This is a genomic window from Clostridium sp. MB05 (assembly GCF_046581255.1).
GTDB lineage: Bacteria > Bacillota > Clostridia > Clostridiales > Clostridiaceae > Clostridium.
This window is the reverse complement of sequence record NZ_CP174370.1, coordinates 2,264,974-2,380,316: the sequence shown is the minus strand read 5'-3', so window position 1 is coordinate 2,380,316 and position 115,343 is coordinate 2,264,974. Positions and strand designations below refer to the sequence as shown.

The 115,343-nt window shown below is 26.8% G+C and carries 97 protein-coding genes and 1 other annotated feature (2 of these 98 only partly in view); of the genes, 35 read left to right on the top strand and 62 right to left on the bottom strand.

Annotation, left to right across the window (positions count from 1 at the left end; all coding sequences use genetic code 11):
• The 3 genes from ACH36K_RS11050 to ACH36K_RS11040 all read left to right on the top strand — a co-directional run.
• Window positions 1–1,521 carry the 3' portion of an ABC transporter ATP-binding protein gene (locus tag ACH36K_RS11050; RefSeq protein ID WP_411167684.1) on the top strand. The gene continues 207 nt to the left of window position 1, outside the view, so only the last 1,521 of its 1,728 coding nucleotides appear in the window; the start codon falls outside the window, past its left edge; the stop codon is at window positions 1,519–1,521.
• Window position 1,522: 1 nt separating this feature from the next.
• Window positions 1,523–3,289, top strand: coding sequence for an ABC transporter ATP-binding protein (locus ACH36K_RS11045; RefSeq protein ID WP_411167683.1), 1,767 nt, complete (start codon window positions 1,523–1,525; stop codon window positions 3,287–3,289).
• A gap of 95 nt (window positions 3,290–3,384) precedes the next feature.
• Entirely contained in the window at window positions 3,385–3,612 is a 228-nt protein-coding gene (locus tag ACH36K_RS11040) for a TIGR04540 family protein (protein WP_411167682.1), read from the top strand.
• 51 nt (window positions 3,613–3,663) lie between these two features.
• Here the strand turns inward: ACH36K_RS11040 and ACH36K_RS11035 are convergent, their stop codons facing one another.
• Window positions 3,664–3,882 (bottom strand): hypothetical protein, encoded by a 219-nt coding sequence (locus ACH36K_RS11035; RefSeq protein ID WP_322382215.1) that lies wholly within the window; start codon window positions 3,880–3,882, stop codon window positions 3,664–3,666.
• A gap of 174 nt (window positions 3,883–4,056) precedes the next feature.
• Between ACH36K_RS11035 and ACH36K_RS11030 the strand changes: the two genes are divergently transcribed.
• Entirely contained in the window at window positions 4,057–4,674 is a 618-nt protein-coding gene (locus ACH36K_RS11030; protein ID WP_411167681.1) for an NUDIX hydrolase, read from the top strand.
• Window positions 4,675–4,696: 22 nt separating this feature from the next.
• Here the strand turns inward: ACH36K_RS11030 and ACH36K_RS11025 are convergent, their stop codons facing one another.
• Window positions 4,697–5,983 carry an NCS2 family permease gene (locus ACH36K_RS11025; RefSeq protein ID WP_411167680.1) on the bottom strand — a complete coding sequence of 429 codons (1,287 nt, stop codon included), beginning with the start codon at window positions 5,981–5,983 and terminating at the stop codon, window positions 4,697–4,699.
• A gap of 279 nt (window positions 5,984–6,262) precedes the next feature.
• On the opposite strand from ACH36K_RS11025, the gene ACH36K_RS11020 reads away from it, so the two are divergent.
• On the top strand, window positions 6,263–6,529 hold the full coding sequence (locus ACH36K_RS11020; protein WP_411167679.1) for a metal-sensing transcriptional repressor: 267 nt from the start codon (window positions 6,263–6,265) through the stop codon (window positions 6,527–6,529).
• A gap of 25 nt (window positions 6,530–6,554) precedes the next feature.
• A complete protein-coding gene (locus ACH36K_RS11015; RefSeq protein ID WP_411167678.1) occupies window positions 6,555–6,764 on the top strand; it encodes a heavy-metal-associated domain-containing protein in 210 nt (69 codons plus the stop codon).
• Window positions 6,765–6,816: 52 nt separating this feature from the next.
• On the opposite strand, the gene ACH36K_RS11010 is transcribed toward ACH36K_RS11015, so the two are convergent.
• Entirely contained in the window at window positions 6,817–7,269 is a 453-nt protein-coding gene (locus tag ACH36K_RS11010; RefSeq protein ID WP_411167677.1) for a MarR family winged helix-turn-helix transcriptional regulator, read from the bottom strand.
• 157 nt (window positions 7,270–7,426) lie between these two features.
• Here ACH36K_RS11010 and ACH36K_RS11005 point away from each other — a divergent pair, with 157 nt between their 5' ends.
• The 24 genes from ACH36K_RS11005 to ACH36K_RS10890 all read left to right on the top strand — a co-directional run bounded on the left by ACH36K_RS11005 (window position 7,427) and on the right by ACH36K_RS10890 (window position 40,377).
• Window positions 7,427–9,664, top strand: a complete 2,238-nt coding sequence (locus tag ACH36K_RS11005; RefSeq protein ID WP_411167676.1) for an ABC transporter ATP-binding protein — start codon at window positions 7,427–7,429, stop codon at window positions 9,662–9,664.
• Window positions 9,661–11,517: an ABC transporter ATP-binding protein gene (locus ACH36K_RS11000; protein WP_411167675.1), complete on the top strand. Its 1,857-nt coding sequence runs from the start codon at window positions 9,661–9,663 to the stop codon at window positions 11,515–11,517. Before ACH36K_RS11005 ends, ACH36K_RS11000 begins: the two co-directional genes overlap by 4 nt.
• Before the next feature lie 192 nt (window positions 11,518–11,709).
• Entirely contained in the window at window positions 11,710–12,873 is a 1,164-nt protein-coding gene (locus ACH36K_RS10995) for a galactokinase (protein WP_411167674.1), read from the top strand.
• 13 nt (window positions 12,874–12,886) lie between these two features.
• Window positions 12,887–13,873: a UDP-glucose 4-epimerase GalE gene (gene galE, locus ACH36K_RS10990; RefSeq protein WP_411167673.1), complete on the top strand. Its 987-nt coding sequence runs from the start codon at window positions 12,887–12,889 to the stop codon at window positions 13,871–13,873.
• An 8-nt stretch (window positions 13,874–13,881) separates the two neighbouring features.
• Complete coding sequence (galT, locus tag ACH36K_RS10985; RefSeq protein ID WP_411167672.1) at window positions 13,882–15,399, top strand: UDP-glucose--hexose-1-phosphate uridylyltransferase; 1,518 nt, start codon at window positions 13,882–13,884, stop codon at window positions 15,397–15,399.
• 76 nt (window positions 15,400–15,475) lie between these two features.
• Window positions 15,476–16,489: a LacI family DNA-binding transcriptional regulator gene (locus ACH36K_RS10980; protein WP_411167671.1), complete on the top strand. Its 1,014-nt coding sequence runs from the start codon at window positions 15,476–15,478 to the stop codon at window positions 16,487–16,489.
• Window positions 16,490–16,556: 67 nt separating this feature from the next.
• Window positions 16,557–19,475, top strand: coding sequence for an acyl-CoA dehydratase activase-related protein (locus ACH36K_RS10975; protein WP_411167670.1), 2,919 nt, complete (start codon window positions 16,557–16,559; stop codon window positions 19,473–19,475).
• A gap of 6 nt (window positions 19,476–19,481) precedes the next feature.
• Window positions 19,482–20,723, top strand: a complete 1,242-nt coding sequence (locus ACH36K_RS10970; RefSeq protein WP_411167669.1) for a 2-hydroxyglutaryl-CoA dehydratase — start codon at window positions 19,482–19,484, stop codon at window positions 20,721–20,723.
• 183 nt (window positions 20,724–20,906) lie between these two features.
• Complete coding sequence (locus tag ACH36K_RS10965; protein ID WP_411167668.1) at window positions 20,907–21,836, top strand: diacylglycerol/lipid kinase family protein; 930 nt, start codon at window positions 20,907–20,909, stop codon at window positions 21,834–21,836.
• A 20-nt stretch (window positions 21,837–21,856) separates the two neighbouring features.
• On the top strand, window positions 21,857–22,561 hold the full coding sequence (locus ACH36K_RS10960; protein ID WP_411167667.1) for an ABC transporter ATP-binding protein: 705 nt from the start codon (window positions 21,857–21,859) through the stop codon (window positions 22,559–22,561).
• Window positions 22,561–22,716: a hypothetical protein gene (locus ACH36K_RS10955; RefSeq protein WP_411167666.1), complete on the top strand. Its 156-nt coding sequence runs from the start codon at window positions 22,561–22,563 to the stop codon at window positions 22,714–22,716. The genes ACH36K_RS10960 and ACH36K_RS10955 overlap by 1 nt, the downstream gene beginning before the upstream one ends.
• 118 nt (window positions 22,717–22,834) lie before the next feature.
• On the top strand, window positions 22,835–23,623 hold the full coding sequence (locus ACH36K_RS10950; RefSeq protein ID WP_411167665.1) for a class I SAM-dependent methyltransferase: 789 nt from the start codon (window positions 22,835–22,837) through the stop codon (window positions 23,621–23,623).
• A gap of 196 nt (window positions 23,624–23,819) precedes the next feature.
• Window positions 23,820–24,296: a hypothetical protein gene (locus tag ACH36K_RS10945; protein ID WP_411167664.1), complete on the top strand. Its 477-nt coding sequence runs from the start codon at window positions 23,820–23,822 to the stop codon at window positions 24,294–24,296.
• A 65-nt stretch (window positions 24,297–24,361) separates the two neighbouring features.
• Window positions 24,362–27,616, top strand: coding sequence for a DEAD/DEAH box helicase (locus ACH36K_RS10940; RefSeq protein ID WP_411167663.1), 3,255 nt, complete (start codon window positions 24,362–24,364; stop codon window positions 27,614–27,616).
• 299 nt (window positions 27,617–27,915) lie between these two features.
• Window positions 27,916–28,113, top strand: a complete 198-nt coding sequence (locus tag ACH36K_RS10935) for a small, acid-soluble spore protein, alpha/beta type (RefSeq protein WP_411167662.1) — start codon at window positions 27,916–27,918, stop codon at window positions 28,111–28,113.
• A 332-nt stretch (window positions 28,114–28,445) separates the two neighbouring features.
• Complete coding sequence (locus tag ACH36K_RS10930) at window positions 28,446–28,622, top strand: hypothetical protein (RefSeq protein WP_411167661.1); 177 nt, start codon at window positions 28,446–28,448, stop codon at window positions 28,620–28,622.
• Between the two features lie 93 nt (window positions 28,623–28,715).
• The gene (locus tag ACH36K_RS10925) at window positions 28,716–29,402 is read left to right on the top strand and encodes a hypothetical protein (protein WP_411167660.1); all 687 of its coding nucleotides are present in this window, start codon (window positions 28,716–28,718) and stop codon (window positions 29,400–29,402) included.
• A 493-nt stretch (window positions 29,403–29,895) separates the two neighbouring features.
• Entirely contained in the window at window positions 29,896–31,494 is a 1,599-nt protein-coding gene (locus tag ACH36K_RS10920; protein WP_411167659.1) for a GMC family oxidoreductase, read from the top strand.
• Between the two features lie 159 nt (window positions 31,495–31,653).
• Window positions 31,654–32,811, top strand: a complete 1,158-nt coding sequence (fliB, locus tag ACH36K_RS10915) for a flagellin lysine-N-methylase (protein ID WP_411167658.1) — start codon at window positions 31,654–31,656, stop codon at window positions 32,809–32,811.
• Window positions 32,812–32,932: 121 nt separating this feature from the next.
• Window positions 32,933–35,707, top strand: a complete 2,775-nt coding sequence (gene mutS, locus ACH36K_RS10910) for a DNA mismatch repair protein MutS (RefSeq protein ID WP_411167657.1) — start codon at window positions 32,933–32,935, stop codon at window positions 35,705–35,707.
• A 13-nt stretch (window positions 35,708–35,720) separates the two neighbouring features.
• Window positions 35,721–37,736, top strand: a complete 2,016-nt coding sequence (mutL, locus tag ACH36K_RS10905) for a DNA mismatch repair endonuclease MutL (RefSeq protein WP_411167656.1) — start codon at window positions 35,721–35,723, stop codon at window positions 37,734–37,736.
• Between the two features lie 11 nt (window positions 37,737–37,747).
• A complete protein-coding gene (gene miaA, locus ACH36K_RS10900) occupies window positions 37,748–38,674 on the top strand; it encodes a tRNA (adenosine(37)-N6)-dimethylallyltransferase MiaA (RefSeq protein ID WP_411167655.1) in 927 nt (308 codons plus the stop codon).
• Window positions 38,675–38,718: 44 nt separating this feature from the next.
• Window positions 38,719–38,952, top strand: a complete 234-nt coding sequence (hfq, locus tag ACH36K_RS10895; protein WP_411167654.1) for an RNA chaperone Hfq — start codon at window positions 38,719–38,721, stop codon at window positions 38,950–38,952.
• Window positions 38,953–39,096: 144 nt separating this feature from the next.
• Window positions 39,097–40,377, top strand: a complete 1,281-nt coding sequence (locus ACH36K_RS10890; RefSeq protein ID WP_411167653.1) for an aminotransferase class I/II-fold pyridoxal phosphate-dependent enzyme — start codon at window positions 39,097–39,099, stop codon at window positions 40,375–40,377.
• A 67-nt stretch (window positions 40,378–40,444) separates the two neighbouring features.
• Here ACH36K_RS10890 and ACH36K_RS10885 read toward each other — a convergent pair whose 3' ends face one another.
• Window positions 40,445–41,206, bottom strand: a complete 762-nt coding sequence (locus ACH36K_RS10885) for a DUF3267 domain-containing protein (protein WP_411167652.1) — start codon at window positions 41,204–41,206, stop codon at window positions 40,445–40,447.
• Window positions 41,207–41,271: 65 nt separating this feature from the next.
• Window positions 41,272–41,877, bottom strand: coding sequence for a transcriptional repressor LexA (lexA, locus tag ACH36K_RS10880; protein WP_411167651.1), 606 nt, complete (start codon window positions 41,875–41,877; stop codon window positions 41,272–41,274).
• Window positions 41,878–42,037: 160 nt separating this feature from the next.
• On the opposite strand from lexA, the gene ACH36K_RS10875 reads away from it, so the two are divergent.
• Window positions 42,038–42,421 carry a hypothetical protein gene (locus ACH36K_RS10875; RefSeq protein ID WP_411167650.1) on the top strand — a complete coding sequence of 128 codons (384 nt, stop codon included), beginning with the start codon at window positions 42,038–42,040 and terminating at the stop codon, window positions 42,419–42,421.
• A gap of 46 nt (window positions 42,422–42,467) precedes the next feature.
• On the opposite strand, the gene ACH36K_RS10870 is transcribed toward ACH36K_RS10875, so the two are convergent.
• From ACH36K_RS10870 to ACH36K_RS10840, 7 genes are all read right to left on the bottom strand, one after another.
• Window positions 42,468–43,463 carry a tyrosine recombinase XerC gene (locus ACH36K_RS10870; RefSeq protein ID WP_411170690.1) on the bottom strand — a complete coding sequence of 332 codons (996 nt, stop codon included), beginning with the start codon at window positions 43,461–43,463 and terminating at the stop codon, window positions 42,468–42,470.
• A gap of 833 nt (window positions 43,464–44,296) precedes the next feature.
• Window positions 44,297–45,748: a DUF2828 family protein gene (locus tag ACH36K_RS10865; RefSeq protein ID WP_411167649.1), complete on the bottom strand. Its 1,452-nt coding sequence runs from the start codon at window positions 45,746–45,748 to the stop codon at window positions 44,297–44,299.
• 172 nt (window positions 45,749–45,920) lie between these two features.
• A complete protein-coding gene (locus tag ACH36K_RS10860; protein ID WP_411167648.1) occupies window positions 45,921–46,103 on the bottom strand; it encodes a hypothetical protein in 183 nt (60 codons plus the stop codon).
• A 97-nt stretch (window positions 46,104–46,200) separates the two neighbouring features.
• Window positions 46,201–46,809 carry an acetate uptake transporter gene (locus tag ACH36K_RS10855; protein ID WP_411167647.1) on the bottom strand — a complete coding sequence of 203 codons (609 nt, stop codon included), beginning with the start codon at window positions 46,807–46,809 and terminating at the stop codon, window positions 46,201–46,203.
• A 244-nt stretch (window positions 46,810–47,053) separates the two neighbouring features.
• Complete coding sequence (locus ACH36K_RS10850) at window positions 47,054–48,961, bottom strand: ABC-F family ATP-binding cassette domain-containing protein (RefSeq protein WP_411167646.1); 1,908 nt, start codon at window positions 48,959–48,961, stop codon at window positions 47,054–47,056.
• A gap of 94 nt (window positions 48,962–49,055) precedes the next feature.
• Entirely contained in the window at window positions 49,056–49,556 is a 501-nt protein-coding gene (locus ACH36K_RS10845; protein WP_411167645.1) for a QueT transporter family protein, read from the bottom strand.
• Window positions 49,557–49,829: 273 nt separating this feature from the next.
• The gene (locus tag ACH36K_RS10840; RefSeq protein WP_411167644.1) at window positions 49,830–51,902 is read right to left on the bottom strand and encodes a hypothetical protein; all 2,073 of its coding nucleotides are present in this window, start codon (window positions 51,900–51,902) and stop codon (window positions 49,830–49,832) included.
• A 165-nt stretch (window positions 51,903–52,067) separates the two neighbouring features.
• Between ACH36K_RS10840 and ACH36K_RS10835 the strand changes: the two genes are divergently transcribed.
• On the top strand, window positions 52,068–53,048 hold the full coding sequence (locus tag ACH36K_RS10835; protein ID WP_411167643.1) for an alpha/beta hydrolase fold domain-containing protein: 981 nt from the start codon (window positions 52,068–52,070) through the stop codon (window positions 53,046–53,048).
• 111 nt (window positions 53,049–53,159) lie between these two features.
• Here the strand turns inward: ACH36K_RS10835 and pyrE are convergent, their stop codons facing one another.
• The 8 genes from pyrE to ACH36K_RS10795 all read right to left on the bottom strand — a co-directional run bounded on the left by pyrE (window position 53,160) and on the right by ACH36K_RS10795 (window position 61,371).
• On the bottom strand, window positions 53,160–53,843 hold the full coding sequence (pyrE, locus tag ACH36K_RS10830; protein ID WP_411167642.1) for an orotate phosphoribosyltransferase: 684 nt from the start codon (window positions 53,841–53,843) through the stop codon (window positions 53,160–53,162).
• A gap of 150 nt (window positions 53,844–53,993) precedes the next feature.
• Entirely contained in the window at window positions 53,994–54,428 is a 435-nt protein-coding gene (locus ACH36K_RS10825; protein ID WP_411167641.1) for a hypothetical protein, read from the bottom strand.
• Between the two features lie 115 nt (window positions 54,429–54,543).
• Window positions 54,544–55,716 (bottom strand): MFS transporter, encoded by a 1,173-nt coding sequence (locus ACH36K_RS10820; protein WP_411167640.1) that lies wholly within the window; start codon window positions 55,714–55,716, stop codon window positions 54,544–54,546.
• A gap of 44 nt (window positions 55,717–55,760) precedes the next feature.
• Entirely contained in the window at window positions 55,761–56,936 is a 1,176-nt protein-coding gene (locus tag ACH36K_RS10815; RefSeq protein WP_411167639.1) for an aminotransferase class I/II-fold pyridoxal phosphate-dependent enzyme, read from the bottom strand.
• Window positions 56,933–57,415, bottom strand: coding sequence for an Lrp/AsnC family transcriptional regulator (locus ACH36K_RS10810; protein ID WP_411167638.1), 483 nt, complete (start codon window positions 57,413–57,415; stop codon window positions 56,933–56,935). The genes ACH36K_RS10815 and ACH36K_RS10810 overlap by 4 nt, the downstream gene beginning before the upstream one ends.
• Window positions 57,416–57,456: 41 nt before the next feature.
• Window positions 57,457–57,714 (bottom strand) — a binding site (T-box leader).
• Window positions 57,715–57,799: 85 nt separating this feature from the next.
• Entirely contained in the window at window positions 57,800–58,645 is an 846-nt protein-coding gene (locus ACH36K_RS10805; protein ID WP_411167637.1) for a TerC/Alx family metal homeostasis membrane protein, read from the bottom strand.
• A 151-nt stretch (window positions 58,646–58,796) separates the two neighbouring features.
• Complete coding sequence (gene miaB / locus ACH36K_RS10800) at window positions 58,797–60,143, bottom strand: tRNA (N6-isopentenyl adenosine(37)-C2)-methylthiotransferase MiaB (RefSeq protein ID WP_411167636.1); 1,347 nt, start codon at window positions 60,141–60,143, stop codon at window positions 58,797–58,799.
• Window positions 60,144–60,348: 205 nt separating this feature from the next.
• Window positions 60,349–61,371 carry an acyltransferase family protein gene (locus tag ACH36K_RS10795; protein ID WP_411167635.1) on the bottom strand — a complete coding sequence of 341 codons (1,023 nt, stop codon included), beginning with the start codon at window positions 61,369–61,371 and terminating at the stop codon, window positions 60,349–60,351.
• Window positions 61,372–61,864: 493 nt separating this feature from the next.
• Here ACH36K_RS10795 and ACH36K_RS10790 point away from each other — a divergent pair, with 493 nt between their 5' ends.
• The gene (locus tag ACH36K_RS10790; RefSeq protein WP_411167634.1) at window positions 61,865–62,593 is read left to right on the top strand and encodes an accessory Sec system protein Asp2; all 729 of its coding nucleotides are present in this window, start codon (window positions 61,865–61,867) and stop codon (window positions 62,591–62,593) included.
• A 489-nt stretch (window positions 62,594–63,082) separates the two neighbouring features.
• Here ACH36K_RS10790 and ACH36K_RS10785 read toward each other — a convergent pair whose 3' ends face one another.
• The 19 genes from ACH36K_RS10785 to ACH36K_RS10695 all read right to left on the bottom strand — a co-directional run bounded on the left by ACH36K_RS10785 (window position 63,083) and on the right by ACH36K_RS10695 (window position 88,447).
• Window positions 63,083–63,547: a C40 family peptidase gene (locus tag ACH36K_RS10785; protein ID WP_411167633.1), complete on the bottom strand. Its 465-nt coding sequence runs from the start codon at window positions 63,545–63,547 to the stop codon at window positions 63,083–63,085.
• 290 nt (window positions 63,548–63,837) lie between these two features.
• Window positions 63,838–69,456, bottom strand: coding sequence for an NPCBM/NEW2 domain-containing protein (locus ACH36K_RS10780; protein ID WP_411167632.1), 5,619 nt, complete (start codon window positions 69,454–69,456; stop codon window positions 63,838–63,840).
• A 732-nt stretch (window positions 69,457–70,188) separates the two neighbouring features.
• Entirely contained in the window at window positions 70,189–70,452 is a 264-nt protein-coding gene (locus tag ACH36K_RS10775; RefSeq protein ID WP_411167631.1) for a cupin domain-containing protein, read from the bottom strand.
• A 233-nt stretch (window positions 70,453–70,685) separates the two neighbouring features.
• Window positions 70,686–71,597: a GNAT family N-acetyltransferase gene (locus ACH36K_RS10770; RefSeq protein WP_411167630.1), complete on the bottom strand. Its 912-nt coding sequence runs from the start codon at window positions 71,595–71,597 to the stop codon at window positions 70,686–70,688.
• A 134-nt stretch (window positions 71,598–71,731) separates the two neighbouring features.
• Entirely contained in the window at window positions 71,732–73,639 is a 1,908-nt protein-coding gene (locus tag ACH36K_RS10765; protein WP_411167629.1) for a bifunctional 4-hydroxy-3-methylbut-2-enyl diphosphate reductase/30S ribosomal protein S1, read from the bottom strand.
• 80 nt (window positions 73,640–73,719) lie between these two features.
• Complete coding sequence (gene cmk / locus ACH36K_RS10760) at window positions 73,720–74,373, bottom strand: (d)CMP kinase (RefSeq protein ID WP_411167628.1); 654 nt, start codon at window positions 74,371–74,373, stop codon at window positions 73,720–73,722.
• Window positions 74,374–74,459: 86 nt separating this feature from the next.
• Window positions 74,460–75,683 carry an NAD(P)/FAD-dependent oxidoreductase gene (locus ACH36K_RS10755; protein ID WP_411167627.1) on the bottom strand — a complete coding sequence of 408 codons (1,224 nt, stop codon included), beginning with the start codon at window positions 75,681–75,683 and terminating at the stop codon, window positions 74,460–74,462.
• Between the two features lie 125 nt (window positions 75,684–75,808).
• Window positions 75,809–76,705: a MurR/RpiR family transcriptional regulator gene (locus ACH36K_RS10750; RefSeq protein ID WP_411167626.1), complete on the bottom strand. Its 897-nt coding sequence runs from the start codon at window positions 76,703–76,705 to the stop codon at window positions 75,809–75,811.
• Between the two features lie 136 nt (window positions 76,706–76,841).
• Window positions 76,842–77,384, bottom strand: coding sequence for a tRNA (mnm(5)s(2)U34)-methyltransferase (locus ACH36K_RS10745; RefSeq protein ID WP_411167625.1), 543 nt, complete (start codon window positions 77,382–77,384; stop codon window positions 76,842–76,844).
• 12 nt (window positions 77,385–77,396) lie between these two features.
• Window positions 77,397–78,125, bottom strand: a complete 729-nt coding sequence (locus tag ACH36K_RS10740) for a pseudouridine synthase (protein ID WP_411167624.1) — start codon at window positions 78,123–78,125, stop codon at window positions 77,397–77,399.
• Window positions 78,126–78,499: 374 nt separating this feature from the next.
• The gene (locus ACH36K_RS10735; protein ID WP_411167623.1) at window positions 78,500–79,357 is read right to left on the bottom strand and encodes a phosphatase PAP2 family protein; all 858 of its coding nucleotides are present in this window, start codon (window positions 79,355–79,357) and stop codon (window positions 78,500–78,502) included.
• A gap of 26 nt (window positions 79,358–79,383) precedes the next feature.
• Window positions 79,384–80,490, bottom strand: coding sequence for an alpha/beta hydrolase (locus tag ACH36K_RS10730; RefSeq protein WP_411167622.1), 1,107 nt, complete (start codon window positions 80,488–80,490; stop codon window positions 79,384–79,386).
• A gap of 51 nt (window positions 80,491–80,541) precedes the next feature.
• Complete coding sequence (locus tag ACH36K_RS10725) at window positions 80,542–81,438, bottom strand: ROK family protein (protein ID WP_411167621.1); 897 nt, start codon at window positions 81,436–81,438, stop codon at window positions 80,542–80,544.
• A 170-nt stretch (window positions 81,439–81,608) separates the two neighbouring features.
• A complete protein-coding gene (locus ACH36K_RS10720; RefSeq protein ID WP_411167620.1) occupies window positions 81,609–82,496 on the bottom strand; it encodes a helix-turn-helix domain-containing protein in 888 nt (295 codons plus the stop codon).
• 267 nt (window positions 82,497–82,763) lie between these two features.
• Complete coding sequence (locus ACH36K_RS10715) at window positions 82,764–84,176, bottom strand: 6-phospho-beta-glucosidase (protein ID WP_411167619.1); 1,413 nt, start codon at window positions 84,174–84,176, stop codon at window positions 82,764–82,766.
• Window positions 84,177–84,256: 80 nt separating this feature from the next.
• The gene (locus ACH36K_RS10710) at window positions 84,257–86,155 is read right to left on the bottom strand and encodes a beta-glucoside-specific PTS transporter subunit IIABC (RefSeq protein WP_411167618.1); all 1,899 of its coding nucleotides are present in this window, start codon (window positions 86,153–86,155) and stop codon (window positions 84,257–84,259) included.
• Window positions 86,156–86,273: 118 nt separating this feature from the next.
• Window positions 86,274–87,104: a BglG family transcription antiterminator LicT gene (gene licT, locus ACH36K_RS10705; RefSeq protein ID WP_411167617.1), complete on the bottom strand. Its 831-nt coding sequence runs from the start codon at window positions 87,102–87,104 to the stop codon at window positions 86,274–86,276.
• A gap of 321 nt (window positions 87,105–87,425) precedes the next feature.
• The gene (locus tag ACH36K_RS10700) at window positions 87,426–87,857 is read right to left on the bottom strand and encodes a MarR family winged helix-turn-helix transcriptional regulator (RefSeq protein WP_411167616.1); all 432 of its coding nucleotides are present in this window, start codon (window positions 87,855–87,857) and stop codon (window positions 87,426–87,428) included.
• Between the two features lie 110 nt (window positions 87,858–87,967).
• Window positions 87,968–88,447, bottom strand: a complete 480-nt coding sequence (locus tag ACH36K_RS10695; RefSeq protein WP_411167615.1) for a glutathione peroxidase — start codon at window positions 88,445–88,447, stop codon at window positions 87,968–87,970.
• Between the two features lie 278 nt (window positions 88,448–88,725).
• Between ACH36K_RS10695 and ACH36K_RS10690 the strand changes: the two genes are divergently transcribed.
• Window positions 88,726–89,382 (top strand): NAD(P)H-dependent oxidoreductase, encoded by a 657-nt coding sequence (locus ACH36K_RS10690; RefSeq protein WP_411167614.1) that lies wholly within the window; start codon window positions 88,726–88,728, stop codon window positions 89,380–89,382.
• Window positions 89,383–89,457: 75 nt separating this feature from the next.
• On the opposite strand, the gene ACH36K_RS10685 is transcribed toward ACH36K_RS10690, so the two are convergent.
• The 23 genes from ACH36K_RS10685 to ACH36K_RS10575 form a co-directional block, all read right to left on the bottom strand.
• Window positions 89,458–91,794 (bottom strand): glycoside hydrolase family 31 protein, encoded by a 2,337-nt coding sequence (locus ACH36K_RS10685; protein WP_411167613.1) that lies wholly within the window; start codon window positions 91,792–91,794, stop codon window positions 89,458–89,460.
• Window positions 91,795–92,688: 894 nt separating this feature from the next.
• Window positions 92,689–93,063 carry a hypothetical protein gene (locus tag ACH36K_RS10680; RefSeq protein WP_322382329.1) on the bottom strand — a complete coding sequence of 125 codons (375 nt, stop codon included), beginning with the start codon at window positions 93,061–93,063 and terminating at the stop codon, window positions 92,689–92,691.
• Between the two features lie 19 nt (window positions 93,064–93,082).
• The gene (locus ACH36K_RS10675; RefSeq protein WP_411167612.1) at window positions 93,083–93,268 is read right to left on the bottom strand and encodes a hypothetical protein; all 186 of its coding nucleotides are present in this window, start codon (window positions 93,266–93,268) and stop codon (window positions 93,083–93,085) included.
• A 539-nt stretch (window positions 93,269–93,807) separates the two neighbouring features.
• Entirely contained in the window at window positions 93,808–94,278 is a 471-nt protein-coding gene (locus ACH36K_RS10670; RefSeq protein WP_411167611.1) for a hypothetical protein, read from the bottom strand.
• A 1-nt stretch (window position 94,279) separates the two neighbouring features.
• A complete protein-coding gene (locus ACH36K_RS10665) occupies window positions 94,280–94,870 on the bottom strand; it encodes a hypothetical protein (protein WP_411167610.1) in 591 nt (196 codons plus the stop codon).
• 509 nt (window positions 94,871–95,379) lie between these two features.
• Entirely contained in the window at window positions 95,380–95,853 is a 474-nt protein-coding gene (locus tag ACH36K_RS10660; protein ID WP_411167609.1) for a hypothetical protein, read from the bottom strand.
• Between the two features lie 14 nt (window positions 95,854–95,867).
• Window positions 95,868–96,368, bottom strand: a complete 501-nt coding sequence (locus ACH36K_RS10655) for a hypothetical protein (protein ID WP_411167608.1) — start codon at window positions 96,366–96,368, stop codon at window positions 95,868–95,870.
• Window positions 96,369–96,696: 328 nt separating this feature from the next.
• Window positions 96,697–97,176 carry a hypothetical protein gene (locus ACH36K_RS10650; protein WP_411167607.1) on the bottom strand — a complete coding sequence of 160 codons (480 nt, stop codon included), beginning with the start codon at window positions 97,174–97,176 and terminating at the stop codon, window positions 96,697–96,699.
• 1,134 nt (window positions 97,177–98,310) lie between these two features.
• A complete protein-coding gene (locus tag ACH36K_RS10645; protein ID WP_411167606.1) occupies window positions 98,311–98,559 on the bottom strand; it encodes an Imm59 family immunity protein in 249 nt (82 codons plus the stop codon).
• 11 nt (window positions 98,560–98,570) lie between these two features.
• Window positions 98,571–100,238: a pre-toxin TG domain-containing protein gene (locus tag ACH36K_RS10640; RefSeq protein WP_411167605.1), complete on the bottom strand. Its 1,668-nt coding sequence runs from the start codon at window positions 100,236–100,238 to the stop codon at window positions 98,571–98,573.
• A 12-nt stretch (window positions 100,239–100,250) separates the two neighbouring features.
• Window positions 100,251–100,574, bottom strand: a complete 324-nt coding sequence (locus ACH36K_RS10635) for a hypothetical protein (protein WP_411167604.1) — start codon at window positions 100,572–100,574, stop codon at window positions 100,251–100,253.
• Window positions 100,567–101,214 carry a DUF5081 family protein gene (locus tag ACH36K_RS10630; protein ID WP_411167603.1) on the bottom strand — a complete coding sequence of 216 codons (648 nt, stop codon included), beginning with the start codon at window positions 101,212–101,214 and terminating at the stop codon, window positions 100,567–100,569. The genes ACH36K_RS10635 and ACH36K_RS10630 overlap by 8 nt, the downstream gene beginning before the upstream one ends.
• A 3-nt stretch (window positions 101,215–101,217) precedes the next feature.
• Window positions 101,218–101,511 (bottom strand): hypothetical protein, encoded by a 294-nt coding sequence (locus ACH36K_RS10625; RefSeq protein ID WP_411167602.1) that lies wholly within the window; start codon window positions 101,509–101,511, stop codon window positions 101,218–101,220.
• A gap of 4 nt (window positions 101,512–101,515) precedes the next feature.
• Window positions 101,516–101,890, bottom strand: a complete 375-nt coding sequence (locus ACH36K_RS10620) for a hypothetical protein (RefSeq protein WP_411167601.1) — start codon at window positions 101,888–101,890, stop codon at window positions 101,516–101,518.
• A 78-nt stretch (window positions 101,891–101,968) separates the two neighbouring features.
• Complete coding sequence (locus ACH36K_RS10615) at window positions 101,969–102,271, bottom strand: WXG100 family type VII secretion target (protein WP_411167600.1); 303 nt, start codon at window positions 102,269–102,271, stop codon at window positions 101,969–101,971.
• Window positions 102,272–102,325: 54 nt separating this feature from the next.
• Window positions 102,326–106,855 (bottom strand): type VII secretion protein EssC, encoded by a 4,530-nt coding sequence (essC, locus tag ACH36K_RS10610; RefSeq protein WP_411167599.1) that lies wholly within the window; start codon window positions 106,853–106,855, stop codon window positions 102,326–102,328.
• A gap of 20 nt (window positions 106,856–106,875) precedes the next feature.
• Window positions 106,876–107,118: an EsaB/YukD family protein gene (locus ACH36K_RS10605; RefSeq protein ID WP_411167598.1), complete on the bottom strand. Its 243-nt coding sequence runs from the start codon at window positions 107,116–107,118 to the stop codon at window positions 106,876–106,878.
• Window positions 107,111–108,211 carry an AAA family ATPase gene (locus tag ACH36K_RS10600; protein ID WP_411167597.1) on the bottom strand — a complete coding sequence of 367 codons (1,101 nt, stop codon included), beginning with the start codon at window positions 108,209–108,211 and terminating at the stop codon, window positions 107,111–107,113. The genes ACH36K_RS10605 and ACH36K_RS10600 overlap by 8 nt, the downstream gene beginning before the upstream one ends.
• A gap of 3 nt (window positions 108,212–108,214) precedes the next feature.
• Window positions 108,215–109,216 carry a DUF6382 domain-containing protein gene (locus tag ACH36K_RS10595; RefSeq protein WP_411167596.1) on the bottom strand — a complete coding sequence of 334 codons (1,002 nt, stop codon included), beginning with the start codon at window positions 109,214–109,216 and terminating at the stop codon, window positions 108,215–108,217.
• A gap of 28 nt (window positions 109,217–109,244) precedes the next feature.
• On the bottom strand, window positions 109,245–109,472 hold the full coding sequence (locus ACH36K_RS10590) for a hypothetical protein (protein WP_411167595.1): 228 nt from the start codon (window positions 109,470–109,472) through the stop codon (window positions 109,245–109,247).
• A gap of 10 nt (window positions 109,473–109,482) precedes the next feature.
• A complete protein-coding gene (locus tag ACH36K_RS10585; protein WP_411167594.1) occupies window positions 109,483–111,354 on the bottom strand; it encodes a protein kinase domain-containing protein in 1,872 nt (623 codons plus the stop codon).
• A complete protein-coding gene (locus ACH36K_RS10580; RefSeq protein WP_411167593.1) occupies window positions 111,351–112,142 on the bottom strand; it encodes a PP2C family protein-serine/threonine phosphatase in 792 nt (263 codons plus the stop codon). Before ACH36K_RS10580 ends, ACH36K_RS10585 begins: the two co-directional genes overlap by 4 nt.
• Before the next feature lie 12 nt (window positions 112,143–112,154).
• Window positions 112,155–113,510 carry an FHA domain-containing protein gene (locus ACH36K_RS10575; RefSeq protein WP_411167592.1) on the bottom strand — a complete coding sequence of 452 codons (1,356 nt, stop codon included), beginning with the start codon at window positions 113,508–113,510 and terminating at the stop codon, window positions 112,155–112,157.
• A 99-nt stretch (window positions 113,511–113,609) separates the two neighbouring features.
• Here ACH36K_RS10575 and ACH36K_RS10570 point away from each other — a divergent pair, with 99 nt between their 5' ends.
• Window positions 113,610–115,343 carry the beginning of a hypothetical protein gene (locus ACH36K_RS10570; RefSeq protein WP_411167591.1) on the top strand. Its footprint extends 3,222 nt past the window's final position, so 1,734 of the gene's 4,956 nt are visible here — the first part of the coding sequence; the start codon lies at window positions 113,610–113,612; its stop codon lies off the right edge, out of view.

Genomic DNA, 115,343 nt, shown 5'->3' with positions numbered 1-115,343 from the left:
GGTTATTTAAAAGAATATTTATATGATTATATAGGTGTAAAAGTTCATTTTGATTTAAGAACAGAATTATTTTCGCATATACAAAGCTTTGAATTTAATTATTTTGATAATACTAATACAGGAGAATTAATGTCCAGAATAGGTGAAGATATTGAGAATATATGGCAAACTATTGGATTTGGACTTAGACTTTTTGTTGAAAATATATTATATTTTATATTTAGTACAATAATATTATTTTATTTAAACTGGAAACTAACATTAATTTGTTTAATTATATTAGCACCTATAGGAATTATAGCTTATAATTTAGAGAAAAAGTTAAATAAAGGATACGAAGAAATTAGCGATAAAACGGCAGAAATAAATACAATGGCACAAGAAAATATAGCTGGAGTTAGATTAGTTAAAGCATTTAGTAGAGAAAAGCATGAAATAAAGAGATTTTTATCCTTAAATAAGGATTATTATGATCTTAATATGAAACAAGCAAAAACAATTTCTAAAAACTTTCCTTTTGTGGAGTTTTTGACTAATATAAGTCTGGTTGTAATGATAATATTAGGAGGATATTTTGTATTAATAAATGAAATATCCTTAGGAACTCTTATTGCATTTTCAGGATATATATGGAATCTTATTTGGCCTATGAGAATGATAGGATGGCTTATGGATATACTATCAAAAAATAAAGCTTCTGCCTTTAAAATATTCAATATACTAGATAGGAATACTAAAATAGATACTGAAATAGGGGAGAAAGCTCAAAATATAAAAGGTGATATTGAGTTTAAAAATGTATCTTTTAAATATAATGATGACCTAGTATTAAAAGATATAAACTTAAGTATAAAGTCAGGAAGTACAGTTGCTATTATGGGAGCTACAGGATCAGGAAAGTCTACTTTATTATCTCTTATAGGAAGATATTATGATGCAACTAATGGAGAAATAAGGATAGATGGAATAAATGTAAAAGATATCAACTTAGGTGCGCTTAGAAATAACATGGCAGTTGTACAACAAGATACATTCTTATTTTCAGATACAATTAAAAATAATTTAACATTTGGAAATAGTAGTGCATCAATTGATGAAATAAGAGATGGAGCAAAAAAAGCTTGTGCTTTAAATTTTATTGAAGATTTAGAAAGTAATTTTAAAACTGAGGTTGGAGAAAGAGGAGTTGGACTTTCAGGAGGGCAAAAACAAAGACTATCAATTGCAAGAGCAATAATTAGACAAGCTCCAATATTAATATTAGATGACTCAACTTCAGCATTAGATATGGATACCGAGCATGAATTATTAAAGAACCTTAATTATATTAAGAAAAATAAAACAACTTTATTAGTTGCTCATAGGATATCAGCTGTTAAAAATGCAGATTTAATAATATTTATGAAAGATGGTTGCATAATAGAAAAGGGAAATCATAATGAGCTTTTAAAGAAAAAAGGACACTATTATAAAGTATATCAAGAGCAATTTAAAGATTTCAATAATTTGGAGGTTATTTAAAATGCCTAAAGATAATGAAATGATTAGAAGCAAAAAAGAAGTTATTTTCAGGCTATTTTCATATTTAAAAAAGTATAAGCGAGAAACTATAATCTCAATAATACTTATGGGCTTGATTACTATTTCAAATAATTTAAATCCTTATTTAATGAAAATAGCTATAGATGATAACATAAAAAATAAAGATATAAAAGGATTAGTTATAATTGGAATATTTTTAATTATAATAAATATATTCACTCTTATTTTTTCTAAAATAAAATGGAAAATAGTTAGTTATGTAACCAATAATATATTAGTTAATATAAGGATGGAATTATATACTCATATTCAAGAGTTACCATTTACCTTTTTTGATAGTAGACCTGTTGGAAAAATATTAGCTAGGGTAATGGGGGATGTTAATTCTTTAAAAAATTTATTTGATCAAAGCATACAATCAGTTATACCAGAATTGATCAATTTGTTATCAGTAATTATTTTCATGTTAATGTTAGATGTAAAGCTTGCAATAGCATGTATTTTATTACTTCCTATTTTAGGTCTAGGAATGTTTTTCATAGAAATAAACTCAAGAAAAAGATGGAGTGAATATAGAAGTAAAAGATCTATATTAAATGGTTTTACACATGAAGATATCTCTGGAATTAAAGTAGTTCAATCATATGCCAAAGAAAATTCTACGGATTTAAAATTCAAAGATTTAGTATGGGATCACTTAGAAAGTTTTTTAAAAGCTGTAAAGATAAATGATTTTATTTGGCCATTAGTAGAACTTTCATGGGGAGCAGGAACTATTGTAGTTTTTTTTGTAGGTTATAGGTTAATAAAAACTGGTAGTATAGAAGTAGGAACATTAATTGCCTTTACAATGTATATAGGTATGTTCTGGAGACCTATAATGAATTTATCTAACTTTTATAATACATTAATAACAAATTTATCAGCAGGAGATAGAATCTTTGAAATTTTGGATATAGAACCATTTATAAAGGATGATTTAAATAAACCTGATATTGGATCTATTAATGGTGAAGTAAAATTTAGAAATGTATCTTTTGGATATGAAGATAGCTTAGTTTTAAAAAATATATCTTTTAATGTTAAGAAAGGGGAAAAGATAGCACTAGTAGGTGAAACTGGCGCAGGTAAAACAACAATAGTATCATTATTAAGCAGATTTTATAATCCTAATGATGGAGAAATATTAATAGATGATAAAAATGTAATGGATTATAATTTACATTCAATGAGAAGTCAAATGGGAATTATGCTCCAAGATACCTTCTTGTTTTCTACTACAATAAAAGAAAATATTAGATATGGAAAGTTAGACGCTACAGATGAGGAAATAATTGAGGCAGCAAAAGCTGTGAATGCTCATGAATTTATATTATCTTTAGAAAATGGATATGATACAGAAGTAAATGAAAGAGGTTCAAGGCTTTCATTAGGCCAAAGGCAACTTATATCTTTTGCTAGAGCATTATTAGCAAATCCAAGGATATTAATATTAGATGAGGCTACATCTAATATAGATACTCAAACTGAAATAATAGTTCAAAAAGGTATAGAGAAACTTTTAGATAATAGAACATCTTTTGTTATAGCTCATAGACTTTCTACAATTAGAGATTGTGATAGGATAATTGTAATAGAAAATGGTGAAATTCAAGAAGTTGGTTCTCACGATGATTTAATTAAAATTAAAGGAATATATTATAATTTATTTAAAGCACAATATAGCTTTTTAAATGAAGGTGCATAAAACAAGGTATATTTTTAAAATAATACTAGAAAAATATCAATATAGTATTTATAATAGATTTATAAAACTTTTAGAAAAGTAATAAGGAGAAAAACATGAGAGCTGTATATAGAAACCCAAAGGAGTTAGCAACTTGCTTAAAAGATTTAGTTGATAATTATTTAGAAGATTTATTAACTTATGATGATTTAGAAAGTAAAGTAAAAAAAATAGTTTCTGCAAATGGAGATAGAGTTTATAAGGAAGGTAAAATTTCATTGAAAATCTATCCTTACCTTGGTGATGAAAGAGTTGAAATAATTGATAAAATAATTAAAAGCTAAAACAAATAAAAGCCTCCATAGTTAACTATGGAGGCTTAATTTTAAATATAATTATATATTAAGAATATTGAGTTTCTTTTCTTCGTATTGAATTTTATCAAGCGAATGTTTTAGCGCTAAAAATTCCATTTCAACTTTATCAATTTTTTTAGATATAATTTCTCTATCTTTTTCTGAAGTAGAGTTTTGATTTTGATCTAATAATAGACTTAGCTCTTCAGAAAGCTCAAACATTCTTAGCGCTGCTTCATAGCAACTATTTATTTTCATTGAATCACCTCAAAACAATAATAACAATATTATACAATAAATGTAATAAATAGTCAAATGTTATAAATGTTTTAATATTATATATTTAAAAAATATAATATTATTAAAGATAATATATTAAAATATCTTTAAATGCTTATAGTATAAATGTGTTAAATTACGAGGAGTATGCTTATGATAAATAAAATTATTAAAGACTTTAAAGAATATAGACCTTATATAAATGGTTGGAAGGAGATGAAAAGGGCATCTGTTGTTATTTTGCTTGCAGAAATAAATAATAAATTAAATATAGTTTTTGAGGTAAGAGCTAAACACATGAGAAGTCAACCAGGAGATATAGCATTTCCCGGAGGGAAAATAGATGATAATGAAAATGAAAAGGAAGCAGCTATAAGAGAAGTATGTGAAGAGCTAGGGTTAAATAAAGAAGATTTTGAGATAATATCTCCACTTAACTTACTAATAACACATTATGATCTATTAATACATCCATTCTTAGGATATATAAAAAATTTTGAAAATATTGAAATTAATAAAGATGAAGTAGACCATATATTTCTAGTTCCACTAGAGTACTTAATAAATACAGAACCTCGTGAAGAGATTAATAAAATATTAGTTGATAGAACCAGTGATTTTCCATTCCACTTAATTAATGGTGGCGAAAGATATAAATTCAAAGAAGGTAAATATAAATCTTTATTCTATGTATATAATGATTATGTTATTTGGGGAATTACCGCTAGAATTCTTCAAGACTTTTTATATTGTCTAAAAAATAAAGGCTAGAAAAATTTTTCTAGCCTTTTATTTAAATACTATGAAGTATAAAATACACTATAAATATAAATGAAATTATGTACATAGTAATTGAAAGTTGATCTTTCTTTTTAGTTATAAATTTCATTATTGTATATGAAATAAAACCAAATGCTATACCGTCTACTATGCTAAAAGTTAATGGAATTAATACTATAATTAAAAATGCAGGTATAGCCTCTGAAATATCATTAAAATCAATATGAACTATTCCTTTAATCATTAAGCTTCCTATGATTATTAAAATTGGTGCAATTACTTCATTAGGAATTAAGCTAATAAATGGAATAAATAATAATGAAATTAAAAGAAGTAGTCCTGATATAAATGATGTTAATCCAGTTTTTCCACCAGCAGCAATTCCAGCAGAGCCTTCGACTGTAGAAACTGAGGGACTAGTTCCAAACAAACCACAAGCTATTGTAGAAATAGCTATTGCATTTAAAGCTTTATTTTGTTTTTCGGGAGATTTCAGCAATCCATTAATTTGACCATGTAGTAATCCTATATTTTCAAAAACTAATACTAATGTTAAAGAAAATGTAGCAATCCAAAATGGAATAGTGAAAAAGGCACTTAAATCTATATTAAAGAAAATCCCTTTATATTCACTAAAATTAGGAAGAGTAAATCTTAATCCAGTTGTATCAATAAAATTTAATGCTATAGCTGCTATTGTTCCTATAACTATACTTATTAAAAAACCTCCAGGAATATCTTTTGCAAATAGTATTACTGTTATTAAAAACATAACTATAAAAAATATTACTCTAGGATCTGAAAGAGATCCTATTTTAACCATAGTAGAAGGATCAGAAATTATTAGGCCTCCTTTTTGAAAACCTAAAAATGTAATAAATAAACCTATTCCTATAGTTATTGCTTCCTTTAAAGAGTTTGGTATAGATGTATCTAATATTTTGGCTAGTGGAGTAACAGCGACAATTAAAAATAATACTCCTGCAACAACTACACTTGCTAATGCTTGATTAAATGAAAGTCCCATACTTAAAACTATTGTATAAGTAAATAATGCATTAATTCCCATACCAGGCATAATTACAAGGGGCGCATTGCTCATTAAAGATACTAATAAGCATCCAATAAATGAAGCAAGCACTGTTGCTATTATGAGGGGCTCTTGTGATATTCCTCCAGCGCTTAAAATACTAGCATTAACTACAATAATATATACTGCAGCAAAAAAAGAAGTTAACCCAGCAACGAGCTCGGTTTTAAAATTTGTTTTGTGTTCCTTAAGTTTAAATAGTTTGTCCATCCTTTCGTTAAAAACCTCTTTTCTTCATCCCTCGCCCGCCCACATCCATCGATGCCTAGATTATTATACCATTTAATTTTTAATATTAAAGAGTTTAAACAAATCAAAGTCAAATTTTATACATAAAAAGACAAAATTTTACCTTTAAATATACTTTTATAAAATTACAGTAGATTTATTCATTAAAGCATATTATATAAAATTAAACATGTTGACAAATATCTTTTTAATACTATAATTAAATTATAGTACACCCCTAGAGGGTGGGGGAGGTATAACATGAACGATGAAAGAAAAAAATCATTACAATCTTTAAAAACTGCTAAGGGACAAATTGAAGGAATTATTAAAATGATTGAAGAGGATAGGTATTGTATTGATATTTCTAACCAGATTTTTGCAGCACAATCATTATTAAAAAAGGCTAATTTAATAATATTAGAAAATCATTTGTCTCACTGTGTTAAAGATGCATGTATAAATGGTCAAGGTGATGAAAAAATTGATGAGATAATGAAAATTTTAGATAAGATTATAACAAGATAAAATATATTATTAGGAGGACAATGATATGAAAAAGAAAATAAATATTGAAGGAATGAGTTGTGGTCATTGTGTCGCTCACGTAAAAGAAGCTTTACAGGAATTAAAAGGAGTTTCTTCAGTTGAGGTAAGCTTAGAAGAAAAAAATGCTACAATAGAAACAACATTAGATAATAATACATTAATTTCAGCTATAGATGAGGCTGGATATGATGCTATCTCTATAGAAGAAATATAGTATTAATATAAAAAGATAAATGTTTACATAGAAACATTTATCTTTTTATATTTTATTTTAATTTAGATATTATCTCATTCATATCTTTAATTGATAGATTTAAATTTTCTAAATCGTCTACATCCAATGAGGATATTTTATTATATAAGTTTGCCTTAATATTTTTTTCTCTTTCCTTTATAAAATCATATGCTTTATCTGTTAGTTTTACTTTTATTTTTCTTCTGTCATCAGGATCAGTATACCTGCAAACAAAATCTTCAACGATAAGTTTATCAATTATAGGTGTCATATTCGGCTTTGAAATACACAAATGTTCTGCTATTTCAGAAACAGATGAGGATTCTTTCCTAGAAAGAAAATAAATAACTTTAGCATGAGAAGGGGGGATATGAAGCCCTTTAACCATTTGATTTGCATTAAAAAGTTTATTATGTATGTGCATTAATAAACCAAATAAATTATTTGATACCTCCTCAATATTATTATTAGTATTATTACTCATGGATATCCTCCTTTATTATTACTTATTATAATTATAAACTATTTTTTTTAGTTATACAATAATAAAAGTTATTGACATATAATAGTTATGAAAATATAATTAATATATATTCATAATTAACCATACATACAATGAAATTTGAAAGGAGAAAAATTAAATGATAAAACTGACAAAATACTTAAAACCATTTATCGGTTCTATCCTTGTTGTGATAGCTTTATTATTCATTCAAGCTGTTTGTGAATTATCACTTCCAGATTATATGTCTAATATAGTAAATGTAGGTATTCAACAAGGTGGGGTAGATAATGCAGCCCCTAATATAATACGTAAAAGTGAATTAGATAAGCTTTCTATCTTTATAAATGGGGATGACCTTAAATATATAGAAGAAAACTACACATTAATAGATAAAGATAATCTTTCAAATGACGAGCTTAGTAAATATTTAAAAAAATATCCAATATTAGATGAGGAGCCTTTATATGAGCTTAATACAAAAGATAAAGACTCAATATCTAGATTAAATAGTATATTAGCAAAGCCTGAACTTATAGTTTATGGAATTGAAACGGGATCTTCTGATACAAATATAATGGGTAATATGTCAAATAATATGAATATTCCTGCAGGTACAGATCCATTTTTAATTTTAAAAAATACTCCAAAAGAACAGTTAAACAGTCTTTTAGGTCAAATAAATGAAAAATTTGATGAAATGCCTGATAGTATGATAGAACAAGCAGCAGTTTCATATGTAAAAAGTGAATACCAACAAATAGGAATTGATACAGATAAGCTTCAATCAAATTTTATTATTTTTGCTGGTCTTAAAATGTTAGGTATCGCACTTATTAGTATGGCAGCTGCAGTTATTGTTGGACTTATATCAGCTAGAATTGCAGCTGGTTTAGGTAAGACATTAAGAGGAGATGTATTTAGAAAAGTAAGTGAATTCTCAAATGCTGAATTTGATAAATTTTCTACTGCGTCCTTAATTACCCGTAGTACAAACGATATTCAACAAATACAAATGCTTATGGTAATGTTATTTAGAATAGTCTTTTATGCACCAATATTAGGTATAGGTGGAGTTTTAAAAGTAATAAAAACTGATACATCAATGACTTGGATTATAGCTGTAGCTGTAGTGTTAATTTCATTACTTGTAAGTATTTTATTTGGATTGGCTATTCCAAAATTTAAGTCAGTTCAAAAGCTTATTGATAAACTTAATTTAGTTACAAGAGAAAGTTTAACTGGTATGTTAGTTATTAGAGCTTTTAGCACTCAAAAGCATGAAGAAGTTAAATTTGATAATGCGAATAAAGATTTGACTAAAACAAATTTATTTGTAAATAGAATAATGTCTTCAATGATGCCTGCTATGATGCTTATAATGAATGTAATAACATTATTAATCGTATGGGTTGGGTCTCATCAAGTAGATATTGGTACAATGCAAGTTGGAGATATGATGGCATTTATGCAATATGCTATGCAAATTATAATGGCATTCTTAATGATATCTATGATTTCTATAATGTTACCACGTGCTTCGGTATCAGCTCAACGTATTAGTGAAGTATTATATACTGATATAAGTATAGAAGATAAAAAACAAACAAAGAAATTTATAGAATCAAAAAAAGGTTATGTAGAATATAAAAATGTAAGCTTTAAATATCCAGGTGCAGAAGATTATGTTTTAAATAATATTAGTTTTACAGCAAAACCAGGTGAAACAACCGCAATAATAGGAAGTACTGGTAGTGGTAAATCTACGTTAATTAATTTGATTCCTAGATTTTATGATATTTCAAAAGGTGAATTACTTGTTGATGGAATAGATATAAGAGAATCAAATCAAAAAGATTTAAGGGGAAAAATAGGATATGTTCCTCAAAAGGGAGTACTTTTCTCTGGAACCATAGAAAGTAATTTAAAGTATGGTTATCCAAATGCTACAGAAGATAATTTAGTAAAATCTTCTGAAATAGCACAAGCTTTAGAGTTTATAGAAACAAAACCGGATAGATTTAACACAGAAATCTCTCAAGGTGGTACAAATGTTTCAGGTGGACAAAAACAAAGGTTATCTATCGCAAGAGCTTTAGTTAAAAAACCAGAAATATATATTTTTGATGATAGTTTTTCTGCTTTAGATTTTAAAACAGACGCTGCTCTTAGAAAATCACTAAAGAAAAATATTAATGACGCAACTATGATTATTGTTGCTCAAAGAATAAGTACTATTAAGGATGCAAATCAAATTATAGTACTAGATGAGGGAAGCGTTGTAGGAATTGGAACTCATAAAGAACTTTTAGATAATTGTGATGTTTATAAACAAATAGCCTTATCACAGCTTTCAAAGGAGGAACTTATGTCATGAGCAATAATGTAAAAGATAGAAGATCTGGTGGCTTTGGTGGCCCAATGGGTGGAATGCACGCAGGAGGGAAGGCTAAGGATTTTAAAGGAACTATTAAAAAATTAATGAAATATTTAAAACCTTATAGTCTTTCAATTATTATAGTTTTAATATTTGCAATTGGTAGTGCAGCTTTTTCAATTATAGGTCCTAAGGTATTAGGTAAGGCTACTACTAAATTGTTTGAAGGATTAGTAAGCAAAGTATCTGGTGAAGCAGGTGCAGCAATTGATTTTTCGTATATAGGAAATATTATTGCAATACTGCTAGTATTATATATAATTAGTGCAGTATTTGCATTTATACAAGGATTTATAATGTCTGGAGTGGCTCAAAAGGTTTCATATAATCTTAGAAAAGAAATTTCAGAAAAAATAAATCGTATGCCATTAAAATACTTCGATAAAATGACTCATGGAGAAGTTTTATCAAGAGTAACTAATGATGTTGATACAGTAAGTAATACTTTAAATCAAAGTATGTCTCAAATTTTAACATCTATAACAACTATAATAGGTGTTTTAATAATGATGTTATCAATAAGTATAACTATGACACTAGCATCACTATTAATAATTCCTTTATCAGGAATATTAATTACATTAGTAGTAAAAAAATCTCAAAAATACTTTAAAGAACAACAATCATTTTTAGGTCATGTAAATGGTCATGTTGAAGAAATTTATAGTGGTCACAATATAATGAAAGCTTTTAATGGTGAAGAAAAAGCTGTAGAAGAGTTTGATAAGTTAAATAGTACTTTATATAATTCTGCATGGAAATCTCAATTTCTATCAGGTATGATGATGCCTATAATGACCTTTATAGGAAATATAGGATATGTTATAGTATCTATTTTAGGTGGATGGCTTGCTATTAGAAAAGCTATAGAAGTTGGAGATATCCTTTCTTTCGTTCAATATACTAGATCCTTTACTCAACCTATAGCACAAACAGCTCAAATTGCTAATGTATTACAATCTACAGCAGCATCAGCAGAAAGAGTTTTTGAATTCTTAGAGGAAGAAGAACAAGTATTAGATGTTGAAAATCCTTTAAGTATTGATGATATTAAAGGTGAAGTTGCATTTAAAAATGTTCACTTTGGATATAATGAAGATAAAATAATAATTAATGATTTTTCTAGTAAAATAAAACCTGGCCAAAGGGTTGCTATTGTGGGACCTACTGGTGCAGGTAAAACAACCATTGTTAAGTTGTTGATGAGATTTTATGAATTAAATAGTGGAGAAATTTTATTAGATAATCATAATATAAATGATTTTAAAAGAAATGATTTAAGGAAAGTTTTCGGAATGGTATTACAAGATACTTGGTTATTTAACGGAAGTATAATGGAAAATATTCGTTATGGTAATTTAAATTCTAGTGATGAAGAAGTAATAGAAGCAGCAAAAGCAGCTCATGTTCACCACTTTGTAAAAACTTTACCAGATGGATATAATATGGAATTAAATGAAGATGCAAGTAATGTATCTCAAGGTCAAAAGCAGTTATTAACAATTGCTCGTGCAATATTAGCTGATCCTAAAATATTAATACTAGATGAAGCTACAAGTTCCGTTGATACAAGAACTGAAGTACTTATACAAAAAGCTATGGATAACTTAATGAAAGATAGAACTAGCTTTATAATTGCTCATAGATTATCAACTATAAGAGATGCTGATTTAATATTAGTAATGAAAGATGGAGATATTGTAGAGCAAGGTAATCATAATGAACTTTTAAGTAAAAAGGGATTCTATGCTTCTTTATATAATAGTCAATTTGAAAATGCACAAATTTCATAATTCAAAAAGAACATCACGTAAAAACGTGATGTTCTTTTTTACTTTATAAAAAATTATATTTAAAAAATTTTTAGTAAAACTTTAGTAAAATTTAAGTAAAAATTGATAAAATAAATTGCATTTTTTTTCTTAATGTGTTAATATTAACTTATTAGATAGGGTAAAAATAAATTTGTAATGGAGAGGGTTATTATGAAAAATGAAATTAACGCTACTTTTAAAAAAGTATTTGGAGAAAAGGAAAATTGTAGAACGTTTTTTTCACCTGGTAGAGTAAACTTAATTGGGGAGCATACAGATTACAATGGAGGAAATGTATTTCCTTGTGCTTTAAGCTTTGGAACTTATGGAGTTATAAGTTTAAGAGATGATAAAAAAGTAAGAATGTATTCAAGCAACTTTGAAAATATAGGCATAATAGAATTTGATTTAGAAAATATAAACTATGAAAAATCACATGATTGGGTTAATTATCCTAAAGGTGTAATCGACGTAATGATTAAACATGGATACAGTATAAATAAAGGATTCGATGTTGTTATTTATGGAAATATACCAAATGGTGCTGGACTTTCCTCTTCTGCATCATTAGAACTCTTAACTGCAGTGATGATGGACAGCTTATTTAATTTTAATATTGATAGAGTTGACTTAGTAAAATTTTCTCAAGAAGCAGAAAATAAGTTTGTTGGAGTTAACTGTGGTATAATGGATCAGTTTGCAATTGGCATGGGAAAGGAAAATAATGCTATACTTTTAGATTGTAACACTTTAAAATATAATTATTGTCCTATAGAATTAAAGGATGAAGTTATAGTTATATCAAATACAAATAAAAGAAGAGGTTTAGCAGATTCAAAATATAATGAACGTAGAAGTGAATGTGAAAAGGCTTTAGAAGAATTAAAAACAAAATTAAATATAAACTCTTTAGGAGAATTATCAATAAATGAATTTGAAGAAAATAAGAGCTTAATTAAAGATGATATTAGAATAAAAAGAGCTAAACATGCTGTCTATGAAAATCAAAGGACTTTAATGGCTAAAGATGCCTTAGTTAAAAATGATTTAGTTACATTTGGTAAGCTTATGAATGAATCTCATATTTCTTTAAGAGATGATTATGAAGTAACAGGAATAGAGTTAGACACATTAGTTGAACTTGCATGGAATCATGAAGCTACAATTGGAGCAAGAATGACAGGTGCAGGCTTTGGTGGATGCACAGTTGCACTAGTAAAAAAAGATAAAGTTGATGACTTTATTAAAAATGTAGGACAAGGATATAAAGAAAAAATAGGATACGAAGCTAGTTTCTATATAGCAAATATAGGAGATGGAACTAGAGAAATTTAGGAGGAAGATATAAATGATATTAGTTTGTGGTGGAGCAGGTTATATTGGGAGTCATACTGTTTATCAATTAATTGAAAAGGGTGAAGAGGTTATAATTGTAGATAACTTAGAAACTGGACACATTGAAGCAGTTAACCCTAAAGCAAAATTTTATAAGGTTGATATAAGAAATGAAGAAGAGCTTGATAAAGTATTTAAAGAAAATAATATAAGTGAAGTAATTCATTTTGCTGCAAATTCTTTAGTGGGAGAAAGTATGACAAATCCACTAAAATACTATAATAACAATGTTCATGGAACAGAAGTTCTTTTAAAAGTAATGATTGCAAATAATGTTAAGAAAATAGTATTTTCTTCTACAGCAGCAACTTATGGAGAAGCTACTAAAATGCCTATAGTTGAAACAGATAGAACTGAACCAACTAATGCATATGGAGAAACTAAACTTGCTATGGAGAAGATGATGAAATGGGCAGATATAGCTCATGGAGTTAAGTATGTGTCTCTTAGATACTTCAATGTAGCTGGAGCTCATATAAGTGGAAGTATAGGGGAAGATCATAGCCCTGAAACTCATTTAATTCCTTTAATCCTACAAGTTCCTTTAGGTAAAAGAGAATTTATATCAATTTTTGGAGAAGATTATGATACAGAAGATGGAACTTGTATTAGAGACTATATTCATGTAATAGATTTAGCAAATGCTCATATTCTTGCTGTTGATTATCTTAGAAAAGAAAATGATAGTGATATATTTAATTTAGGAAATGGTAGTGGATTTTCAGTTAAAGAAATGATTGAAGCTGCAAGAAAAGTTACTGGACATGAAATACCAGCAAAAATTTGCGAAAGAAGATCTGGAGACCCAGCAAGATTAATTGCATCAGCTGAAAAGGCAAGAAATACTTTAAATTGGAAACCAAATTATACTAATGTTGAAGATATAATTGCTTCAGCTTGGAATTGGCATAAAAATAATCCAACAGGTTTTAATAAGTAGGTGAATATATGATAATTTATGGGGAAATAAAAAGGCTTATTCAATATGGGTTAAAACATGAGCTTTTTACTAAAGATGATGAAATATTTATAAGAAATAATTTATTAGATGTTTTAAATCTTGATGAATATGAGGACTTTCAAATAGAGGATGAGAATTTAAATACTCCAACAGATATATTAAATAATATATTAGATTATGCTTTTGAAAATGGAATTTTAGAATCTAATTCCCCTATATATAGAGATTTATTAGATACTAAAATTATGGGGTTATTAATTCCAAGGCCATCAGATGTTATAAAGGAATTTAATAATCGTTATTTTAAATCAAAAGAAAGTGCTACAGATTATTTTTATAATATAAGTAAATCATGTGATTATGTGAGGACAGATAGAATAGCACAAAATGTTATTTGGAAATCTCCTACAGAATATGGAGAATTAGATATAACAATAAATTTATCAAAGCCTGAAAAAGATCCTAAGGCTATAGCTGCAGCAAAGAATTTGCCACCATCAAAATATCCTAAGTGTTTATTATGTAAAGAAAATGAGGGGTATAGAGGTAGGTTAAATCATCCTGCAAGGCAAAATTTAAGGACAATCCCTATTAGTTTAAAATCAGAGCATTGGTATTTACAGTATTCACCATATGCCTATTATAATGAACACTGTATTATCTTCTCTGGAGAGCATGTTCCAATGAAAATTACTAAAAATACTTTTGATAGAATACTAGAATTTGTAGAAAAGTTCCCTCATTATTTTGCAGGTTCTAATGCAGACTTGCCTATTGTTGGAGGATCTATTCTTACACATGATCACTATCAAGGTGGTAACTATGAATTTGCAATGGATAAAGCAGAGGATGTTTATAAATTTAAACTAGATAATTATGAAGATATCGAATTATCTATTGTAAAATGGCCTTTAACTGTATTAAGATTAAAGGGAATGGATAGATTAAAGCTAAGTGAACTATCAGACAAAATTTTATCTCATTGGAGATCTTATACTGATAAAACTGCAGAAGTTTACTCTCATTCTAATGAAATTTATCATAATACAATAACACCAATAGCCAGAAGAAAAGGTGAATTATACGTATTAGATTTAGTTCTTAGAAATAATAGAACTAATGAAGAATACCCCGATGGAATTTTTCATCCGCATAAAGAACTTCATAATATTAAAAAAGAGAATATAGGGCTAATAGAAGTTCTTGGTTTAGCTGTTCTTCCTGCCAGACTAAAAGATGAATTGGAGATTATAAAATCCTATTTACTTGGTGAAAAAAATGATATATATAGTGATGAATCTATGAGAATTCATTTTGATTGGTATGAAGAGATAAGAAAGAAAAACCCTTCTATATCTAATGAAAATATTGATGAAATTATAGAAAAGGAAGTTGGAGAAGTATTTTCTAAGGTATTAGAACATTGTGGTGTATTTAAATGGAATGAAGAAGGTAAAGAAGCTATTGGAAGATATATAAATAGCTTAAAGACAACAATTAATTAAACTATACAAGATGAGGCATTATTAAGTATGTCTCATCTTTAGTTATTATTTATATAAATAATTGAGGTGATTATAAATGGCAACTATAAAGGATATAGCAAGTGAAGCTTCAGTGTCTATATCAACAGTTTCTAGAATTTTAAACTTTGATAAAACTCTAAATGTTTCAGAGGAAACAAGAAAAAGAGTTTTAAGTATAGCTGAAGAAATGAACTATGTAACTATAAAAGAAAGAAAAAATAAATTGAAAAAATATACTGTGGGAATAATTTGTTCTTTTACAGAAACTAAAGAATTAAATGATCCATACTTTCTATCAATTAGAATGGCTATAGAAAAAAAATGTGTTGAAGAAAATATTGACTTTAAATCACTATATCTTACAAAGATATTAACCGATGATAATTCTAACTATAAAGAACTTGATGGGATAATTGCCATAGGAATATTTGAAAATAATGAAATTCAAAGACTTAAAGAAATATCTCCTAATATAGTTTTTATAGATTCATCTCCAGAAGAATGGGAATTTGATTCTATTGTTGTGGATTTAAAATATGGAGCTAGAAAAGCATTGGAATATTTACATAGACTAGGTCATAAAGATATAGGCTACATAGGAGCAAAGGTAGTTCCTCATAATAATACCGAAAGCATAGAGCTTATTAATTATAGAGAAGCGACCTATAAAGATTTTATGTTGGAAATAGATAATTTTAAGGAAGAATGGATATTTAAAGGCAATTTTACGCCTGAAGATGGCTATAATCTTATGAATAAAGCATTAAAGTTAACTAAAGTTCCATCTGCTTTCTTTATAGCTAGTGATCCAATGGCTATAGGAGCATATAAGGCTATTCAAGAAAATGGATATAAGATTCCAGAGGATATAAGTATAGTTGGATTTGATGATATAGCTACAGCTCAATATTTATCTCCATCTTTAACTACAGTTAAGGTCTTTACTGACTTTATGGGAGAAACTGCATTGGACACTTTAATGGAAAGAATAAAGAATGATAGAGTATTAAGTAAAAAAATTGTTTTACCTGTAAAATTAATCATAAGAGATAGCTGCACCTTAGCATAATTTAATTCCCCTATAAGTAATATATTACTTATAGGGATTATTTTTTATATGGGGAGAGGTAGTTGAAATGATATATAAACTTGGAATAGATGCAGGTTCCACTACAGTAAAATTAGTTATATTAGATGAATATGATAAAGTTATATACAAGGCTTATAAAAGACATCTTACTAAAGTAAGAGAAACAATTTTAGAAGAAATCCAGCAGGCAAAGAATATACTAAAAAATAATGATTTTAAAGTTTCTATAACGGGATCATCAGGCTATGGAGTTGCTAAAGAATCAAATATTTCATTTGTTCAAGAAGTTTTTGCCACCACTATAGGGGTTAAGAAAATATTTAATAATATTGATGTAGTTATTGAACTTGGTGGTGAAGATGCTAAAATAATATACTTAACTAATGGATTAGAGGAAAGAATGAATTCAAGTTGTGCTGGTGGAACTGGTGCATTTATAGATCAAATGGCAAGTCTAATGGGAATAACAGTAGAGGAATTAGATGAAATTAGTTTAGAATATAAAAGCATGTATCCCATAGCATCTAGATGTGGAGTTTTCGCAAAATCTGATATACAACCATTACTAAATCAAGGTGCAAATAAGTCTGATATTGCTACTAGTATTTATGAGGCAGTTGTAAATCAAACTATTGGTGGTTTAGCTCAAGGTAGGGAAATAAAAGGTAACATACTATTTTTAGGTGGTCCTCTTTATTTTTATAAGGGGCTTAGAGAAAGATTTATTAAAGATTTAAATTTGTCTAGCAAAACTGCTATTGTGCCAGAAGATGCTGAAGTTTTTGTAGCAAAGGGAGCTGCGTTATTTGCTATAAATGAGGAAAAAACATATACATACAACAAACTAATTTCAATATTATCATCTTCAAATAATACAAACTTGGAAGTAAGAAAAGAAATTCAACCATTATTTAAAAATAAGTTAGATTATAATAAATTTATTGAAAGACATAATAGAGCAAAAGTACTTCATAATGATATAAATAACTGTACTGGTAATGTTTATTTAGGAATAGATGCTGGTAGTACAACTACAAAACTAGTGCTTATTGATGAATGTGATAGCATACTATATAAATATTATGGACATAATGAAGGAAATCCTATAAAAGTTATAAAAAAACAATTAGACTATGTCTATTCTAATTTTGGAAATAAAATAAAAGTTAAAGGAAGTTCTGTAACTGGGTATGGAGAAGAATTAATAAAAAAAGGGTTTTCCATAGATTTTGGAATAGTGGAAACACTGGCTCACTATATAGCAGCAAGTAGATTTAACCATAATGTTGATTTTATACTTGATATTGGTGGACAAGATATAAAATGTTTTGAAATAGAGAATAAAGCTATAAAGAGTATAATCTTAAATGAAGCGTGTTCTTCTGGATGTGGTTCTTTTATAGAAAGTTTTGCAAAAGCTATGGGATATGACGTTGAAAGTTTCTCAAAGCTTGGATTATTTGCAAAACATCCAGCTGATTTAGGATCTAGATGTACTGTTTTTATGAACTCATCAGTAAAACAAGCCCAAAGAGATGGTGCTACAATTGAAGATGTTTCTGCTGGTTTATCTATAAGTGTTGTAAAAAATGCACTATATAAAGTTATTCGAACTAAAAATATAGGTAAAAATGTTATAGTTCAAGGTGGAACTTTATGCAATGATGCCATTTTGAGAAGCTTAGAGCTTGAATTAAATCAAAATGTAATAAGATCAAATATATCTGGATTAATGGGAGCATATGGGGCTGCCTTATATGCTAAAAGTAAGAATCCAACTACATCTAAAATTATAAATAAAGATGACCTTATAAATTTTAAGCACGAATCTAAAGGGGTTAAGTGTAGACTATGTACTAATAAATGTAATCTAACTATAAATACATTTTCAGGTGGTAAAAAATATATATCAGGTAATAGGTGTTCAAAACCAACAGGAAAATATACTGATAATACTATTCCTAATATGTATGAATATAAAAATAGTAAATTAATTAGTTATGCTAATAATGAGGGAGAAAAAGGTACTATTGGTATTCCAATGGTTTTAAATATGTATGAAAATTTACCTTTCTTCGTTAAATTTTTCAATGAATTAGGAATTAAAGTTGTTTTATCAGAAACTTCATCAAAGAAACTATATTTGAGAGGACAACACACAATTCCATCTGACACTGTATGCTATCCTGCTAAATTAAGCCATGGTCATATAGAGAGCCTTATAAATAAGAATATTAAAAATATATTTTATCCATGTATGACATATAACTTTAATGAAGAAATATCTGACAATTTCTTCAATTGTCCAGTTGTAGCTTATTATCCTGAAGTTATAAAAAATAATATATCAAAACTAAAAGATTCTAATTTTATAAGTCCTTATTTAGATTTAAATTCTGATAAAAGTACAATAGAAAATTTATATAATTCTTTAAAGAATCATTATAGTTGGATAAGCAAAAAGCATATAAAGATAGCTTATTATAAAGCTATTGAAGAATATAAAAAATATAAACAAGAAATTTTAAATAAAGGTCAATTAGCTATTGATTACGCTAGAGAAAATAATTTGCTAATAGTTGTTTTAGCCGGAAGGCCTTATCATGTTGATAAAGAAATAAATCACGGAATAGATAAAATGATAAATTCTCTAAATATAGTAATTCTAACAGAAGACTCTATACCTATAAATAAAGATAATTATAATATAAAAATGTTAAATCAATGGACATATCAAGCTAGATTATTTAATGCAGCAAACTTTGTGTTAGAAAATGATGATATGCAATTAGTTCAACTAGTTTCTTTTGGATGTGGAACTGATGCCATAATTGCTGATGAAACCAAAAGAATCTTAGAGAATAATGGAAAGCTATATACCCAATTAAAAATAGATGAGACTAATAATTTAGGTGCAGCAAAAATTAGAATAAGAAGTATGGTTGAAGCAATTAAAAGTAGGTGATTATATATGAATTATGATTATAAAGTATTTACAAAAGAAATGAAAAAAAATTATAAAATATTAATACCTAATATGCTACCAATTCATTTTAGAATATTAAATAAGATTTTAAAGAATTATGGATTTGACATTGAATTTTTAGAGGATGATGTTCATGAGATAATAGAATATGGACTAAAATATTCTAATAATGATATCTGTTATCCAGCAATGATAGTAATAGGGCAATTTATTTCTGCACTGAAAAGTGGTAAATATGATATAGATAAGACAGCACTTCTCATGACTCAAACAGGTGGTGGATGCAGAGCATCAAATTATATACACCTTATACGAAATGCATTAGAAAATAGTGGTTTTTCAGAAGTACCTGCCATAGGTTTAAGTTTAACAGGAATAGAAAAGCATCCAGGATTGAAATTAAAGCCATCAATTATAATAAAAGCCTTTTATGCAATTATTTATGGGGATTTAGTAATGTACCTATATAATAAAGTTAAACCATATGAAATTAACCAAGGTGAAGTAGATAAAGTTTTAGATAATTTAATTGAGAGTTTAAATAATAAATTTTCTAGTAAAAGATATCTTAGAGTAAATGAAATGTCTAAAATGATTGTACAAGCATTTGATAATATAAAAATTATTGATGAGAAGAAGATAAAGGTTGGAATAGTAGGGGAAATATATATGAAATATTCCAGAATGGGTAATAATCACCTTGAAGAATTTTTAATAAAAGAAGATGTAGAAGTGGTTCAATCAGGACTTATGGACTTTATGAATTATTGTATTCTAAATTCTATAATAGACCACAAATTATATAAAAGAGGATATTTAAAATCTAAACTTGCTAAAATAGCCTATAAATTTATTTTAAAAATACAAAGAAAAATTAACTTAAATATAAGAAAATACTCTAAATTTAAAGAGCCTACAGATTTTGATGAAGTCAGAAAAATGGCAGATGGCTATATAGGCCATGGAGTAAAAATGGGGGAAGGTTGGCTTTTAGTTGCTAATATGCTTGATCTTATCCATACTGGAACTAATAACATTATATGTGCTCAACCCTTTGGTTGTTTACCAAACCATATAGTCGGAAGGGGAGCTATTAGAAAAATACTAGATAAAAATCACAATGCTAATATAGTTGTTATAGATTATGATCCTTCTCAGTCAGAAATAAATCAGGAAAATAGAATTAAATTAATGCTTTCAAATGCTAAATTAAATGTCTATTTATAATTAAATACTCTAAAAAAATAAGCTATATATATATAATTTATTTCTAAATATGATATAAAAAAAGATGATAAATATAAGCTTATATAGTATACTTATTTTAAATAAAGGCTGTGTTAGATGAAAATATCTAACAGAGCCTAAATAATTTTTAAATTACCATCAGGGGATAGAGAGGGTAAAATAATGACAACAACTAAACATTTTTTTGTGATAAATCCTGAAGCAGGAAAAGTTAATATTTCTGAAAAAATAAGTAAGGATATAAATGAAATATTTAAGAATTCAACAGATCAATATAAAATTTATATAACAAAAGGGAAAAATGATGCTACTAATTTTACAAAAAAGATATGTGAAAGTGAATACGGAAATTTAAGGTTCTATGCTTGTGGAGGTGATGGAACTTTAAATGAGGTCATAAATGGAGTAATTGGCTATGAGAATGCAAGTGTATCAGTTATTCCTTATGGAACGGGAAATGATTTTGTTAGAAACTTTGAGTCAACTATAAATTTTTATGATATAAAAAAACAAATAAATTCTAATATAGAAGAGGTAGATTTACTTAATGTAAATGGATTATACTCAGTGAATCTATGTAATATAGGTTTTGATGCAAAAGTTGCTGAAAATATGGTGAAATTTAAAAAATTTCCTTTTATAAATGGACAAGGTGCTTATACTCTTTCTGTATTTTATTCATTAATTCACAAGATGCATAACACTCTAGATATATTAATAGATGATAAAGAGTTGATTCATGGTGATTTTTTATTATGTGTAATAGCTAACGGTTCATCTTATGGAGGAGGATATGTTGGGGCTCCTTTAGCTGAGATAAATGATGGGCTAGTTGACTTATGTATAATAAAAAAAGTGTCTCGCCTTAAGTTAGTAAAATTAATAAATCTATATAAGGAAGGTAAACATCTAGATAGTAAGGAATTGGAGGGATATGTTATTTATAAAAAGTGTAAGAAAATCAACATAAAATCCAATGAAAATTTTACTGCCTGCGTAGATGGAGAAATATTTATTGATAATAATTTAGATATTTCTTTAGAAAATAAAGCAATTAAGTTTTTAATACCACACAAACATATAGAAGAATAAATAAAAAGAGAGGGATAATTTTGAGTAGCTTTATAGAATTTAAAGATGTGAAAAAAACATATAAAATGGGTGAAGTAAATATAGATGCTTTAAGAGGAGTTTCTTTTCAAATTGAGAAAGGTGAATTTGTAATAGTAGCAGGTGCCAGTGGTGCAGGTAAAAGTACAATTTTAAACATATTAGGTGGAATGGATACTTCAAGTAGTGGAGAAATATATGTAGATGGAAATTTAGTTAGTAAATATTCTGATAAAGATCTTATAACCTATAGACGTCACGATATAGGCTTTGTATTTCAATTCTATAATTTAGTACAGAACCTTACAGCCTTAGAAAATGTTGAACTTGCTACTCAAATATGTAAGAAACCTTTAGATCCATATGAAATTTTAAATGCCGTTGGATTAGAAGAAAGAAAAGATAATTTTCCAGCTCAGCTCTCAGGGGGAGAGCAGCAACGTGTAGCAATTGCAAGAGCACTAGCTAAGAATCCTAAATTACTTTTATGTGATGAGCCAACAGGAGCTTTAGATTATAATACTGGTAAAGCAATACTTAAATTATTACAAGATACTTGTAAAAAATATAATATGACAGTAGTTATAATAACACATAATTTGGCATTAACACCTATGGGAGATAAGGTTATTAAAGTAAAAAATGGAACGATTGAAAGTATAACATTTAATGAAAACCCTCTTCCAGTTGAAAGGATTGAGTGGTAATGTTAAAAAATGCTTTTATAAAGGATGTATTTAGAGATATAAAAAAGTCAAAGAGAAGGTTTCTTTCTATATTTGCAATAATAGCTTTAGGAGTTGCTTTTTTTCTGGTATCAAAATATCATCAATTGATTAATAAAAATAGGATGGAAAACTAAGATTTCTATCCTATTTTTAATGTATAGCCTTCACTTTTTTATTAGAATACCTAATAGAACAAATTTTATAGTTAAGTATATAATATAAGATGTATATAAATCCTTAGGAGAAATATTTATGTCATACAATGAGTTTTATGAAAAATTTGGTTTTAAAAGGGAAATTGAAAGGTTAGAAAAACAAGCATATTTAGGATATGAAAAAGAAATAAGAATGATTAAATTAATGGGAATTGATGGTAATAGCGAAATTTTAGAAGTTGGCAGTGGACCAGGTTTTTTCACTAAAATTTTGTTAGATAACTTTAATGAATGTGAAATAACATCATTAGATAATGATGATAAGTTTCTTGAGTTTGCATATAACAATTTAAAGACTAAATATGGTGATAGAGTTACCTTCGTTAAAGATGATATCACTAAAACATCTATACCCGATAATTATTATGACTGTATAATTGCTCGTTTTGTCTTTCAGCATTTAAGTGATCCACTTTCTGCAGCAAAAGAGATATTTAGAATACTTAAGCCTGGAGGGAAGGTAATTATAATAGATGTTGATAGTGAACTTTGGGGGTTAACCTATCCTAAAAACAATTTAATTAAATTTTTAAATGACAGTTTATCTAAAGTACAATCAAATTTAAAAGGTAATAGAGAAATCGGAAGAGTCTTAATAACACTATTAAAATCAATTGGATTTATTAATTTAGATATTGAAGCAGTAGTTAATCATAGTGATATTTTAGGTAAGGATAATTTTAGATACAAAATAAGTAGTGATATGATAAAAGATCCTAGATTGTCAAAGTTGATAACTGAATATAATAATTTCTTTGATTTAAAGTATTCATCAATAATGCTTCTAAAATTATTCTTTTATGCTGAAAAACCATTATATAACTAATATAAAATTAGGCTTTGTTAGGGGCAAATGTTGATATGAAAGTGACTTCATTACTAATTAGCTAGTTTAAGAATTTCTATTATTTCTTTCGTAAATATTAATGGCAATGTTCCCAGTATATACTCCTTTTATATTACACTTTTATCATAGTATAATTACTTAAAGATAAATTTGTATTCTTAGGAGGAGAAATGCTTTGAACTACGCTGAAAATTTAGCAGTATTAGGCTGTGGAGATATAGGTAATTACATTACAAGATTTGAAGACAACAAAATATACTCTAGCTTTTACTTAAAAGAAAATATTAATAATTTAAAATATATACTAGATAAATCGAAAGTAGAAATGAAAGCATCTCAGATGATTGTTGGTGGACAATCTTCTATTTTATTACTTTTTAGATTTGCTGAAAGTAATAAATTTATTTATGGACGAATATATAATTTAGAAATAGATTTTCACAGAGAGCATATGGAAATGCTTATGTTTCAAGAGGAATTGCCAATTTGCTTTGTTGATTCTAACAATATCATTATCTCTACTACATTAGTCAAAAATGACTTCAAAAATGATATTAAAAAATATATTATAAAGAGGAAATTTAAATATAAACCTTCCTATGACTTTAAAGATAATGGATGTAAAATAGAAGATTTATGGATGTATATATAGAGAAGTGGAAAAAACCACTTCTTTTTGTTATAATAAAGAGATAATTAATTTTCAAGGTGACGAATATGATAAAACAAATTTTAGTAGAAAAATTTAATAAAGATACTTGTGGCAAAAATGATTTAGGCGGAAAAAGGATATTAGAAAATGAATTAATATCTGATTTAAAGGTAAAATGTGATGATGATTTAATTTATATAGATTCTAAAATTATATCTGAAAATTATTTTAGTGAATATAATTCTAAAATAGAAGTGGATATAAAAAGTAAAGGTATATTATCTACTTTTTGTAGCTGTGATGATTATGAAAGAAATGAGCTTCGTAAACATAATTATTGTTGTAAGCATTTGTTTGCAACTTTTTATAAATTCTTAAATGAATTAGATGAATATAATGAAATTAAATCTAAATTAAATAATGATTTTATCCATAAATCTATTTTCAAAAATAAAAAAGACAATATATTAGATTTATTATTAGAAGATGAAAATAAAACAGAAATTAAAATTGAAGTTTATATAAATAAACAAGGTTTTAAAAATAGATTAGCAGCTGAATTTAGAATAGGATTAAAGGGATTATCATCTAATAAGCTATATGTTGTAAAAGATATAAATCAGCTTTTAATAGCTTATTATAATAAAATTCCAGTTAAGTATGGAAAGGATTTTGCTTTAGACTTAAAATATCAAAGACTTGGCCTAAAAGAAAAGAAAATACTAGATTTTATAGAAAAAATAAAAGATATGGAATCAGCATCCTCAAATTTTATAAGAAGACAGGATAAATATATAGATGGTAAAACACTTATAATTCCAGATTTTCTTACTAGAGAATTCTTTAATATAATATCAAAGAATAGAGTTTACTTAAATGAGGGCTTCTTTTATAGACCTGTAGAAACTGAAATTATTTTTGATAAACCAAATATAAAAATTTCTTTAAAAGCATTAGAAAATGAATATATTTTAAGCTTAGATGATGGAATTCCTGAAAAGATTGATAAAAAGGGTACAGTATTTTTATATGGAAGTAGTATTTATGTACCTAATTTTGAGTACTGCTATGATATTTCCACTTATTTAAATATTTTTAATAATACTAAAGCTATAGCTATTGATAAAGATGATGAAATTAGAGTTCTATCCAAGCTTTTGCCTAAATTATATACTCTATCAGATGATATAACTATTAATAAGGCTATAAAAAATAAAATTGTAAAAGAAAAGGTTGAATTTAAATTTTATTTTGACAAAATTAATAAAGATACAACATTAACATTAAAAGTTAAATATGGAGAGCACGAATTTAACATTTTTCATGAATACACAAATAAAATTATATATAGAGATTTAAATAAAGAAAATGAAATATTATCTTGCTTAAGGGCACTTGGTTTTGAATCGTCTGGGGATAAATTTTATTTATTACTTGGAGATGAATATTTATTTAAATTCTTTAAATATGATATAGAGAAATTACAAGATATTGGTGAAGTTTTTTATTCAGAGAATTTTAAAATTATAAAACATATAAATAATAAAAATATAGTAGGTCAAATAAAAAGTGGTAAGCTAGATTATTTTGAGTTAAAGTTTAAAATTGATAATATATCAGAAACTGAAGTTAAGGATATTATACTAGCTCTTAGAGATAATCTTAAATACTATAAGCTTAAAAGTGGAGAGTTTTTAGATCTTGAAGAAATTGAACTTAAGAACTTTTTAAAGCTTTTAGATGTACTATCTTTAGAAAATGATATAGAGGGAGATACCTTATTATTTAGTAAGAGTAAGAGTCTTTATATAGATAACTTTATTAAAGATAATTCTATTAGATATATTAAGGGTAAAAAAGAATTATCACAAATTCAGAAAAAGATAAAAGACATTAACAAGTTAACTTTTAAAGAACCATTAAATTTAATGGCGGATCTTAGACCTTATCAAAAGGAAGGGTATAATTGGCTTAAAACTATGGATTACTTAGGATTTGGAGGTATTTTAGGTGATGAAATGGGACTTGGTAAAACAATTCAAGCTATTTCATTTATATTATCTAATTTACCAGCTAAGACACTAATAGTTGCACCAACATCATTAATATACAATTGGAGCAGTGAAATTGAAAAATTTGCCCCAACTATAAAATATGCTATTATAAATGGATCTAAAGATGAAAGAATTAATATATTAGAAAATATTGAAAATTATGATGTGTTAATTACTACCTATAATCTAATAAAAAGAGATATAGAAGAATATGAAAAGCTACAATTTGATTATTGTTTTATAGATGAAGCTCAATATATTAAAAACTGTTCTTCTCAAAATGCAGTAGCTATGAAAAAAATTAAAGCTATTAGAAAGTTTGCATTAACAGGTACTCCTGTAGAAAATTCATTAATGGAGTTATGGTCAATTTTTGATTTTATAATGCCAGGATACTTATTTGATGAAAAGCGATTTAGTGTAAGATATCATAAAAAGCTAAATGAATCTGAAGAAGTATTAAAAGAATTAAATATGCTTACAAAACCTTTTCTATTGAGAAGATATAAAAAAGATGTAATAAAAGAACTTCCTCTAAAAATAGAGAAAAAACTTTTAGTATCTATGTCAGAGGAGCAAGAAAAGATATATTCTATTTATGCTAATCATGCTAAAAGCTTAATTGAAAAGAAAGTTAAGGATGATGACTTGAAAACCAGCAAAATAGAAATTTTATCCTATATAACTAAGCTAAGACAAATATGTCTTGATCCATCTGTTTTAATTAATGATTATATTGGTACTAGTGGTAAAATAGATGCACTTATTGAAATTTTAAATCAAGGAATAGAAGAGGGTCATAAAATATTAGTCTTTTCACAATTTACATCAGTATTAAAAAATATTTCCACTAGGTTTAATTCTGAAAACATATTGTATAGCTATTTAGATGGATCTATACCAGCGGAAAAGAGATTAGCATTAGTAAATGAATTTAATGAAGGTAATAATTCTGTATTCTTAATAAGTTTAAAGGCAGGAGGAACTGGTTTAAACTTAACATCAGCAGATATAGTGATACACTTTGATCCTTGGTGGAATCCTGCTGTAGAGGATCAAGCCACAGATAGAGCACATAGATTTGGGCAAACTAATATTGTTGAGGTAATTAAGCTAATATCTAAAAATTCAATAGAAGAAAAAATAGTAGATCTTCAAGATGAAAAAAGAAAACTAATAGAAAGAATAATTGATAATGAAAATGATATAACTAGTATTAATACTTTAAGCGAGGAAGATATATTAAATCTTTTTTCAATTAACTAGTAGCTATGTATGATACTTATTAAAAATTTTATACAAATACTTATTATATAAGAATTATGAAAATATCGCATTATTTCAAGATGAATATGCGATATTTTTTATTTTATAACTTTAAAGTCTTAAGAGATACTAATGAAATGTAACCTTCTAAAGTAAGCTTTTTATTAATAATATAACATATAATTATCCATTATAAGTTTTCACTTCTAGTTTTACTAATATTTCTATAGGTTATTATGCATTAACTATGGTTAACATATTATTGTAAAAGAAAACAATATATAAAGGAGGTGGAATACATGGCAAACTATAATAGAAGTTTAGTACCAGAAGCAAAAAATGGTTTAAGCAGATTAAAAAATGAAGTTGCATCTGAAGTTGGATTAAACAATTATGAAAACACAGATAAAGGAAACCTTACTTCAAAGCAAAACGGAAGTGTTGGCGGAGAAATGGTTAAAAGAATGGTAGAACAATACGAAAACCAAATCAAATAATTATAAATGATAATTATTAAAAATTAGAGATAATAAACTTATATAATAAAGAAATAAAAAAGATAAAGCTTTCTAATAAAAGTTTTACTAGTACTATAAAATAAAAAGCATTTACATTAGTAAGTGCTTTTTATTTTATAAATATTATCGAAAATTTAAGAAAATTAAATATATATGCCGAATTTAACAAACAATTAACAATGAATTAACAATCATTTAATAAAAACTCTCTATATTAATTCTTATTAAGATAAATATTTTAAATCATTTTAATAGTAAATAATAATTTATAATAACCAGCAGGAAATAATATTAAGTTTTGGGGGATAATGATGAAAATAGTAAAAAAGATTACTGTTGTTTCTGAGGCAACAGGAGGCAAAATAATTGATAAATATATATGTAATAAATGTAGTAAGGTAGTAAAAAGAGTACCTAGGGTTGAGACAGAAAGAGAGCTTAAGTACTCTAGATTAATTTATTGTATTTGTAATGAATGTAGTAAATAATTTAGTTTATGATAAAGATTTAATTATTTATAAGTAGTATTGCAGTGACTGCTTATTAACTAAATTTCATAATTATAAGTAAGGGGAGAGGTTATGGATTTATATCACTATACAGATGTTCATGGGTTAGAAAATATATTAAAAAGCAGAAAAATAAGATTTACTTCTTTAAAATATGTAGATTGTAAAAGCGAAAATTTATCTAGCAACTTATTTGATTATGGATCTAATATTTTTGTTTCATGTTTTACAATAAAAAATGAAGAAAGTGTAGAGCTTTGGAATACAAACAGCGAATATGGACAAGGAGTACGATTAAAATTTCAAAAAGATTTAATTAATGGATTTACAAAGAAATATAAAAGAGAAGATATAAAATATATAGTTCATGGAGATGGAAAAATATATAAAGTTGAGTATACAAATGATCAAGAAAAAATATATCCTAAAATTTTTCAAAAGAATAATATAGGTAAGGGAGTATTTCTCCAAAATATAGGAAAATATAAAAACTTATCTTATAAGCTTGAAGAAGAGTGGAGATATAAATTAATAGTTTGTAGTTACTTAGAAAGAAATAATGGTAACTACTGTATGCTAGAAAAAGTACCTATTGATCACTATGATGTAGATATAAACAAAGAAGCTTTATATAATATGGAGGTAACCATAGGATACAATGTAAAGATAAAGGAAAAGGATAGAATCTATAAATTGATTAATGAATATAATAATGAAAATTTTGCTCAAATAATTTGTAAAGAAAGTGTATTAAAATAATTAGATTATTTTTCAGGAAAGAGTCAACAGCTTTTTGGATATCTAATTCTGTAATATCACTTAAATCCTTATTATCTAATGAATTAAATGTTCTAAGCACTAGATTATATGTTTTACAATTACTAGACATAAAGTTCTTAGGGGTTGTACTAACTGGAATATTAATGAGTAGAGGATCAAATTTTATACATGATTTATTAGTAAAAATAACAAATATAAAAGCAAAGTAGCATTTGGGAGTAATTGTCCTAGGTGCTACTTTTTTTATAAGAGTTTTAATTTATACTATTAATGATGACTATTATAACTTGCTTTAGAATAAGTTGTTAGTTTTTTTGTGAACTAATCATGGAATCCTTACTAATGTTAGTTATTTTGTTTTTCATAAACATATGACACGTTACATAAAAAAAATAATATAATATATTATCCTTGAATTATAGTAATAAGGTGAGTAACAAAAGAATAATAGAGGCACAAAGGAGATAATCAAATGAAAAATCAAATTTATGACTATATAATTGTAGGGGCTGGTACAGCAGGTGCTACTATTGCAAAAACCCTTACGGATAACAGAGAAAATTCGGTATTGGTTTTAGAAGCAGGAGAAAATAATGATAATGATGAACCAATTCGTAACTCTACCTTTTCACCTGTACTACAAAGTCTCTTTTTCCCACAATACTTTTGGCAGGGTCAAGGAGTACCTCAAGACGAGCTCAATAATAGAACATTCCCTTGGACCACAGGAAGGTTATTAGGAGGTGCTTCTTCAGTTAACCGTCAACTATGGGTAAGACCTACAACTGCAGTAATAAAAAAATGGCAAGCGCTACTTGGTCCACTTTGGTCTCCAGAAGAGGTAATTGAAAGATTCAAAGAATTAGAAAAATACAATGGACGTACAAATAATCCTGAGGCTCGTGGCTTCAGAGGTCATGTAGATGTTAGACAAGCTCCTGTTAATCCGACTAGAATGGCTCAAAAACTTGCTTTGGCTATTGAAAGAGCAACAGGCTTTGAAGAAATACTAGATTACAACAATCCGGATACACCAATAGGGCCGTATACGCGTAATCAATACACTCAAGAACCGGATGGAACTCGTGAAAGCTCTTCAACTGCATTCCTTTCAAGAAAAATAGTAGATAAAGAAGGCTGCGGAGTAAATGGAAGAAATTTAATGTTGCTGACTAAATCTACTGCTCTTAATATAATTTTTTGTGATAATATTGCTATTGGCGTTGATTTTTTAAGAGAGGGTCTCTACCTTAGCGCATTTGCAAGAAAGAAAGTTATAGTATGCGCAGGTGCTATTAAAAGTCCTAAGCTGTTAATGCTATCAGGAATCGGTCCAGCAAATGAACTTAGAGCAAAAGGAATTCCTGTTATATTCGATAATCAAAATGTTGGTAAAAACCTTGCTAATCACTCCATAATAGCTGCTATATTTTCTACTAATCCGAATGATAAACCAGTACCACCTGATGATCCAAATGCTCATTTGATAGCAGGAGCTTTCTTACCAAATCCAGCGCCAGGATCAAATCCAAAGTTGAGAGCGGTACAGATAGAACCATTTTTCTCCAACAATACTTTAATTGTAGGAATATCTCCTATACAACCTAAGAGCCGTGGCTTTGAAATGATACAGGCAAATGATCCACTTAAAATTGAACTTGGAGATGAAGAATTCTTAGAAAATGAGGATGACATGAAATTATTAAAAGATACTTTTAAAGTGTATGTTAAAAACATTGCAGCTAATCTTAGAGCTATTGATCCTAGGTATCAACTTCTTTCACCAACACTTGATGTAATTAATGATGATACAAAACTTGAAAACTTTATCAGACAAAATCTAAGTTTGACGTTCCATGAGGAGAGTACGCTTAGAATGGCACGTTCTGCTTCGGATGGTGTTGTAAATTTCAAAGGAGAAGTTTTTGGTGTTAAGAATTTGGTTGTTGCTGATAATTCAATAATCCCATTTGTTGCAGATGGTAACACTTCTGCACCAGCATATCTTATAGGACTAACAATTGCCCAACAATTATTGAAAGAGGATAACACAAATCAAAATAAATGCTAATAATATAGAATAGGAATCCGCCAAGAATTTAGGTGGATTTCCCTTTTTCTTTATATAAATTAAATAAAAAGTAAGCAGAAGCTTGAAGAGATCAATAATGAGTATTAAAATTAATTTGTTATAAAAATATAAATACATACATATGATGTGAGGTTGAAAATGAAAATACGAAAACCAGGTTACTTTGATGAATTTAAATGTATAGCTTCTAAATGTGAAGATACTTGTTGCGCTGGATGGGGAATAGTTATAGATGAAGAAACTCATAAGCGTTATTTATCTGTAGAAGGTAAATTTGGAGATGAATTAAGAAGTAAAATACTTAATGAAGATGGAGAAAATATTTTTGCTTTACAAGGAGATAGATGTTCATTTTTAAACGAAAATAATTTCTGTGATATATATAATGAACTAGGAGCAGATAGTCTTTGCTATACATGTAGACAATATCCACGTTACCTAGAGGAATTTGGTAACTTACGTGAAATTGGAATATCTTTATCCTGTCCTGAAGCTGCAAGAATAATACTAAGAACAACTAAAAAAGTTGAATTTGAATTAACAGAAAATGATGAAGAAGTTAATAGCTACAATGATATAAATCCAATGGTTTATATTAATCTTATGCAGTGTAGAAAAATAGTTTTTGATATTTTACAAAATAGAAATTTAGATTTAAAAATTAGAGGCTCCTTAGTACTTATTTTTGTAAATGAAATTCAAGAAAAAATAGATTTAAATGATATACAATCAATTAAAACTGTTAAGGATAAATATTTAGATAACAAGTTTATTAATGAGGCTATTAATAAACTTGAAAAATATAAAGGAAAGACAAATGAAAAATATCTTAATATAAATGAAGTTATTAAAGTCTTTAGAGATTTAAAACATATAAAACCGAATGATATTTTAGGCTTAGAAGATGCATTAAGATACTTTTGGCAAAATGAAGATGATAAAGCTATTTATTTAGATATTCATAAAAGCTTTAATGAATATTATAAGGATAAAAGCTATCACTTTGAACAAATCTTAGTTTATTTTGTATTTAGATACTTTATGAAGGCTGTTTTTGACTATGATGCTTTAGCTAAAATTAAAATCGCATTAGTAAGTTATATAATGATTAAAGAATTATGTGTAGTAAGGTATTTAGAAAATAAAGATTTTACAGAAACAGATATGGTGGATATAGCACATACTTATTCTAAGGATGTAGAGCATTTAGAAGAAAATATTGAAACATTAGAAGAGTTATTTGAAACTAATGATGTGTTTAGTATTAAAGAATTATTAGCTATTTTAATGAATTAATAAGGTTATTTTGCTTTTTAACTTATGACTTTTTATTGTTGTAACTTTATAGTATAATAGTCATAAAACCTTATATTTACAGGTTTGTACTTAAATTTATGTTTGTGAGGTATAAAAAAATATGTTAACTCCAATGATGAGACAATATTTTGAGATAAAAGAAAATTATAAAGATTGTATCTTGTTTTTTAGATTAGGTGACTTTTATGAAATGTTCTTTGAGGATGCCAAAATAGCTTCTAGAGAACTAGAACTTGTTTTAACGGGAAGAGACTGTGGCCTTGAAGAGAGAGCACCTATGTGCGGAATACCATTTCATGCAGCTTCATCTTATATAGCAAGACTTGTTAATAAGGGATATAAAGTAGCTATTGGTGAGCAAGTTGAAGATGTTTCAGTTGCTAAAGGAATAGTTAAAAGAGATGTTATAAAGGTTATAACTCCTGGTACATATATAGAAAACACTGAAGATAGTGAATATAAGAATACTTATTTAATGTGCATAGTTGAAGATGCTGGATATTACGGGTTAGCCTCTTCTGATATATCTACTGGAGAGTTTAAAGTAACAAGCTTTACAGCAATAAAAGCAAGCTTATTAGATGAGATAACTAAAATTTCCCCTAAAGAAATAATTGTAGATATAAACATAAGTGAGGAATTATTATCAGAAATAACCTCTATATCTTCTGCATTAATTACTAAGAGAGATCTAAGTAAAAGTATTTGTTCTGAAAAAGAACTTCTAGAGCAGTTTTCAGAAGTATGTGTAGCTAACTTAAATGATTTATCTAAAACTGTTTCTAAAGCTTTATTAAAATATATTTATGATACTCAAAAGATGACATTAACTAATATAAACCTTTTAGAGTATTATGACATAATTAACTATATGACTATAGATGGTAACTCAAGAAGAAATTTAGAGCTTACTGAAAACTTAAAGGAAAAATCTAAAAAAGGTAGTTTAATTTGGGTATTAGATAAAACTTCTACTTCTATGGGAGGAAGAGCCATAAGAAAGTGGATTGAAGAGCCTCTTATAATAAAATCTGAAATAGAAAAAAGATTAGAAGGTGTAGAAGAGCTTTATAATAATGCATATTTTAATGAAGATTTAAGAGCTCTACTTAAGGAGATTTATGATATAGAAAGAATTGTAGGTAAAATTTCTAATAAAAATGCCAATGCTAAAGATTTAGTTTCTCTTAGATGTTCTCTTGAAAAACTACCAGGAATAAAGAAACATTTATCTTCAGCTAATTCAGGTATTTTAAAGGAATGGTATAAAGAATTAGATGAGTTAACTGATATTAAGGAACTTTTATCTAAATCTATTTTAGATGATCCATCTATTGCCTTAAAAGAAGGTAACATAATTAGAGATGGATATAATGAAGAAGTAGATAGTTTAAGAACAGCTAAGCTTCATGGTAAGGAATGGATAGCTGCATTAGAAAATAGGGAAAGAGACTTTACAGGAATAAGATCACTAAAGGTAGGTTATAATAAAGTATTTGGTTATTATATAGAAATATCAAGAGCAAATTATAGCTCAATTCCTGAAGGCAGATATATAAGAAAGCAAACTTTAGCTAACGCTGAAAGATTTATAACTCAAGAATTAAAGGAAATGGAAGATAAAATTCTTGGTGCTGAAGAAAAATTAGTATCTTTAGAATATGATTTATTTATATCTGTAAGAGAATCTATAGAAAAGGAAATTGCAAGACTTAAAAAAAGTGCTAGAATTATTGGAAATTTAGATGCCTTATCTACTTTATCTATAATAGCCGTAGAAAATGATTATGTTAAGCCTAATATAAATGAAGATGGTGTTATAGAAATAAATGAGGGTAGACACCCAGTAGTAGAAAAAGTTATTGGGAAAGGTGACTTTGTTTCTAATGACACAACCTTAAATTCAGATGATAATAGACTTTTACTTATTACTGGTCCTAATATGGCAGGTAAGTCTACATATATGAGGCAAGTGGCATTAATAACTCTTATGGCTCAAATAGGTTCCTTTGTTCCAGCTAAATCTGCTAACATTTCTATATGTGATAAGATATTTACAAGGATAGGTGCTTCAGACGATTTAGCAGGGGGAAAATCTACCTTCATGGTGGAAATGTGGGAAGTATCTAACATACTAAAAAATGCTACATCTAAAAGCTTAGTATTGTTAGATGAAGTTGGAAGAGGAACTTCAACTTATGATGGGCTAAGTATAGCTTGGTCAGTAATAGAATATATATCTAAAAATAATGATCTTAAATGCAAGACTCTTTTTGCAACTCATTATCATGAATTAACAAAACTAGAAGGCGTTATAGAAGGTGTTAAAAATTATTCTGTTGCTGTAAGTGAAATTGATGATAATATAATATTCTTAAGGAAGATAGTTGAAGGTGGAGCAGACCAATCCTATGGAATAGAAGTTGCAAAGCTTGCTGGATTACCAAATGAAGTTATCAATAGAGCTAAAGAAATATTATCTTCACTAGAAAGCTCTTCAGGAAATAATTCATTAGATGTTACTTCAATTAAAGAAGTTGCAACTGATAAGGATGAAATAACTAAATCAACTAGCAATACAAAGGCAGTAGAAATTTCAGAGGTTAATTCTTCTAATAATATTAAAGAAAATTCTATAGAAAAAGAAATAGAGACTATAAATAATAATGTATTGGAAGATACTAATATAAAGAAAGAATCTAAAAATAAAAAGAATTTTAATGATGAAATAAATGATTATCAAATAGATTTTACTATGATAGAAAAAGATAATTTAATTAATTCAATTGCTGATATAGATGTTATGGCTTTAACTCCTATGGATGCAATGAATACATTATACAAGTTAACACTTGAAGCTAAGAGGGTAAAGTAATTGAGGTGAATATATGAAAAGAATAAATCTATTAGATGAACATACCTCTAATAAAATAGCAGCTGGAGAAGTGGTTGAACGCCCTTCTTCAGTTGTTAAAGAATTAGTAGAAAACTCAATAGATGCAGATGCTAAAAATATCACCGTCGAAATAGAAGAAGGTGGTATTTCTTTAATAAGAATTATTGATGATGGTAATGGAATACATAAGGATGATATTAAAAAGGCTTTTATGCCTCATGCAACCTCTAAGATTCAAAATGTAGAGGATATATATTCTATTATGACATTAGGCTTTAGAGGGGAAGCATTGGCCTCTGTAGCATCTATATCAAAAGTACTGTTAAGAAGTAAAATGGATGGAGATGATTTTGGTTCTGAAATTTCAATAGAAGGTGGAGAAATACTTTCTGTAAATGAAACAGGAACTAATAAGGGAACAATAATAGAAGTTAGAGATCTATTTTATAATGTACCCGCTAGAAGAAAGTTCTTAAAATCTACTTCAAGAGAAGGTGCATTAATAAGTGATATAATTTCAAGGATTGCATTATCAAATCCTAACATATCAATAAAGTTCTATAATAATGGTAAAAAGGTTTTACATACCTATGGAACAGGTAATCTTAAAGATGTTATTAGAACTGTATATGGAAAATCTATAAGTGAAAATTTAATATACTTTGAAAGTGCAGAAGATGCAATTCATTTATATGGATATATAGGCAAAGAAGAAATAGCTAGAGGTTCTAGAAATAATCAAAGCATATTTGTAAATGGTAGATATATAAAGAATAAAACTATAGTTGCTGCTATGGAAAATGCATTTAAATCTTTTGCTACTGTAAATAAATTTCCTTTCTTTGTGTTATTCCTTGAAGTATATCCTGAGTTTGTAGATGTTAATATACATCCAACTAAGGCTGAAATTAAATTTAAAGAGGATAGAGGAATATTTAAAAAGGTATTTGATGCAGTTCATAAAGCTTTTAGAAGTGAAGTCTTTAATGATTTTTATATTCCTGAAGAAGAAAAAGAGCAAAAGGATGAGGTACCTACTGAAGTAGTAGAAGAAATTTCATTCAATATAAATTTAAATGATACTTATTCAGGAAACTTACCTTTATCTCAATATGATGATATTAATAATAAGAGTAAGGAAAATGAAATAAGCAGTAATATACAAGGAATTTCTTATGATGATTTAAGAAGGGAAGAAGAGCTTTATAATAATCTTAAAAATCTAAAAGAGCTTGGTAAATTAGATATTAAGATGCCTAATAATTTAAATAATGAAGATAATAGTAATAGCAATAAATATAATCCTATAGACTATGATTCAAATAATGTAGTACGTGAAGATAAAAGAGAATTTGCAAATAATGAAATAAATGAAGAAGTATCAAGTATTAAGGAAAACATAAATAATTCAGAAATTAGAAATGCAAAATTCCCTAATTTAAAGATAATAGGACAGTTTAATAAAACATATATATTAGCAGAATATGATGAAGTTTTATATATGATAGATCAGCATGCTGCTCATGAAAAAATTCTTTTTGAAAAGTACTTAAAGAGCATAGAAGAGGGAGATATAGTAGTACAGCAACTTCTAGTACCAACCTTAATAGATCTAACTAATGATGACTTTTGTTATTATGAAGAAAACTCTAATATATTTACTATGGCAGGATTTAATGTAGAAAGCTTTGGTGGAAATACAATAGCAATTAAAGAAGTACCATACTTCTTAGGTAAACTAGATCCAAGAAATTTATTTATAAATATCTTAGATAATATAAAATCATTAGGTAGTGGAAAGACAACAGAAGTAAAATACAATAGAATTGCAACACTTGCATGTAAAGCTGCTGTTAAAGCTAATGATTACTTAAATCACGTAGAGATGGAAAAACTTATAAATGATTTAAGATATATAGATGACCCATTCCATTGTCCTCATGGTAGACCTGTAATAATAAAGTTTACAAACTACGAATTGGATAAAAAATTTAGGAGAATTGTATAAAAGGAGTAACAATGAAAGACAGAGTTTTAGTTATAGCAGGTCCAACGGCAGTTGGAAAAACAGATCTATCTATAAAGTTAGCAAAAGAATTAAATGGTGAAATAGTTTCTACTGATTCAATGCAAATATATAAGTATATGGATATTGGCTCTGCTAAAATTACTAAAGAAGAAATGTGTGATGTTAAGCATCATATGATAGATGTAGTAGATCCTAGTATACCATTTTCCGTTGCTGATTATAAAGAAATGGCACAAAAATGTATAGATGATATTTTATCTAGAGGAAAGCTTCCAATATTAGCTGGTGGTACAGGGTTATATATAAATGCTTTAACTTGTAATATGAATTTTACAGAAGCAGAAAATGATTTAGAGTACAGAAATGAATTAGAAAAGCTTGCAGAAAGCTATGGAAATGAATATATCCATAATATGCTTAAAGAAATAGATCCTATAAGTTACAAAGAAATTCATTATAATAACAGAAAAAGAGTAATTAGAGCTTTAGAAGTATATAAATTAACTAAGAAACCTTTTAGTTCCTTTAATGCAGGAGAAGAGTTTTATAACGGACCTTATGATGTAAATTATTATGTACTTAATATGGATAGAGAAAAACTTTATAATAGAATAAACCTAAGAGTAGACATAATGATGGAAAGAGGTCTACTTGATGAGTGTATAAAATTAAAGGAAATGGGGTATAATTCATCTGTACAGTCAATGCAAGGAATAGGATATAAAGAGATATTTTATTATTTAGAACATAAAATATCATTAAATGAGGCTGTTGAAATGATTAAACAAGGATCAAGAAATTATGCTAAGAGACAATTAACTTGGTTTAGAAGAGATCCTAGGGCAATATTCTTAGATAAGGATATTATTACTGAAGATGATATATTTAAAAAAATAGTTAATGATTTATTACTATAAAATATATAATTTTATTATATAAAAATCATATGGAGGTGATTTAATTGACTAAGCAACCTAACAACTTACAAGATATATTTTTAAATGGAGCAAGAAAAAATAAAATTTCCGTTATTATATATTTAACTAATGGATTTCAATTGAAAGGGTATGTAAAAGGCTTTGATAGTTTCACGGTTGTACTAGATTCAGATGGAAAACAAATGTTAGTATATAAACATGCTATAACAACTATTACCCCTCTAAAACCAATACTATTTAATAATGAAGAAGAGTAGGCAAATAATGCCTACTTTTTATTATTCTGCTTTGAAAATATATCAAAATATGATAATATTTAATTTATCTGATATATATAGTTTATACATAATTACTTAGAAGGGAGAGTTTACATATTATTAATAAATATGTAATGATACATTATGTTAAGAGAAACAGAAGAATTAATGATGAAAAATTATAATTTTAAACAAAAGACTTTTGAATTGTATAAAGAAGCTTTAAAAGACGTTGAAGAGGTTTTTGGATCTTATGATGAAATAAGAGAATACAATCAATTAAAGGTGTTAAAGGCTTTCCAAGATGAAAGGATTAGTGATTCACACTTTACTAATTCATCTGGTTATGGATATGATGATATAGGAAGAGATTCCTTAGATAAGGTTTATGCAAGAATTTTTAATACTGAAATGGCCTTAGTTAGACCTCACTTTGTTAATGGTACACATGCCATAGGCTGTGCTTTAATGGGAAACCTAAGAACAGGTGATACAATGGTATGTATTTCAGGAGCACCTTATGATACATTACATAACATAATAGGAATAAGTGGTAAAGAGAATATAGGTTCTCTTAGAGAATATGGAGTTAACTACAAACAAGTTGATTTAAAAGATGGTAAATTTGATTTTGATAAAATAAAAGAAGTGCTATCTACCGATTCTTCAATAAAGCTTGTACATATTCAAAGAAGTACTGGTTATGGATGGAGAAATTCATTTCTAGTAAGTGAGCTTGGTGAAGTTATTAAGTTTGTAAAAAGCGTAAGAGAAGATGTAGTAGTTTTTGTTGACAACTGTTATGGAGAGTTTATAGATACTATAGAACCTACAGATGTTGGAGCTGATTTAATTGCAGGCTCTCTTATAAAGAATATAGGTGGGGGAATAGCACCAACTGGAGGATATATAGCTGGTAAAAAGTCTTATGTTGAACAAGCTAGCTTTAGATTAACTACACCAGGAATAGGAGGAGAGTGTGGCTCAACATTTGGAGTTATGAGACAATTCTATCAAGGCTTATTCTTAGCTCCTCATATAGCCATGGAAGCTGTTAAAGGCGCTGTATTTTGTTCAAGAATAATGGAGCTTGCAGGTTTTGATGTTCTTCCTAAATATAATGAAAAAAGAAGTGATATTATTCAAGCTATTAAGTTTGGAAATAAAGAAAATCTAATTAAATTCTGTAAGGGAATACAAAAAGGTTCTCCAATAGATTCATTTGTTGAATGTGAACCTTGGGCTATGCCTGGATATAATGATGAGGTTATAATGGCAGCAGGAGCCTTTATACAAGGATCTTCTATTGAATTATCTGCTGATGCTCCAATAAGAGAGCCTTATATTGCATACCTTCAAGGTGGACTTACTTTTGATCATGCTAAGATAGGTATTTTAATCTCTTTAAATAATATAGTACAATAGTAAGAAGGTAATATATAACTAAAAAACACCATTAGCTTTTGTATAAAATAGCTAGTGGTGTTTTTTATTATTCATCTATATGAAAAATCATTTCTTTAATATATTCTATATCCATATTTTTATCTTTATCTTTTAAAGTTTTTTTAGCTTCACTATCGTTTATATTTTCTAGTATCTGATAACAGTATTCATCTTCATACTCTGAATCATTTTCTTTATCTAAATCAACACATATTTCTGTTACACTAATATTTGAATCAATATATTCAAATGGAGTTACAATTAACTCTTCACCAATAGAGTCATCTATACTAATTAATATTGAAAATATTAAATCTGGAACAGATATAATTGCACAAGAAGAAGCAATGGCATATATATAAATATTAAACTCTAGTATATAGCTAACTATAGTTGGTATAAAACCTAATAGTATAAAAGGAAGTATTAATGATAATATTAGTCTAACTTTTTTTACAGGTTTATTAGAAGAAACATAAATATTCATATTTAAAGGATTAAATTCTAATTTAACAACATTCTTTTTAAATGCATTTGGAAAGAATACTGCTTTTAAGAAAGCATAAGGAATTTCTAATATAAAGTATAACACAACTAATAGTACTAAGAATTTAATACCTACTTTTATAAAATCATCACCAAGGTAAAATAAACTATAGCCTAATCCAAAAGCGTATATAGAAGCCACAATAACTTTCATAAGTAATACTATAGAAAAAAAGTCTTTTTTAATAATATACCCTTTGCTATCTTCATTTATAAAATAATCATTTGTCTTACTATCTTTTTTTAAAAGAGAAAACTTCAAAATTACACCTCCTAAAATAGTAATAAAAAAATAAGAGTCATACAATATTGTATGACTCTTATTTTTTAATATGCTCTAAATAAACCAACTAATTTACCTAAAATAGAACAGTCTTCAACAATAATAGGGGATAAGCTATCATTTTCAGGTTGAAGTCTTATATGATCTTTTTCTTTATAAAAGGTTTTTATAGTAGCATCATTTTCAATTAATGCTACAACTACATCTCCATTTTTAGCAGTTTGACATTTTTCTATAATTGCATAATCTCCATCATGAATACCTATATTAATCATGCTGTTTCCTGTTACTCTTAACATAAATAATTCTTCATTATGCTTTATATAATCCATTGGAATAGGAAAAGTATCCTCTATATTCTCAGTTGCTAGAATAGGAGTTCCTGCAGTAACTCTTCCTACTAATGGAATGTTTAGCATTTCTTTTTTTACATTAGAAGTTTCCAAAATTTCTAATGCTCTAGGTTTGGTTGGATCTCTTCTTATTAATCCTTTTTTTTCTAATCTTTTTAAATGGCCATGAACAGTTGATGTAGATCTTAAATTAACAGCGTCACAAATTTCTCTAACTGAAGGTGGGTAACCTTTATTCTCAGTATATATTTTTAAGAACTCATAAATTTCTAATTGTTTATCTTTTATTTCGTTCATTTTAACACCTCACTCTATTATTAACATTATAGCATAAAGTTTAGTTTATATCAAACTTATGTTCTGGAAACTAGAGTTCTTTCCATTGATGTTTGATTATGTAATATATATTTGATATAATATAATTTGTTTTAATTTTATAAACATAGGTGGTGTAGTGATGGATATTAAGAAATATAAAGAAGATGATTATTGTGATATATATCCTAATAGAATCTGTGATAATTGCGGTGATTGCTTAGAAGAAGAAGGTATAGATGTAAGAGCTATAAAAATAGAGGATATAGCAAAAACTGTTGAAGAAAATGAATATCTAGAAAATGAATATAAAAAAATGCTAGAAGCATTAAAAGAAGAAGAATTATTATCTAAGGAAAATGAATTAAAAGAAGAGTATTCACTAGAAAATGAATCTTCAGAATATGTAGATGCATTTGATCATATTGAATATATTGATGATTTAGAATTATTTGAAGAAGATTCATTAGAAGAGCTTACAGAAGAAGTTTTTCCGGGAGTTAGAAAGTTAAAAGGGAAGTTTTAATATAACTTTAATATAAATGGTTAAGATATAAAGATATCTTAACCATTTATATTTTAGATAAAGGATTTGATTTTACTGCATCTCTTAGGATTTCTTCATCTACATGAGTATAGATTTGAGTGGTAGATATATTTTCATGTCCTAATATACTTTGTAAGCTTCTTATATCTACATTTCCATGCTTGTACATTAATGTAGCAGCTGTATGCCTTAATTTATGAGGAGTATATTTATTATCAACTAATCCTAAATTAGTTATATGTTTCTTAACTAACAATTCAACAGTTCTTTTATTTATAGGTTTAAAGCGGGAGGAGAGTAGTAGATACTCTTTATCTTCATTTGTGCATTTAGAACTATCTCTTACAGATAAATAATTATTAATAGCTTTTAAGCAAGCTTCATTTAAATAAACAGTTCGTTCTTTATTACCTTTGCCTATTATAGTTAAAGTATCACCTTTAATCTTATCTATTTTAATGCTACAAAGCTCTGATAAACGCATACCACAATTTAAGAACAATGTTAAAATACAATAATCCCTATAATAATTTTTATTCTCCTTATCCAATGAATTTAGTAAATTTAAGCTTTCATCTAAAGTCAAATAAACAGGATGCCTTTTACTTATTTTAGGAGACTCTAATTCTAAAGTGGGATTATCATCTATTATTTTTGCTTTACCATGAAGAAATTTAAAATAAGATTTTAAAGTAGCGACCTTTCTAGCTCTTGCATAATTTCCGTTTTCTCTTTGTTTTTCAGTAAAAGATAAAAAAGCATATATATCTGTTAATTTTATATTTTTAATAAAGAAATTATCTATATCTCTAATATCTATTTCTGAGAATTCTAAAGAGTCATCTTTAATAAGTCCTTTATATATCTTTAAAAACCTAAAGAACATTGTTAAATCTATTTCATATCCTTTTATAGTATTAGGGGATTTCCCTTTAATAGTTTCTAGATAATTCAAAAAATCTATAACCGATTCCGGTAAGTTTTTAATTTCAACTTGTTGAATTCCATACTTATTTATAATAGAATTAGCGTTCAAATTCAATTTATCGACAGAATTCAACTCTATATTCAACTTGGAATTTTTCTTATATATCTTTTGAGCTTTTTTTATACTTCGATTTATACCAAGTTCTTTAAGCCAAATTTGAACATTTCTAACTCCGGTATCATAAATTTCTGCTAGCTGTGAAGTTGATAATTTATGTATTTCAGCAAGTTTAAATAGATCTTCAATTATATATTTATATCCACGTTCAACACCTAAATCGTAGTAATTGGAATAAACTGAATGAAGTTTTTTCTTATCTTTACTTGATAATTCTACACTTAAAAGACTTTTTACATCGCTAGTATATAAAAAATCTTTATATTTATATGTTTTCGTTCGTCCTGTAGACATTTTTTCACCTCCGAAATCATTATAAAGCCTTGATTTTATTATATCATAGCGTTTTTAAAGTTGCAATAATACGAAATATAATAAATGTATATTTAGCGAAATAAAATTAGCTGTTTTTTAAGGTGTTTTTATAATATTTTTATTAATTAAGCTATCTTGATGTTTAAATTTATATATACTCGCTGTATCTCTTTATATAAACTTTATATAAATTTAAAATAACGACATAATTTTACCTATTATAAACTTAATAAATTTATTTGTCTTTATTTATAGCAAAAATGAATTTATTAAATATTTTTAGCTTATTTTGCTATACATAATTATTGAATAATTATATTCACATTTTTATCCACTTGCTGTTATCAATTATTAATTTAGTAATTAATAATAAAATAAACATATTAAACATTATGTAAACTAATTTAATAAACAATGCTTTTATTTAGCATTGTTTAAATTATTACATCTTTATAATTATTATCATTAAAATTATCTATATTAATATTATATTCTGTAGTCTCCTTTGATTTTAATATATACTTCCACATTCTTTTATCATAACCATTTATAATCACATTATTATTACCAATATCTCTTATAGAAAATTTTTGGGATACGCTTTTTAGATTCCAAAGTTTTATTTTTGGAGTATTTAATCCTAGACTTAACCATTTTTCATTAAACTTTCCATAACTATTTAAATCTAAATCTTCGCTACTACTATATATATAAATTATAGACTTAGGAATTTCTTCATTTTTAAAATTCTTTTTAAGTATAGTAAATAACAACAAGTCTAATGCTGAAGATAGATCAATATTATAATTAATGCAGGAATCTAAAATTATTTTTATATCTTCAACAATATTCAATCCTGTTACTTTATTGAATTTAGGATTCTTTTTAAAGGACATATAGTAATTTTTAAAGCTGTTTAAATTCATTTTATTATATAGGAGTATTGTTGTAATTAAAATTTCAAAATATCTACTATCTCTTTTCAACACTTCTGTTTCTATGCCGTTTATTACTAATGTATCTTCAATATTATCTTCACAGCTTTTATATTCTTGTATAATATATTGCCAATTTTTTATATACATATCTTCTGTACTGTTCATCTCCAAGTTATTCAAGTTTTTTATAATATCAGAGACTATATTTTCTGGATTCTTAAATGGGAAATTACTATTAACATTTCTTTTTATATATTTCTCGAAGTTTTCTTTATCTCTTTTAATAAAAGCTTTTTTGTATTTAATAATATTTAATCTTGTTAAGTTTTTATAATTTATATTTAAGTAATCTTTTCTACTTAGATCTCTTTCTACTATACCAATTTTTCCTCTTAGACTAGATAAGAGTTTTCTATATTCTTTTTGAGAGTATCCCAATAATTTTCTAGTCTTATTGCCTAAAATTATAGACTCTTTAGATGATGTATTTTCAGATTTTAGCCATTTACCTAAGGTTGACGGTATTTTTGAATTTACATCTATTTCTATTTGGTCTTTAAATAATTTAACAACGTCTTCTTCTAGATTAGTGTCAAATAAATAATATAAATCATCCCAACGTCCATACTTAGGGATTAAAGTTAAATTATTCTTTATATATTTAGTATGTTCATTTGCTAGGTATTTAATTAAAATTCTAAAAATTCTCTTTTCTCCTAATCCATTTATTTTATCTCTAATAAAAAATAAAAGTCTTAAGCTATATGCGGAGTCATAATAAAAGACTTTTAGATAGTTCTCTATAATATCTTCTTCTTTCGCAAATCTAAACAAGGAGATATTCTCTAGAAACTCTTCTATAACGCTTTTATTGTTTTCATATTCATCTACCCCAATTTCTGAGACTTTATATAATTCTTCTCTTATTTTATTTAGTATGCTAGACATAACTACCTCCTTAAATCAATACAAGACACGCTATAAAAATAAATATTACATATAAATATGGCTGCAAGTGTCTTTTCAAGATACATTTTTAATTGGGCTGTTAGTATCTTTTCATTATTATTTTATTGTAAACATTTAATTTTTAGAACAAAAAAAGTAATTATTGCACTTTTTATAATTCTATAATTTTTATAATTAACTCCTTAAGAATTAATTCTGATTTTGAAGTACCATTTTTAAAATATCTAACTTGTTTATAATTTATACCATTTAAATTTAAATCTATTACATCTATTTTATCTCCCATATATGTAATTGGCTCTTTTCTACCTTTTAAAAATATTGATACTTTCATATTCTTTTCATACTCCCTCTATTAATAATATTTAAAATAAAAAATATAGTATTAGTTACATTTTAATATAACAATACTATATTTATAATACCATATTTTATTTGAAAATATTAAATGGTTTACCTACTGGTAAAAATACTTTCCCAAAATGTTTATTTAACACTGCTGCTCCACTTCCATAGAATGAAAAAATTGAAATCCCAAGTTCTGAAATGGCAGCTAGATTATGAGAAAAGTGTGGCATAATACCAAAAGAATTTAGCATTAAACCTATAAAAAGTAAATCTATTAAAACGAAAATAAAGAACAATACCTTGGTAGTCTCCATAGCCCCTATAGTCATAAATAATGTAAATATTAAATAAGCTAAAAATGCAAAACCTAATTGTTTTGTATCAGCAGCTGTTGAAAGTTTTTCTCCGAAAACCCCATTTTGTATCAGCCAAGTCATTCCCATTGCATACCAAAAGAATGCATAAGCTCCAAAGGCAGTAGCTCCAAAAGTATTGTTATGTTTAAAATCGTTTATACAGGCAAATAATTGAGCGGTAGCTCCTAAAAATATAGCCCATGGTAATACAAGAGATACCCCTTGTGTAATTCCCAATTTTTGAGATGAAGCAACTAGTGTTATAACAGCTAGTCCAAATAATCCTAACGCTGAAGGATCTGCAACTAAAATTTTTACTTCTTTTGTTTCTTCCATGATTTCCTCCTATGTAATATTATCGACAACCTTTAAAAGATTATCAAATATTTTAAAGGTTGTCAATAAGGCATCTGAAAATAAATAATAGGTCAAAGATGGGAAGTATATTTTGAGTTAGACAAGGAAACAGGTTCCGCAGATAGTAGCACTATCTAAGGGTTCTGTTGACGCAGTATAACACAAAATAGACGAGCATTCTGACTTACTTATTTTTTGAAGATGCCTAAAGCAATTCACTAATTTATCTATTTTTATACTCTTCTATTTTATTAGAGATATCCTCCAGATATTCTAACCTCTCATATTTAAATAAAAGTTCTTCTTCTATAGTTTCTTTTTCTTTCATAAGTTCATTTAAAGCTCCATAATCAGATGAATTTTTGCTCATTTTTAATTCAATTTTTGATATAGAATTTTCTAAGTTTTCTATAACAGAATATATTTCTTCAAATTCCTTTTGTTCTTTAAATGTGAATTTAGGTTTATTAGATGTATTCTTATACTCCTTTTGATCGGATTTTTTTACTTTTTCTTGCAATAGTGGTTTTTCTACTGATTTTTCATATTCCTTATGTATTAAATAATCACTATAGTTACCTACATACTGCTTTATATAACCATTACCTTCATAAGAAAAAATTTTATTACATAATCTATCTAAGAAATATCTATCATGTGATACTATTATAACAACTCCAAGGAATTCATCTAAGAAATCTTCTAAAAGTTTTAAAGTTTCTATATCTAAGTCATTTGTTGGCTCATCTAATATAAGTACATTAGGAGATTCCATTAGAATTCTCAATAAATGTAATCTTCTTCTCTCTCCTCCAGACAACTTTTCTATAGGAGTATATTGCATGGTTCCATCAAAAAGAAATCTTTCGGCTAATTGAGATGCTGTAATATTATAACCATCATCTGTAGGAATATTTTCTCCGCCCTCTTTTATATAATCTATAGCCCTTTGATTTAAATCCATATGACTATTATCCTGTGAAAAAGTTCCTATACTTACCGTATCTCCTACTTCTATATTCCCCTTATCTGGTGTTAATGAGCCAGTGATCATATTTATTAAAGTAGTCTTTCCAGCTCCATTTTTTCCTATTATCCCTATTCTATCATTTTTAGAAAATATATAATTAAAATCTTCAATTAGTACTTTATCATCAAATGATTTAGATAGATTGTTTATTTCTATAATCTTTTTACCTAATCTTCTTCCTATAAAAGGCATCTCAATATCAGTATTAACTGTTACATATTCAGTATTTACTAACTCATCAAATCTTTGAAGACGGGCTTTTTGTTTTGTAGTTCTAGCTTTAGCTCCTCTTTTTACCCATTTTAATTCTTTTATTATAAGTTTTTGTCTTTTTTCTTCCATTGAAGCTTCAATTTGTAATCTTTCAACTTTTTTTTCTAGAAAATCGCTATAGTTACCTTCGTATAAATAAAGATTTCCTCTATCTAGTTCTACTATCTTATTTGTAACTCTATCTAAGAAGTATCTATCATGAGTAATCATGATTAAGGCACCTTTTCTAGAGTTTAAGTATTCTTCTAGCCATTCTATTGATTCTGAATCTAAATGGTTAGTTGGCTCATCAAGAACTAATAATTCACAAGGAGTTATTAATGATGAAGCAAGAAAAACTCTTTTCCTTTGCCCACCTGATAGTTCTGACATCTTTTTATTAAAGTCATTTATTCCTAGCTTTGTTAATATTGTTTTAGCATCACTTTCTAAATCCCATAAGTTCATGGTATCTATTTTACTTTGAAGATCTATCAATTTATCATTTAATGATATATCATTATTCACCTTTTCTAATAATTCCTCATACTCCATTAAAAGCTTCATTTCAGGAGTATCTCCTTTAAATATTTGTTCTAAAATAGTGGCGTTATCATCAAACTTTGTATCTTGAGCTAAATACTCTATTCTTATATTTTTCCCTTTTACTATCTTTCCATCAAAAAATTCATCTCTTCCAGTTAATATCTTTAATAAAGTAGACTTCCCTGCTCCATTTAAACCTATTAAACCAATTTTATCACCATCATTTATATTTAATGTTATGTTGTTTAATAAAACTTTTTCACTATAAGTCTTAGTTATATTTTCTAGTGTAATTAAATTCATATAATTCTCCTTAAACTATTTATCTACTTAGTATATATCTATTTTAAATAAAAAAACAAGCTTAGACAACTATAAAGTATCTAAGCTTACTTTTTTATTGTAGAACTATTCTACTCTTATATTTATTTTCTATAAATTTAAATACTGGAACACCTATTACTGTAACAACTACAAACTCACCAATTCCAACCTGTAGCATAGTTAACACTAGTGGAGCACCAAGAACATAATTTAGCATCCATCCAATTATTACACCATTAAAAATAGTTGGCCATAATGAACCGATTATTAAACTTAAGTTCTTTGATTTTATATATTTAGCTGTAAGTGATATTGCAGATACACTTAAGAATGTTGCTAAAGTTCCAAATACTATGTCCATGATACCTAATCCACCTAGTATATTTGCTAATAAACATCCTACAGTTAATCCAACTATGTAAAAAGGGTCTATAAATGCTAATAAAACTAAAACCTCTGATAATCTAAATTGTACTGGTCCATAGCTTATAGGTGCTAACACTATTGTAAGTGCTGCATAAATTGCTGCAACTAAAGCAGCTTTAACTAATTTTTTTGTTATATTTTCTTTCAATGCAATCTCCTCCAAAATATTATTTATAATTTCCTAAAGAATAAAAAAAGTGCCTAAAATAGACACCTCCAAAATATAAAAATACGAAATAGAACTACAAATATAATACATGTAAAAATAAAATAGAGAGCTCACATAAATGAACCCCCTACAAATAAAATCACACTTAATATAAATTGCAATTAATTACCGTAGTTTTATTTATAGACAGGAGGTTTACGAACTGTCTTATTTAATTTTCCTACAACATTATAATTTATAATCTTAATAATGTCAATGTATAGCTACAATTTTATCTAAGTAGCTAACTAAATTAGTTAACTCCTTAGATTTATCCAGCCACCAATCTCTACTCCATATACGATAGAGTTTTATATTTTTACTTCTTAAATAACCATTTAAATAAATATCCTTTAATGAGCAACTTGAACTTCCTCCTATGATTTCTCCATCAATTTCAATTAATACAAGTATATTTAATTTTCTATCTTTAACTACAAGGGGAATTCTAAATATATCTATTGATACATTATATTCAACTAGATATCCTAAGCGCTCTAAATATTTATATATATAATTTACTATAGGATTATTTCTATAGTCCCTATTAACTAATGACTTCTTAGTTTCAACTATATCAAAATTATTGAAACCTAATGAATTTAAGCCTATTATCTTACTCTTAGATAATATTATTAGATTGTTATCAAATTTATGAAGATCAATTAAATTATTAACATAAGAGTTAGTTAAGTCATCTAATAGTATTATCTTATCAAAACCTAAAGTATTTATATCTTCTTTAAAAAGATTTAAATTATCTAAATTAGTGATTACACAAGGAAATAAATTTTTATATAGTTCTTTGTTTGTAAAATCAATTTTTTCTATTGTATTTATTGAAACATGCAATTTTTCCCGTAATATATTATTCCATACGCAATTAATAGAATTTAATATTAAATTATTTTTTGTGATTAAATCCTCTTCTATATCATGAATTAATTTATCAAAATCTTTATATTTATCTAAAATATCAAGGTTTGTAGTTTCCTCATCTTCTATTTCTAAATAAAGCTTTAATTTAGGAATACTTAAAATAATATCATTTAATTCTTTTTTATCTTCTATATTTGCATAGCAGTAATCTAATATATCTCTATCTATTTTTCTTATAGTATTAATATAGCTAATAGTATTCTTTATATTGTATGATATATTGATTATTTTCCTATATAAAATTAACTGACTCTCTATATTATCTCCTTGTATTAATTTAGATAATATCTCCTCATAAGTTTCATTATTTAGTATATCTTTTAAAAAATTAATATTTTCAATATATAGTTTTAAAATTTTAAAATTATCACTGTATTCTTTTGTTATTTCTTCTTTGATATTTAAAAATTCATTTAAATTTTTTTCATATATAGTATTGTTCCTTTTTTTATTAAATATACTTAAAATTCCTCTTTGTTTTTTGTGACTTAATAAATTACAATTATATTTAAAATTTACTATATTAACTAGATTACTTATATCCATATCATTCATAGAAGGATTGCCTAAAAATGTTTCTATAAAATCCTCAGTGTATTGAGAATAAATAAAAGGCACTTTAAAAACATTATCTTTGATCAATTCATCAATTTTATATATTGCTAAACTCAATTTATTATAATCTGTTGAATTATTTAAAGTTTTAAATATATTATTATCTATAAATCGCCTATATTTTATGTATTTTCTAACTACATCTGAGTTTAAAATTCTATTTGCAGAATCACTTATTTCATTATAGCTATAATTTTCTAAAGGTTTCTTTATTCTATATATTTTGTAGTATTTAAAAATAGGATCATACTTATCTAATTTTTTATTAGTAATTGAGTATTTTTCTACCATTGATAAAGAATTTTCTTTTTCTATAGAAAAAAATCTTATTATACTTAGCAAATCATTTATTTTTCTATCTATGCTTCTAGATAATAGTTCTACCTTATTTATAGCTGTCTTACCAGTTGATTCTGGTAAATTTAATATTTCTTCTTTTAAACTATGTTTAATATTTTCTTCTACTAAATCAATTACTTCTGTTCCTAGGTTATTTATAAGATCAATTTTCTTTATTTTATCAATATAATTATTAGATATAATTAATACTTGTTTTTTATTAAACATTAAATTAGATAATATATTTTCAAGTATAGACATTAAATAATCTTCATCACAATCGTTAACTAATAAATTATTTTCTGTATATGAGCAATTTAAAATTAATTCTCCTATATAATCTAAATTAGATACTTTAAAAATATCTTGTTCTTCAGCAAAATTCCCTACCATTTATTAAATAACGCTGCTATTTAAAGCAACTCCCTCCTGTTTATTTTAAGTTAATAGTGTTAATACAATATATTCATAAAAATTACAAATTATAATCATGTTTTAAATTATAATTTTCATTTATTGTCTATAATACTAATAGCTTAAAAATAAGGAGTTGATCTTTTGAAGAAAATTTTTAAATTTATAGCATTACCCATAATAACATTTATAACAACATGCATACTAATTGCTTTTTACTTCAAAGGGGCACTTATACTGACAGTAGATATACTTCATGAATTAAAAACTTCTAATAAAAGTATAGAAACATTAAGTGAACTAACTGATTATTATTGCTCTACTTCAATGGATATTGAGGGTTTAAGATATAAGGATAGTTTATCGAACGATGTGTTTCTAGATATATATAAATCAAATAAAAATGATAAACCTTCACCAGTTATTATTTATGTTCACGGTGGAAGCTGGCTATATGGTGATAATGGAATACCAATAGGATTAGATCCTGTTGTAGAAGGATTTAATAAAAGAGGATTTAACATAATAAGCCTATCTTATGAACTACTTAAAGAGGATACCCCTATTTCTAATCCTATAAGTGATGTAAAAGATGCTATAAGATGGGTTTATAAAAATGCTGATAAATATAATTTTGATACTGATGAAATTGGCTTAATTGGAATATCTTCTGGAGCACATTTATCTTTGTTAGCAGCTTATTCAAACGAGGATGACTTTGTTGGTGATAAAGAGCTATCATCTTATCCAGCTAAAGTTAAATATGTTATTGATGTGTTTGGTCCAACTGAATTATCTACACTAGATTTCTCATTAGTAGAAGATGAATTTAAAGATGAAATTTCAAAAATAAAAAATACTTCTCTCTTTAAAGAATTATATAGTCCTATTAATTATGCTACTAAAGACTCTCCAAACACCTTAATAATACATAGCAAAAATGATGAACTAGTTCCATATAAAAATTCGCTAGATTTATATAACAAACTTCAAGAACTAGATGTTAAATCTAAGTTTTTAAGTTTAGATTCTGGAGGACATGATTTTGATGGGTTTAGTAAAAAAGAAATAACCGCTTTAACTTTTGAAATTTTAAAATTTCTTACTATAAATACCTCATTATAAAAAAGTCGACAAGGCGAGCTTGCTGAGCAGTCGACCTTTTTTCGCGCATTTTAAAAATATAATTTCCTATAGAGTAAGTAAAAAGGCTAGCTTTTTATAGCTAGCCTTTTATTAGTTATTATAATTAACCCCATATTTCTTGTAATAATCTTCTATTGCATTTTTCATATTGTCATCTATGTGTATTTTACCATTAACTTCTCTATTATATAAGTAATTTACTACTTCTTTCATTGTAACTATAGGGTATGTAACTATTCCGAAAACTTCTTTTATTTCTTCTTGTGCTGATTTGTCAGATTTTCCTCTTTCCATTCTATCTACAGAAATAATAAGGCCTTTTATATCTAAATTACCTTGAGACTTTAATATCGGCACGGTCTCATAGATAGATGTTCCAGCAGTCATAACATCTTCCACTATTACTACTCTTTTATCCTCCTTAAGAGATCCACCTAAAAGTATGCCTCCTTCACCATGATCTTTAACTTCTTTTCTATTTGAACAATATTCAACATTTAAGTCATATAAGTCATTAAGAGATATTGCAGTAGTTACTGTTAATGGAATACCTTTATAAGCTGGTCCAAATAAAACATCTAAATCGCTTCCGAAGTTATTATATATAGCTTTTGCATAAAATTCTCCTAATTTTTTCAATTGCTCTCCAGTTGTATAGTTACCAGTATTAATAAAGAAAGGTGTATTTCTTCCGCTTTTAGTAATAAAGCTGCCAAATTTTAATACATTACTTTCTACCATAAATTCTATAAAATCTTCCTTATATCTTTCCATATTAAACATCCCTTCCAACGCAAATATTAAACTATAAATTATAGGTCTTTATAATTCTACCATTATTTACTTGACTTTTCTAATATTTTTTTAAAGAAAAAGCATTAAAATAAGATTTAATGCTTTTCCATACTTGTGAATATTAAATTATCATTTCTTACCTGTAGCTTCTTTATCTAACTCATATAATCTGGCTCTTTCTTCTTTAGTAAGCTCTAAAGAGCCTTCTCTTTTCTTTATTAGTTTTTCTAATTCTTGAAACTTAGCATCACCTAGTTTAATTTTTATTACATCTACTTTCATATTTTTAAGTTCTGTTTTTTCTAATCCAGATAGTAAATCACCTTTAGCAACTTTTTCTTTTAATTCATTTAATCTTTCTTTTTGTGATGCATTAAGGTAACCTTCATTTTCGGGAGTCCAAAAGTCATCAAACTTTTCCTTACCTAAATCGGCAATATAATCATTAGATACTCTTAAAGCATTTGCCTTATTTTTCACCTCATCAGCTTGTACGTAATTAAAATTTGAAAAACTCATAATTGTTGCTGATAAAATAAATAGTGTAGCTAATTTCTTAGTCATCTTTTGTTCCTCCTTTTTTATTTATATATTCACATTATTATTATATGAAGAATATAAAATTTTAAATGAAGAAAATTTTTCTATTAAACTTTTTAACTTAATTTATTATATATTTTTAGCTTGTTTTAATATCTTTATCTTTTGTATCTAAATTTACTAATAATATGCTAATAAATGTTGTAAGTAAACATAGAGGAATAATAAATATTCCTAGAGATATTCCTATAACATCTGATAAGATTCCTGTTGTTAAATTTATTAAAGTATTTACTATTCCTGCAAAACTTATTATAGAGCCAACTATATATGATGAATTAACTTTAAATATTTTTCCTATAATAATAACTGTGGTTGGAAAAATTATAGAAAAAAAGAATCCTGAAATCGGTATTAAATATAATCCATTTTCTTTTAAAATTAATCCTGTAAAAAATAAGAGTCCACCTATAAAGGAAAAAATAATAACACCTTTAATTATTCCTATTTTTTCTATAATAAATCCGCCTATTAACCTTCCAATTGTAAGTAAAAGGAAAAATAAAGATATTATAGAGGATATATGGTTATCATTTAAGCTTAAGTTTGAGTTCTTAAAATAAATAGGTAACCATCTTCCAGTAGCTTGTTCTGCAAATATATAAGAACCTATTCCTATTATAAATAGCCAGCAAATTTTATTTGATAATACTTGCTTTAATGATATTTTCTCTTCTATATCACTTTCCTTATTAATAGGAAACTTTGTAATAATAACTATAAAGACAATTAATAAAGTAATCATTGCTGATATTACATATATTTTTCTCCATGTTATATTATTAGATAATAGTATACCTGAAATCTTTTGTGTAACTGATAACCCAGCACCATAAGCAAAGTGTGTTAAATTCATTATAATAGCCTGACCAGTTATCCATATTAAAGGAATTATCGTGTTAATACTTATTGCCATCATTCCTAAGAAGAATTGAATAAGTACAAATCCTAAAATAAACATATTAAAATTTACAGATGTCGCCAAAATTATATTTCCTAATATTGCACCAAATAATCCTGCAATTAATAATATTTTTTGACCAATTTTATTGCATAAAATTCCACCAATATAGTTTGATATTAGATAAGCTATTGAGCCTAATGTAAACATTAAAGAATATCTTGTATCGTTTAATAGAAATTCTGACTTTATAGTATTTCCAAATATATTTATAAAACCTTCTGCAGTAGCCATTATCACCATCACTATTAAAACTATAATAGTTGGTATATATTTATTTTTAAAATTCAAGTTTCTCTCTCCTTTTTCCTTTGTTAAAAGGATTTAATACTATATTAAGAACTTTTGCTATTTCTAATTACAAACCTTCTTATTCTCTTAACTGCTTCTACTAAATCTTCCATGGAAGAGGCATAACAAGCTCTTATAAAGCCCTCTCCACATTCTCCAAAAGCATTTCCTGGCACTGCTAATACTTTTTCTTCCATTAAAAGTTTTTCACAAAATTCATCAGAACTCATTCCAGTTGATTTTATGCAAGGAAAGACATATAAAGCCCCCATTGGCTCAAAACATTCTAATCCCATTTCTCTAAAGCCCTCAACAAGAACACGGCGTCTTCTGTTATATTCTCTTGCCATTTCTCTCACACTATCATCACCATTTTTTAACGCTTCAATAGCAGCATACTGGGCTGTTGTAGGTGAACACATTATTGCATACTGGTGTATCTTTTTTAACGCATCAATTAATATTGGATGTCCACATACATAACCTAGTCTCCATCCAGTCATAGCATATGCCTTTGAGAAGCCATTTATAACTAAAGTCTTATCTTTTACCTCACTAAAGCTAGCTATGGAATAATGATCTTTATCATAAGATAGTTCTGCATATATCTCATCAGAAAGTATTATTATATCTTTATCCTTTAATACATCAACAATTTCCTTTAATTCATCATTTGTCATTATAGCTCCAGTTGGATTATTAGGAAATGGAATTATTACAACTTTTGTTTTAGGAGTTATAGCTTCTTCTAAAAGTTTAGCTGTAAGTTTAAATTCATCCTCTGCACGTAAATTGATTATTTTAGGTGTAGCTCCACAGAATGTAGCACATCCTTTATAAGCTACAAAGCTAGGTTCTGGTATTATAACTTCATCTCCTGGACCTACTAGAGCTCTTAAGGCCAAATCTATCCCTTCACTACCACCAACAGTTACTAATATTTCATTATTAGGATTATAGCTTAAATTAAATCTTCTATTTAAATATTTGGATATCTCTTCTCTAAGTTCTATAAACCCTGCATTGGAAGAGTAATGAGTTTGACCTTTTTCTAGAGAATAAATTCCAGCCTCTATAACATTCCATGGAGTTATAAAATCTGGTTCACCTACACCCAAAGAAATAACATCTTCCATTTCATTAATTAAATCAAAATACTTTCTTATGCCTGACGGGGGCATATTTCTTACATTATCTAATATCATATTTTCTAAAATCATATAAATATAGCCTCCCTATCTTCTGTTTTTCTTTCTTTAAATATAGTTCCATGATCTTTGTATTTTTTTAATACAAAATGAGTTGCAGTACCTGTTACATACTCTTGTACGGCTAACTTTTCTGACACAAATAAAGCTACTTCTTTCATTGTTTTGCCTTCAACTATTACTGTTAAATCAAAGCCTCCTGAAGACATTAAGTAGCAAGCTTTAACTTGGTTAAATCTATATATCCTCTCTGCAACTTTATCAAATCCAACTCCTCTTTGAGGTGTAATTTTAACTTCTATTAATGCAGTTACTGTTTCTTTACCTGTATTCTCCCAATTTATAAGTGTTGTATATCCAGCAATTATATTCTTTTCTTCATAATCTCTTATTGCATCTCTAACCTCTTCAACAGTTTTTCCAGTCATTAAAGCAATATCTTCATCCTTATACCTGCTATTTTTCTCTAAAACTTCTAAAATTTCTTCCATGTTAAAAACCTCCATATAAAAAAATAAATCCTCCATCCCAAAAAAGGGACGAAGGATATTGTTTCGCGGTACCACCCTAATAAGTAAATAAAATTTACTCACTCAGCTTGAATATTATTTTAATATTCAATTCTCTATAACGGGAGAAAATACGTCAATATCTAATTAAGAATTTAAGTTCTTATTTTTCAATACGAGATTCAAAGGCTGCTTCATTTAACATACCATACTAAACTCTCACCTAACTTTAGTTCTCTTTAATGTTTAGTTAAATTACTCTTCCTTATCATTATCTTTCTAAATATTCTATTTTTTTATTATTATAATAATAAAACAGAAAAATTTCAATAGATTTTAACTAAAAAGAAAAACTATTATTACTAATCATCTAATTCTTAAATTATTATTTTCTTTGCTTTCTGAAAATATTAGTGAAAACAATATGCTACATAATAGAATTACTAATATTATTAATATTGATAGTGACACTGATATCTGTATATTGAAAAATAGTAATAATAATTTTAATCCAGTAAACATTAATATTGAAGCTACTCCATATTTCATAAATTTAAACATACTATTTAATCTATTAAGCACATAATACATGCTTCTTAAGCAGATTATAGCAAAAATATTAGATGTGTATACTATAAATGGGTTTTGAGTTATAGAAAAAATTGCAGGTATTGAATCTAAAGCAAAAATAACATCTGAACTCTCTATTATTATCAAAATAATAAAGAGTGGTGTAGCATAAAGTTTTCTGTTTTTTCTTATAAAAAAATTATTACCTTCTAATTTGTCATGAATAGGCATTACTTTTTTTAATATCTTTATTAATGGATTTTTATTAAAGTCTATATTATTATCATTGCTAAATATCATTTTAAGACCGCTAAGCATTAAAAGGACACCAAATATATATACAATAAAATGAACTTTATTTATTATACGTATACCTAATAGTATAAAAACAAGTCTTAATATCATGGCTCCTATTATTCCATATTTTAAAACCCTTTCCTGGTACTCTAATGGTATTGCAAAGGTTGAAAATACCATTAAAAATAAAAATAAGTTATCTAAGCTAAGAGACATCTCTATTATGTACCCACCTAAAAATTCTACTGCTAGCTCTGCTCCCATTGAAAAGTATATAAATATATTAAATACTATAGCTAAACCTATCCAAAATATTAAACTAAAAAAAGACTTCTTTACCCTCATATAACTTCTACCTTCTAAAGCATTATTCTTGGTATTATATGAAAACTTTTTTAATTTTATATCATAGTATAAAAAAAGAACCTATATAAATAGACTTTTTATACAAGTCTAATATATAGAATTCTTTTATCATAAATAAACTTTAAAAGTTTTATTGAACTTCTCCTATAAGTGAAAATGGTTGTGCTCTAGTAATTTTAACATTTACTATATCTCCAGCTTTTATATTTTCGCCAGCGAAATTAACTAATTTACCATTTCTTGTTCTTCCAGTAAATTTAGTTTCATCATTTTTACTTAAACCTTCAACTAATACTTCAACTACTTTTCCTTCATATGCTTTGTTGCTTTGTATAACACCATTATTTACAGCTTTTATAAGTCTGTCAAATCTATGATGCTTATCTGCATCTGTAACTTGATTTAACATCATATCAGCAGGAGTATTATTTCTTCTTGAATAAATAAATGTAAATGCAGAGTCATATCCTACTCTTTCGACTAAATCTAAAGTTTCTAGGAAATCTTCTTCAGTTTCTCCAGGGAATCCAACTATTATATCTGTTGTTAATGATACACCTGGGATTTCTTTCTTTATCATATCAACTAATTCTAAATAATACTCTTTAGTATAGTGTCTATTCATTTTCTTTAGGATTTTATCAGATCCACTTTGTACTGGTAGGTGAATTTGCTCACATAACTTATCACATTCTTTTATAGCTAAAATAACATCTTTATTTAAATCCTTTGGATGAGATGTCATAAATCTTACTCTTTCTAATCCCTCTATTTTATTTATCTTTCTTAAAAGTTTTGCAAAGTCAATATCTTCTTCTAAGCCTTTTCCATAAGAGTTAACATTTTGACCTAAAAGTGTTATTTCTTTATAACCCTTTGAAACTAAATCTTCAACTTCTTTTACTATATCCTCTGATTTTCTACTTCTTTCTCTTCCTCTTACATATGGTACTATACAATAAGTACAGAAGTTATTACAACCATACATTATAGTAACAAATGCTTTAACATCACTTTCTCTGTCTATTGGAACACCTTCTATAATATCTGTTTCTTTATTAAATATTTCTTTAACCTGAACACCATCTGTTCTAACTCTATTTAAATATTCAGGGAACTTATAGGCATTATGTGTTCCAAATATAATATTAACATGTCTGAATTTTTTTAGTATTTTATCTGCCATTCCCTCTTGTTGCATCATACATCCACATACTGCAATTATTAAATTAGGGTTTTTTTTCTTTAGATGTGTTAGTTCACCTAAATTTCCAAAAACCTTATTTTCAGCATTTTCTCTTACACAGCAAGTGTTATATATAATTATACCAGCCTCTTCTAATACATCAGTTTTAGTATAACCAACACTTTTAAGCATACCAGATAATTTCTCTGAATCCTCTTCATTCATTTGACATCCCCATGTCTCTATGTAATATTTTAAACCTTTAATTTCTTCATTATAATTAATTGCCATGCTAATCCTCCATCTCATCTTTTCTTATGAATCCTAATGTATTATAACAAAATTATGGAAGAAAATAAATAGTTCTTATTTTTTAGATAATTTTATTGAGTTATGCTTTAGTGTTAGTATCGATTTTTTTATGTGTAAACACTGATGTTAGCGATAATATCTACAAAGATCCGCAACTATGTAAATACATAAATAAATGTATTTACTAGTTCTTATTTGAAATTCCTAAAAATAAAAATTTTGATATATATATTTTTCTAATTATGAATATAGAAAATGGTAATGATAAACTTCCGACAATAAAATTACTTATAAAAAATATACTATAGTTATCTATTTTCAAAATTTTTGTAATAAAAATCATAGATAATACTTGGAAAAACCATGAAAATATATAAATATCCATTGAATGTTCACCAAGTTTATTGAATATTAATTTTAAATTATTATATTTTTTTATAAATAGTGTGAAGTCTATAGCTAATATGATACCTAAAATTCCACAAATGAACTTATATATATTTATTACAAATTGATTTACAACAATTTCTTTAGCAATAAGTACTGAATATATGGCAATTATGACTACTGAGAATATATCTATGTATACATTGCTTTTATAATTTATTGAATTCTTTAGTTCATAAATCTTTCTAATGTACATTCCAATAAAATAGTATATTAAGAAAAATGACACCCTATTTAATGCTAAAAAACTTATATTTTGAGGAATAAATATATTTAATAATATTCCTATAATCATAATGACTTTCCAAGAGAATTTACCTAATAGCGGTGTAATTATACTAACTATAAATAATGTATATAAAAACCATAACGCACCCATAACACCATTTTCAGGATATGAAAACGTTATTTTGAACATTTCAAAAATACTTGTACTTATTTCTTTATTAATTAGACCCTTCATAAGCACCATTAATACATTAGTAAATAAAGATATTGTAATAAAGGGAACTCCTAATCTAATAAATTTATTTTTAAAGAACTTAATATAATCTTTTCTTAAATTCATATCAAAAGACTTAATAGATAAAAAACCTGATACTACAAAAAATAATGGCATATGAAAAGCATATATGAACTGAACAATAACTTCATATGTAATTGGCCTAGGCAAAAATGAGCTTGTAGCAGCATGTCCTATACATACAAGCAAAATTGCTATTCCTTTAATTAAATTTACTTCATATATATTCTTCTTCATTTTTCTTTTACCTCTTCTGTATTTGTCTCTAAACATTTATGATTATATACCATTTATCTATTTTGTTACATTTATAACTCTTACAATAAACTTTCATTTTTGTAATATAAATATTTAATACAAAAAATAAAGACTAACAAGAGATTATCCCTACTAGTCTTAAAAATTTAATATTAGATTAGCTGTTTGTATCATATTCCCATTCTATATTTGCCTCATAACAATATAATTTCCCCCTATAAGATTAATTTTATAAAGCATTAAAATTATACCATAGATTATTATTTATGACTATATTTTACTTTTATTAATTTTTTATCCATAATATACTTTTATTGTTAGATAATAAAAAGTTAATTTAGAGGGAGTAAAATGGTGATTTATCTAATATAAGATAAATTTTTTAATAAAAATAACTATAAGGAAAGTTTTTGAATATGATTACTAAAAAAAAATAAATAAATTAATAGATCTTATAAAAACTAAATTTATTATGGCGTTTAAACAAAAAGTCTATATTGGGAAAAAATATAAAATTAAATACTTATTTGAAAATAATTCTAAATCTAAAGATTTAATAATAATTTTTACTTCTTGCATAAAACCTGGACAAAAGGCTAGATATAACTATATTAGAACACTTGACAATTTTGAATGTAATAAGCTTTTTATACTTGACGATTTTGGATTTGATGGAAGAGGGGCTTATTATTTAGGTAAAGATAACGATTTTGATATTGAGAAAGATTTGGAGTCATTAATAAATAGTGTAATAACTAATCTTAATCCTGATAAAAAGATTTTTTTAGGCTCAAGTAAAGGCGGCTATGCAGCTCTCTATTTCGGAATAAAATATAATAAAAGTATAATTATTTCAGGAGCACCTCAGTATATTTTAGGAAATTATCTTAATTATCCTAATCACAGAAACATTTTGAAATATATAATGAGTGATACAAATTTATCTTCAATAGAATTGTTAAATAATCTTCTAAGAAATAATTTAGAAAAGTATAACAATAATGATTCTACTATATACTTACATTACTCTACTAATGAAGAAACATATGATTCTGATATTTCAGTATTAATTAAGGATATGAAAACTTTTGGAATACAAACTTATTATGATATTCATACGTACAATAATCATTCAGATTTAACTAACTTTTTCCCTGAATTTATAAAATCAACATTAAAAGATATATTATCATACAAATAAATATTTAGATATTCTACTAATTATTTTCTAATGATATACTTCATTAGAAATAATTTTTATATGATTTTATTGAAAACATTCTTACTGTAATACACAAAGGTGATGTTGTAATATTCGTTGCATAAATATTTAATTCTTTTAAAAATAATGGTTCTGCATAAAAAAGTTAAAAATAGAGGATATAATTATATATCCTTTAAACTGATCTACTAAAATATTTTTATTCAATGGAATATTTAACTTTTTATCATTATAAGTAACTTCTATACATTCATCTTTTAACACAATTATTTTTTCGGCCGAAAATAATTGTTTATCTTTGTAATGTTTGTGAGAGAGTTTTTTTAGTCTTTTCATTGTCAATTTAGGCATTATCTTAAAAAAAGATATACCGCAAATAAAGTAAGTCCTATCATAAATAATATAAAAATAGAGCAAAGACTTCTCTTTACTCTGAATAAAAAATAAAATTACGTTCGTATATTATTATTATAACCTTCTTGCTGTTGAATAATGATCTCTCCAATATCCAGATGATATGTTTTTATATTCAACACCATTATCTCCACAATGAATCATTGTCCCATTTCCAACATAAATTCCTACATGAGTTGGATTAGCTCCATCATAAGTATTATCAAAAAATACTAAATCTCCTTCTTGAAGGTTTCCGTATGATATTTCAGTTCCATAACCTACTTGAGCTGTAGTTACTCTAGGTAAATAAACTCCTACCTGATTAAATACATATTGTGTAAATCCAGAACAATCAAATGCATCAGGGCCTGTCCCTCCCCACTGATAAGACTTTCCAATATGTTTAGATGCTTCATTTACTACATCATTCACTGTAGATGCTTGTACATTAATTGTTAGTATAGTACTAATCATTAAAATTGTGCTTAACATTACAATTATAGATCTATTAATTTTTTTTAGCCCTATTTTTATCATAGATACACCCCCTCTTAATGTATTCATTTACATAATATCACAATATAAATATTGTGTCTATTAATGTAAAAATGTAATGTTTTCCTATGAAAAATTTTAATTCTATTACATATATGTATAAAATTAAAGACTGCTGACACTTTGTCAGCAGTCTAACCAGACTAGCTAGTGGTTTTTTCATGAACACTATAAATGTACATTAAGGCACCAGTATAGGAACACACTTGCAAAACAAGTGCTTTTCATAAAGACAGTTAAAAATATAATCAATTTAAATATTTTTAACTTTTTTATTTAACGAGCTTTGATTTTTTATTAAATATAAGTGATGCACCTACGGATAATAGTATAACTCCGAATAATATTCTATTTACAGGATTGTTTCCTCCTGTTTCTGGAATAGATGCTTCATTTTTGTCGTTAATATTTCCTAAAGAATTTTTTCCACTTTCTTGATTATTTTCTTCATTTCCTGGATTAGTTCCATTGTCATCTGTTTCATTATGATCACCATCATCTGGTAATGAAGCTTCTAAATTTCTTAGTGCTTCTTCAATTTTATTAGTAGCAGAAATAATATTTAAAGTATTTTTACTATTTTCATTAATTAATATATTTCCTTCTTCTACTGCTAATTTTAATTGATTAACTAATTCCGAATTTGATAAATCACCGGATAATCGATTATTTGCTTCATCTATCTTGGTTTTCAATTCATCCACTTTTTCCTTTAAATATAAGTTAAGGACTTCTTTTTTATTACTTAATTCAGTCAATGCCTCCTTTACTTCACTAGCAGAAATCTCATTAGCATCTTTACTTAATATATCTTCACCTATTTTTATTGCCTTCTTCATTGCACTATATATTTCCGCTGAGTAGTTGGATTCAATTTCTTTATTCTCATTTATTAATGACATTAGAGTTTCAAGATCCTTTTCATCAGCTCTTAGAGTAAGTCCATCTATTGCAGCATTTAGTGATTCAATACTATTTTTAGCCTTATCTTTATTTGGCTTTTCTTCTTCTAATAACTTCTTTACAACGTCTAATGCATCAACATATAATTTCCATGTAGACTTCGTAGTGGTGAATTCATTAAATCCTTCACTTTCTTTTATTTCTCCTCTAAGTATAGCCTCCTCTAGTGAGTCTCTAATATCAATATCCTCTTTATCTAAAAAAGATGTTGTGAATTTAGCATCTGCAAAATCTGCATGATCATTCCAATCATTTTGTCCCCTCTCACATACTAACTTTAATTTATTAACACCTTTTACATCAATAGAGACAAACTTCATAGGAGTTAAACCTGTCATTTCTTCGCTACTATATACTTCCTTATCATCGGCATATATTTTAAATGTAACACTTCCCTTATCTTTTTGAGAAGCATCAACTCCTAAATATGTTTTAAATTCCTTAAAACCTTTTCCCTCTATATCATATATAATTTCTGAATTAGCATGTGTTCCAATACCCTTTTCAAAATTAACTTTATTGCCTTCTTCATCTATTAATGAAATTCCTTCTACTCCTCCAGCCTCTCTATCTTTTTGAATTTTACCCCAACCTGTGAATGATCCATTAGTATAATCTATATCAGATAAATATACAATATCCTTTCCCTCTAATTCTACTTTATATTCTTTTTCTGTTTTATCTGGAGCAATTACAGTAACTTTTATTAAATTATATCCCTTATATAGACTTATATTTTTTTCTAAAGTTGATTTTTTAGATTCAAATACCTTTCCATTAACGTCTAACTTAATAGCTGCACCTGGCTCTTCTGCTACTAAATTAATCTTAGTTCTTTGATTAGATATAGTACCCTTATAATCTGTATCTTTAGGAGAGAATACCTTATCTAATATAACATTACCTTCAAAATTCATTTTTTCTAAGTTAGCATTATCTTTCTTAGGTACTTTTATATTGATACTATAGTAATTTTTTGGTGCAGATGTATCTGGATTTACTGCAACTACTATTTTATTTACACCTTCTACTAAATTAACATTTACTGATGATTCAGTGTAAATATTATAATTATTATCTCTTATAACTAAAGTTGAACTTGGACTTTCTGCTATTGCATTTATATTAATACTCTTCACATTATTATCTTTAATAACGTAAGTATACTCATTTTTTTCTGCATCAAAGCCTTCTAGACTCATATTACCTACTTTAAGATCTCTTAATTTAGAATTATTATATCCCTTTTTTAATACTACAAATCTATATTCTTTTATATTTTTTCCATCAGCTGCTGTTACATTTACTTCAATTACATTTATGCCTGATGATAATAAAATATCACCTGTAGCATGTCCTTCATTAGCTGTAACAACTTCTTTACCATTTGCAATTACTTTAATAGTAGCATCCTCATTATCAGCAGTTAAATTAAATCCTAATTTATTTTGATTTGCTTCTGCTGTAGCCATATAATACTTATTTTTCTTTTCAAATTCTCCAGAATCAACTCCACTAAATTCAGCATATTTTAATAATTCATTTGAAGATTTTAAATTAGGAGGATCCTCTGAAGAACTTTCATTTACTAATACTCCATTACTAGACCATACTTTATCCCCTATCATACCATTGCTATCTTTTGGTATTACAATAGCTTTCACATACTTATCTTCTAATAAGCTATTTACTGAAATATTATTACCTTCTAAGCCAATTACAATTTTGTATTCTCCATCTAACTTATCTGAAGTTGCCCACTTTACAACAGTGTTTCCTTCACTATTATTATCAGTAAAATCATAACTTACATTTAGTTTTTTACTTTCAGAATCATAGCTAGTTGTTATATTAGAAACTATAGGAGCTTCATTTTCTGTTACAAATGAAACTTCCTCTCCATCAACTTTAAGTTCTGAAAAAATAAATGGTGTATTTGTTTCTGTTCCTCCTGAGGCAATTATGCCAATTTTGAAGTTATTTCCTAATGAATTATTTTCTATAGAACGTATTTCAATCCAGTTAATCTCATCCTCACTATAATAACCAGTTATTCTATTTTCGTTTTTTATTAACTTATAGTAAATAGCTTCTTGCTTACTATCTGAAATAGGATCATTTTCATTTGGACTTCCATTACTTTCTGTTACAACATGAATTTTTGGATTTCCATTAGCATGTTTTCTTTCAACTGATACATAGTTATTTTCATCCTTATAGAAAATAAGACCAGCTTCATCGTATGATGATTTAGTAAAACCATCAACCTTTAGTGTAACTGTAACATTGTTTAAATCTCTATTAATATCACCTACTATTATATTGTTAGTTGTTCCAGTAGCCCATAAAGAGCCCGATTGAGCTTGTAACTTTAAGGCATTTTCATTAACAATTGACCACTTTCCAGCCTTTTCATGTTCCACATTGAAGTTATCAGATAATTGCTTATCTCCAACTGTCTGAATAACTAATATCTTACGGTCTTCAATACCATTACTAGTTATAGCTACAACTTCTAATATACCATTTTCCTTAGCTATTAACTCTCCATCATTAATAGTAGCTTTTTCACTTTCTTTACCTGTAATAGGATCCAAAACTTTCCATGTTAAAGATTTATCTGTAGACTCTTTTGGTAATACCTCTGCTGTAAATTTAACTACTGTTCCAATTTCAGTTATCTTATCAATACCTCCATTGATTTTAACATTTTCAGCCCATACTTCTTCTCCATTTCCAACTACATTATATGTTATTTTATTTGATTCATATTTACGATTATTTAAAGCATTATAAGCTGATACTGTCGCAGTACCTTCACCAACTGCTTTTACAACTCCATCGCTAGAAACAGTGATAACATTTTCATCGCTACTTTCATAAAATAAGTGTCCTACTGGATTTGAAATATCATTTCCTCCATTAAAGGATATTCCATCATTTTGTATAATGTCTCCAAAAGTCATATTTCTAAAATTGCCGGTCATATTTAAGCCACCATCATACTTATTATCCTCTAAAATAACATTTTTACATCCATTGAAATCATATAACTTTGACTTCAATTCATTTGCAGAGGTATTAGCATTTAATACTGTTCCTTCTCCTACTTTTAATTCACTTTTATCTGAAGTAAGATTAATTTCCACATTTGGATCATATCTATAAATTTCATTATTTTTAAAAGTTAAATTACTTACGCTTTTAGCTCCTAACACATTATTATCTGACATATAGAATGTGTTGTCTATAATTTTTATGTTATCATGAACTGTATCACTTGTAGAAACTATTGGATTTGTTGGATCAATATAGATAACAGGCTGCTTTGCTGTTCCAATTCCTGATCTTTTAAATATATTCTTTCTAATTAGTACATCTCTTGTGGGACCTGACTCATACCAACCTTGTGCATCATTAGAAATATAGATTGCTGCCATACCCATTCCATCAAATATATTATCCTCAATTACTACTTTCTTTCTTGTAGTAACTAAAATACCTCTTGTTGGAGTTTCTTTGAATACATTATTTTTTATATTAACACTTGGTGTATATGTTATATTTTCAACTACATAACCATTAGCTACTATATCTTTAGGCATGTCCTTATCTAATGTAATAGTAATATCAGTTAAGTTCCCATCATTGCTATCACCTGTTGGCCCTTGTACTGCAGCAACCTTAGCTCTAGAACCCTCAACAGGTATCATATTCCCCTTAGTCATAAATTCAACTTCGTCCCCAACATAAAAATTAGGAAATCCAGCCGTCTCGTTATGTCTATATTGAACCTTAAACTCTCTATCTGATATTCTCTCAACTACTTGCAAGAATGTTCCATGAATATTTATAGGGTCATCGTGTGGATTGGAAAATGATGAATTTAATATATTAATTTCACCCTTACATCCTGACATTTGAATAAAATCAGCATATCCTGAAGTAGTTCTACCACTTTCTGCTGGCGCCTCAAAATTGATAGTATCTAATGTTATATTTTCAGAAAATTGACCTACTATACCAAATCCATGTAAAAAGTAAAAATCTAAATTCTTAAGTTGTACATCTTTACTTTGCCATATGAAAGCACCAGCATGGTCTCTAACTGTTGGACGCATTTGATAGGAGATGCCCTTCTCAATACTTGAATGCTTACTTGTATAGTTAAATTTTACTCTATTATTGCCCAAATCTTCTATACTGCTTATATTACTAAATAGAGGGTTTCCTCCTCTCCATGTAAGTCCTGTCTTTACATCATTCAATTGAGTGTAATTCATTGAGTTAGTGGTAGTCCAATATACTTCTCCAGTACATGGACTTTTATCGCTTTCCCATCTAATTGATTTATCTTCAATTTTATAGTTATAACATTCTGGAATATATACAGTAGCAGAATTATTATCAGTATCTTCTACTGTTATATCTATGACTGTTGGTGTTTGGAAATCAATAGAAAAATTTTGAAATGAAACATTACTACTATTAATAGCTGCAAAGGTCATCATTTTTCCATGAAACATAAATAAGGAATCATTTCCCTCTACAATGACATCATTCATATCCTCTAGTAAAATTCCAATTTTTTTCATCTTATAATTTTGGTCTGCACCTACAGTATTTGTAATATAGAGTTCTTTTTCTACAGCGTAATCTGGATAAATATCATACTCTCCTTTAGGAAAAGAAATAGTTACTGGTCCTTTTACCTCTTTAGCTGCTTCAATAGCTTTTTGTATAGCTATTGCACTGTCCTCCTTCCCACTTGGGTCTGCACCATAATCAACTACATTAATTATAGTCCTATTTTCAGATTCTAAGTCTTTTGAATCCTTAGCATATGCAATTACTGTAGAAGATGCTATTGTTTGTATCCCAAAAAAGAAAGCCACAAATAATGAAAAAATTCTTTTGCTATACTTCATAAATAAACTCCTTTCTTTTTAATTTTTATATACAGTTAAATATTACCACTTCTATGTAATCTTTTACATATGAAATTATTAGATTATTCTATAAAATTCTTCTCTTAACTAAAGATAGATTACTTAAGATTCACAAGATTCTATATGATATGGGATATGACGTTAGTATAAATGGAGCTTGGTACACAATCATCGTGAAAAAAATATAAAATATTTCAATTACATAGTAGGAAAGATGTCCTTACGATAACGCTTGTACTAAATAGTTATTCTTATCATAGAAAGGAATATGATTTGTGGGCGTAAGTTTAAAACTGGAATCGCAACTATGAAATAATTAGGTGACTACAGTATACTAATATCTATTGCTAATACTTCAAAAACTATAAGTGTTTCATTTACGAAATCTCATAAAATATGAAATACTGAAACTCTAAAGCAAATTTTAAAACTTCCCAACAATACATTCTTAATTATTTTTCTCAAACTTTACACCTCGACTTTATTCTATTCTTTTATATGTCAATAAATTATTATCTATTTTAAATTTCTCAAAGTTTAGGAGTTATCTTTATATTAAAATTCCTAACACTATAAATCATACCACATATTTACTATATTCAATTTTCTAAAGGATATTTTATAGAAAAAAATGCCAATGCTCTTAAAAACATTGGCTTTAATTACAATATATGTTCTAATCTATAAATATAATTTAATTAGCTACGAATATTATTCTTCTACAACGGGAATTAAGAATGAAGTGACATACAAATTACTGTCTGAACGTAAGGCATGCATTACTCCTGCTCTAACTATAAAGGCTTTTCCAACAGTCAATTCTACTTCGCTATCTTCAAGTACTCCGAAGCCTTCACCTTTAATGCAGTAGAAAATTTCGTCGTGCTTTGGATGCTTGTGTAAAGGAACCTTCTTATCTGCAGGAATGTGATATACATTATTTACAATGAATGATTTAATATTTTCTAAATTCATTTTTTCCCTCCTGATTTTTCAATTTATATCTTAAAAATAATATTTTTACTTATTTATAACAAGCTAAATTACACCGCATATTTATTAGCATTTTAAGTTAATTTACTAAATTGACCTTTATTGAAAAACAAAAGCCAATACTCCTAAAAGCATTGGCTTCAACTTAAAATACCATTTAACAGCATTTATATTTCCTTGATGAATGGATGAATTTTAGGTATCTACAATATACTTTATTCTCTTTCCCAAACTACGACTTTATATTTTTCTTTAAAGCCAATCCATTTATATAAGTTTATAGCGTTTATATTATTGCAATCTACTCTTATTGATAAATTCTTTATTCCTGCTTTTTTTGCATAAAGTATAATATCATGTAATAATAGTTTACCTAACCCTATACCCCTAAATTCATTTATTATTCCAAAGTTAACTATAGTAAACATTTCTCTATTAAATATTATTTGTCCGTATCCTATATATGAATTGTTAATCATACCTAATATGCATAAATCCTTTAAAAAATAATCTTGTGTCATATCTGTATATATATCCTCAACAGTTAATGGTCTTCTATTCCACTCACCAAATATTTCATTTTGAATATTACATCTTAACTGTTCATCTTTACCTATTACTAACTTTCTTGTTGAAAAAGATATATTATTATCAAAAGTTTTCTTTGAATTTAAAATATTTATCATATTATCATAGATGTCATATATTTTTTCATTATTACTATAGTCTTCAATATTCATTTCCATGAGGATAGTATATTTTATTTTCCTAAAACCAAGTTTATCTAATATTAATGAATTTTCTATATTATCTATTGCTTCGTAAGATAAAATATTATTATCAAAAGATGATAATATTCTTTTATTAATTAATTTTGTATAATCTGCATCGATGTATAATGCCCATACTCTAGTAAATCTATCTATTGGAGCTTCATACCATATATAGCCAATAGGTCTATCATTTAATTTAATTATTCTCATAAATTTTCTAAACAAAAATTTCATTAAAAAATTTTGATTATCATAACATTTAAAAAAATCTTTATCATAACTAACTTGTTGTAAGTTTTTATTATACAACAATTTAAAAGATTCCATGTTATTTAATGTCAATTTCTCTAACATTATTGCAAACCCCTTCTATTCTCTATATAACTAGTATACTTCTTACATAATATTATGGTCAAGATAATAAATATTAAAAAAAGTAAAAAAGACACACATATAAATTATATGTGTGCCTTAAAATATATATTACTTTATTCAGCATCCTTTATGCTAAGAGCAATCTTTTTATTTTCTGTGTCTACTGAAAGTATTATTGCCTTAACTTCATCACCTATTTTTAAAACATCTCCAGGATTATTTATTCTGTCGTGAGTTATTTTTGAAATATGAACTAACCCATCTACTCCTGGTTCTAACTCTACAAAAGCTCCAAAATTACTAATTCTTACTACTTTTCCTAAAACTGCAGATCCTTCTGGATATTTTTCCTCTATATTGCTCCATGGCTCTGGAGTTAAAGCTTTTATGCTAAGAGAAAGTCTATTATTTTCTCTATCAGCTTCTATTATTTTAACATCAACGATTTGTCCCTTTTTAAGAACACTTTCTGCAGATTTTACATGGCTCCATGATATTTGTGATAAGTGAATTAATCCATCTACACCATTTATATCAGCAAAAGCTCCAAAGTTTGTAAATCTCTTAATTTCAGCTTTAACAACATCTCCAACACTTATATTTTCCCATGCAGCATCTTCTTTGATCTTATTTGCTTCTTCTAATATGATTCTTCTTGATGCAACTATTTTTGAAGGATTTTCTAGTGAAAAATCAATTAGTCTTACTTCTAAATCTTCACCTATTAAGTTGCTTCTATCATTTGAAAATCTTATATCTACTTGAGATGCAGGTATAAAGATTCTTACTCCTTTATAATATCCAATTATTCCTTTTTCTTTCGCATCTTTAATTTTAACTGAGAAAGTTTCTTTGTCATTAAATAGTTTTTCAAGCTCAGTGAATGTTTCTTTCTTTTCATATTCTAATCTTGAAAGAACTACGTTTCCATCTTCATTTTTAAGCTTTATAACTTTTGCTGCTATTTCATCTCCTACTTTTATTGAATCAAGAGATGAAGTTAAATTTTCTTCTGAAGTTAATTCTTTAAATGGAATAACCCCATCTGATTTATATCCAACTAGAGAAATAGTTAATTCTTCTCTTCCTATGGATAATACTTCTCCCTTTATTTCATCCCCAATTCTAAATCTTCTGTCCATTTCTTCCATTAGCTTTAATTGATCTTCCATATTAATTTTTCCCTCCATAATATCAATTACTTCTCTTATTATCCAGTCAGGTGTAGATGCTCCAGCAGTTACACCAACAACTTTACCCTTATTTTCCTCTATGAACTCTTTTGTAAGTTCTTTAGCATTTTCAACATGGATTGTATTTGGGCAATTAGCTTTTGATATTTGATAAAGTTTAGTTGTATTAGAACTATTTCTTCCTCCAATTACAATCATAACCTCTACAGTTCTAGATAATTCGTTAGCACTTTTTTGTCTTACTTCAGTTGCTGAACAAATAGTGTTAAATGCTAATAATTCTTTTGAGTTTGAAGATAAATTACTTAAAGTTTTCTTCCAAGTTTCTTCTTTTTCTGTAGTTTGAGATACAACACATATCTTTTTAGGCAGGTTTTCTTCAAAAGTACCATCTTTAGTTATTATAGCACTATCCTTACACCATCCATTTATACCAACTACTTCAGGATGCTTGTCATCACCTAATATAACAATATTATATCCTAAATCTGAATATTTATTAACCTTCTTATGAATGTTAGTAACATAAGGACAAGTAGCATTTACTACTATAAAACCTTTTTCTTCAAGAATACTAATAACTTCCTTTGATACTCCGTGAGATCTAATTACAATTACATCTCCTTTTTCTAATGTATCAATTTCATTATAATCAATAGCATATATATCATTTTTTTCTAAATATTTAACCACATCATTATTATGTATTAATGGTCCTAATGTATAAATTTTTTTATCATATTGTTTCTTTACTTTTAATGCTTCTTCTACAGCTCTTTGAACACCAAAGCAGAAGCCTGCACTTTCAGCTAATAACACTTTACTCATATCAATTCTCCTAAGTATAAAATTACATATTATATTTTAAGTATATTATATTTTTAATTCTTTAGAATATATTATCTAAATTAAATATTTTTTTTAATATTTGAACATATTTTTTCTGTTACCTCAGAAATTGATAAACCTGTTGTATCAATTTCTATAGCATCTTCTGCTTTTTTTAGAGGATCTATTTCTCTATTACTATCTATATAATCTCTTTTTATTATATCTTCTAATATATTAGAGAAATTAACACTTACTCCTCTTTCACTTAACTCTTTATATCTTCTTTCAGCTCTAGCTTCTGGAGTTGCAGTTAAGAAAAATTTAAATTTAGAATCTTTTAGTACTACAGTACCAATATCTCTTCCATCCATTATAACATCAAATTTATTTGACATATCTCTTTGTAATTTAACTAGTTTGCTTCTTACCTCTTGAATTGATGCATATTTAGATACTATAGCACTTATTTCTGGCATTGTTATTTGTTCTTGAACATTAACTCCATTAAGTATTAAGTCATCATTTTCAAACTTCATTTCAAGAGTATCTATTAAATTACATAACTCTTCAATATTTGTATCCTCTATATTATTTTCTCTTGCAACTAAGGCTACAGCTCTATACATTGCTCCTGTATTTATATACATTAAGTTAAATTCTTTGGCAACTAACTTAGCAATTGTACTTTTCCCAGCCCCTGCTGGTCCATCTATAGCGACTGATATTCTCAAAATAATATTCCACCTTTCCTATTTGAAAAACATTTTCATATACTCATATAAATTATATTATTATTATTTATATTTAACAAGTATACTTATATATTACTTCCAGCTAAAAAACCTGTAGATAATGCAATTTGAACATTATATCCACCAGTAAAAGCATCAACATCTATAACTTCTCCAGCGAATGATAAGTTGCTTATTATCTTAGATTTCATCGTTGAAGGGTCAATTTCCAAAGTATCCACTCCACCTGATGTCACTATTGCTTCTTCTATAGGTCTTAACCCCTTTATTTTCATTTTTATTCCTTTAATTAAGTTCACTAGACTTTTTCTTTCTTCTTTTGTAATCTCATTTACCTTTTTATTCTCTGATATATTTGATAGACCTATTATAATTGGTATAATCTTTTTAGGAAGTAGTTCATCTAATGAATTTTTAAAATCTTTATTAATATATTTTTTAAAATCTTTTTGAATTCTTTTATCAAGCTCTTCATTGGATAAAGCAGGTTTTAAATCTAACATAATATGATGATTATTAGACTCAATAACATATCTTGATCCCTTAAGTATAAGAGGTCCAGATACACCATAGCTTGTAAATAGCATTTCTCCTTGATCCTTATATAATGATTTTTTTGAACTTTCCTTAAATAAAGAAATTCCTATATTTTTTAGTGTCAATCCTGCTAAGTCTTTAATCCAATTCTCTTGTAGCTCTATAGGAACTAGCGATGGTTTTAGATCTACTATATTGTGTCCTAGCTTTTTAGAAAACTTTAATCCATCCCCAGTAGAACCAGTTAAAGGATAAGAAACCCCACCTGTTGCAATAATAAAATAGTCACCTTTTATATTATGAACATTATTTATTTCTACAGATTCTATTTTATTATCTTTAAATTTTATATCTGTAACTTTACTATTAAATTTTACTTCTACATTATTCTTGATTAATTCATTTGATAAACCTTTTATGATATCAGAAGATTTATCAGATAAGGGAAATACACGCCCCCCACGTTCTGCTTTTAGATTTATTCCCTGAGATTCAAAAAAATTCATTGTATCTTCATTAGTATATGTATATAATGCACTATATAAAAAATGAGGATTTCCTGGTATATATTCAAAAAACTCTGATATATCCTTTATATTTGTAACATTACATCTTCCTTTACCTGTAATGAATAATTTTTTTCCTATCTTTTCATTTCCTTCTAACAGTACAACATTATTATTACTTTTAGATGCTGTTATAGCTGCCATCATTCCTGCTGGTCCTGCTCCTATAACTATTACTTTTTTCATTGTAATCCTCCTAATGCATTGTTTTATCTTAATAAATATATCATCTTAACTTCTTTAATTCAACATACTAGATAATTAAAAAGTGCTAAGAAATGTTTAATAAACATAACTTAACACTTTTAATATTAATCTTCCCCTACATTTCTATTATTATAAGAATATACTTTATAATCCTTCCATATTTGTTCTAGCTTACTAAATACATCTGTTATATTTTGTTTTTCTCTCATACCAACAGCAATTATTAATGCATTAATAACAGATAATGGTGCTACAAGTGAATCAACAAAAGATGCCATATTACTTTGAGCTATCAATGAATAGTCTGCTCTTGCAGCTAAAGGCGATAAAAGACTATCTGTAATTGCAACTACATCTGCACCTCTATCTTGTGCAAATTCAAGTGCATCTATTGTTCTAGATGCATATCTTGGGAATCCTATTCCTACTACTAAATCTCCTTCACCTACATTTATCATTTGCTCAAATATATCAGAAATTCCATATCCTACAGTTTTAACATTTTGTAAAATAATATTTAGATAAAATCCTAAAAATTCAGCTAATGCAGTTGAACTTCTAAGACCTATTATATATATTCTTTTAGCTTCAAATATTTTATTTACAACATCTTCAAATGTATTATAGTTTATTTTTTCAAGAGTTGCTCTTATATTTTCCATATCAGCTTTTAATACACCTTTAAGAGCATATCCTTCACTTATATAATCATTTGACAATTCTAACCTTTGAACTGTTGTAAGCTTATTTTTTATCAACTCTTGCAATGCTTTTTGAAGTTTAGGATAGCCAGAAAAACCTAATTCGTTAGCAAATCTAACTACTGTTGACTCTGAAACACCTACAGAGACTCCTAATTTAGCTGCAGTCATAAAGGCAGCTTTATCATAATTTTTTAAAATGTATTCTGCAATTAACTTTTGTCCTTTACTTAATCTTGGGAACCTTGATTGTATTAATCGCATTAAATCCTTTGAGTTATCATTAAGATTATTATCCATCCGTATCCCTTCTTTTCATTAAACTTAACAACCTAATAATTATATATTATCACTTTTTGAATAATTCATCAATATTCATTTCATTTTAGTATATTTTCATTATAAAAACTTGTAATAAAATATAAAGTTGTCAATTCTACTTTTTTTCTATAACTACTAGCATAGGCGAGATTTCATCTCTATTTAGATAGGATTGAGTCATAACACCAAATTGATTTTTAGATAAATTTTTTAGATACTCTAAAATGCAAGATTCCTCAACCTTACCTTCATAATGACCTCTGTAAATACATATTGTCATTATTCCACCACTATTTAAAATATCAAGTCCCTTTTGTATGCTTTGTAGTGAAGTATTATGTAATGTAGTTATAGTCTTATCTCCTCCTGGTAAAAAGCCTAAATTATACATTATGCAATCTACATTTTCATTAATATAGTCATTAAATAAATGATGCGAATCATTTATAACTTTTACATTATTAACTTTTTTTAGTATATAATTTTCGCAGGCCTCTTTTTGTATATCAAAGCTGTAAACAAATTCAAATTTACTAGCTAGAAAGTCTGTATCATGACCATTTCCTAAGGTAGCATCTACAGCTATTTTTTTGTTTTTAATAAAATTTTCTATTATATAATGTGATAAATCACTTATATTTCCTACGTACTTATACATAAAATGCACCTCTTATAATGAATTTATATAATTTAACTCTTCTTTAGTTAAATTTCTCCATTCTCCTCTTTTTAAATAACCTAATTTTATATTACCTATAGCTACTCTTTTTAAAGATATTACCTCATGACCTAAGGCTGAACACATTTTTCTTATTTGTCTATTTTTACCTTCATGAATTATTATTTCAACCAATGAGTTAAATTCATTAGTTCTTTTATCTTTTTCTTTATCTATAACCTTTAGTTTTGCATCAGATGTAATATATCCACCAATATCTACTCCATTTTCAAACCTCTTAATTTCTTCATTAGAGAATATACCTCTACATAAGGCTATATACTTTTTTTGAACTTCAACTCTTGGATGTATAATTTTATTATAAATATCTCCATCATTAGTTAAAAGAATTAATCCTGAACTATCATAATCTAATCTTCCAATGGGGTATATTCTTTCATTTACTTTAACTATATCTAATATAGTTTTTCTTCCCTTTTCATCCTTAACTGATGTTATATATCCTTCAGGTTTATTTAACATTATATATACTTTATTTTCTTCAGGTGTTATTATTTTTCCATTATAAAATACTTTATCTATCTCACAATTTATTTTAACTCCAAGCTCTGTAACAATTTTATCATTTACTTTAACTTTACCTTCTAATATGATTTCTTCACATTTTCTTCTTGATGCTACTCCGCATCTTGCCATGTATTTTTGTAATCTTTCTTCCATATAAATCACTCCGTACTTTTAATAAATACTTTCTATAGTATAAATTTTAATAGAACCTATATATTCTTTTTAACATTTTACAATACAAATGTCTATAAAAATAGATAACTAACTTTTTTTAAGTATAAGTTTTATTTACTATCTAATTTTAAAAAATGTCTATTGTTTATATTAAAATCAGTCCTAAGTAAAATTATTATATAAATAAAATATAAAGGCTCTCACTTTCTATAAGAAAATGAGAACCTTTATATTTATGCCCTTTCTAAAGCTAACCTATCTTCAGTTAGTGTAGGTACTATTACAAAATATCCAATAACTACGTCAGCAAATCCAGTCGCGAGAGTTTTTAGAATAAGTTAATAATACTTTTTTTAATCATATAGTTGTGTAGACATGATTTCTTCTCTATTTTTCACATCTAAATTTTTTATATATTTATTTTTCAATAATGTAAATATTGCTAACGTTATTGTAACCCCCATTGTAACATCTGATGCAAAATGAGCTCCTACTATAACTCTGCTAATTGGAACTATTATTGTCCATAAAGCTGCAAAACCCACAAACCATTTTTTCTTTTCCTTTAACCTAGCAACGAAAGTAGGTATTAATGTAATCCAAATCATAATTGCTGCATTTGCACTATGTCCCGATGGGAATGACATAAACTCATTACTTGCTGCTTTTCCTTGAGGAATAAACCACATTGAAAATCCATCAAAGGATCCCGCTGCAACCATATGCCTGTAACGTTCTCTTCCCCAGCCTAATTTAATTAAGTTGAAAGAAATTATAACAAATACAAATGTTAATACACCAACAATAGCTGCATTTCGTAATTCATCTCTATTAGTAATAGAATATTTCTTAGCAATAAAGTAAGAAGCTGCAATATATAAAACAGCAAGTATAGGAATCAATAATTTAGGTCCATTAAAATATTTTATTGGTAAGGATGCTGCCATAAATGAGAATAAACACAAAATAATAATATAGCCAATTGTCCCTAAAATATATTTTACTGATTTATCTTTATTTCTAGTTAGCATTAAACCTACTGTACAAAATGTTGCAACAACTGCTGCAGGAAACTCACCAATAGCTTCAAATATTAATCCAAATTCACTTGTTGGATTATAAATAGCATTAGAAATCTGTAAATCAGTAAATGCAAATATTATCAATAGAACTCCGATAATTGATAAACCAACTACATAATTCTTTTTCATACCCTTTTCACCCTTTATTTATAATTTTATTTGCTATATTTTAAAATAAAATTACCCATTTCTATTGCACAATCCTCACTTTGTGGATAAACTCCTATGTTATCACCATAAGCATGTCCTAACCCTTTATATAATATAGTTGTAGTATCTACTCCTGCTTTAGTAAGCTTTGCTGCATATGCTAAGCATTCTACCTTTAAATAATCATGTTCTCCAACTGTAACAAGTGTAGGAGGTAAGCCTTTTAAATCTCTAATATATGGAGTTAAGTAACCATTTTTAACATCGTCAGTACCTAAAACATCCTTTAATCCTCCTGATAATCCATCAAACATACCTAGCATCATTTCAAGACCAGATTTATATTTAGGAGCCATTTCATATTCATCCTTACTCCATTTAAAATATTCATCTTCAATACCTGCCATATTAACAGTAGGATAAAGTAATAATTGTCCCTTTACCATTCCTAAATTACTTTCTAAATCTTTTGTTGTACAATATTGAGTTAAGTTTCCACCTGCACTATCCCCTGCAACAAAGATATTCTTCTTATCTCCTCCTAAAGTATTAGCTTTATCATATATCCATCTTAATACAGAATAACAATCCTCATGACCAGTTGGATATGGATTTTCTGGTGCCAAACGATAGTCAACTGATACAGCTAAAATATCTGTTTTTTCAACAATTAATTTTACTAACTCCTCTACAACATCAGGAGATCCACCAAAGAATCCACCACCATGGATGAAATAAAGAATTGGTGCATTTTCCTTCATAGTCTTAGATTTATAAATACGAATTGGTATGCTATATCCATCATTAGCTTTAACAGTTTCATGTATAATATCAATATTCTTTTCAACTATAGGAGTACTTTTAATTTCTCCAAACATAGCTCTTAATTTACCAATTGACTTAGGTGATGTATCCATTTTCATCATGCCTTTTGGCATAAATCTCATTATTGTAAATTGTTTTTTCATATCCTTATAAAGACGAGGATCCATTGCGCCTTTTTCATCACTGTCAGGAATATTCTTTACTAAAACTTTTGTGCCTTTATAATTTATTACTTCTTGTTTTTCTTTAATTTTCTCTAATAATTCTTGTGAATATTTTCTACCCATTTTTAACTTCTCTCCTTTTTATTTCTTACATTCTTTGATGTTTCTCCTAGTTTATTCTTCTGGAAATTGCAGATAGTAATTATATAAAGCTCCAATCAAATTAGAATCATTAAAATATTTGCATGTATCTACTATGGCATGTGGAATATCAAATGGAATTTTTGCATATATTTTTTCTAAATTTTCTCTAATTTTTTTCACTAAAATTGGTTGTTTAGAAATACCTCCACCAATTAAAATTTTCTCTGGATCTAAGATGCATTGTAAATTATATATTTGAATAGCTAAATTCATTGTAAATCTTTCAAAAACCTCTAATACATCAGGATCATTATCATTAATCCACTTGAATACATCATGCCCATTTATAGATCGAGGCTCAACTTTCTTTATAGCTGCAGTTTCCATTATTAGTGCAGATGTACTTCCTTTAAGGGCAAATGCATTATGAAAGTCTAAATTATTAGTATCTTGCATAATATATGAGAATTCACCAGCAAAAAAGTGATTTCCTTTGTGAATTTTACGATCCTTAATTATTCCACCACCAATACCAGTTCCTAAAATCATAACGATTCCATCTGAACAACTAGCTAAATTACCTTTCCAAACTTCAGCTAATGCAGCGCTTTTCCCATCATTTTCAACAGAAATTGGTAAGTTAATATGTTCATGAATTTTATCAATAATGTTAACATTTGCGTTGTATGATAATGCACCTGGCGAATAAACATCACCAATTGCTGAATCAATATTGCCTGGCATACTAATAGCAATACCATTTACTTCATCTTTAATCTCTTCATAAATTGATTTGATTGCCTCCATTAAATTTTCTATAGTATCTAATGGAGTAGGAACCTCCCCTTTTTGAAATATTTCAGCTCTATGATTCATAACAGCATATTTTATTGCACTGCCTCCAATGTCTAAAACTAATTTTTTCATTCTTCCACCTCTTTTTTAAACACATAAATTTAAAATATTAAACTTTAAGTTTATATATTTTATAATAAATTAAAGCGTTTTCATAAAATTGTAAAAATAAACGCATACTTCATTTATATTGAACTATGCGCATTTATCTTTCTATTTAAATGTTATCATCTTTTATTGAATTATTGTTGTTGTTTTTTGTCCATTTTATTGTCACTTTTTGATTCATTAAAATACTGACGATATTTAAATGGAGTCATGTTATACTTTTGTTTAAATAAACTTATAAAAGACTTAACATTTGAAAACCCATGAGAAATTGCAATATCTTGAATATTATTATCAGTATTTATGATATCTTCATATGCTTTATAAGTTCTAAAGTTGCTTAAATATAATTTATAAGTAATACCAAACCACTGGTGAAATTTTCTTGAAAAATATTCATTGCTCATATAGAAATGTTTAGATATATTATCCAAAGTTAAATCTTCTCTATAATTATCATTAATATATGTTAAAATTTCCTTTTGTCTTTCTTTATATTTAAAATAGTCCTTCTTATAATCTTCAATTTTAGGAATCATATAATTAGATAATAAAATATATAGAATCTCATGAATATAGGCATTTATCTTAATATAATCTAATTCCATTGGATTCAAAAAAAAATCTTTCATTTCTAAAAATATCTCTAGTAATCTATCTTTTTTATAATTAGAAATATTAATGTCTAATTGAACATTATCAATATTAGGATATATTTTTTTTATAAAATCATATGATAAAATTAAAATAACTGCTCCACCTGTTTCATCTGGATATTTTTCAAGTTCATGAACCTCTCCGCTATTTACCAAAATAAAATTTCCACTTTTAACAGTTATACTTTTATTATTAATAAGCACCCTTATTTCACCTTTTGTAACTAATGTCATTTCAATGCTTCTATGCCAATGAGGGGCTATATAGTAATGTTTTTTTATATCAATATTCTCTTCTCCTACATATGCTATCATTGCAGGTAAATTGTTATTTAAATTTACTTTCTCATATATAAAAGTGTCCATAAAAACCTCCATTTTGCATTAGAATTTATTTTATTATATAAAATAATCTTAATTTTAGAATATATATTAATTATATAATATCTTAAAATTTTAATATATAAATCCACTTATATTTAGTAATGTGAAAACTTTTCTCAGAAATAAATATAGCAAGTAAGAATTTAAACTTACTTGCTAACTCTTAATAGAATTTGTATATTTATTGATACTCATTTAACTCTATTCATTAAATCCATCATTACCTAAATCAATATATTCAGTACTACTTTAATATAAATTTTCCCCATTAGTTTTTATAACATTTTTATACCAGTCAAAACTCTTTTTCTTCTTTCTTTCTAGTGTACCATTTCCATCATTATCTTTATCTACATAAATAAATCCGTATCTCTTTTTCATCTCCCCTGTTCCAGCACTAATTAAATCAATGCATCCCCAAGGAGTATATCCCATTAAATCAACACCATCTATTTCAACAGCTTTTTTCATTTCTTCTATATGTTTTCTTAAATACTCTATTCTATAATCGTCATTAATTGATCCATCTTCCTCTACTTCATCTACAGCACCTAATCCATTTTCTACGCAGAATAGTGGAATTTGATAACGATCATATAAATTATTTAAAGCAATTCTAAATCCTTTAGGATCAATTTGCCATCCCCAATCTGATGCTTCTAAATAAGGATTTTTAACTCCACCTAGCATATTTCCTTTTATATCTTCTTCATTTTTATCAGAAGATTGAACTAATGTCATATAGTAACTAAATCCTATATAGTCAACCTTTCCTTCTCTTAAGATTTCATCGTCTCCTTCTTCAATCTTAAGCTTTACCTTATTTCTTTCTAAGAATTTCTTAGCTTTATTTGAATAATATCCTCTTGCATGTACATCAGCAAAATAATAAGTTCCATACATAAAGTCATTTGTAAGTTGTACATCGTCTGGATTACATGTTTTTGCATAAGCTTGTGGGAAAAGTACCATACATCCTATTTTGAAGTCAGGATTAATTTCATGACCTAATTTAACAGCTTTAGCACTTGCTACTAATTGATGATGAGCAGCTTGATAGCAAACTTCCATTTTATTTTCGCCTTCTTTAAATTTAATTCCAGCTGGTATAAAAGGATGTAATGCTATAACATTAATTTCATTAAATGTCATCCAATACTTTACTTTATTTTTATATCTGTTAAATATAGTATTACAGTAGTTTACATAAAAATCTACTAGTTTTCTATCTCTCCATGCTCCATATTTTTCAACTAAAGCATATGGCATTTCATAGTGTGAAATAGTAACCACAGGCTCAATTCCATATTTTAAACATTCGTCAAAAAGATTATCATAGAATTTTAACCCTTCTTCATTTGGTTCTGTTTCATCTCCATTTGGGAATATTCTAGTCCAGTTTATTGATGTTCTGAAACACTTAAATCCCATTTCTCCAAACATAGCAATGTCTTCTTTATATCTATGATAAAAATCTATAGCTTCATGAGAAGGATAATATTCTCCTTCTACTATACCATCTGTATATTGTCTTTGCTTATTTAATGCTCCTGCTGTAGCAACATCAGCTGTGCTAAGCCCTTTCTCATTTACGTTATAAGCTCCTTCACATTGGTTTGCTGCTACTGCACCACCCCATAAAAAGCCTTCTTTAAAACTCATATTATTTCCTCACTTTCCTTTAATATTAATCTCCTTCCTTTATCTTAATCAGAGGAATGAGATTACTATATTTAATCTTCTTAAATTACTACATTTAATAAATCTTCTTCAAAAGCAATGTCTTTTTCTTTTGTTTCTATTACATCTAGATAATCATTTGAATTAGTTACGATTATTGGAGTAACAATATCAAAGCCTTCTTCTTTTATTGCCTTTATGTTAAATTCTAATAATACTTGACCTTTTTTAATAACATCTCCTTGCTGAGCTTTAGGTACAAAATATTTGCCATCTAATTTTACTGTATCCATTCCTACATGAATTAATATTTCAGCACCTGAATTTGATTTAATTCCCATTGCATGATAAGTTGGAAATAGAGTTATTAATACACCATCTACTGGTGAAACTATTTTACCTTCTGAAGGTAATACTGCAATTCCTTTACCTAAAGCACCTTGTGCAAAAGCTTCATCTTTTACATTATGTAATGGTACTATTTTACCTGCTAATGGACTAGCAATAACCTCTTTATTTATTAGTTCTTCACTCTTGCTTTCTTTAACTGTTTCTTTAACTTCTTCATCTTTATATACAATTATAGTTAAAACAAAACTTACCACCATAGCTATTGCTACTGCAATTAATGCATTAATCACTCCGCTAGTATCACCATTTGCTGGGTTTATAAAGTTAAAGAATCCGAAAGATCCAAGTCCTCCCATTACATATTGTTTAACTCCTGTAAATCCAATAATTGCTCCACCAATTGCTCCTCCAATACAGCTTATTACAAAGGTTTTAACTCTTGGCAGTGTAATACCATAAATTGCTGGTTCTGTTACTCCAAAGATTCCTGATATAATCGCAGGTATTGATAATGATTTTAACTTCTTATCTTTTGTCTTAATAAATATAGCTATTACAACAGCTGTTTGTGCAAATGATGCTGCAAACATTCCTGCTAATACTGAATCGTATCCCATAGTTGCCATGTTTAATAAAGTTACTGGTATTAATCCCCAATGCAATCCAAAGATTACAAATACTTGCCAGAATGCACCTAATAATAAACCTGCTATTGCTGGTGAGAAGTTATAAAGAGAAAGTGATCCTGTTCCTACCATTTTACTTAACCATGTTGTTATTGGTCCAATTACAATAAATGTTAATGGTACTATTACTAATAAAGTGAATAATGGTACTAAGAATGTTTTTACAACATCTGGAATTATTTTTTTGAATCCCTTTTCAATCTTTCCACCAAAGTATGTTGCAACTATTATTGGAATTACGCTTGATGTATAATTCATTAATATTACTGGAATACCTAAGAAAGTAATATGAACTGGTGATTCAAACATAGTTCCTTGGAATAGAGTATATAATGGAGTACCATTCATTAATCCTAAAATACTTGGATATACTAATGCAGCTCCAATTAACATTCCTAAATAAGTACTTGTTTTAAATTTCTTAGAAGCATTATATCCTAAGAATATTGGGAAGAAATAAAATAATGAATCCCCAATAGCCTGTATAATTTGATAAGTTCCTGATTCTGGTGTTAACCATCCTAATGCTAAAAATAATGCATTAAATCCTTTTAGCATACCAGTTGCTGCTAAAACTCCAAGTGTTGGTGCAAAAATCCCAGAAATAATATCTATAAATTTATTAAAAAGACTCATTTTTTCTTCTGATTCCTCTGAACCAGAACTTGCTAAATTTTGTAATCCTCCAACTTCAAGTACATCATTAAATACATCAGGCACATGGTTACCAATAACAACTTGATATTGACCACCACTTTGAATTACAGTTACTACACCGTCCATATTCTTTAAAATATCTGTATTTGCTTTTTTCTCATCCTTTAACTTAAAGCGTAAACGTGTAATACAATGAGTTACGCTATTAACGTTTTCTTTTCCGCCGACATTTTTTAGTATATCTTTTGCTAAATTTTCATACTTCATGCTAAATCTCTCCTCTATCTTATTCTATATATAAAAAAGCAAGGCCAAACCAAAAGAATATAAATTTATTCTATCTAATTCGGTCTCGCCTGCATTACCAGTAACAATCCATATTAAGTTATTTATGTGTAAGTCTTTGTACATGCAAAGTTAAATATAACTGTTCTTCACTAGATAAATCCTTGTTAAGATATTTTTCTATTTTTAACATACAATTATAAGCATCTTTATACTTTCCTTTAACTTGTTCTAATAAAAAGTCATCATTTTCAGTTTCAATTTTTTCATTTTTATTTAACCTTTGGAAGAAAAATCGTAAATGAGTTACAAATCTCTCATAACTTAAAGACCCTTCATCAAGGTTAACATTATTTGAATATTTAACAATGTTTAGTATATCTTTCACCATCTTAGTTTGTTTAGCCACATTTTCAACATTGTTATATGACTTATTTATTTGAGCATTTATTAAATGGAGTGCAATATTTCCAGCTTCATCTTCGGGTAATCTAACACCAAGTTCAATTTCTATAAATTCAATAGCCTTTATACCTACAGCAAACTCTTTAGGATAAAACTTTTTTATTTCCCAAATTAATGCATTTGAACGGTTTAATCCTTCTTTTTCTAATTTTAAAGCATTACTTATATGATCTGTAAGGGTAACATATATGTAATCATTTAAATTAGTACCTAATATGTTTCTAGCATATTCAATAATGTCATAGCAAAGAGAAACTTGCTCGCTTGGAATATCTTCTAATAATAATTTAAATTTTTCTGAAGCTTGCTTTTCTTTTAAAATGAAAGTTTTTTCTATTTTATTATCATCTAAATATTCACCTACACTCTTTTTGAATGCAATTCCACAGCCCATAACAACTATTTCACGGTTAGATGAATCTTTTGCTACTACCGCATTATTATTAAATATTTTTTTTATTATCATGCTTGCCCTCTCATTCTTTTATTTTATACTCTAATAAGTGCATTACATTTTTTATTAGTTTATATTATAAATAATAAAAACCTCAACTAATAAAAAGTGATCTATATAATCTCTTTTTAATTATTTAAGGTCTCGCCTGATCGAATCAGTAACAATCAATATTCACTTAAATCGATTACTTACATTTAAATACTAATACTTTTAGTTTATGCTGTCAATATATTTATATAAAGTCTTATATTATTTTATCAGTATTAATATTTAAAAAGTATCATCGTTAGAATAATTTGTAAATCACTCCACAACTGATACTTTTTATAATTATTTTAAATTTTTTAGAACTTCATCTAAGCTTCTTTTTAATTCTATAGCTTTTTCTTCTGTTATTTTAATATTACAAAATACTCTACTTGGAACATCTTTAACTTTTTCATTAAGTTCTTTTCCCTTTTCAGTTAATTCAGCTATAACTACTCTATCATCTTTTTTATCTCTATATCTTTTTATAAGATCCATCCCCTCCAATTTCTTAAGAAGTGGAGTTAATGTTCCAGAATCTAAATGTAATCTATTACCAAGATGCTTTACTGTAGCTTTTTCCTCTTCCCATAATACAAGCATTGTTATGTATTGAGTATAAGTAAGATTAAATTCATCTAATATTGGCTTATATAATTTTATTATTTCTCTTGATGCTGCATACAAAGAAAAGCATATTTGATTATCTAATTTTAGATAATTATAATTATTCATAAACTTCACCTACATAAAATAAATTTATCAAATTTAATTTTATTAAATTTAAAATGATTTTACATTTTAAAAGCTCTTATGTCAATATTAAAAGCTATTAATAAACTTATTTATTTAGCTATTAATTTTTCAATATCAGTTCTTATCTTAGAAGGTGCTGTTGTTGGAGAATACCTTTTTACCACATTTCCTTCTTTATCAATTAAAAACTTAGTAAAGTTCCATTTTATTTCACTAGTTAAAATACCTTTTTCCTTACTTTTTAAATATTTAAATATAGGATGAGCATTATTTCCATTAACATCTATCTTTTCAAACATATTAAATGTAACACCATAATTAATTTCGCAGAAATTTTTAACTTCACTATTGTTTCCTGGCTCTTGATTTAAAAATTGATTACATGGAAAACCTAATATTTCTAATCCTATACTCTTATACTCTTTATAAAGTTCTTCTAAATCTTTTAATTGAGGTGTAAATCCACATTTACTTGCAGTATTAACTACTAATAATACTTTCCCCTTATATTCATTCATATTTATTTCATGTCCATTAATATCTTTTGCGCTAAAATCATAAAAATCCATAATTATTCCTCCATTAATTTCAAATTTATATTTTGTTAAATTTAATTTTATACAATTAATTTGTTTATATAATATCTCTTTTTATTTTCTATGTCAACTTTTATATAATAATATAATATCTTTAATAAAAAACTCCTCCATTACTTACATTTTTATAAGCAACTAAAGAAAATTTTCCCACTTGTTTAAATGTATGTTTTTTACTATACTAGTAAAAAACATACATTATAATTCTACTTGTAAATCGTAGAAAAATGAATTATAAAGGAGCTATTAATATGAAAAATAATGAAATTTTAAATGCATTAAATTTTAGATATGCCTGTAAAGAATTTGATAAAAATAAAAAGATTAAGGATGAGGATTTAAGGTTAATTTTAGAAAGTGGCAGATTATCTCCTAGTTCAATAGGAATAGAACCATGGAAGTTCTTAGTTATTACCAATGAAGCTTTGAAAGATGAATTAGCTAGCCTTACATTTGGTGGAAAGAAACAATTACCAACTTGCAGTCATTTAATTTTAATTCTAAATAGAACTGCTGATGATTTAAATTTCGATTCTAAATATTTTAAAAAATTATTTAGTGAAGATAAGGGGTTCCCAAAAGAAGCTGTGGATACAAGGCTAAATATGATAAAGAACGTAAATGAAACTAGATTTAAAAATAATAAGAACGAAATAAACCATTATTCAAGAGAACAAACGTATATTGCTCTTGGAACAATGTTAACTACATCTTCTTTACTTGGAATTGACTCTTGTGCTATAGGCAGTTTTGATTCTGAAGCTGTAACTAAAATACTATCTGAAAAGAATATTTTAGATACTGATCATTTTAATTTATCCTGTATGTTAGCACTTGGATATAGAAATGAAAATCCTACCCCTAAAACAAGAAGATCCTTTGAAGATGTAGTTGAATTCATTAAATAACGTTATTTTAATAAATTCTATGTAAATTGAAGAGTAAATGCTAGTAGATTTTTATATACTACTAGCATTTGTATTTTAAATATTTAATTCTATTGTATTATTAGATAAAACTGCTTTTTCTCCATTTAAAATAATATTTTTATTATTTAAGTTGTTTATTATAAACTTTACCTTTGAGTATTTCTTACTGTAATTATTTCTTTTGGTAGTAAAAGTAATATTAACTTCTTCTCTATTTGATACAACTATTTCATACTCATTGTATATTCCTTCTTTATAATTAAAACTTTCGCCATCATCAAGGTGATGAGTGTATTTAAACTCTTCAATATCATTGTCTAAATAAATATTTAAAATTAATTCATTATTTTCTTTTTCACCAATATAATTTTGCTCTATAGCCATAGGTATTATTGAAGCTTCTTTTATGAATATAGGACAAGTATCTAACGGTGCATCCTTTATTATATACTTTCCACCATTATGTTCTTCTCCAGTCCAAAAATCTATCCATTTGTTTCCCTTAGGTAAATATACAAGTTTTTGTCTCATGCCTTGTTCAACAATAGGAGCAACTAATATACTATCTCCATAAAGGAATTCATCATTTATTTCATAAGTATTTTTGTCATTTTGATAATTAAATAATAATGGTCTTATAATTGGTGCTCCAGTATTTTCACATTTCCACATTAAATCATATAAATATGGAAGTAACTTATAACGAAGCTTGATATATTTTCTATTTATATCCTCAGTTTCTTTATTAAATGTCCATGGTTCTTGGTCCCTAGTTCCCATTGCAGCATGATTTCTAAATAGTGGTGTAAATGCTCCAACTTGTACCCATCTACTTAAAAGCTCACCTGTACAATCATGACCAAATCCTCCAACATCAGTTCCACAAAAGCTAAGTCCACTTAATCCTAAGTTCATAAGCATTGGAATTGACATTCTTAAATGTTCCCATGTACTTTGGTTATCTCCAGTCCAAATAGTTGAGTATTTTTGTGTTCCTGCATAACATGCTCTTGTTACTACAAATGGTCTTTTATTAGTAGTATTCTTTATTCCTTCATAAGTAGCTCTACTCATCATATGACCATATATATTATGAATTTCCTTATGTGGAACTTCTAGACCATCTTCATCAAACATAACGTCATCAGGTAAAGGTCCATTAAAACTTGCAGGTTCATTCATATCATTCCATATTCCAGATACTCCTGAATCTATCATAATTTTTTGATTTTCTGCCCACCAGCTTCTAACTTTAGAACTCATAAAGTTAGGGTAAACTGAATCGCCAGGCCAAACTCTATTTTTATATACTATTCCATCTTTGTCCTTAGCAAAATACTCATTCTTTATTCCTTCATCATATATATTATATCCCTTATCTATCTTTACTCCTGGATCAATTATTGTTACAACTTTAAAGCCCATTTCTTTTAGTTCATCAGTAAATGCTTTCGGATCTTTAAATTTCTTCTTATCCCAAGTAAATACTCTAAAATCATCCATATAATCTATATCTAAATAGATTGTATCACATGGAATATTTTTTTCTCTAAAAGCTTTTGCTATTTCCATAACTCTTTCCTGAGGTGCATATGACCATCTGCATTGTTGGTAACCTAATGTCCAAAGTTGAGGAAGAGGTGTCTTACCAGTAAGATTTGTATATTCATTTACAACATTCTTTACTGATGGTCCATAAATAAAATAGTAGTCTAAATTACCATCAACGGCTCCAAAGTAATAATAATCAGAATTTTCCTTTCCCATATCAAAATGACTTTCAAAATGATTATCAAAAAATATTCCAAAAGCTTCTTCATCTTTTATTGATATTAAAAATGGAATTGATTTATATAATTGTTGGAATGTCTCCCCATGTGGACTAGGATCGTCTGTATTCCAATTTCTATAATGATATCCCTTTTTATTTAAAGCGCCTGTTCTTTCTCCTAATCCATAGAAATACATATCTTCTTCCATAACTTTTGAGACATAAACTTTAAAGTCCTGATGTCCATCTAAAACATGTCCTTCTTCTGCTGCAAGTTCAAGACCATTTCCTCTTCTTTTGAAAGGTAATCTTTCATCTCTATAGTCCCTGCATAAAACCTTTTCATTCTTATCAAAAATATCAACTTTAAATTCATCACCAATATTAATTTTAAGTTTTGCTGTTTCTATATTTAAACTGCTTTCAGTTTTTTCTATTGAAAAACTAGAATTTCCTAATATTAATTTTTCAACTGCTTTTGAATTTCTCTCTTTTCTATGCAATGGTACAAAGAAATTAATAACTTCATCATTAATAATTGTTATTACTGCTTCACTATTTTCATATTTTATTGTAATTTCTTTATTATTTACTTCGTAATTTAATAATTTACCAAACATATATCCACCCTCTATTCTTATATAATTAAATTTTTTTAAGATATTTAAAACTTATTAATTAATATATGATAATGTAATTATAAAATAAAAGTATTACCATTTCTTGTACTATAACATCAAAAAATATAACAAAATTGCTATTTTAATATAATTGTTAATTTGCACATTTTATATTAGTTTATTTTGTACAATTTATCACTTTTAGCTTTTACTATAAATTTCTTTAATTTATCTGTTATATATTCTAAACATAAAAAAGACCTTAGTGCTGAATTAACACTTTAAGGTCTTTTTTTAGGTTATTTAAATAAATCTTTAAATAATTCTTTTATATTTTTATTTACTTTACAAACTTTATCATTACTATTTATGTTATATATTTGTTTATCTACTCTTTTTCTATATCTAATAATTAAATATTCAATATAGTTTAAATTATCATTTATTGCTGAACAAATTATAAATATTACTAAAGGCGTTAATTTAGGGACTTTCCATAATAAAACTCCTATTTAATTACTAATAATATATTATATTTAACTTTTGTTATTAGTGCTATATCCTAAAATTTAAATTTATTAAGCATTTTTAGATACCTTAAGTTATTTACTCTATTTTTATTGTTTAATACCTCTTATTTCGAGACAATATTCTCGCATAAATAGAGGTTTACTTACTACCCTGTGGCGGAGTCTGTATTTTCTATCAAACTAGTATTTTCAATGCCTTATACTATTTTTTAACTACTTTTAATTATTTACCATTTTTAGTGTTATGCAGTTAGATTATTAACATTAATTTCCTTAAACCTGTTAATCTTATTTTATTATGATACTTCTTTTATTTCTATATTCGGCATTATATATTCACTTTTATCATTGCAAGAAAAAAAGATTAATGCTCCACTATTGAAACATTAACCTTTTTAACTTCTTTAACTGCATTGTTAAATTTTCTTTTTTCATTGCAATTCTCAATTAAATAATTTTCACCTACTTTTGGCTTAATTAAACTTATAGCATTTTCAATTTCTAAAATAAAGTTCTTCTTTTCCGCTTCATCTTTTACTATATCCGTGTGGTATGCCTTTGCTAAAGTCTTATATAGTTTCTTATATTTACTTTTATCTTCCTCATTGTGGTTACTATTTTTATTACTCTGATAACTACCATATAAATCATAATTATTGTAGTTACCTTTAAAATTTTCATAATAACTACGTTCCCACTCTTTAGATGCTTCATATTGATTTTTTATATTCTCTAGCATCTCCTTATTCCTAAGTGTTTCACACTATATCATAGCATTTATCATAAGAGTTTTGTCCATATATCTTCTCAAAATCCGCTTTATGCTCTAAGTATTTATTGATTATCTTTCTATGTTTCTCGTGAGTTATATATTCATCTGTTTTCTTGTACTCTTTTTCTATTTCTTCAACTAATGTATCTATTTTTTGTATTACGCAATACATTATTTAATCACCTTTTTTGTGGTTACTTCAAAATTTCATCTAGTATCTACACTCTTATTTTTAAATGCTTCGTCATAATGAAGTACCATAAATATATTTGACTAATCTTATATTAATCCATATTCATGGTGTATTAATGGATTTACTTCAGTCCTTACCGCTGATACACGGTCATTTTGCGACATTTGGCTTATCTTCTTTTTAAAAGCGGCAGCTACTCCTACCACCTTGGGGCAGAGTCTGTCTTTTCATTTTTAGTGGTAAAGTTGTGTGTTTTCAACCCTTACCACCATTTGTTGCTTTTTAACCTTAATTCCCCTTAACTGTTAACCTTATTTTATCACGCTACTTCTTTTATTTCTACATTCAGCATTACAAGAAAAAAGGCTAATGCTACATTTACTGAAACATTAACCTTTTAACTTCCTTAACTTCATTATTAATATTATGCAGTAATTTTTTTCATAATATATTATAAAATATAACCATTGTTTGTTTATCCTTATTATGAATTCAATTATAATATTATTTTGCAGTTACTATTCAATAATATTTGATAGATAATCTCTAATATTCTTTTCATCTATCTTTATTTTTTGCTCTTTTAAGTGACTAAATTTTAATATAGGCTTCTTTATTTCAATTAATGCATCTATTTCATCTAAAGATACATCTTTATCAAAAATAAATTGCTCCTTTTTTATAAATCCACACTTGTTAGCAATATCAGAATCACTCGTAAATATAGTTATATAGTTTATATCTACTGTTTCCTTAGCAACTTTTAAACACTTGTATTCATTTCCTCTATATAGAACCCTATACTCTACCTCATATATGATATCCACATCATTCATATCCACTTCTTTTATAAATATATCTTTATGAACATTGCCAGCTAAGTCAACCAATTCATTAAATCCTAGTTCAGCAACTCTTGTTTTTAATCTAACTTTTGATTGTCTAACGTTGGCTAAATATATTTTATTTTTATAAATAGCATATATCACTTTAATTTCCTCCTATCATAACCCACTTTATATCTGTATCTATGTCATAAATAAATTGTTGTACAACTTTCCCTGTATTACTATCTATAATCTTAATAATATCTCCATCCACAAATTTTCTAGTATCTTGAAAATATTCAGGTAAAACAACATCAGTACTACCTGTAAATGCTTTTCCTGTATAAGGATAATCATCAGCTTTAGGTTTCCAGTCTGGGATAGATATTTTATCTACATCGTTAACTTTATATTCTATTGTCCCATAAAATTTATCTGGTAATCCAACAGACTGTGAAATACCATCAACACCAGTTGTCGTCTTAAATGCTGTATTATTGTAATCTAATCTTGCGTCATTATATTTATCAAGTAGAGTTTTTAAATTAGCCCTATGTTCTTCTACAGCTGTGAAACCTCTTACTCCCTCATATTCATTATATAGATACTTATATATATCACTTTGAGGTATTGTTTTACACATTAATGCATCTGCTGATGGTATTTCTATATCTTTTCTTATAGAATCCACTAACAATTTCTCTGAATCAGTTAATATTCTATCAGGATGCAATAATTTAGCGAATTCATCCACTGAATATCCTTTACTATTAATAATATTCTTTATACTTTCAGCTGTATTTATCTCAGCTTTACTAACCCCCTTGGGGCAGAGTCTGTCTTTTCTATCAGCCTAGTATTTTCAAACCTTCATACTATTTTTTAACTACTTTTAATCACTTATCATTTTTAATGTTATGTAGTTAGATTTTTAACATTAATTTCCTTCAATCTATTAACCTTATTTTATCATGCTACTTCTTTTATTTCTACACTCTGCATTATATATTTACTTTTATCAGTATAAGAAAAAAAGGTTAATGCTCCTACTACTGAAACATTAACCTTTTAATTACTTAACTACATTATTAATATTATGAATTGCAATATTAAACTACACTTGTTGATTTTATTATAATTTTCACTTTATTATATTTATACAGTTATTTTACTTTAAGTTATGCATTTACCTTTAAATAATTGTTATTATCTTTTAGATGGGTTAAATCACTCTATTACTAATTCTTAATTTATAAGCATAATTTAAACAATACTAAATTTATACTTTTTTTCGTAATACTTGCTAAAATTCTCAATGTTTTTTAAAGGATTACTTTTTTTCATCCCATTTTCAAAGATTACCCCTTGGGATAACTCATCTTTATTTTTATCAACTGCTTCTTTTATATTTCTTTCTAAGATTTCTTTATTGATAAAAAATGTTGCTTTTCTAATTTCCTCCTGAAAAATGCATGCATCAAAATATAAAATAGCTATATAAACATTACACGCATTATCTTTTAACATATGTTGCAAACTATTTTCAAATAATTCATTTATTTTTTCTATATTTTTATATTGCTTATAAAAACAATTTACTAAAACTGAATTGATATCTGTAGGAAATACATCTGATGTAAACCTCGATACTTCTACTTCATATGGTTTTTTCCCACATAACAGATTTTCAATTTCGTCATTTTGAATTGCTCTACTTATCAAATCATTATAATTCATATTTTTCTTTTCTCCTAATCTACATTAACTCTACTTATTGTTGTTTTATTCAATGGTATTATATCAGAAATTGCCTCTGGTATATTTCCAGATGTATATCCTCCTGGAATCCATAATGAATTAGCCCCTGTTTCATTTCCGCTTGGAAGTCTTAAGTTAAATCCAGTAACATCGTCAACATCAATTCTTACCAATCCACCACCATCACTAAAATATTCATTTGGGAAACCAAGTTCCTTTTCAATAACTGATATATTACCATTTGCTCTAGAAACTACTTCATCACAATATTTTTTAGGCAATACAAATAAGGTATTATCATCTGGAACTCCTACAAAACCATTTGTTTCTGAATACCTTCCATATGCCCATTCTGTCTGAATAACGGACAGTCCATCATCAAACTGAGATAAATGCATATCAATGTATTCTTTACTCAGATATGCATCCGGGTTTGGTCTACTACCTTTAGGTATAGATACTATTTCATCTGCTTTTATTTTATCTAACCCCACATCTTTTTATATATCAGCTTTACTAACCCCCTTGGGGCAGAGTCTGTCTTTCTTAAAGAGCTTATCTCAAGCTAGTGTTTTCAGCACTTACCACTATTTTATCATGTCACTTTCTCTATTTTCATATTTAGCATTATGTAATGACCTACTCTTATCTTAATCTAAAAATAATGAGCCAATCTATTTCAATTGACTCATTACCTTAAGTGCATTATTACAATTATGCAATGAGTAATGGTAATAATTTATATTAACTTTATTATATTTTATAATATATCCTTTTTATGCAGTATATTTTAATATAAAATATGCATCATCTTTAATAACGTTATAGAATTGAAATATTCCATTTTCTTTTACATAAAGTATCAATTCGAACTACCTCATCCCATAATCCATTTTCTTTTCCTTCTCCTCCCCATTCTTTGTATTGTTTCATATTTTCTTTATTCTTTATTAATGCTTCTCTATTTTTCTTTAATAACTTCTCCATATCTAATCTAAATGGCGAGTCTCCTCGCTGTTCTCTTATTAACTGAAAATATATTATTTGCAATACAATATATACATGAAATTCATTTAAATTCATCATTTCTAATAATTTATTTTCTAAAACTTTATCAATATTCATATCAGGTCTTTCAATATATAACTTATATATTCCTTGAGTCATAATCTGAGTTATATCTGTAGGAGCATTTGAACTAACCCATTGATGAAACTCAATTTTATACTGACCTTTTCCTTCTAAAAAATCTATAACCTTATTATTCTCTATTGCTCTTAACAATTTTTGCTTTATATCCATTTATATCACTCCTATAATTGATAAATGATATCTTAATATAATCATCATTATTAGGTATTTTATTAATTATCGCCTCTGGTGTTCATCCATCAGTAAGCCCACCTGGTATCCAATGCAAGTTAGCTCCTGCTTCATTTCATGACGGTATTCTTATTCACATTCTATGAGATCTCTGTTTTCAACTACCTTATCGTTGCTTTTTGATATATTTATCTTGATTGATGTATTGTATTTTCAGTTATCTATTCAATTTGATGATTTTATTATTTTATTATTTATTGATTGATTATTTATTATAGTTTCTTCATTGAGTATTACTTTAGTTCTTATCTGATTAGTTATTATTTCTATTACTCAATTATTTCTTATCAATTCTTTATTCTAATTAATTATTATTTATCTTTTCTTCAACTTCTTATATCTTCATTTATTTTTATTGAAATAGATTTTTTATCTATTTCAATTCTTATTTTTCTTTAGGTTCTTCTGCCCCCCTATCCCCCAGTTGCTCTTTCCTAGTCCCGAGTTCCTATTTCCAAGTTCCATTATTTATATGTTTCATCTCTTTAATTCTTTTCATTTTTAAGTGAGACTCTAAATTTTATATTTAGCTAGTCGAGCTTACACCTACGAATGCATATGAGTAGTGTGTTTCCTTTTCTATCTTTTCCACTACATATATTATGTTCTTAATTCCATTAACTTTTAAGTGGAATTATTGAGCTAAAGATTTCCTTAGCTTTCAGATTACGGCGTTCTTACACCACTTGTTTTACTTGCTCCTATTAGTAGTGTATCTACTATTTAACTTTTTATCTATCCCTTACTCTCAAACTAATTCAATGTAAAAAATATCGACACTATTGTAGTATCGACATTTTAGTTACAACGATATTTTCTTTTACTTTAGGTTGAAAAGGGGAATAGGTGGTAAAGATTTTAGAAAGTATTTTTAGTTTCATCAACTAGAACTTACTTTTCAATTTTATCCTCCACTCTTCCCCCTTTGCCCCCTATTCACTGCATTATTTGATTTATGTAGTCTGTTTATCTGACTATTTTATTGATTTTCATAAACTAGACCTAATAAACTTATTATGCATTCATCTCATACTATATTTTACAGTGTTAACTTTACATTTCTCTTAAAATTTTATCAGCTCTTAATCTATCAATAAAATCATCTAATGCTTCTTCCTCATCTGAATACGTATCTTGTGAATTTGTAATCTTGCTAGCTCTTTCATCTGTTACATAAACAATCCATTTATCATTCTCATGCCTTAACACAACTTCATTTTCTCTATTATCCCTTTCTTCATTCATATTATAATCTTGTAATTTCTCCTCATGTATAATTTTTATTGCCTCTTTTATATTCATGTTTTATCCTCCTATTTAATTTCCTTAAGTAGACCTAATCCCTCTAATTGTTTAACAGTAAGACTAAATTCATATTGAATGGCTCCTCCTTTTCCCCAACCTTCAACTGCTGCCGCATTTCCTTTATATGATGCAAGTCTGCTATAGTCACCTTTATAATATTTTCTTACTGTAGTTTCAATCTCAGTTTTTAACTTTATATCTGTACATTTATCAACATACTCTTTGATTTTCGTAAAATCTCCCACCACCTCATATTGATGATAATTAGATAAGTCTTCTACATATGGTAATGAACGTTCTGTATACGAATACGCATCTCCATTAATTATAGGAGATGTATATCTACCATTGGCATTACCATATCTATCAATTACTTCTCCAACCTGCGGGTTAAACTGCTGTTTTATTGCAGTTCCATCAGCACTTAATGTATATCCTCCTTCGGCAGCTTTACTCCAATTAATTGAGCCATCAGGATTCACTACTGATGAATTCTTTGGTATTTGAATACCATCTGGCCATTTGCCCTCTTTTAAAAATTTATTTGCCACATCTTCATTTACATTCTTTAATAAATAGTTATATAACTCATCATTATTACATGTAGACTTTATCCATAGATTATCAGCTTTACTAGCCCCCGTAGTATTACCAAAAACCTCTTTAAATTTCTTCCAGTTCTTTAATGTTATTCTACCACCTTGGTACAAGAAAAGACAAGCTACTGGTGATACTCCAAATCCCGTTAATGCATTACTACCTACCATAGTAAGAGAGTTTATCAAAAACTCCTTATTAAATGCCTTTAATGCATACTTACTTCCTTCCTTAATAGCATATTTTTTTAAGCCAACTCCTGTAAGCCCTTTAATGCTACTTTGTGCAATCTCTTTCACTACAACTTTTTGTGCACCCTTTACTATTACTGCATAGTCTCCTATTAATGGGATTACTGATAATAAACTCAGCCCTCTTTCTAAGGAGCTTAATTCCCTTCCTGTTATTAAGTCTACTCCTATAATACTTTCTAATATTCCTTTTCCATCTCCGATTATTGGTACGCAGTCTATTACTAAAGATAAGTATTCTTGCCATTCTGGTATTATCTTATAGTTAAATTCTCCAGCCTTTACCATGGAGCTTATATAATCATCAAGTGTTATATAACCTGTCTCGCTTCCTACTTGCTCTAAATAAATTTCATAGTTTGCTTTTATTAGCTTTCCTATGTCTCCATATCCCAAGACATCCTCAAAGCTTATTTCTTCCTTTATTTTATCTCTTTGTTCTACTGTACTTGAATTTATAAAATATATTTCTTTTTCAGTTACACCTATATTATTTTTTATTTTTATATCTTCTGTTTTTATCTGGCTAACTTTTTCTAAAAGTCTTTCATATGAATCTGCAAAAGGCTTGTCAACTTCTCTATCATAACTACAACAAAGATCTCCAAATCTCTTTATCTTGTATATATCCTCTTCTATCTCCTCATAGAAGCTATTTTGTGATGGAAAATCTAGTTCTTCAAGTTCATCTCCATCACTTATAATATCTATGCATTTTTTTATGCACCTTTCTGCTTTCTGTATTTCCTCTAATGCTTTTTCCATAGCTGATGAGACTATATTAGCTTTTGCTTTTATTGACTCCTCTTTAAAGGAAAAATCAGCCACTCCATTTCCCCCTTAAGATAAGTTACTTTCTATAAAGTCGTTTAATATCAATGCTATTTTTTTATCTAATAAGCCTTCTTCCTGAATGACATTGGCTAAATAAGTTATTGATATGGAGTAAAATTGAAGTAATTTATTAAAGTATTCCATTGTAGAACCATTAGCACCTTCTATAAATTCTTGTCCCTTTCCAATATAGTTTCCATCAGCTAATAATATCTTAGAAATCTCCTCATAATCTTCGCTAGCTTCTTTTACATTCTCATATATTTTTGTTAGATCTAAGAGTAATTGTGGCATAAAATCATTTAATGGTATTTTTATTAAATCACTCATTTTTTACCTCTATATTAAATATTTTTGCTATTTCAAGTCTTGAATTTATTGGACTTATCTCATATAATTCTTCCTTTAATGCATCATATTTATATAATATATTTTCATGCAAATAGTAAGTTATATAAGCACTAGTATAATTAATTCTTTTATTTTCTTCTTTTCTAATAATTATTAAATCATCATAATCCTTATCTATTATATACTCTTTTACAAATTCATCTGAAGAGAGTTTTAACTTTTTCTCACTGACTTTTTCTTGCCCCTTACATAGAAAACTATATTCTTTTAATAAACAATACATTAAATCTGCTTTAATTATTTTCTTAAATTCAAACTCATCTTCTTCACTATCTTTTTTTAAAAAAACCATATACTGTGTATTATCTAAAGATAATAAGATATCATTTAGCCATATGTAACTATTAGCTTTTTTAAAGATATCAAGATTTCGTATAATATGATATGAAACTTCATTCATACTATTATCGTCATTAATAATTTTTTTCTTTTTTAATGTATCTATAGCTTTATTTTTAGAATGTATTTCTTGTTCTAAGGCAGTTTGCTTATTTATTCCATATATATCTTTGCTGTCTAAAGCCTCATTTAATAAATATATTTCATTAGCTTTTAGCACTTTCTAATCCTCCAAGTTCTTAATGATAGGACAAGTATCCATAAATTCATCTGAATTATTTACTAATTCATTTACTACAGTGAAATTATCTCTTAAAACATCAAGCAACTTTTTATGAAACTCACTAGAAAGCAATAATATATTTAGTAATGATTTTTTACTTTCAGATATCCATGTATCTCCCTCTAGTAACTCTATTACCTTTTCTACAAGTACTGCACTGTCCTTTAAAGAAGCTATTGAATTTTTAAATTTTGACAAGCTATAATTAATATCATTACTTAACTTATAGTCCATATCATTACCACCTACCTTCTACTTTTTTAGGATTTGCTTCCTCATGTTTATACATAGAATAGTAGGAATCTTTTAGGGTTTCAGCCTTTACCATATTTCTATATATAGAATTCAAAAAATAGTAAAGATAATTATATTGGCTTGTTAATTTTGCCTTACATCTTTCACTTTTTCCATTAAATAAATCAATAGGCTTTCCATAAATATCAATATCATATGAGGTTACGTGGTTTATTCCATTGCTATAGTTTTTTATATTATCAATAGTATTAACTAACTCACTATATTTTGATGATAACTTTTCATAAATTTTCTTATATTTTTTGTACAACTTTTTATAATGATAATAGTCATTTGTATTTACATAATAAAATTCCACTTAATTTACCTCCAATCATTTATTTAGTAAAACAACCTGTTTATTTCTAAACAGGTTGTTTGTCATTACTTTATGTTTCTAAACCATTTTAATTTGATCTGCAATTTCTTGGTCAGCAGCTTCCATGGTTTCAACTATAGAATTTAATTGTAAATTAAGTTCACCTAACATTGTAATAAACTTGTTCATTACTTGTTCCTTTAACATATTATATTGTTCCTCATATTTCTCGCTAGCTGCACCTTCCCAATTTGCACATAATTCGCCATTGATTAAGTTAGTTAATCTATTTATTGTATCCTCTATTTCACACTTACTTCTGTCAATTTCGTTAGCCATTTGTCTTCCTTCTTCAGGACTAAATTTTATATTTCCTGCCATTTTTCACACCCCTCTCCATTATATATTAACATATTTTAACATTAATGTAAATATTTAATTCAAAGGAGTTTTGATACTATACATGATATTACTTAAAATTAGATAACCTTCTCCAGCTTTCAACTCCCTTTCTTTTGTTCCATATTTTAATTTAACATTGTTAAAATATGTTTGATTATTAAAATAATCAAAGGTTAATCCACACTGGATTTCTCTAATAGCCTTTACAAATTTAGTAGAATATAGATTATTCTTAAATTCACTATCAGTTCCTGTTACAACAGTAATAATATTATAGTTATTGTACACCTTCACTATGTCTTCTACATAGTCTATAGCTTTCCTATCTATATTATTTATAAAGTCACTTAATCCATCAATTATAACTACAATGTATGGTAACTTTTTTAGTATTTCTTTATCATTCTTAACTAGTTCTTTTCGTCTTTCACCTTCATCAAGTATAATGTTTAGTATGCTAAGTTCTTCTTCTTTATCTTTTGCATATCCCTTTACATATGCTTCATTTTTATATGTTTCTAATTCTGAATCTGAATTATCAAATATATAAAATTCAGTATTACCTTTTTTTCCAAGGATACTAATTATATTTTTTACCATATTTGTCTTCCCAGATTTAGAATTTCCTATTATAGCAAAACTTGAATATTTCTCCAGTGAAATACCTATATAATCAAGAGAACCACAATCAAAACCGACTGGTATATCTGTATTAAAATTATTTAATTTATAATCTTTTATTACCTCATCAAGAGATAATTGTTCAGGAATAGTTATAACTTTCTTTGCCTTTTCTCCGTTATAATTACTATTTATTTTAAATATAAATTCTCTAATTTCATGATTTCTTTCAAATTCCTTATGAGCTTCTCCAAATATAGCAAATTGCACTTCATATGCATCATCTAAAAGGATTAATGCCCTACCTTTGGCTTTAGTTGGGTATACTCTATTTATACCAAGTACAGAGTTATAATCGCTCTTATCTGTACAAGTTAGGCACATTTTAGTTTTAAAATTATTTGATACTTTATATGATAATCCATTAGAACTTGAATTAGTTATTACAAAATTAATTCCATATGCTTGTCCTTCTCTTGATAAAAATAACAATTCATCTATATATGCTTCATGAATTTCTTTAAGTTCTGCAAAATTATCAACCATGATAATAATTTGTGGTATTACCTTGCCTGTTGCTTCAATATAGTTAATTAAATTACTTGCACCAACCTCAGAGAAAATTAACTTTCTCTTACTAATTTCTTTTCTCATTATTTTAAATAAATTTGCAAATTTCTCTAAATCATCACTAAATATTACATCTCCTACATGTGGTGCATCTTCAAGTACCTTTAATGTTCTTGATGCAAAATCTAAAATATAAATATTTACCTCCTCAGGCCTATATTCAGAAATTAAACTTAGAGTTAAAGTTTGTAAGAAGGTGGTCTTTCCATATCCACTTCCACCTACTAATAAAACATTTCCATCCTCTTGAAAATCAATCTTAAAGGTTTCTTTCTTAAGTAAATTAGGGAAATCAATTTCTCCAACACTTGGTGTTACTTTCTTATATTTTCTGCTTTCATTATTATAGAAATAATCATTTTCTTTAATAAATTTATTAATATTTATTAAATTATCTAATGGCTCTGTCCAGCATTTATCACAAGATTTATATCCTCTATATTTACTATAATCATGAATATAATTAACTATTTCATCTAACTGAGTAATCTTTTCTTTACCTTCATTCTCTTTATCTGAAGAATATATTGCCTTTCTAACTCCTTCGATAGATACTTGTGAAATCTCAATGGCTTCGGAAGTAGCATCCTCATCAATATACTTTTCTGCCCCACTCCATGCAGTTTGAATTAATTCATAATATTCATCATTACCAACTTGTAAATATCCCCTACCAGGTTCAACAATGAATGCTGCATCTTGTTTTTTTAGCATTTCCTTTGAATCACTTGCATCCTGAACCTTTAAACATAATTTAAATTTAGAATTACTCCAAATCTGTGAGTCTACAACTCCTGCAGGCTTTTGAGTTGCAAGAATTAAGTGAACTCCAAGGCTTCTTCCAATTCTCGCTGTTGAAACTAATTCTTTCATAAATTCTGGTTGATCACTTTTAAGCTCTGCAAATTCATCTGCTATAATAATCAAATGAGGCAAAGGCTCCATATTGCTGTCTTTTTTCTCCAGCTTCTTATATTGATCTATATGATTAACTTCAAAATTAGCAAATATCTTTTGCCTTCTTTTTAGTTCACTTTTAATAAGAGTAAGAGATCTATTAACTAAATTCCCATCTAGATTAGTTATTGTTCCAATTAAATGTGGTATTTTTAAGAAAAGATTAGCCATTCCACCACCCTTATAATCTATTAATATAAATGAAACATCATAAGGTGTATAATTTATTGCTAGTGAAATAATAATAGTTTGTAGCAATTCACTTTTACCAGAACCAGTTGTACCTGCAACTAGGCCATGAGGACCATGAATTTTTTCATGAAGATTTAAACTTATCAGAGTGCCACTAGTATTAACCCCTAAAGGTGCGTTAATAGACTTTGTTACATCATTTTCTATCCATCTATTTCCTATGTTTAATTCTCTTACGTTGTTAACCTTATATAATTCATATAAGGTTATCTTCTTAGGCAAACTACTTTCAGAATAATTTTTCTTAACATAAATTGGCCCCATCCTTCTAGATATATTATCAAATAATTCACTATTTAATGTATTAAAGCTAAACTCAATTTTATTGCCGCTATCTGCTATGTTAATTAAAGATCCTGAATTACTATCCTTAATTTCTATAATCTTTGTACATTGTTTTGGAATTAACTCTAGCTTATTATATATATATATAGTTGTTAATCCTAAATCTTCTCCCTGTTCCTTATCAAAATACTTTGATATACTCTCGCTTTCAAGCAATATAGGATTAGTGATAATCATAATGTAATGGGGAATCTTGAATGCATTCTTTTCTTCTCTTTTTGACACAATGGAATTAACTACTTCTAAAATACTATGGCAAGATTTTTTTCCAACTCCCATAAATCTTATTTGTTTGTCTTTACTCCAAATATGAGGTAACCACCTAATCCACATCCAGTCTTCCATACTTTCTTCATCACAAAGACAAATAAAATTAACCTCTTCATAATAATGAAATGCAGCAATTTCTAAGACAATATTTTTTAAGAAGTTTATAGCATTATTGGTATCACCTATAATGCCTATACCACAATTGTTTTTTAAATCTATAAATATTGGCATATTCTCAATTTTTGAATATTTCTCTTTAATTTCTCTAGGTTTTAAAAGTAACTCGTCTTCCCTCTCACCAAACTCCTCCTTTGGAATTTCTATTTCAAAGGATATATCAACTACACCTCTACCTATAAATATCCTTAAAAAGTCTTCATCTATACTAGATTTCTCCCATAATCTACGTTCAAAACTATTAACTGTTTCATATGCCTCTTCTAAGGAAGGATATAATTTATTTAATACATCCTTTTGCCTTTCATATAAAGCTTTAATTTCCTTTTCTCTTTTATCTAGATATTCTAAGTACATTAAATTTCTATTTTTTATTTCCTTTGATGCCTTTTTAGTGTTATATCCAAACATTATAAGTGTTGTAAGAACAGTAACTATTAACATTCCTATTCTATAAATTGGATTTCCAAAGGGCATAAAAAGAATCATAATGCTCATTCCTAAGGTGGAAATTAAATTTAAGAAGGTTTCCACTCCTGGCTTTTTTGCTTTTTTAGGTGGTGCAACTATTTCTACTTTCTCTTCTGGAACCCTCCATATAAATCTAGGTGTTCTAATATACTCTGGATAATCTAGGACATTATCCTTGCTTTTAACTATTTCAGCTTTCTTATTATTTATTTCAACATTTGTTTTTTGATAAAATATCTTCTCTTCTTTATATAAAAGCTTATACCCACATAAAATAATAAAATCATTATCCTTTAAAATACTATTATCTATAACCTTACTACCATTAATATAAACATTATATCTAGAACCTAAGTCTCTTAATATTCTATTACTGTTACTTAAGCTTATATTGCAATGGTAATCATCAATAAGAGAGTCATTAATTACAATATCATTATTTTGAGCTCTTCCTATTTTTATTTCATTTATATTTTCAATGTTCCAAGCTCTACTATAATCTTCTTTTCCACTAGAAAAGTCTAAGAAAAAATTAATTTTAAATATTTCATTATCTTTTAAATCAATAATATTTATCTGATCACCATGAGTAAGCTTTTTACGTTGCACTTTAATACCATTAATAGCGTAAAAGACCTTATCTGATTGGGTAATAACCCAATAATTATGTATCTTCTTTAATACTATCTGAAACTCATAGCCTATAATTTTCACTTTAATATCGCATAAATTACTGTTACTAATTATTATTTCATCTTTTCCTAAACTATCTAGATCTACTTCATTATAAAAATACTCATTAAATACTAATATTGTATTTTTATATTTGTTATCTCCCATATACCTTCCTCCTTTACATCCTATATTAAATAAATTTTACTTCCAGAGGAAATACCATAATCTGATAAGATATCATTACCCTTTAAAAAACAAGTTGGATTTTCACTTTTAATATAATAACCCTTTATATCTTTCCTATTCTCCATACCTAAGGCCTTCAAAATGCTCTTACCTATGACCTTAACCTTAAAATCTAAAGGAATTTCTAGCTCATACTCTTTTTCATCATCACCTATTTGTACTAAAACAATTCCTTTATTCATCCTTCCACTCCTCTCTTAAAAGCTTATATAAAAAGCTATTAACTTTGTTATTAATAGCTTCTGCTTCAAGTAAAACACTTAGGTTAAGATTTTGTGTCTCTAATTCATTATCATAATTTATATAAGAATATACTTTTTTATAAACCTCTTCAAAGGGTTCTCCTAGTTGCTCCCTATTATATAGTTTGTATTTATTTACTAATATCAATACCTTATCTAGATTTATAAACTCTTTTAATAATTTAGACATCTTAGTCATACTTATTAGTGAAGAGTCTATTAGACCAATAAACTTATCTGAATATTCCTGAAGCCTTGTAATTAAACTATCCATCTTTGCACCAGAATCAATAACTATATAATCAAAATCCATATTTTTTCTTATAGATTCAAGTATTACAATTAAGCTCTTTCCACTTACCTCCTCAAAATCTAATGTGGAAGTTACAGGATTTATATAATATAAACTTGTTATATTATCCTTTTTAATTGTTTTTTGTAGTATAGCATTGTCTATTTCTATGCCTTCTGATGAATAATACAATAAATCAGTTATAGTGTTATTTTTATCACTAGTGTCTAAATATACACCAAGTGATGATATTTGTTCTAAGGATAAATAGAGAACCTTTCTTCCTGCCTTTGTAAGTTTTATTGCAAATAATAATGAAATTGTAGTTTTACCAATCCCTCCTATTGGAGAAAAGAATGTAATAGCTTTAGTTCTTAATTCATCCATATTAAAGTCTTTTTTGCTATAAAAGGTTGAATAAATCTTAGTGATTAAATTGAAAAGTGTATGTCCATTTTGATATTTAAAAATCATCCTTTTATCAATATCGTTATTTTTATCTCTTTCCAATAAAGTAATTACAAGTTTTATCATACTTACTTCATAATTATTTTTTAATAACTCATCATTTATAACTAATATATCTATAGTTCTACCTTCATTTATCAGAATTAATAAATTTTCTTTTGATGTTACTCCTATTACTTTAAAATAATTTTTGTAATTTTTATTGAAGAACTTTATAAACTCTTCTATATATAATTTATCTTCATCATAAACTACTAAACATAATTCTTTCATAGCTTAACCCCTACCCTCTGTAAGATACATATTAATATTAGCTAGCCTTATCTCATTTCCACTAATTATATGATATTTTCTATTAGGAATTAGTCTTTCTCCATTAATAAATGATCCATTTTTTGATCCTAAATCCTCATAATAATAAGTATCATTACTTCCTTTTTCAATTCTCCCATGTACTCTACCAACTGAGCTACTATTAAGTACTATATCTACAGAACCCTCTAGTCTTCCAATTAGGTAAATATTCTTCTCTAAATATATGCTTCTATTATTTAAATCATCTAATATATTTAAGGTAAATCCTTCCGATATTGTACTCTCCACCTTATCATCAACTCTATTATTATCGATATTCTTTTTTCTAGATAAAAAATTTGGTAGAAATCTCTTTTTATCCTTAACTGCTTTATCTTTAATATTACTTTCTACTCTTAATGGTCTTTCCTTAGAAATATCATCTAAAAATTCTTTAAGCTCTTCTATATTTATAAAATCATCTCTTACCTTCATAATACAATCATTTAAATCTTCTCTCATAATCCCAGAACTTTTTATTGCATCTAAGAGATTTAAAATAATCATTTTCTGACTAAAAGACTTATTCTCCATAGGCATTTTAAAAGGTACGTATATTAGTTTAACTTCCTTTGATATCGAATCAAAAAAAATATAATCCTCATTAAAAAGGATATTGTCCACTTTTAAAAAATAACTTTCAATATTACTTATAAGAAATACTATAGAGGATAGTATGTTTATAATAATTTCTCTTCTTGGTCTTGTATTGTATATATAGTTAAACAAATTAACTAAATCAGTTACTTCATAGCTCATTGTATTAACACCATTCATAGTAAATAGCTCTATCGGGATAAGTGGTAATTCTTTATTATAATTAAGCATTTTAATTTGATATTCTACAGTATCGTAACTATTACATTTTAAACTAAGATATTTATGATTATTTTCTATTATTTCCTTAAATTTTAAATCACTCATTATTCTTCTGCTCACCATCCTCTTCAAATCATAAGAGTTCTGTATTCTCTTCAACCAATAAATCTGTATCCCCTTCATCTACATTTGTAACTGTTTTAATACTTTTTGATGCTGCTCCCTCTCCTGCATTTATTCCCATAGCTAGTACTTGTAATTTACTATCTTTAACTGGTTTTCTAGCTATAATTATTAAGAATGCTAATGAAATTATCATACCCAGTATTCCAATTCCCATTTTAATTATTTGAATCGCCATAATTAACCTCCTATTCTATATTCTTTTTAAGATATAGATACTGTGGATCATTTTGCCTTAGGTTACTTGAATTTTCTGTTTTTGCTAGATATTCTATAGCCTTTTCTTTATTTCCCATTAAATAATTTAATGAGGATAATTTTATATAACCTAGATAATGATCTTTATTTATTTCAATAATTTCCATATAAGCATTTTCTGCTTCTTTATACTTATTTAATTCTAGGTATATATCTCCTATATTTAAATAAGTATCAATACTTGGTTGTATTTCAAGGCACTGATTGTAAAGATTTAATGCTTCATTAAGATTATTCTCATAGGCAGCTTTATCGCTAAATCTTATATTTCTTGCTTTTTCTCTATATGCTGAGGCAAGCTTATCTAAAACCCCGTAATCTCCTGGATTAATTTTTTTAGCCTTTAAAATAACCTCCACCTCTTTTTCAAAGGCATTTTCTAAAACATCTGCACCATAGGTATATATATCTGCTAAAGCTAAATATGAAACCACTGCATAGGCTTTATCTGATTCATTAGCTTCAATAAATTTTTCAAATTCTAGTAATGCTACCTTAAATTTTTCTTTATTAATTTCATCTGGTTTAGAAAACTGTTTACTTATTTCTTTTAAATAATAGAAGTCATCATCAACTTTACTCTCATAAGATATCTTAGAAAAATATTCATAAGATTTCTTATAATTAACTTTGTACAAATAAGCCTTTCCAAGAAGATAATTTATATATTCATCCTTACTTAGAGATGGCTTATTTCCTACTAAGTTATTTAAATATCTTATACATTCATCATTAGAGCCCATAACTAAATAGGTTTTTGCTATTTCATAGTATCCTTCCTTCTCATTTTCTAAATATCCTTGTGCCTCTTCAAATTCCTTTAATGCTTGATTATAATCCATATTATTTCTAGCTTCTATTCCTCTATTAATATAATTATCAAAGTTTTTTTTAAGATCCTTAGAGTATCCACTCCAACCGCTAATAGTAATTAGTAGTGAAATAATAAAGGTCCCTAGTAATATTCCTATATTTCTTTTTCTGATCTTTACCTTATTCTCGTATTCTTTACCAATTTTCCCTATGTTTAATATATCCTTCTGTAATTCCCCTACATTTTGATATCTTACCTTTAAATCAGGATGTGTTGCCTTTGCTACAATATATTCCATACCTTCTGAAAATTTTTCGTTAATATTTCTAAGTAAAGATAATGGGTAGCTTGTCTTATCTAATCTGATCCCCGTTAATAAGTTAAATAATGTTGCACCTAATGCATAAATATCACTTTGAGGACTTATATTTCGAACATCATTTATAATTTCAGGACTTACATAACCAGCCGTTCCTAAAAGCAACCTATCATCCCACTTATTATTTGCTTCCTTTGCAATACCAAAATCTATTAGCTTAATTCTTCCTTCTTTGTTTAACATTATATTTCCTGACTTTATATCTTTATGAATAATTGGATTGGGTACTTGACTATGCAAATATATAAGTACATCACATAATTGTAGAGCATAATTTACTACATCTTCTTCACTAAAGGAACCTACATCTTTTATTATATTAGATAAACTTCTTCCATCTACAAAGTCCATAATTATATACATATTTTCATCGTCTTCACTAATATCTGTAATTCTAGTCAAAGCTGGATTGTCTAACTTTTTTAACACATCAAATTCTGCAAGCAAGTTTTTATTTTCTTTAGCATCTTTTGTTTTTTCTATAGCTTTAACAGCCCAAAAAGTCCCAAGCTTTAAGTCCTTTACAAGATATACAGAACCCATTCCCCCAGTTCCTAACTGTTGGATAAATTCATATTTTCCTTCTATAACCTTCCCATCTAGCTTCAAACCCTATCATTTCCTCCCATTTTATACTTAACTAAAATTACTGAAATATTATCCTTTTCACCCTTCTGCTTTACGAAATCAACATACTTTGAACAAATTTCACCCATATATCCATAATCAGAGGTTTCTTCAATTTCATATTTCATTCTATAGAAATCCCCCTCACTCATATTTCTATAAAACCCATCACTACATAAAAGGAAAAATGCTTCTTTCTTTAACTTACCAACTAAATATACTGGCTTTATAGCTTCCTTTACTCCTATACACTGAGTTAATATGCTTTTATTTACAGTCTTACTTTTTTCTATTTCTCCTTCTTCAATTAATTTATTGTAATAAGTATGATCTTTAGTTAATTGATTGATAGTATTATCTATTGAATATATTCTGCTATCTCCTATATGGCAGATATAAAACTTTTCTTTCAGTATTAAAATCATAGAGCAAGTTGTTCCTAATTTTATATCATTTTCTCTTCCAAAGTTTATAATTTGAGAGTTTCCTTCTAGTAGTGCTTTGTTTAATTCTCTTAATATATCTTCATCCCTTATGAATGATGTTAATATTTGATTTAATCTTGTATTCCACCATCTTTGAAGTGCTGTTACCATAAATTTACTTGCTATTTCCCCCTTAGATAATCCTCCAAGGCCATCACAAATTACAAATAAACCTATATCACCTCTATCTATCCGTCCAACCTTAATAAGAAAATTATCCTGATTAATCTCTTTAATAGTTCCTTTATCAGTTTTAACAATTACCTCTATATTTTGACCATTCAAATCCTTCACCCCTTAAGATTTAAAAGCATACTTAACATTAGAAAATGTTATATTATCTTCATTTGCTAGTTCGTATAGTTTTCCACCTTCTAGCTTTAAACCATTTAAATAAGTTCCATTCTTACTATTTAAATCGGTGATATAGAATACTCCCTCTTTATAAATAATCTTTGCATGCTCCTTACCTACTGTTCCATTTTGTATTGCATAATCTACCTTTTGTTTTAATCTTCCTATTATAAATATTTCCTTACTTATTGTTATTTTTTCAGTAGTTCCATTATTTTCACTTATTAAGTAGGCCAGAATCATTTTTTCATGGTTTACTTCTAATAATGAAGTTTCTTCATCTTCTCCTCCTATAACACTTACAGTCTCTAAGTATGTAGTCTCATCACCTTCAAATTCATAATTATTACTATATAGAGTGTCGTTTGTCTTTAAAAAAGAACTTCCACTAAACTCTTCAATACTTAATTTCTCAGAATGTATATTTGATGTATCTATATTCTTGTAATTATCCAAATCTGGTATTGCTATATTACTTAATACTTCCTTATCCTTTTCCATTGGAAGGATTAAAAAGTTTAAAAGTAAAAATGATACAAATAAATCAATAATAATTACAAAGGCTATACTAAGTAAAACCATATTTGGATTATCCCAACTCATATTATATAAGGCTATTGCTAGCAGTGTTGCAATTACTTGAGCTACTGCTATTAAGAATATACCTGCAAGTTTTATATTAAATTTACTATTTTTTATTTGATGATTTACTTTTGATTTTAATACCTTATTATCTCTTACTGAATTTTGTAGAGCAGTTAATTTATCTAATAAGGATGCTATATCGGTAAACTTATAAGTTAATTCACCTTTAACTTTACTTACTATATTAGGACTAACATAGGTATTACTAATATAAATATCCACAAGCTTTAATAATACTAATCTAACTTTATCTATTGGATTTCCTGTAGAATCTACAGTGCTTGGCAAATAAATAAATCTAACTGACTGTGTTATAGGATCTATAAATATGTAATCTTCAACTAAATATAGCTTTTTAATATTGATATTTCTATTTTGCTCACATATCCTAAAATTTTTACAAATTTTTATTAGTATAGATAAAAACTCCTTATTACTAATTCCATTTTCATTAACAATAAACTTACTTACTCTTTCTAATCCACTAATGTAATAAATCATTTCTTTTGGGTTTATTATATTATCTACATCCGTATTTACTAGTATAAGCTTTTTACCTAAGTCTTTAATTATTTCTATTTCTCCACTCACTATATTACTTATATCTATAGACTTTCTTATAAAATTTTCATTTTCTTTCAAAAGATTATTCATATGTATCCCCTCCCAAAATTATTTTACCATATTTTTGATTTAATTGGAATAATATGATATTTTTGTAATAAATGTATAATCATATAAAGGAGGATTAACATGTTAAAAAGAAATAAAAAAATTATATCTCTTATGGTTTTTACCACAGTTCTTTTTTCAAACCTACCTCTTAATACTACTATTGCCTTAGCCAAAGAAAATGAATCTGCCTTAATTCAAGAAAATATTAATCAATATGAGGCAATGGACAGGCTTGGTGATTTATTTAAAACAAATAATTTATTAGCAAATGAAAATATTAAGGAGGTGACACAAACGAATTTTAATTCTCTTACTAAGGTGGAAATTAAAATTGAAAATGATAAGCTTAGTGGAAAAAATGTTTCAGCACAAGATTGTAAAGATTTAATTCTTAATACTTTAAGAACAAATCTTACTAATCTAAGTGAAATTGAATTTAAGATTGATAAAGATGAATTTACTATGGAAATTTTCATAATAAATACTACAAATATCAAGCTTGAAGATTATATTAACAATACATTAGAAAGTGTATCTCATCAAATCTCTATTCCAAGGAATGCTATTACCAGTACTCTTACAGATATAGATTTTAATGAAATTAGTAATGAGCTTCCAGATACCCTAAATAAAAATACTATTATAGGAAAAGCTTTTGATGAATCTAATAGTTATTATAATCTTAATAATTTAATTCCAAGCACTACAAATATCGCATCATACCTTAATATAGGTGCATATCCATTATTATATTTATCCTATTTTAATTCTATTAATGAGGAGCTTTTAGGAATTAAAATTTATAACAGTACTACTAATAAACTCTACTCAGTTGATGATATTGATACAACACAAAAATTACTTCTTAAAGATATAAATTTAACTGAAAACTTAAATATAAAAATAGTTTATATAACAAAGGATGAATCAAACATAGTTAAATACCATACTCAAAATCAGAGTTATAAAAAATCTACTAAGGGTGAGACTAACTTTAAGATACCGACACTGTCAAATACAATAGATAATGGTTTAGAGAAATATACTGGTTTAATAAATTTAAACTCTGAATTAAAACTTCAAGAAAAAAAAGATAACCTGCTACCAGTTATAGGTTATGCAATTAGTGATAATTATAAAAAATCACCTTTATTATTTGCTACTGATTACTCCTCCTTTACTTTTGATAATTATATTAATAATAAAGTTAAGTCATTAGAAATATTTTTATTAGATAGTAATGGTGAGGTTTATACTGAAAGTCTAAATGAGATTATAAATTTAACTAGAAAAAACTTTAGTAGTAATAATAATCCCTTAGAATTAAAATTTAATAATACTTCAAATTTAACATCCTTTAAGATAACTAAGATAAATGATATGAAATTAACTAATGATATTATTATAAACAAGAATAAAGCAACTCTGGATTGGATTAATTCAGAATACATTATTAAGAATGGTAACAATACAGTTACTTTATCAAATGGAAGTCAAAACTATACTTTATCCTTTACTGCAAATGTATCTAAATTTAACCTTATAGAAAATCTATCTAACAATTTAAGTATAAATAGTGATAGAGAAATAATTCTAGATAAAAATACTTCAAGCTTTTATATTGATATTCTAGCTAATAAGGCTTTAGATTTAGATTCATCAGATGCAGTTACATTTCAGGGAAATAATAATTTAAATTATAGCTACGAAAAGCTTACAGATTACTCCTTTAGGATTAAAGTTAGCAATATTCCAACTGATAATGATCATTTAAGTAATCTTAAAGTATTCTTTAAGGATAAGGAAGGTACT

Coding starts and splice junctions, on each gene's coding strand:
- ACH36K_RS10970 (WP_411167669.1), top strand. CDS start 19,482: ATGAATTATGATTATAAAGTATTTACAAAAGAAATGAAAAAAAATTAT.
- ACH36K_RS10975 (WP_411167670.1), top strand. CDS start 16,557: ATGATATATAAACTTGGAATAGATGCAGGTTCCACTACAGTAAAATTA.
- ACH36K_RS10810 (WP_411167638.1), bottom strand. CDS start 57,415: ATGGAAGAAATTTTAGAAGTTTTAGAGAAAAATAGCAGGTATAAGGAT.
- ACH36K_RS10675 (WP_411167612.1), bottom strand. CDS start 93,268: ATGTATTGCGTAATACAAAAAATAGATACATTAGTTGAAGAAATAGAA.
- ACH36K_RS10775 (WP_411167631.1), bottom strand. CDS start 70,452: ATGAATTTAGAAAATATTAAATCATTCATTGTAAATAATGTATATCAC.
- miaA (WP_411167655.1), top strand. CDS start 37,748: ATGAAAGACAGAGTTTTAGTTATAGCAGGTCCAACGGCAGTTGGAAAA.
- ACH36K_RS10925 (WP_411167660.1), top strand. CDS start 28,716: ATGGATTTATATCACTATACAGATGTTCATGGGTTAGAAAATATATTA.
- ACH36K_RS10695 (WP_411167615.1), bottom strand. CDS start 88,447: ATGGATTTTTATGATTTTAGCGCAAAAGATATTAATGGACATGAAATA.
- ACH36K_RS10935 (WP_411167662.1), top strand. CDS start 27,916: ATGGCAAACTATAATAGAAGTTTAGTACCAGAAGCAAAAAATGGTTTA.
- pyrE (WP_411167642.1), bottom strand. CDS start 53,843: ATGGAAAGATATAAGGAAGATTTTATAGAATTTATGGTAGAAAGTAAT.
- ACH36K_RS10955 (WP_411167666.1), top strand. CDS start 22,561: ATGTTAAAAAATGCTTTTATAAAGGATGTATTTAGAGATATAAAAAAG.
- galE (WP_411167673.1), top strand. CDS start 12,887: ATGATATTAGTTTGTGGTGGAGCAGGTTATATTGGGAGTCATACTGTT.
- ACH36K_RS10920 (WP_411167659.1), top strand. CDS start 29,896: ATGAAAAATCAAATTTATGACTATATAATTGTAGGGGCTGGTACAGCA.
- ACH36K_RS10755 (WP_411167627.1), bottom strand. CDS start 75,683: ATGAAAAAAGTAATAGTTATAGGAGCAGGACCAGCAGGAATGATGGCA.
- ACH36K_RS10780 (WP_411167632.1), bottom strand. CDS start 69,456: ATGAAGTATAGCAAAAGAATTTTTTCATTATTTGTGGCTTTCTTTTTT.
- ACH36K_RS11040 (WP_411167682.1), top strand. CDS start 3,385: ATGAGAGCTGTATATAGAAACCCAAAGGAGTTAGCAACTTGCTTAAAA.
- ACH36K_RS11010 (WP_411167677.1), bottom strand. CDS start 7,269: ATGAGTAATAATACTAATAATAATATTGAGGAGGTATCAAATAATTTA.
- ACH36K_RS10750 (WP_411167626.1), bottom strand. CDS start 76,705: ATGGATAATAATCTTAATGATAACTCAAAGGATTTAATGCGATTAATA.
- ACH36K_RS10980 (WP_411167671.1), top strand. CDS start 15,476: ATGGCAACTATAAAGGATATAGCAAGTGAAGCTTCAGTGTCTATATCA.
- ACH36K_RS10690 (WP_411167614.1), top strand. CDS start 88,726: ATGAAAAATAATGAAATTTTAAATGCATTAAATTTTAGATATGCCTGT.
- ACH36K_RS10785 (WP_411167633.1), bottom strand. CDS start 63,547: ATGATAAAAATAGGGCTAAAAAAAATTAATAGATCTATAATTGTAATG.
- ACH36K_RS10700 (WP_411167616.1), bottom strand. CDS start 87,857: ATGAATAATTATAATTATCTAAAATTAGATAATCAAATATGCTTTTCT.
- miaB (WP_411167636.1), bottom strand. CDS start 60,143: ATGGCAATTAATTATAATGAAGAAATTAAAGGTTTAAAATATTACATA.
- ACH36K_RS10600 (WP_411167597.1), bottom strand. CDS start 108,211: ATGAAAGAATTATGTTTAGTAGTTTATGATGAAGATAAATTATATATA.
- galT (WP_411167672.1), top strand. CDS start 13,882: ATGATAATTTATGGGGAAATAAAAAGGCTTATTCAATATGGGTTAAAA.
- ACH36K_RS11005 (WP_411167676.1), top strand. CDS start 7,427: ATGATAAAACTGACAAAATACTTAAAACCATTTATCGGTTCTATCCTT.
- ACH36K_RS10725 (WP_411167621.1), bottom strand. CDS start 81,438: ATGAAAAAATTAGTTTTAGACATTGGAGGCAGTGCAATAAAATATGCT.
- ACH36K_RS10805 (WP_411167637.1), bottom strand. CDS start 58,645: ATGAGGGTAAAGAAGTCTTTTTTTAGTTTAATATTTTGGATAGGTTTA.
- ACH36K_RS10625 (WP_411167602.1), bottom strand. CDS start 101,511: ATGGACTATAAGTTAAGTAATGATATTAATTATAGCTTGTCAAAATTT.
- ACH36K_RS10815 (WP_411167639.1), bottom strand. CDS start 56,936: ATGATTTTAGAAAATATGATATTAGATAATGTAAGAAATATGCCCCCG.
- ACH36K_RS10795 (WP_411167635.1), bottom strand. CDS start 61,371: ATGAAGAAGAATATATATGAAGTAAATTTAATTAAAGGAATAGCAATT.
- ACH36K_RS10740 (WP_411167624.1), bottom strand. CDS start 78,125: ATGGAAGAAAGATTACAAAAATACATGGCAAGATGCGGAGTAGCATCA.
- ACH36K_RS11045 (WP_411167683.1), top strand. CDS start 1,523: ATGCCTAAAGATAATGAAATGATTAGAAGCAAAAAAGAAGTTATTTTC.
- ACH36K_RS10850 (WP_411167646.1), bottom strand. CDS start 48,961: ATGAATTTAATTACACTAGAAAATATAACTAAGACTTATAGTGAAAAA.
- ACH36K_RS10765 (WP_411167629.1), bottom strand. CDS start 73,639: ATGAGTAAAGTGTTATTAGCTGAAAGTGCAGGCTTCTGCTTTGGTGTT.
- ACH36K_RS10590 (WP_411167595.1), bottom strand. CDS start 109,472: ATGGCGATTCAAATAATTAAAATGGGAATTGGAATACTGGGTATGATA.
- mutS (WP_411167657.1), top strand. CDS start 32,933: ATGTTAACTCCAATGATGAGACAATATTTTGAGATAAAAGAAAATTAT.
- ACH36K_RS10730 (WP_411167622.1), bottom strand. CDS start 80,490: ATGGGTAGAAAATATTCACAAGAATTATTAGAGAAAATTAAAGAAAAA.
- ACH36K_RS10735 (WP_411167623.1), bottom strand. CDS start 79,357: ATGAAAAAGAATTATGTAGTTGGTTTATCAATTATCGGAGTTCTATTG.
- ACH36K_RS10575 (WP_411167592.1), bottom strand. CDS start 113,510: ATGAATAATCTTTTGAAAGAAAATGAAAATTTTATAAGAAAGTCTATA.
- essC (WP_411167599.1), bottom strand. CDS start 106,855: ATGGGAGATAACAAATATAAAAATACAATATTAGTATTTAATGAGTAT.
- ACH36K_RS10995 (WP_411167674.1), top strand. CDS start 11,710: ATGAAAAATGAAATTAACGCTACTTTTAAAAAAGTATTTGGAGAAAAG.
- ACH36K_RS10950 (WP_411167665.1), top strand. CDS start 22,835: ATGTCATACAATGAGTTTTATGAAAAATTTGGTTTTAAAAGGGAAATT.
- ACH36K_RS10645 (WP_411167606.1), bottom strand. CDS start 98,559: ATGAATATAAAAGAGGCAATAAAAATTATACATGAGGAGAAATTACAA.
- ACH36K_RS10635 (WP_411167604.1), bottom strand. CDS start 100,574: ATGAGTGATTTAATAAAAATACCATTAAATGATTTTATGCCACAATTA.
- ACH36K_RS10745 (WP_411167625.1), bottom strand. CDS start 77,384: ATGTATAAGTACGTAGGAAATATAAGTGATTTATCACATTATATAATA.
- ACH36K_RS10875 (WP_411167650.1), top strand. CDS start 42,038: ATGGATATTAAGAAATATAAAGAAGATGATTATTGTGATATATATCCT.
- ACH36K_RS11000 (WP_411167675.1), top strand. CDS start 9,661: ATGAGCAATAATGTAAAAGATAGAAGATCTGGTGGCTTTGGTGGCCCA.
- lexA (WP_411167651.1), bottom strand. CDS start 41,877: ATGAACGAAATAAAAGATAAACAATTAGAAATTTATGAGTTCTTAAAA.
- ACH36K_RS10825 (WP_411167641.1), bottom strand. CDS start 54,428: ATGACTAAGAAATTAGCTACACTATTTATTTTATCAGCAACAATTATG.
- ACH36K_RS10615 (WP_411167600.1), bottom strand. CDS start 102,271: ATGGCAGGAAATATAAAATTTAGTCCTGAAGAAGGAAGACAAATGGCT.
- ACH36K_RS10660 (WP_411167609.1), bottom strand. CDS start 95,853: ATGAATTATAATGATTTGATAAGTAGAGCAATTCAAAATGACGAAATT.
- ACH36K_RS11035 (WP_322382215.1), bottom strand. CDS start 3,882: ATGAAAATAAATAGTTGCTATGAAGCAGCGCTAAGAATGTTTGAGCTT.
- ACH36K_RS11030 (WP_411167681.1), top strand. CDS start 4,057: ATGATAAATAAAATTATTAAAGACTTTAAAGAATATAGACCTTATATA.
- ACH36K_RS10860 (WP_411167648.1), bottom strand. CDS start 46,103: ATGAAAGTATCAATATTTTTAAAAGGTAGAAAAGAGCCAATTACATAT.
- ACH36K_RS10595 (WP_411167596.1), bottom strand. CDS start 109,216: ATGAGTGATTTAAAATTTAAGGAAATAATAGAAAATAATCATAAATAT.
- ACH36K_RS10865 (WP_411167649.1), bottom strand. CDS start 45,748: ATGTCTAGCATACTAAATAAAATAAGAGAAGAATTATATAAAGTCTCA.
- ACH36K_RS10710 (WP_411167618.1), bottom strand. CDS start 86,155: ATGAAGTATGAAAATTTAGCAAAAGATATACTAAAAAATGTCGGCGGA.
- ACH36K_RS10930 (WP_411167661.1), top strand. CDS start 28,446: ATGAAAATAGTAAAAAAGATTACTGTTGTTTCTGAGGCAACAGGAGGC.
- ACH36K_RS10965 (WP_411167668.1), top strand. CDS start 20,907: ATGACAACAACTAAACATTTTTTTGTGATAAATCCTGAAGCAGGAAAA.
- ACH36K_RS11020 (WP_411167679.1), top strand. CDS start 6,263: ATGAACGATGAAAGAAAAAAATCATTACAATCTTTAAAAACTGCTAAG.
- ACH36K_RS10715 (WP_411167619.1), bottom strand. CDS start 84,176: ATGAGTTTTAAAGAAGGCTTTTTATGGGGTGGTGCAGTAGCAGCAAAC.
- ACH36K_RS10720 (WP_411167620.1), bottom strand. CDS start 82,496: ATGGACACTTTTATATATGAGAAAGTAAATTTAAATAACAATTTACCT.
- ACH36K_RS10605 (WP_411167598.1), bottom strand. CDS start 107,118: ATGAATAAAGGAATTGTTTTAGTACAAATAGGTGATGATGAAAAAGAG.
- ACH36K_RS11015 (WP_411167678.1), top strand. CDS start 6,555: ATGAAAAAGAAAATAAATATTGAAGGAATGAGTTGTGGTCATTGTGTC.
- ACH36K_RS10685 (WP_411167613.1), bottom strand. CDS start 91,794: ATGTTTGGTAAATTATTAAATTACGAAGTAAATAATAAAGAAATTACA.
- ACH36K_RS10890 (WP_411167653.1), top strand. CDS start 39,097: ATGTTAAGAGAAACAGAAGAATTAATGATGAAAAATTATAATTTTAAA.
- mutL (WP_411167656.1), top strand. CDS start 35,721: ATGAAAAGAATAAATCTATTAGATGAACATACCTCTAATAAAATAGCA.
- ACH36K_RS10940 (WP_411167663.1), top strand. CDS start 24,362: ATGATAAAACAAATTTTAGTAGAAAAATTTAATAAAGATACTTGTGGC.
- ACH36K_RS10790 (WP_411167634.1), top strand. CDS start 61,865: ATGGCGTTTAAACAAAAAGTCTATATTGGGAAAAAATATAAAATTAAA.
- ACH36K_RS10770 (WP_411167630.1), bottom strand. CDS start 71,597: ATGTTAGAGAAATTGACATTAAATAACATGGAATCTTTTAAATTGTTG.
- ACH36K_RS10650 (WP_411167607.1), bottom strand. CDS start 97,176: ATGGATATAAAGCAAAAATTGTTAAGAGCAATAGAGAATAATAAGGTT.
- ACH36K_RS10855 (WP_411167647.1), bottom strand. CDS start 46,809: ATGGAAGAAACAAAAGAAGTAAAAATTTTAGTTGCAGATCCTTCAGCG.
- ACH36K_RS10680 (WP_322382329.1), bottom strand. CDS start 93,063: ATGCTAGAGAATATAAAAAATCAATATGAAGCATCTAAAGAGTGGGAA.
- licT (WP_411167617.1), bottom strand. CDS start 87,104: ATGATAATAAAAAAAATATTTAATAATAATGCGGTAGTAGCAAAAGAT.
- fliB (WP_411167658.1), top strand. CDS start 31,654: ATGAAAATACGAAAACCAGGTTACTTTGATGAATTTAAATGTATAGCT.
- ACH36K_RS11025 (WP_411167680.1), bottom strand. CDS start 5,983: ATGGACAAACTATTTAAACTTAAGGAACACAAAACAAATTTTAAAACC.
- ACH36K_RS10840 (WP_411167644.1), bottom strand. CDS start 51,902: ATGGTAGGGAATTTTGCTGAAGAACAAGATATTTTTAAAGTATCTAAT.